The 114,696-nt window shown below is 70.3% G+C and carries 107 protein-coding genes (1 of these 107 only partly in view); 26 read left to right on the top strand and 81 right to left on the bottom strand.

Annotation, left to right across the window (positions count from 1 at the left end; translation table 11 throughout):
* The 10 genes from tsaB to coaA form a co-directional block, all read right to left on the bottom strand.
* A protein-coding gene (tsaB, locus tag V6R91_RS28995; protein WP_336398158.1) for a tRNA (adenosine(37)-N6)-threonylcarbamoyltransferase complex dimerization subunit type 1 TsaB crosses the window boundary here: on the bottom strand, positions 1-256 show its beginning. It extends 422 nt beyond the left edge of the window; 256 of the gene's 678 nt are visible here — the first part of the coding sequence; the start codon lies at positions 254-256; its stop codon lies off the left edge, out of view.
* A 34-nt stretch (positions 257-290) separates the two neighbouring features.
* Positions 291-842, bottom strand: a complete 552-nt coding sequence (gene tsaE / locus V6R91_RS28990) for a tRNA (adenosine(37)-N6)-threonylcarbamoyltransferase complex ATPase subunit type 1 TsaE (RefSeq protein ID WP_336398332.1) — start codon at positions 840-842, stop codon at positions 291-293.
* Positions 843-856: 14 nt separating this feature from the next.
* Positions 857-1,987, bottom strand: a complete 1,131-nt coding sequence (alr, locus tag V6R91_RS28985) for an alanine racemase (protein ID WP_336398157.1) — start codon at positions 1,985-1,987, stop codon at positions 857-859.
* Entirely contained in the window at positions 1,984-2,400 is a 417-nt protein-coding gene (locus tag V6R91_RS28980; RefSeq protein WP_336398156.1) for a holo-ACP synthase, read from the bottom strand. Before V6R91_RS28980 ends, alr begins: the two co-directional genes overlap by 4 nt.
* A gap of 451 nt (positions 2,401-2,851) precedes the next feature.
* Positions 2,852-4,702, bottom strand: coding sequence for a glutamine--fructose-6-phosphate transaminase (isomerizing) (gene glmS, locus V6R91_RS28975; protein WP_336398155.1), 1,851 nt, complete (start codon positions 4,700-4,702; stop codon positions 2,852-2,854).
* A gap of 99 nt (positions 4,703-4,801) precedes the next feature.
* Positions 4,802-6,541, bottom strand: coding sequence for a hypothetical protein (locus V6R91_RS28970; protein ID WP_336398154.1), 1,740 nt, complete (start codon positions 6,539-6,541; stop codon positions 4,802-4,804).
* Positions 6,542-6,543: 2 nt separating this feature from the next.
* Positions 6,544-10,662, bottom strand: coding sequence for a hypothetical protein (locus tag V6R91_RS28965; protein WP_336398153.1), 4,119 nt, complete (start codon positions 10,660-10,662; stop codon positions 6,544-6,546).
* Complete coding sequence (locus tag V6R91_RS28960) at positions 10,655-13,729, bottom strand: hypothetical protein (RefSeq protein ID WP_336398152.1); 3,075 nt, start codon at positions 13,727-13,729, stop codon at positions 10,655-10,657. The genes V6R91_RS28965 and V6R91_RS28960 overlap by 8 nt, the downstream gene beginning before the upstream one ends.
* 13 nt (positions 13,730-13,742) lie before the next feature.
* Positions 13,743-16,517: a DUF6603 domain-containing protein gene (locus V6R91_RS28955; protein WP_336398151.1), complete on the bottom strand. Its 2,775-nt coding sequence runs from the start codon at positions 16,515-16,517 to the stop codon at positions 13,743-13,745.
* Positions 16,518-16,741: 224 nt separating this feature from the next.
* A complete protein-coding gene (gene coaA, locus V6R91_RS28950) occupies positions 16,742-17,710 on the bottom strand; it encodes a type I pantothenate kinase (RefSeq protein ID WP_336398150.1) in 969 nt (322 codons plus the stop codon).
* 294 nt (positions 17,711-18,004) lie between these two features.
* Here coaA and V6R91_RS28945 point away from each other — a divergent pair, with 294 nt between their 5' ends.
* On the top strand, positions 18,005-18,934 hold the full coding sequence (locus V6R91_RS28945) for a Ppx/GppA phosphatase family protein (RefSeq protein ID WP_336398149.1): 930 nt from the start codon (positions 18,005-18,007) through the stop codon (positions 18,932-18,934).
* Between the two features lie 40 nt (positions 18,935-18,974).
* Here V6R91_RS28945 and V6R91_RS28940 read toward each other — a convergent pair whose 3' ends face one another.
* From V6R91_RS28940 to V6R91_RS28825, 24 genes are all read right to left on the bottom strand, one after another.
* On the bottom strand, positions 18,975-19,685 hold the full coding sequence (locus V6R91_RS28940) for a hypothetical protein (RefSeq protein WP_336398148.1): 711 nt from the start codon (positions 19,683-19,685) through the stop codon (positions 18,975-18,977).
* Between the two features lie 292 nt (positions 19,686-19,977).
* Positions 19,978-20,961 carry a family 43 glycosylhydrolase gene (locus V6R91_RS28935; RefSeq protein WP_336398147.1) on the bottom strand — a complete coding sequence of 328 codons (984 nt, stop codon included), beginning with the start codon at positions 20,959-20,961 and terminating at the stop codon, positions 19,978-19,980.
* A gap of 110 nt (positions 20,962-21,071) precedes the next feature.
* Entirely contained in the window at positions 21,072-22,058 is a 987-nt protein-coding gene (locus V6R91_RS28930) for a carbohydrate kinase family protein (protein WP_336398146.1), read from the bottom strand.
* Positions 22,055-23,008, bottom strand: coding sequence for a carbohydrate ABC transporter permease (locus V6R91_RS28925; RefSeq protein WP_336398145.1), 954 nt, complete (start codon positions 23,006-23,008; stop codon positions 22,055-22,057). Before V6R91_RS28925 ends, V6R91_RS28930 begins: the two co-directional genes overlap by 4 nt.
* A 3-nt stretch (positions 23,009-23,011) precedes the next feature.
* Positions 23,012-23,953, bottom strand: a complete 942-nt coding sequence (locus tag V6R91_RS28920; RefSeq protein ID WP_336398144.1) for a carbohydrate ABC transporter permease — start codon at positions 23,951-23,953, stop codon at positions 23,012-23,014.
* A 58-nt stretch (positions 23,954-24,011) separates the two neighbouring features.
* Positions 24,012-25,301: a sugar ABC transporter substrate-binding protein gene (locus V6R91_RS28915; RefSeq protein WP_336398143.1), complete on the bottom strand. Its 1,290-nt coding sequence runs from the start codon at positions 25,299-25,301 to the stop codon at positions 24,012-24,014.
* A gap of 79 nt (positions 25,302-25,380) precedes the next feature.
* Complete coding sequence (locus V6R91_RS28910) at positions 25,381-26,427, bottom strand: LacI family DNA-binding transcriptional regulator (RefSeq protein ID WP_336398331.1); 1,047 nt, start codon at positions 26,425-26,427, stop codon at positions 25,381-25,383.
* A 164-nt stretch (positions 26,428-26,591) separates the two neighbouring features.
* Positions 26,592-28,190 (bottom strand): HNH endonuclease signature motif containing protein, encoded by a 1,599-nt coding sequence (locus tag V6R91_RS28905; RefSeq protein WP_336398142.1) that lies wholly within the window; start codon positions 28,188-28,190, stop codon positions 26,592-26,594.
* A 102-nt stretch (positions 28,191-28,292) separates the two neighbouring features.
* Positions 28,293-31,775 (bottom strand): alginate lyase family protein, encoded by a 3,483-nt coding sequence (locus V6R91_RS28900; RefSeq protein WP_336398141.1) that lies wholly within the window; start codon positions 31,773-31,775, stop codon positions 28,293-28,295.
* 117 nt (positions 31,776-31,892) lie between these two features.
* Positions 31,893-33,524 (bottom strand): glycoside hydrolase family 43 protein, encoded by a 1,632-nt coding sequence (locus V6R91_RS28895; protein ID WP_336398140.1) that lies wholly within the window; start codon positions 33,522-33,524, stop codon positions 31,893-31,895.
* A 29-nt stretch (positions 33,525-33,553) separates the two neighbouring features.
* Positions 33,554-34,531 (bottom strand): hydroxyacid dehydrogenase, encoded by a 978-nt coding sequence (locus V6R91_RS28890; protein ID WP_336398139.1) that lies wholly within the window; start codon positions 34,529-34,531, stop codon positions 33,554-33,556.
* Positions 34,528-35,427: a family 43 glycosylhydrolase gene (locus tag V6R91_RS28885; protein ID WP_336398138.1), complete on the bottom strand. Its 900-nt coding sequence runs from the start codon at positions 35,425-35,427 to the stop codon at positions 34,528-34,530. Before V6R91_RS28885 ends, V6R91_RS28890 begins: the two co-directional genes overlap by 4 nt.
* Positions 35,420-37,537 carry an alpha-galactosidase gene (locus V6R91_RS28880; protein WP_336398137.1) on the bottom strand — a complete coding sequence of 706 codons (2,118 nt, stop codon included), beginning with the start codon at positions 37,535-37,537 and terminating at the stop codon, positions 35,420-35,422. The genes V6R91_RS28885 and V6R91_RS28880 overlap by 8 nt, the downstream gene beginning before the upstream one ends.
* A complete protein-coding gene (locus tag V6R91_RS28875; protein WP_336398136.1) occupies positions 37,534-38,268 on the bottom strand; it encodes a hypothetical protein in 735 nt (244 codons plus the stop codon). Before V6R91_RS28875 ends, V6R91_RS28880 begins: the two co-directional genes overlap by 4 nt.
* Complete coding sequence (locus V6R91_RS28870; protein WP_336398135.1) at positions 38,265-39,173, bottom strand: carbohydrate ABC transporter permease; 909 nt, start codon at positions 39,171-39,173, stop codon at positions 38,265-38,267. Before V6R91_RS28870 ends, V6R91_RS28875 begins: the two co-directional genes overlap by 4 nt.
* A complete protein-coding gene (locus V6R91_RS28865) occupies positions 39,170-40,207 on the bottom strand; it encodes a carbohydrate ABC transporter permease (protein ID WP_336398134.1) in 1,038 nt (345 codons plus the stop codon). Before V6R91_RS28865 ends, V6R91_RS28870 begins: the two co-directional genes overlap by 4 nt.
* Before the next feature lie 63 nt (positions 40,208-40,270).
* Complete coding sequence (locus tag V6R91_RS28860) at positions 40,271-41,638, bottom strand: ABC transporter substrate-binding protein (RefSeq protein WP_336398133.1); 1,368 nt, start codon at positions 41,636-41,638, stop codon at positions 40,271-40,273.
* A gap of 138 nt (positions 41,639-41,776) precedes the next feature.
* Positions 41,777-42,814, bottom strand: coding sequence for a LacI family DNA-binding transcriptional regulator (locus V6R91_RS28855; protein WP_336398132.1), 1,038 nt, complete (start codon positions 42,812-42,814; stop codon positions 41,777-41,779).
* 97 nt (positions 42,815-42,911) lie between these two features.
* Positions 42,912-43,751 carry a universal stress protein gene (locus V6R91_RS28850; protein ID WP_336398131.1) on the bottom strand — a complete coding sequence of 280 codons (840 nt, stop codon included), beginning with the start codon at positions 43,749-43,751 and terminating at the stop codon, positions 42,912-42,914.
* A gap of 173 nt (positions 43,752-43,924) precedes the next feature.
* Positions 43,925-45,280: a phosphoglucosamine mutase gene (gene glmM / locus V6R91_RS28845; RefSeq protein ID WP_336398130.1), complete on the bottom strand. Its 1,356-nt coding sequence runs from the start codon at positions 45,278-45,280 to the stop codon at positions 43,925-43,927.
* A 16-nt stretch (positions 45,281-45,296) separates the two neighbouring features.
* The gene (gene rpsI / locus V6R91_RS28840; RefSeq protein ID WP_336398129.1) at positions 45,297-45,773 is read right to left on the bottom strand and encodes a 30S ribosomal protein S9; all 477 of its coding nucleotides are present in this window, start codon (positions 45,771-45,773) and stop codon (positions 45,297-45,299) included.
* 25 nt (positions 45,774-45,798) lie between these two features.
* Complete coding sequence (gene rplM / locus V6R91_RS28835; RefSeq protein ID WP_336398128.1) at positions 45,799-46,245, bottom strand: 50S ribosomal protein L13; 447 nt, start codon at positions 46,243-46,245, stop codon at positions 45,799-45,801.
* Between the two features lie 203 nt (positions 46,246-46,448).
* Entirely contained in the window at positions 46,449-47,774 is a 1,326-nt protein-coding gene (locus V6R91_RS28830) for a hypothetical protein (protein WP_336398127.1), read from the bottom strand.
* 429 nt (positions 47,775-48,203) lie between these two features.
* Entirely contained in the window at positions 48,204-49,379 is a 1,176-nt protein-coding gene (locus V6R91_RS28825; protein WP_336398126.1) for a hypothetical protein, read from the bottom strand.
* Between the two features lie 161 nt (positions 49,380-49,540).
* On the opposite strand from V6R91_RS28825, the gene V6R91_RS28820 reads away from it, so the two are divergent.
* The 5 genes from V6R91_RS28820 to V6R91_RS28800 all read left to right on the top strand — a co-directional run bounded on the left by V6R91_RS28820 (position 49,541) and on the right by V6R91_RS28800 (position 55,743).
* Entirely contained in the window at positions 49,541-50,974 is a 1,434-nt protein-coding gene (locus V6R91_RS28820) for a polysaccharide biosynthesis tyrosine autokinase (RefSeq protein WP_336398125.1), read from the top strand.
* On the top strand, positions 50,974-51,567 hold the full coding sequence (locus V6R91_RS28815) for an arsenate reductase/protein-tyrosine-phosphatase family protein (protein ID WP_336398124.1): 594 nt from the start codon (positions 50,974-50,976) through the stop codon (positions 51,565-51,567). Before V6R91_RS28820 ends, V6R91_RS28815 begins: the two co-directional genes overlap by 1 nt.
* Before the next feature lie 236 nt (positions 51,568-51,803).
* Positions 51,804-53,390 (top strand): sugar transferase, encoded by a 1,587-nt coding sequence (locus tag V6R91_RS28810; RefSeq protein ID WP_336398123.1) that lies wholly within the window; start codon positions 51,804-51,806, stop codon positions 53,388-53,390.
* Positions 53,391-53,422: 32 nt separating this feature from the next.
* A complete protein-coding gene (locus V6R91_RS28805) occupies positions 53,423-54,571 on the top strand; it encodes a glycosyltransferase (protein ID WP_336398122.1) in 1,149 nt (382 codons plus the stop codon).
* A gap of 77 nt (positions 54,572-54,648) precedes the next feature.
* Positions 54,649-55,743: a glycosyltransferase gene (locus V6R91_RS28800; RefSeq protein WP_336398121.1), complete on the top strand. Its 1,095-nt coding sequence runs from the start codon at positions 54,649-54,651 to the stop codon at positions 55,741-55,743.
* 55 nt (positions 55,744-55,798) lie between these two features.
* Here V6R91_RS28800 and V6R91_RS28795 read toward each other — a convergent pair whose 3' ends face one another.
* The 3 genes from V6R91_RS28795 to V6R91_RS28785 are packed head-to-tail and all read right to left on the bottom strand — an operon-like array spanning position 55,799 to position 58,967.
* Positions 55,799-56,602: a polysaccharide pyruvyl transferase family protein gene (locus tag V6R91_RS28795; RefSeq protein WP_336398120.1), complete on the bottom strand. Its 804-nt coding sequence runs from the start codon at positions 56,600-56,602 to the stop codon at positions 55,799-55,801.
* Positions 56,599-57,501 carry a hypothetical protein gene (locus V6R91_RS28790; protein WP_336398119.1) on the bottom strand — a complete coding sequence of 301 codons (903 nt, stop codon included), beginning with the start codon at positions 57,499-57,501 and terminating at the stop codon, positions 56,599-56,601. Before V6R91_RS28790 ends, V6R91_RS28795 begins: the two co-directional genes overlap by 4 nt.
* Positions 57,498-58,967, bottom strand: coding sequence for a lipopolysaccharide biosynthesis protein (locus V6R91_RS28785; protein WP_336398118.1), 1,470 nt, complete (start codon positions 58,965-58,967; stop codon positions 57,498-57,500). Before V6R91_RS28785 ends, V6R91_RS28790 begins: the two co-directional genes overlap by 4 nt.
* A gap of 403 nt (positions 58,968-59,370) precedes the next feature.
* On the opposite strand from V6R91_RS28785, the gene V6R91_RS28780 reads away from it, so the two are divergent.
* From V6R91_RS28780 to V6R91_RS28755, 6 genes are all read left to right on the top strand, one after another.
* On the top strand, positions 59,371-60,315 hold the full coding sequence (locus V6R91_RS28780; protein WP_336398117.1) for a glycosyltransferase: 945 nt from the start codon (positions 59,371-59,373) through the stop codon (positions 60,313-60,315).
* Positions 60,316-60,388: 73 nt separating this feature from the next.
* A complete protein-coding gene (locus V6R91_RS28775; protein WP_336398116.1) occupies positions 60,389-61,486 on the top strand; it encodes a polysaccharide pyruvyl transferase family protein in 1,098 nt (365 codons plus the stop codon).
* Positions 61,483-62,265, top strand: a complete 783-nt coding sequence (locus V6R91_RS28770; RefSeq protein ID WP_336398115.1) for a polysaccharide pyruvyl transferase family protein — start codon at positions 61,483-61,485, stop codon at positions 62,263-62,265. Before V6R91_RS28775 ends, V6R91_RS28770 begins: the two co-directional genes overlap by 4 nt.
* A 48-nt stretch (positions 62,266-62,313) precedes the next feature.
* Positions 62,314-63,612, top strand: coding sequence for an O-antigen ligase family protein (locus V6R91_RS28765; protein WP_336398114.1), 1,299 nt, complete (start codon positions 62,314-62,316; stop codon positions 63,610-63,612).
* Positions 63,613-63,799: 187 nt separating this feature from the next.
* Positions 63,800-65,926 (top strand): hypothetical protein, encoded by a 2,127-nt coding sequence (locus tag V6R91_RS28760; RefSeq protein WP_442928198.1) that lies wholly within the window; start codon positions 63,800-63,802, stop codon positions 65,924-65,926.
* Between the two features lie 202 nt (positions 65,927-66,128).
* Positions 66,129-67,439 carry a UDP-glucose dehydrogenase family protein gene (locus V6R91_RS28755; protein WP_336398112.1) on the top strand — a complete coding sequence of 437 codons (1,311 nt, stop codon included), beginning with the start codon at positions 66,129-66,131 and terminating at the stop codon, positions 67,437-67,439.
* Between the two features lie 66 nt (positions 67,440-67,505).
* Here the strand turns inward: V6R91_RS28755 and V6R91_RS28750 are convergent, their stop codons facing one another.
* The gene (locus tag V6R91_RS28750; protein ID WP_336398111.1) at positions 67,506-67,661 is read right to left on the bottom strand and encodes a hypothetical protein; all 156 of its coding nucleotides are present in this window, start codon (positions 67,659-67,661) and stop codon (positions 67,506-67,508) included.
* 244 nt (positions 67,662-67,905) lie between these two features.
* Between V6R91_RS28750 and V6R91_RS28745 the strand changes: the two genes are divergently transcribed.
* Positions 67,906-68,757 carry an AraC family transcriptional regulator gene (locus V6R91_RS28745; protein WP_336398110.1) on the top strand — a complete coding sequence of 284 codons (852 nt, stop codon included), beginning with the start codon at positions 67,906-67,908 and terminating at the stop codon, positions 68,755-68,757.
* A gap of 134 nt (positions 68,758-68,891) precedes the next feature.
* Positions 68,892-69,074: a hypothetical protein gene (locus V6R91_RS28740; RefSeq protein ID WP_336398109.1), complete on the top strand. Its 183-nt coding sequence runs from the start codon at positions 68,892-68,894 to the stop codon at positions 69,072-69,074.
* Between the two features lie 15 nt (positions 69,075-69,089).
* Here V6R91_RS28740 and V6R91_RS28735 read toward each other — a convergent pair whose 3' ends face one another.
* The 3 genes from V6R91_RS28735 to V6R91_RS28725 all read right to left on the bottom strand — a co-directional run bounded on the left by V6R91_RS28735 (position 69,090) and on the right by V6R91_RS28725 (position 72,524).
* The gene (locus tag V6R91_RS28735) at positions 69,090-69,575 is read right to left on the bottom strand and encodes a hypothetical protein (RefSeq protein ID WP_336398108.1); all 486 of its coding nucleotides are present in this window, start codon (positions 69,573-69,575) and stop codon (positions 69,090-69,092) included.
* 269 nt (positions 69,576-69,844) lie between these two features.
* Positions 69,845-71,791: a DUF4012 domain-containing protein gene (locus V6R91_RS28730; RefSeq protein ID WP_336398107.1), complete on the bottom strand. Its 1,947-nt coding sequence runs from the start codon at positions 71,789-71,791 to the stop codon at positions 69,845-69,847.
* A 229-nt stretch (positions 71,792-72,020) separates the two neighbouring features.
* Positions 72,021-72,524, bottom strand: coding sequence for a VanZ family protein (locus V6R91_RS28725; RefSeq protein ID WP_336398106.1), 504 nt, complete (start codon positions 72,522-72,524; stop codon positions 72,021-72,023).
* An 82-nt stretch (positions 72,525-72,606) separates the two neighbouring features.
* On the opposite strand from V6R91_RS28725, the gene V6R91_RS28720 reads away from it, so the two are divergent.
* Positions 72,607-73,461, top strand: a complete 855-nt coding sequence (locus tag V6R91_RS28720; protein ID WP_336398105.1) for a hypothetical protein — start codon at positions 72,607-72,609, stop codon at positions 73,459-73,461.
* 22 nt (positions 73,462-73,483) lie between these two features.
* Here the strand turns inward: V6R91_RS28720 and V6R91_RS28715 are convergent, their stop codons facing one another.
* Positions 73,484-74,203, bottom strand: coding sequence for an endonuclease/exonuclease/phosphatase family protein (locus V6R91_RS28715; RefSeq protein ID WP_336398104.1), 720 nt, complete (start codon positions 74,201-74,203; stop codon positions 73,484-73,486).
* 191 nt (positions 74,204-74,394) lie between these two features.
* On the opposite strand from V6R91_RS28715, the gene V6R91_RS28710 reads away from it, so the two are divergent.
* Positions 74,395-74,847 (top strand): hypothetical protein, encoded by a 453-nt coding sequence (locus tag V6R91_RS28710; protein ID WP_336398103.1) that lies wholly within the window; start codon positions 74,395-74,397, stop codon positions 74,845-74,847.
* A gap of 179 nt (positions 74,848-75,026) precedes the next feature.
* The gene (locus V6R91_RS28705; protein ID WP_336398102.1) at positions 75,027-75,851 is read left to right on the top strand and encodes a response regulator transcription factor; all 825 of its coding nucleotides are present in this window, start codon (positions 75,027-75,029) and stop codon (positions 75,849-75,851) included.
* Between the two features lie 170 nt (positions 75,852-76,021).
* Here V6R91_RS28705 and V6R91_RS28700 read toward each other — a convergent pair whose 3' ends face one another.
* Entirely contained in the window at positions 76,022-76,774 is a 753-nt protein-coding gene (locus V6R91_RS28700; RefSeq protein ID WP_336398101.1) for a glycosyltransferase, read from the bottom strand.
* A gap of 186 nt (positions 76,775-76,960) precedes the next feature.
* On the opposite strand from V6R91_RS28700, the gene V6R91_RS28695 reads away from it, so the two are divergent.
* The 5 genes from V6R91_RS28695 to V6R91_RS28675 all read left to right on the top strand — a co-directional run bounded on the left by V6R91_RS28695 (position 76,961) and on the right by V6R91_RS28675 (position 83,457).
* A complete protein-coding gene (locus V6R91_RS28695) occupies positions 76,961-78,631 on the top strand; it encodes a sensor histidine kinase (RefSeq protein ID WP_336398100.1) in 1,671 nt (556 codons plus the stop codon).
* The gene (locus tag V6R91_RS28690; protein ID WP_336398099.1) at positions 78,628-79,803 is read left to right on the top strand and encodes a hypothetical protein; all 1,176 of its coding nucleotides are present in this window, start codon (positions 78,628-78,630) and stop codon (positions 79,801-79,803) included. The genes V6R91_RS28695 and V6R91_RS28690 overlap by 4 nt, the downstream gene beginning before the upstream one ends.
* Before the next feature lie 88 nt (positions 79,804-79,891).
* Positions 79,892-80,683 carry a response regulator transcription factor gene (locus V6R91_RS28685; RefSeq protein ID WP_336398098.1) on the top strand — a complete coding sequence of 264 codons (792 nt, stop codon included), beginning with the start codon at positions 79,892-79,894 and terminating at the stop codon, positions 80,681-80,683.
* Positions 80,684-80,692: 9 nt separating this feature from the next.
* On the top strand, positions 80,693-82,345 hold the full coding sequence (locus V6R91_RS28680) for a sensor histidine kinase (RefSeq protein WP_336398097.1): 1,653 nt from the start codon (positions 80,693-80,695) through the stop codon (positions 82,343-82,345).
* The gene (locus V6R91_RS28675; protein ID WP_336398096.1) at positions 82,342-83,457 is read left to right on the top strand and encodes a hypothetical protein; all 1,116 of its coding nucleotides are present in this window, start codon (positions 82,342-82,344) and stop codon (positions 83,455-83,457) included. Before V6R91_RS28680 ends, V6R91_RS28675 begins: the two co-directional genes overlap by 4 nt.
* A gap of 6 nt (positions 83,458-83,463) precedes the next feature.
* Here V6R91_RS28675 and truA read toward each other — a convergent pair whose 3' ends face one another.
* Positions 83,464-84,324, bottom strand: coding sequence for a tRNA pseudouridine(38-40) synthase TruA (truA, locus tag V6R91_RS28670; RefSeq protein ID WP_336398095.1), 861 nt, complete (start codon positions 84,322-84,324; stop codon positions 83,464-83,466).
* Positions 84,325-84,445: 121 nt separating this feature from the next.
* Here truA and V6R91_RS28665 point away from each other — a divergent pair, with 121 nt between their 5' ends.
* Positions 84,446-86,359 (top strand): acyltransferase family protein, encoded by a 1,914-nt coding sequence (locus V6R91_RS28665; RefSeq protein WP_336398094.1) that lies wholly within the window; start codon positions 84,446-84,448, stop codon positions 86,357-86,359.
* A 184-nt stretch (positions 86,360-86,543) separates the two neighbouring features.
* Here the strand turns inward: V6R91_RS28665 and rplQ are convergent, their stop codons facing one another.
* The 6 genes from rplQ to infA all read right to left on the bottom strand — a co-directional run bounded on the left by rplQ (position 86,544) and on the right by infA (position 89,694).
* Positions 86,544-87,137 carry a 50S ribosomal protein L17 gene (rplQ, locus tag V6R91_RS28660; protein ID WP_336398093.1) on the bottom strand — a complete coding sequence of 198 codons (594 nt, stop codon included), beginning with the start codon at positions 87,135-87,137 and terminating at the stop codon, positions 86,544-86,546.
* A gap of 40 nt (positions 87,138-87,177) precedes the next feature.
* On the bottom strand, positions 87,178-88,167 hold the full coding sequence (locus V6R91_RS28655; RefSeq protein ID WP_336398092.1) for a DNA-directed RNA polymerase subunit alpha: 990 nt from the start codon (positions 88,165-88,167) through the stop codon (positions 87,178-87,180).
* Positions 88,168-88,332: 165 nt separating this feature from the next.
* Positions 88,333-88,731 (bottom strand): 30S ribosomal protein S11, encoded by a 399-nt coding sequence (gene rpsK / locus V6R91_RS28650; protein WP_018171470.1) that lies wholly within the window; start codon positions 88,729-88,731, stop codon positions 88,333-88,335.
* Positions 88,732-88,763: 32 nt separating this feature from the next.
* On the bottom strand, positions 88,764-89,138 hold the full coding sequence (gene rpsM / locus V6R91_RS28645; protein WP_336398091.1) for a 30S ribosomal protein S13: 375 nt from the start codon (positions 89,136-89,138) through the stop codon (positions 88,764-88,766).
* A gap of 146 nt (positions 89,139-89,284) precedes the next feature.
* A complete protein-coding gene (rpmJ, locus tag V6R91_RS28640; protein ID WP_005050492.1) occupies positions 89,285-89,401 on the bottom strand; it encodes a 50S ribosomal protein L36 in 117 nt (38 codons plus the stop codon).
* A 71-nt stretch (positions 89,402-89,472) separates the two neighbouring features.
* Positions 89,473-89,694, bottom strand: a complete 222-nt coding sequence (gene infA, locus V6R91_RS28635; protein ID WP_005050493.1) for a translation initiation factor IF-1 — start codon at positions 89,692-89,694, stop codon at positions 89,473-89,475.
* Positions 89,695-90,162: 468 nt separating this feature from the next.
* Here infA and V6R91_RS28630 point away from each other — a divergent pair, with 468 nt between their 5' ends.
* Positions 90,163-91,212: a hypothetical protein gene (locus V6R91_RS28630; RefSeq protein WP_336398090.1), complete on the top strand. Its 1,050-nt coding sequence runs from the start codon at positions 90,163-90,165 to the stop codon at positions 91,210-91,212.
* A 561-nt stretch (positions 91,213-91,773) separates the two neighbouring features.
* On the opposite strand, the gene V6R91_RS28625 is transcribed toward V6R91_RS28630, so the two are convergent.
* From V6R91_RS28625 to rpsJ, 24 genes are all read right to left on the bottom strand, one after another.
* Positions 91,774-92,475, bottom strand: coding sequence for a DsbA family protein (locus tag V6R91_RS28625; protein ID WP_336398089.1), 702 nt, complete (start codon positions 92,473-92,475; stop codon positions 91,774-91,776).
* A 13-nt stretch (positions 92,476-92,488) separates the two neighbouring features.
* On the bottom strand, positions 92,489-93,331 hold the full coding sequence (map, locus tag V6R91_RS28620; protein ID WP_336398088.1) for a type I methionyl aminopeptidase: 843 nt from the start codon (positions 93,329-93,331) through the stop codon (positions 92,489-92,491).
* Between the two features lie 2 nt (positions 93,332-93,333).
* Positions 93,334-93,927, bottom strand: coding sequence for an adenylate kinase (locus tag V6R91_RS28615; RefSeq protein ID WP_336398087.1), 594 nt, complete (start codon positions 93,925-93,927; stop codon positions 93,334-93,336).
* Positions 93,924-95,246, bottom strand: a complete 1,323-nt coding sequence (gene secY, locus V6R91_RS28610; protein ID WP_336398086.1) for a preprotein translocase subunit SecY — start codon at positions 95,244-95,246, stop codon at positions 93,924-93,926. Before secY ends, V6R91_RS28615 begins: the two co-directional genes overlap by 4 nt.
* A gap of 99 nt (positions 95,247-95,345) precedes the next feature.
* A complete protein-coding gene (rplO, locus tag V6R91_RS28605) occupies positions 95,346-95,987 on the bottom strand; it encodes a 50S ribosomal protein L15 (protein ID WP_336398085.1) in 642 nt (213 codons plus the stop codon).
* Positions 95,987-96,172 (bottom strand): 50S ribosomal protein L30, encoded by a 186-nt coding sequence (gene rpmD, locus V6R91_RS28600; protein ID WP_018171461.1) that lies wholly within the window; start codon positions 96,170-96,172, stop codon positions 95,987-95,989. Before rpmD ends, rplO begins: the two co-directional genes overlap by 1 nt.
* On the bottom strand, positions 96,172-96,858 hold the full coding sequence (rpsE, locus tag V6R91_RS28595; RefSeq protein WP_336398084.1) for a 30S ribosomal protein S5: 687 nt from the start codon (positions 96,856-96,858) through the stop codon (positions 96,172-96,174). Before rpsE ends, rpmD begins: the two co-directional genes overlap by 1 nt.
* On the bottom strand, positions 96,855-97,214 hold the full coding sequence (gene rplR / locus V6R91_RS28590; RefSeq protein WP_336398083.1) for a 50S ribosomal protein L18: 360 nt from the start codon (positions 97,212-97,214) through the stop codon (positions 96,855-96,857). The genes rpsE and rplR overlap by 4 nt, the downstream gene beginning before the upstream one ends.
* Positions 97,215-97,216: 2 nt before the next feature.
* Positions 97,217-97,753, bottom strand: a complete 537-nt coding sequence (gene rplF / locus V6R91_RS28585; RefSeq protein ID WP_336398082.1) for a 50S ribosomal protein L6 — start codon at positions 97,751-97,753, stop codon at positions 97,217-97,219.
* Between the two features lie 6 nt (positions 97,754-97,759).
* The gene (gene rpsH, locus V6R91_RS28580; RefSeq protein ID WP_318354393.1) at positions 97,760-98,158 is read right to left on the bottom strand and encodes a 30S ribosomal protein S8; all 399 of its coding nucleotides are present in this window, start codon (positions 98,156-98,158) and stop codon (positions 97,760-97,762) included.
* A gap of 133 nt (positions 98,159-98,291) precedes the next feature.
* On the bottom strand, positions 98,292-98,879 hold the full coding sequence (rplE, locus tag V6R91_RS28575) for a 50S ribosomal protein L5 (protein WP_336398081.1): 588 nt from the start codon (positions 98,877-98,879) through the stop codon (positions 98,292-98,294).
* 2 nt (positions 98,880-98,881) lie between these two features.
* Positions 98,882-99,241: a 50S ribosomal protein L24 gene (rplX, locus tag V6R91_RS28570; RefSeq protein ID WP_172990762.1), complete on the bottom strand. Its 360-nt coding sequence runs from the start codon at positions 99,239-99,241 to the stop codon at positions 98,882-98,884.
* A 4-nt stretch (positions 99,242-99,245) separates the two neighbouring features.
* Complete coding sequence (gene rplN / locus V6R91_RS28565) at positions 99,246-99,614, bottom strand: 50S ribosomal protein L14 (protein ID WP_336398080.1); 369 nt, start codon at positions 99,612-99,614, stop codon at positions 99,246-99,248.
* A complete protein-coding gene (gene rpsQ / locus V6R91_RS28560; RefSeq protein ID WP_336398079.1) occupies positions 99,611-99,937 on the bottom strand; it encodes a 30S ribosomal protein S17 in 327 nt (108 codons plus the stop codon). The genes rplN and rpsQ overlap by 4 nt, the downstream gene beginning before the upstream one ends.
* Positions 99,937-100,251: a 50S ribosomal protein L29 gene (gene rpmC / locus V6R91_RS28555; RefSeq protein ID WP_318354390.1), complete on the bottom strand. Its 315-nt coding sequence runs from the start codon at positions 100,249-100,251 to the stop codon at positions 99,937-99,939. The genes rpsQ and rpmC overlap by 1 nt, the downstream gene beginning before the upstream one ends.
* A complete protein-coding gene (gene rplP, locus V6R91_RS28550) occupies positions 100,251-100,670 on the bottom strand; it encodes a 50S ribosomal protein L16 (protein ID WP_018171451.1) in 420 nt (139 codons plus the stop codon). The genes rpmC and rplP overlap by 1 nt, the downstream gene beginning before the upstream one ends.
* On the bottom strand, positions 100,670-101,452 hold the full coding sequence (gene rpsC / locus V6R91_RS28545) for a 30S ribosomal protein S3 (protein ID WP_194397477.1): 783 nt from the start codon (positions 101,450-101,452) through the stop codon (positions 100,670-100,672). The genes rplP and rpsC overlap by 1 nt, the downstream gene beginning before the upstream one ends.
* Entirely contained in the window at positions 101,452-101,850 is a 399-nt protein-coding gene (gene rplV, locus V6R91_RS28540) for a 50S ribosomal protein L22 (RefSeq protein WP_109210486.1), read from the bottom strand. Before rplV ends, rpsC begins: the two co-directional genes overlap by 1 nt.
* Before the next feature lie 22 nt (positions 101,851-101,872).
* The gene (gene rpsS / locus V6R91_RS28535) at positions 101,873-102,154 is read right to left on the bottom strand and encodes a 30S ribosomal protein S19 (RefSeq protein WP_018171448.1); all 282 of its coding nucleotides are present in this window, start codon (positions 102,152-102,154) and stop codon (positions 101,873-101,875) included.
* 12 nt (positions 102,155-102,166) lie between these two features.
* Positions 102,167-103,006 carry a 50S ribosomal protein L2 gene (gene rplB / locus V6R91_RS28530; RefSeq protein ID WP_194414505.1) on the bottom strand — a complete coding sequence of 280 codons (840 nt, stop codon included), beginning with the start codon at positions 103,004-103,006 and terminating at the stop codon, positions 102,167-102,169.
* Between the two features lie 26 nt (positions 103,007-103,032).
* Positions 103,033-103,332 carry a 50S ribosomal protein L23 gene (gene rplW, locus V6R91_RS28525; RefSeq protein WP_045301485.1) on the bottom strand — a complete coding sequence of 100 codons (300 nt, stop codon included), beginning with the start codon at positions 103,330-103,332 and terminating at the stop codon, positions 103,033-103,035.
* Positions 103,329-103,991: a 50S ribosomal protein L4 gene (rplD, locus tag V6R91_RS28520; protein WP_336398078.1), complete on the bottom strand. Its 663-nt coding sequence runs from the start codon at positions 103,989-103,991 to the stop codon at positions 103,329-103,331. Before rplD ends, rplW begins: the two co-directional genes overlap by 4 nt.
* Positions 103,992-103,995: 4 nt before the next feature.
* A complete protein-coding gene (gene rplC / locus V6R91_RS28515) occupies positions 103,996-104,655 on the bottom strand; it encodes a 50S ribosomal protein L3 (protein ID WP_336398077.1) in 660 nt (219 codons plus the stop codon).
* An 8-nt stretch (positions 104,656-104,663) separates the two neighbouring features.
* A complete protein-coding gene (rpsJ, locus tag V6R91_RS28510) occupies positions 104,664-104,972 on the bottom strand; it encodes a 30S ribosomal protein S10 (protein WP_106816553.1) in 309 nt (102 codons plus the stop codon).
* A 756-nt stretch (positions 104,973-105,728) separates the two neighbouring features.
* On the opposite strand from rpsJ, the gene V6R91_RS28505 reads away from it, so the two are divergent.
* Together V6R91_RS28505 and V6R91_RS28500 are read left to right on the top strand one after the other, a co-directional pair.
* Positions 105,729-107,111: a sugar transferase gene (locus V6R91_RS28505; protein WP_336398075.1), complete on the top strand. Its 1,383-nt coding sequence runs from the start codon at positions 105,729-105,731 to the stop codon at positions 107,109-107,111.
* Complete coding sequence (locus V6R91_RS28500; protein WP_336398074.1) at positions 107,108-108,244, top strand: glycosyltransferase; 1,137 nt, start codon at positions 107,108-107,110, stop codon at positions 108,242-108,244. The genes V6R91_RS28505 and V6R91_RS28500 overlap by 4 nt, the downstream gene beginning before the upstream one ends.
* A gap of 106 nt (positions 108,245-108,350) precedes the next feature.
* On the opposite strand, the gene V6R91_RS28495 is transcribed toward V6R91_RS28500, so the two are convergent.
* From V6R91_RS28495 to V6R91_RS28465, 7 genes are all read right to left on the bottom strand, one after another.
* The gene (locus tag V6R91_RS28495; protein ID WP_336398073.1) at positions 108,351-108,566 is read right to left on the bottom strand and encodes a hypothetical protein; all 216 of its coding nucleotides are present in this window, start codon (positions 108,564-108,566) and stop codon (positions 108,351-108,353) included.
* Positions 108,567-108,731: 165 nt separating this feature from the next.
* Positions 108,732-109,925, bottom strand: coding sequence for an elongation factor Tu (gene tuf / locus V6R91_RS28490; RefSeq protein WP_336398072.1), 1,194 nt, complete (start codon positions 109,923-109,925; stop codon positions 108,732-108,734).
* A gap of 157 nt (positions 109,926-110,082) precedes the next feature.
* Positions 110,083-112,197: an elongation factor G gene (gene fusA, locus V6R91_RS28485; RefSeq protein ID WP_336398071.1), complete on the bottom strand. Its 2,115-nt coding sequence runs from the start codon at positions 112,195-112,197 to the stop codon at positions 110,083-110,085.
* Positions 112,198-112,306: 109 nt separating this feature from the next.
* The gene (gene rpsG / locus V6R91_RS28480; protein ID WP_106816549.1) at positions 112,307-112,777 is read right to left on the bottom strand and encodes a 30S ribosomal protein S7; all 471 of its coding nucleotides are present in this window, start codon (positions 112,775-112,777) and stop codon (positions 112,307-112,309) included.
* A gap of 5 nt (positions 112,778-112,782) precedes the next feature.
* A complete protein-coding gene (gene rpsL, locus V6R91_RS28475) occupies positions 112,783-113,151 on the bottom strand; it encodes a 30S ribosomal protein S12 (RefSeq protein WP_106816548.1) in 369 nt (122 codons plus the stop codon).
* Between the two features lie 290 nt (positions 113,152-113,441).
* A complete protein-coding gene (locus V6R91_RS28470) occupies positions 113,442-114,026 on the bottom strand; it encodes a hypothetical protein (protein ID WP_336398070.1) in 585 nt (194 codons plus the stop codon).
* Positions 114,023-114,696 (bottom strand): FHA domain-containing protein (locus V6R91_RS28465; protein WP_336398069.1); only part of this gene is annotated, 674 nt, incomplete at its 5' end. The genes V6R91_RS28465 and V6R91_RS28470, both read right to left, overlap by 4 nt.

The raw sequence follows: 114,696 nt of genomic DNA, 5'->3' as shown, positions 1-114,696 counted from the left end.
CGCGGCCGAGCGCGAACGTGCGCGCGGCGGCGATGCCCACGCGAAGGCCGGTGAAGGGCCCCGGCCCCATGCCCGCGGCGACGTGCGTGATCCGGGAGGGCTCGACGGATGCCTCCGCCAGCGCCCGCTCGATGAGCGTGCCGATGACCTCGGCATGACCGCGCGGGTCGGGGCTCTGCACCTCCGAGCGGATGACGCCGTCGAGCTCGACCACCGCCACGGCGGAGCCGAGCGAGGTGTCGATGCCCAGGATCACCCTTCCAGGGTAGTCGGCCGTCCTCGGGCGTCGGCTACGGGCGCCGGGCGATCGACACCCGCCGGGGGCTGTCGGCGTCGAGCTCGGCGTCGTGGGCGGTCGTGCCGCACGCGGTGTCGACGCCGCGGCCGTGCCACTCGCGCTCGATCTCGACGTCCCACCAGTGATCCCTGATGCCGTCGACGAGCCCCCTCCCCCACTCGACGATCACGACCGAGCCGTCGAAGTCGATGTCGAGGTCGTCGAGCTCCGCGGCGGAGCCGAGCCGGTAGGCGTCCACGTGCACCAGCGGCGCGCCGCCGGAGAGCGAGGGATGCGTGCGCGCGAGGACGAACGTCGGGCTCTGGACGGGTCCGCGCACGTCGAGGCCGCGGCCGATGCCGCGCGTGAGCGTCGTCTTGCCCGCCCCGAGGGGGCCGGTGAGCACCACCATGTCGCCGGGGCGCAGCATCCGTCCCATCTCCTCGCCGAGCGCCTCCATCGCCTCGGGCGAGGTGATCTCGCGGGTGCCCGCCAATGCGTCGATTCCCTGGGTCGCCTTCACGCCGGGTGCAACAACCGGTGCGCCGTCGTCGTTCCCGGTCATGGCGTCGTCGCCGGTCATTCCGACACCTGCCGCCGCGCCACGCGGGGTCCGACCCGCGTCACGATCTCGTAGTTGATCGTGCCGGCGGCATCCGCCCATTCCGTCGCCGACGGCGCGCCCAGGGTCGGGTCGCCGAAGAGCACCGCCTCGTCGCCGACCGAGACCGGGTGGTCGCCGACGTCCACGACGAACTGGTCCATCGCGATCCGCCCGGCCACCGTGAACCGGCGCCCGCCGATCAGCACGGGGCCTGCGCCGGACGCCTGGCGGGGGACGCCATCGGCGTAGCCGAGCGGGACCAGCGCGAGCGTCGTCTCGCGGTCGGTGCGGTAGTCGTAGCCGTACGACACGCCCTTGCCGGCGGGCACGCGGCGCACCGCCGCCACCGCGCCGCGCAGGGTCATCGCGGGGCGCAGGCCGAGGTCGGCCGACGTGCGGTCGTCGAACGGCGAGAGCCCGTACAGCCCGATGCCGATGCGCACGCACCCGAGCCGGGACTCGGGCAGGTCGATCGCGGCGTGCGTCGCCGCGATGTGCCGCAGCGGCGGGGCGAGCCCCAGCGAGGCGGCCACCCCCACGCCCTCCTCGAACGCCGTCAGCGCCGCACGGTCGTCGGCGGCCGAGGCGTTGGAGAGGTGGCTGAAGAGCGCGATCACGCGGATGCGGCCGATGCGCTCCAGGCGCGCCGCCTCGGCGAAGACGACGCGGTAGTCGTCGGGCGCGATGCCGTTGCGCGAGAGGCCGGTCTCGAGCTTCAGGTGGACGCCGACGGGACGGTCGCCGGATGCCGCGGCCGCGGCCGCGGCCTTCTGCAGCTGGCCGAGGTTCGAGATGCCGAGCTCGATGCCGAGGGCGGCCGCCTCGGCGAAGTCGGCGTCCGGCGCGTGCAGCCACGCGACGATCGGGGCATCGATGCCGGCACGGCGCAGCGCCAGCGCCTCGGTGATGTCGGAGACCCCCAGGCGCGCGGCGCCGCCGGCCAGCGCGGCGTTGGCGGATCGCACGGCGCCGTGCCCGTAGCCGTCGGCCTTGACCACCGCGATGATCTCCGAGCCGGTGAGCCGGCGGAGGTGCCGCACGTTGTCCTCGATCGCGCCGACGTCGACCGTCGCCTCGCGCAGGGCGCCGGCGGGCAGGCGGCTCATGCGCGGTCCCCTGTGGTCTCGGGGGCGTCGCCGGTGCCGGTGTTTTCGGACGCGACGCCGGGCGCGGACTCCGCGATGACATAGGCGGTCGCGAGGCCCGCGTCGTGCGAGAGCGACAGGTGCAGCGCGGTGATCCCCCGCTCGGCGATGACGGCGGCCGTCGAGCCGCAGAGTGAGAAGACGGGGCGACCGGATGCCTCGGACGCGATCTCAATCTCGGTCCAGTGCACGCCGTCCGAGCCGCCGAGCGCCTTGATGAGCGCCTCCTTGGCGGCGTAGCGGGCCGCGAGCGAGTGCGGCTTGAGCACGCGCTCCGCGTCCGAGAAGAGGCGCTCGACGAGCCGGGGGGTGCGCTCGATGGTCCGCTCGAACCGCGGGATGTCGACCAGGTCGACGCCGATCCCGACGATCATGTGGTCCTCCTGCCGCCGCGGACGCGGCATCCGCCAGACTATCGCGCCGCGACGGCCGCACCTCCCCCGCCGACCTTTGCCCGCCGACCTTTGCCCGCCGACCTTTGCCCGCCGACCTTTGCCCGCCGACATCGCGGGTACTCGGCGAACGACCACGACATCGGCGCCGATAGCGTGCGATCTCGCCGAGTACGCGGTTACTCGACGGCCGGGTGAGGGCGTGAGGTGAGGGGAAGGGGTGAGGAGAACGGGGTGAGGCGACGACGAGGGGAACAGCGAGAGGGCGGATGAAGGGACCCGCCGACATCGCGGTTACTCGGCGAACGACCACGACATCGGCGCCGATAGCGTGCGATCTCGCCGAGTACGCGGTTACTCGACGGTGTGTGAGGTCGGGAGGACGCCACAGGACGCGACGACGCCGGGACCGGAGCGCGAGGGCCGGATGCCGCTACTCGACCGTGACAGACTTCGCGAGGTTGCGGGGCTGGTCGACGTCGAGGCCCTTCGCCGTGGCGAGGCCCATCGCGAAGATGTGCAGCGGCACGACCGCGAGGAGCGGCTCGAAGAAGGGTCCGGCGAGCGGGATGCGCAGCACCTCGTCGGCCTTGGGCAGCACGGCGGCGTCGCCCTCCTCCGCGATCGCGATGACCCTGGCGCCGCGCGCCCGGATCTCCTCGATCGAGGAGATGACCTTCTTGTGCATCTCCGCCGACTGGCGCGGCGACGGCACGATGACGAACACCGGCTGGCCGGGCTCGATGAGTGCGATGGGTCCGTGCTTGAGCTCGCCGGCGGCGAAGCCCTCGGCGTGGATGTAGGCGAGCTCCTTGAGCTTGAGCGCGCCCTCGAGCGCGATCGGGTAGCCCACGTGGCGTCCGAGGAAGAGCACCGAGCGGGTGTCGGCCATCCAGTGCGCGAACTGCTCGATGCGCGGCTGCTCGCGCTCGAGGATCTGCGAGATCTTGCCCGGGATCGCCTCGAGCTCGCGCACGTGGTCGCGCGCGTCGGCGGCGCTGACCGCCCCGCGGATGCGCCCGATGTGCAGACCCATGAGGTACAGCGCGGTGATCTGGGCGACGAACGCCTTCGTCGAGGCGACCGCGACCTCAGGACCCGCGTGCGTGTACACGATCGCGTCGGACTCGCGCGGGATGGTCGCGCCCTGGGTGTTGCAGATCGACAGCGTCTTGGCGCCGCGCTCGCGCGCGTACTTGACGGCCATCAGCGTGTCCATGGTCTCGCCCGACTGCGAGATCGAGACCACCAGGGTGTCGGCGCCGATCACCGGGTCGCGGTAGCGGAACTCGTGGGCGAGCTCGACGTCCACGGGGATCCGCGTCCACTGCTCGATCGCGTACTTGCCGACCTGGCCGGCGTACGCCGCGGTGCCGCAGGCGATCACGATGATGCGCGAGATGCCCTGGAAGAGCTCGTCGAGGCCGTCGAGCTCGGGGATGACGACCTCGCCGTCGCGCACGCGGCCGCGCAGCGTGTTGGCCACGGCCTCCGGCTCCTCCGAGACCTCCTTGGCCATGAACGACGACCAGCCGCCCTTCTCGGCGGCGGCGGCATCCCAGGTGACCTCGAACGGCTCGACCTCGACGGGGTTGCCCGAGAAGTCGGTGACCTCGACGCCGCCCGGCGTGATCGCGACGATCTGGTCCTGGCCGATCGCCAGGGCGTTGCGGGTGTGCTCGACGAAGGCGGCGACATCGGAGCCGAGGAAGTTCTCGCCCTCGCCGAGGCCGATCACCAGCGGCGAGTTGCGGCGGGCGCCGACGACGAGACCGGGCTGGTCCTCGTGCATGGCGAGGAGCGTGAAGGCGCCCTCCAGGCGCGAGACGACGGCGCGGAAGGCGGTGACGAGGTCGCGCGTGCGGCGGTACTCGCGGCCCAGCAGCACCGCGGCGACCTCGGTGTCGGTCTCGCTGCGGAACGTGAAGCCGTCGGAGAGCAGCTCGTCCTTCAGCTCGGCGAAGTTCTCGATGATGCCGTTGTGGATGACGGCGAGCTTGTCGTCGTCGGCGAGGTGCGGGTGGGCGTTGCCGTCGGTGGGGCCGCCGTGCGTCGCCCAGCGGGTGTGCCCGATGCCGGTGGTCCCGTCGGCGAGCGGGTGCGCGGCGAGGTCGTCGCGGAGCACCTTCAGCTTGCCGGCCCGCTTGCGCATGCCCAGGCCCCCGTCGCCGTCGATGACGGCGATGCCCGCGGAGTCGTAGCCGCGGTACTCGAGCCGCGAGAGCCCGGAGATCAGAACGGCCTGGCTCTGGCGAGGGCCCACGTATCCGACGATTCCACACATGCCGACAATGGTAAGCGCGGCGGTTTGCGAGGAGACTGAACGAATAGCGGATGCCGCGGCGCGCGGCATCCGTCACCGTCCGCGTCGCGGGGCTCGTCGTCAGCCGGTGGGGCGTCGCGTGCGGTCGAAGCGCAGTCCGCTCTCGCCCTCGCCGGCGGCGGGGCGCACCGAGCGGGCGGTCCACTGCACCCACGAGCCGTCGGCGCGGCGTGCCAGTCGCGGGGTCCGCTGCACCCGCACCCCCTGCCGCGGGACTTCGCCGGCGAAGATGATCCGCTGCTGCTCCTCCGACAGCAGCACGCCCGCCGGCTGCACCGTCTGGTCGCCGCGGTCGAGGTCGGCCCGCTGCAGGAAGACGCCGCGCTCGCCCACGCGCGAGACGTACGGGAACCAGTTCGCGGGCACGAACGTGACCAGCTCGTACCCGAGCACCTGGTCGACGGGCTCGTCGCCGGGGTCGATGGGCGGCAGCGCCGGCGCGGGCGGCGGCACGACGGGCGCGGGATCGCCCGACGGCGCGGGCACGGTCTGCTCGATCGCCCACACCAGGTTCGCGGTCTCGTCGCGCACGAACCGCACGTCCTCGACGGGCGCGCCGCCGAGCGTGCTGGCCGGCGCGGGGGGCACCAGGATCCCGGCGACCTCGGCGCGGCCGCCCGGCCCTCCGCGGCGGGCCTCGGTGACGGCGTACATGCGCCACGGCGCGGCGAACCCGCCGGGCGGCACGGGGGACGGCTGCTCGTCGGCGAACCACAGCGAGCCGAAGGTGTCGCGCCACGTCACGCGCTGCACCCGCAGCACCCCTCCCGGCGGGCAGTCCACCGGCAGGACGAGCCAGTCGTCGCCGGTGACGAGCGCGGCCTCGACGACGAGCACGCGAGCCAGTTCGTGCGGGTCGGCCCATACCTGGCCGAGGTCGAGGTCGGCGTCCTCGAACTCCCAGAAGCGCGAGGTCGGCATGCCCGGGAACGTCAGCTGCGATGCCAGCAGGTGGCGGGTGAGCGGGACGGTCTCCGCGTCCCCGGCGTCGGGCGGATCCCGGTCGGGCTCGAGATCGAACGCCGCCCAGCCGATCTCGCCCCCGCCGTGCGCGGGCGCGTGCAGCACGGCGCTGGTGGTCGCGACGGCGAACTCGTACTCGAGCCGGCCGGGGATCCAGCTCGACGGCGTCGCCGCCGGCTCGACCTCGGCGGCGTACCACGCGAGCCATTCCGCCACGGCGGCCATGGCGACGCGCCGGCGGGCAGCCCCCGGGCGCAGCGCCGCCGTGAACCACCCGGGCGTGCCGCCGGAGAACGCGTCCGCGACCCGCGCGGCGTCCAGCGCCGCGCCGGCGAGCACGCCGTTCACGCCCGCCCAGTCCCCCGCCTGCTCGCCCTCGGCCGGGCGCTCGTCCTTCTTGACCCCGCAGCGCCGGACGAGCGCCGCGACGGCGGCCGTCTCGCCCAGCTCGGCGAGCGCGTCCTGCAGCGCCCAGGCGACCGCGGCCGCCGCCCGAGGCGGAAGCGGGTGCGCGGACTCGTCCTCGACCAGCGGCTCGAGCAGCTCACCGGGATCCAGCGCCCGCCACCCTGACTCCGCACCGTCGAAGGGGCCGGGATGCCACGCGACGAGCGGATCGAACTGCGCGTCGACCGTCACCGCGAGCGGCGTGCCGGTGTCCTCGCCGGTGAGCTCGCCGAGCTGCCACTGGCGGCCGAGCAGCCACAGCGGGTCCCAGACCTGGGCCATGAGCCCCGTCGCCGGGTCTCCGCTCACCGGGTTGGGCTCGATCCTCGTCGTGAACGGACGGATGCCGCCGCGTCCGGGGAACGGCACCGCGCGGAACATGCCTGCCACCGTCAGCCTCCCTTCGTGAACGTCGAGACGATGTTCTGCGGCGACAGGAACAGCCGCGGGTCCACGACGTGCTCGTCGAACACCGACCAGTGGGGCACCCCGATCGCCGGCAGCAGCTCCCCCAGCTCCGGGACGTCGGCCGGGGTCGCGAGCCGCATGCGCACGAGCTCGCGCACCTCGTCGAGGAGCGTGATCACGCGCTCCTCGGTCCAGCCGCCGCCGTCGGGCGAGACGGCCAGCAGCAGCGCCTGCGGGGCGCGGGCGCCGGGAGCGTTCGCGTGCACCGCGAGTCCGGTCGAGACGAGGTCCTCGCGCGTCGGGTCGGCCCCCTCGCTCATCGTGCGGCGCGCGGGCCGGTGCTCGGCCCACTGGTCGACCACGAAGCCCGCCATCGTCCCGGTCGGCGCGAACCGCGCCGTGGGCTCGAAGACGAGGGTGGTGACGGATGCCGCGGGCGGGTCGGCGTCGCCGACCCACCGGTCCGCCCCGAACACGGCCGCCCGCAGTGCTCCGGCGCGCTCGGTCGCGGAACGCAGCGCCGACAGCGTCGCGTACGCCGCGACGCCGGGGCGCACGGTGCTCAAGCGTGCCATCCACCGCCGCACCGGCAGCCCCGCGCCGGGAAGCAGCGCCCCGGCGAGCTCGGGCGGGCCGGTCGGGTCGAGCTGCGGCACGACGGGCACGCCGCCCAGCAGCTCGGCGAGCGCCTCACCGGGCGGCGCGGTCGCGGCGGCGGCGAGCCGCCCGGCGAGGAGCTGATCGAGGCCCGACACGTACGCCTCCAGGACCACCCGCCCCTCCTCGGCGGTTCCGGTGAGCGCCGCCGGGTCGGTGCCGTCGCCGATCCCGACGAGTGCGAGCTCGTCGGCACGGCGCAGCAGCGCGGCCCGGGTGGTCGGGACGGAACCCACCAGTGCCGCGAGGTCGTCGCGCGCACGCTGGGCGCGAGCCGTCAGATCGGCCTCGTCGACGGCGCAGTCCGGTGCGGCCGCTCCGCCGGCGGCGACGAGATCCCGCGGCTCGAGGGGTCGCGCGGTGGTCAGCACCGCGCGCGCGGCCGTCGCGAGCTCCCACGCGTCGCCGAGGCTGATGCGTCCTGGGCGCAGCGCGGCGTTTCCGGTCGGCGCCTCGGCGGGAAGCGACGGCCGGGTGCGCCGACAGCGCGCCCAGAACCGGGCGAGGCCGTCGGCGCTGCCGTCCGCCGCGAGCACCAGATCGAGCGCTCCGAGGCGCAGCGCCGAGAGGAAGACGGAGTTGTTGCCGCGGAGGTGGATCGCGATGCGGTCGGCGGGGCCGAGCACGTCGCGGCACCACGCCTCGAGCACGGGATGAGCACGGGAGCGGATGCCGGGAACCCACCCTCCCGCGGCCTCGAGGCCTCCCGCGCCCGTGCCGCCGATCACCGCGACGCGCGCGGTGACGCCGTGCCGTTCGAGCGGCGACCGCGGCACCTCGGGCTCCTCCGGCAGCGTGTCACCCGACATCGCGTTCATCGCCGCCGTTGCGCGCGCGGCGTCGCCGCCCGCGAGCTGATGCACGCCCTCGGCGAGGAGCAGGTCGGCCACGGCATCCGCCACCTCGTCGAGCCGCGCGATGAGCGCGTGGACGTCGGCCACCTCGCCGGGCGCAGCGGGCGTGACGCCCGGTCCGGGGCTCGCGAGCTTGGCCTCGACCGCCGACGCCGGCGTGTCGCGCAGCGCGACGCCGTCGACCACCGCGCCGGTGTACGCCAGCGCGTCGTCGCCGCCGGCCGTCGCCGGCGTCTCGCGGCCCACCACGAGCGGGGCGAGGGCGCGCAGCGCCGGCACGAAGCGGTTGAGCGACAGGTCGGTCTCGTGCAGCCAGCGCTCGAAGCGGTAGCCGAGCAGCGCTCCGAGCTGCTGCCCCTGCCGCATGCCGCGCACGACGTCGATCGCCTCCCGCGCCCGGGTGCTGCTGAGGTCGATCTCGAGGGCGGCTCCCGCGCCGTCGCCCGGCGCGTGCGTCAGGCGTGCGCTGCGCAGCACCGCGGCCGTCGCGGCGTGCTGGGGCGACGGCGCCTGCAGCCACCCCACGCCCGGTGAGCGCACGGCCTCGTCCGGGTCCTCCGGGCGGGGCGTGAGCGCGATGTCCTCCAGCCACGCGTACGACGCGACGGCGAGCCCGCGCGGCCGGTCCGTGCGCAGGCGGTCGAGCCGGCAGGTCGCGAGGGAGGTCGCCCACGCGTCCAGCCGGTGGGATGCGGCATCCAGCGCTCCGGCGAACACCCGCTCGCGCTGGGCCTGCTCCTGCCCGCGCAGCCGCGTCAGCCCGAGTCGCACGCGCGAGGCGGTGTCGGCGGCGAAGAGGTAGTCGAGGATCATGGCGGCCAGCTCCCGCACGCGGTGCGCGTCGCTGAACGCGAACAGGAGCCGATCCGACAGCGGCGAGCGCCGGAGCGCCTCGATGATCTCCTGCTCGCGCTCGCGGAGCAGTCCGAGCTCGTGCCGCGGGCGGTCGCTCGAGGTCATGCCCTCGAGGTCGAAGAGGTCGGGCACGGTGATCTCCGCCATGACCGCGTCCAGCCGCAGCTCCTCCTCCGAAGCGTCGGGCCCCGGCTGCATGCTCCCTCTCAGCCGCTCCGCCAGCTGCTCGCGGATCTGAGTGCCGAGCCCGCTCTGCGGCTCGCGCAGGACGATCCCGATCTCCTCCTCGCCGAAGTCCATGGGGCGCATGATCGCGGCGAGCGCCGCGCGCGCGGCGGCGAGCGAGGTCGAGCGAGCCACCGTGATGAGCACCTGGAGCACGCTGTCCTCGAAGGTGAGGTCGTCGTGGTCGACGAGCGCTTCCAGCGCGTCCTCGTCGCTCTCGGAGACGAGCGGCAGGCCGAGCATGCGGGGCCGGCCGAGATGCGGCATCCGGCGCAGCGATCCCAGTCCGATCCGCAGCCGCTCCTCGAGCACGCGGGTCATGTCGGCGCGCTCCTCCTCGAGGCCCGGAGAAGAGCGCTTCAGCGAGGCGCCGAGCGCGTTGTCGGTGCGCAGCACCCGCCGCACGCGCACGTTGCGGCTCACCGGGGCGAGTCCGAGGATGCGCGGAAGCGCCGCGGCGAGGTCGCCGTCCATCACGGTGGGCGGGGGTGCCGCCATGGTCCACCATCCGCGGGCGGCCCGCACCGCGAACGCGACGAGCGCATCCGAGCGGCCCGGCCGCCGCGGGGCGACCGGCTCGTACCGGGAGGTGAGCGTGACCGGAAGCAGTCCGTACGGCTGGCGCCCGGCACGCACCGCCGGAAGCGGACCGGACGGACGCACCCAGTCGGCGAGATGCTCGCGCACGTCCCACCGGTCGAAGGGCGACAGGGCACGGGCGGGCAGCGCATCGCGCAGCCACGCCTCCCACGTGACCGGCCACAGCACCTCCGCCAACGCTCTGGCCGGTTCGCCGTCGTCGGCGCCGGCGGGCCAGTCGTCGAACGCGGCCGGGTCGTCGATGCCGAGCGCACGGGCGACGGCGGCGCCCGTGCCCGGGCTCGGCGCCGGCGGGGTCGCCCCCGCGCTCCAGCCCGACCGCGCCGACTCGGTGTTGTTCGTGGGCGTCCCCGGGCCGACGAGCGCCCGATCGCCGTGGGCGCGCAGCGCGGCGAGCACGACGCCGGGCTCGGCATCCGGGTCCGCCTGGCGCACCCCCCACACGTACAGCCGATCGACGGTCGCGTCCCCCCGCTCGAGCCTCACGGTGACCGCGAGCCCGCGCTGCACCGCGACGTCGTAGTCGCGCATCCAGTCGGCGGGACCGGATGCCTCCTCGGCGAGCGCCCGCAGCGCCAGCGCGCGCTCGCGGAACTCGGCCTCCGCCTGCAGGCGATCCTCGCCGGGCGCGCCGAGGTGGCCGAGCCGGACGCCGAGGTCGTCGAGGTCGACCGGCTCGCCGTCCGCCGCGGACGGCACGCCGTCCTGCCACGCGACCACGCGGAAGGCGTCTGGGAGCAGCGCCGCGCGACCGGTCGCGTCGTCGACGGCGATGTCGTCGGGGTAGATGCGCACCCGCAGCTCGGTGACCGTCTCGCCGTCGCGGGTGGCGTGCCGGGACTGCGTCTCGACGCGCACCGGCACCAGCAGCACGGGCACCGACGGATCCACCTCGGCCCACACGTCACCCATGGTCGTCCTCGCGCTCGGTGGAGATGTCGTCGATCAGCGTCCGCACCCGGAACCCCACGCGCGCCGGCTTCTGGAACAGCGCCCAGGCGACCTTCGCCGCCGTCTCGGCGACCGCCGGCGCGTCCGTCGTCGCGGGCACCGTGGCCGGCAGGTGCCGCGCGCCCGCGGGCAGCCAGTGCCCCCAGGCCAGACCGTCGCGCGGGGGCGTCACGCCGGCCGGCGGGTCGATCTCGTCGAGGCCGAACCGCGGCGCACCGACGTGCTCGGCGAGCGTGAACCAGAACGCTCCGGCGTTCGGGGCCTCCCCGCCGGTGTCGGCAGCGGCCGCGGCGACGGCGGTGAGGTCGACCGCGACGAGCAGGAGGTTCGGCGTCAGCGCGAGCCGGAAGAGGCTCGCCACCGGGCGCGACGCGTACTCGACCGGGTAGTCGACGTTCGTGGACGCCGCGACGTTCGCGAGCACGTTCGGGAACCGCCGCACCAGCTCGCCGCGCACCACGAACACGAGCTTTCCGGCACGCGCCGGGTCGAGGTGGGAGCCGAGCTCGCCGGTGCGCATCGTATGCACCCCGCCGAGGAGGTCGGGCTCCGGCGTCCAGAATCGTCGCAGGCTCGTGGCCCGGCCGTCGGTGGGGTACTCCCGCCACGCCAGCTCGCGGGCGAACTCGTGGTTGGCGCCGACCAGGAAGGCCTCCACGAAGGCGGCGTTGGTCTGCAGGGCGGTCACCATGTCGGGCTCGGGGATGGCTGCGACGCCGGGCATCAGCCATTCCCGGTCGTACCGGCTGAGGGCTTCGTAGAGCGGATGCCGGAACTCCGGCGCCGCGAGCACCCGCTCCAGGTCGTCGGGGTCGCGGCCGAACAGTCCGGCGAGACCGGGAAGGCGCGTGCGCGCCCGCCGCGGCACCGTGAACAGCGGCCGAAGCAGGCCGACCAGGTCGAGCGCGGGGATGTCGAGGCGCTCGCGCGGCGGCTCGACCGGCTCGGGCGCGCCGCCCGTCGCGGCCTCGCCGAAGGTGGCGATCAGGTCCTCTCCGGGATGCTCGATGATCGGGATGAGGTGGTCGGGCGTGGGGGTGGTCTCGAACGGGTGGTTTCCGTCGTACCCGCGTTCGTCGAGCGCGGCGAACAGCGGCTCGAACACGCCCTCCTCGAGCAGCCGCGTCTCGAACGGCCCGACATCTGCGGGGTCGGCGCCCGTCTTCGGGAAGCGGGCGACGCCGGGGCCGGGCAGCTCCCACTCGTCACGCGTGCGGGACAGCTGCCACGCCGTGCCAAGGAGGATGCCGAGGTGTCGCAGGTGCACGCGCAGCCCCGGGGTGTCCTCGAGCGCCCGCACCTCGTCGGGGGTCGGCAGGGCGTCGAGGAGCTCGGACAGCAGCGCGGTCGTCTCGTCGTCGTCGGTGACACCGCTCAGCAGCGAGACGTCCTCCTCTTCGAGGTGCGCCATCAGCTCGCTCGTCGCGCCTGTCGCCGGCCCGGCGACGGGCAGGACCCAGTCGGCGCCGGCGTCGCCGTCGGCGATGAGGCGCTCGCTCTGCGCCACGCGCTCGTCCGACGGCGCGAACCGCGCGGTGCGCCCGAGCGGGCGGGCCATCCGGCGCAGCGCGCCGCCGAGCGCCGCCGGCGGAAGGGCGCTGGCCGCGACCGTCGCCCGCACGGTGATCCCGCCGAGGTCGACCTGGGCGTGCGCGCGCGCCGTGGCGGCCAGGAGCGGAGCGGACGGCATCCGCTCGATCGTCCGCCGGTGCAGCGCCGTCGACACGACGCGGGCGAACTGCGCGGCGCGCAGCACCTCGTTGGCCTCCCGCACGTTCTGCAGCTGCGACCAGGCCGCGGCCATCAGCGGCTCCTGGTCCATCTGCACCACGGCGGTGCCGAGTGCCGCCGCGACGCGGTGGGCGGGGTCCAGGTTGAGCTCGGCGAGCCAGCGCGGCTCGCCGGCATCGGCCGGGAGCACGTCCGTCAGCACGTGCGCGCCGCCGAACAGGGGCGGCCCCACCTCGGGGTCCGCCGCGGGGTCGGTGCTCGCATCGACGAGCGCTCGCAGCCGCGCGGTGGCCGCGGCATCCCACCGTCCCTGATCCGACGGTTCGGGCTCGCCCGACGCGGTGGGCGCGATGAGCGCGCCGTGCACCGCGCGCGGGCCGTCGGCGGCGGCCACGGTGACGCCGCTTCCGGGCTGCGACGTGTCGACCCAGCGCCGGCCCAGCCCGTCGGCCGCCGGCACCGGCACGATGCTGCGCGCGAGCTCCTCGAAGCCGCCCTCGTCGCCGGTCGCGAACTCCCACCGGTCGTACACCGGCAGCACGACGGTGTCGGCGCCGCCCGGCCCCCACGCCCACGCGAGCGAGTCGATCGTTCCGCCGCGGATGCCGGCGCGCCGTCCGGCCTCGAACGTCGGCACGACGAGCGCGGTCCAGCGCTCGTGCGGACGCAGCCGGGTCGGGCTCACCAGGCGCGACAGGTTGAGCTGCGGCGACCCCAGGTGGCGCGTCAGCGCCTGGTCGTCGTGACCCTTGCCCGACACCTGCGCGTGCGCCCACGCCCACGCGTCCTCGGGCGGCGGCAGCTCGGCGACCGGCACCTCGACCGCCGGCGGCAGGTCGGGGCCCGCGGGCGCCACCTGTCGCACGATCGATGCGGAGGGCACGACGACCAGTCGCAGCCACGGCGGCAGGCGGCCGGACGCGGGCGCCGCGGGCGTGAACATCCACGGCAGGTCGGGCGCATCGAACTCCACGTGGACGAGGTCGCCGGTGGGAGCATTGCCCGTGCCGGGCGCCGGGTGGCGCCGGATGATCTGCGCCGGATCGATCCCCAGCACGTCTCCCGGGCCCCGCAGCGTGATCGGCTGCGAGACGGTCTCGCTGCCCGAGCCGTCGGTGAGCGCGAACGACACGTCGACGGTGGTGCGGGCGCGGGCGAGGGCGCCCTCGGAGAAGACGGGTTGCCGGATCCCGGCGGCCGCGCCGGTGCGGAAGTACGGCAGGAAGGTGAAGCTCGCCGCGCCCGCGTCCTCCGGGGCGATCGCTGGGATCCGGGCGGTGACGTCGAAGACCTTCATGACGCCGCCGCCCTCATGTCGCTGCCACCTTGGTCATGGCGGCCAGGCCGCCGAGCGCTCCGCTCGCGGTGTGGACGGCGTCGGTCCACGGCGCGAACTCGGCGATGACGGCACCCGTGCGCACGTCGGTGACCCGCGTCTCGCTCACCGGCCGCACCGCGATGCGCCGCTCCAGGTCGTCGGCGCGGTAGCGGTCGCCGATGCGCAGCCCGGTCGCGCCGGCCGGCCCCGCCTCCAGCACGAGGCGCGCCCACCCCGACAGGTCGAAGAAGCCGACGCCGGCCCGCTTCTTCTCGGGCGCCCCCGGCCACGAGTCGTCGTAGGTCATCGTCGCGTCGGTGGCGAAGCCGCGCAGCACGCCGGCCTGCGTCGTGGCGTCCGCCGGGTCGATCGCGAAGCCGCCGGTGCGCTCCTCGAACTCCGGGGCGGCGAGCTGCGCGTCCTTCGTGAGCGTCATGAACTGGCCCACCCCGAACGTCTCGGCGACGGCCGAGTGATCGGCATCCGTGCGCCCCGGTCCGTCCGGACCGATCTTCACGGCGCCCGAGAGCGCCAGACGGCACCCCGCGGGCTGGACGGATGCCGCGCCCCAGCGGTCGAGCGTCATGTCCAGCGGCGCGAGCCGCTGACTGGCGCGCACGAGGCCCCACGGCTCGATCACCAGGGCGCCGTCGGGCAGTGCGGCCAGGCGCACCGGTGACCGCACGCCCTGCCGGTCGATGCGCTGCCACGCCCGCGGATCGCGCAGCGCCTCCGCCACGAGCGCCAGCGGACGCACGGTGGGCGGCGGGAGGGGGGCGGCCGCGTCGCCGAACTGCACGGGACCGAACGAGATGCTCGGGTCGGGCAGCGGCCACGGCAGCGACACCTTGCCCGTGCCGCGGACGCGCCAGGGGCTCGGGCCCGACAGGTGCAGCGAGAGCGAGACGCCGAACAGCGAGCATCCGAGCGCCTCGACGTGCGCCCGGGCGGTGGCGTCGACCTCGAAGCCGAAGGGGTCGAACTGGATGAGCGCGTCGAGCGTGAGCCCGCCGCGGACCGCCGCGACCCCGACCGAGTAGGCGAGCTCGATCGAGCCGCCGAACTGCACGGTGTTCGGCGTGAGGGCGACGTAGCCCTGCACGCGGAACTGCAGCCCGATCGGCGGCGACATCTCGGCGCCGATCCTGCCGAGGTCGGCGAGCTCGGGCGGCTTGCGCGTGTACGTCGGGTGGAATCCGCCGGCGCTCAGCACCACGGTGCGGTCGTCGCCGAAGCGCACCAGCATGCCGATGCCGCCGTAGACGGAGAAGAACCCGATCCGCGAGGAGTACAGCTCGGCGCGCAGCAGGATGATGCCCCGGCCGACCTGAGCCATGACGGCGGCGCGCAGGTCGATGATCGCCGCGCTCTCGCTCGGGATCACGCAGCGCGCGCGCCCGAGCACGATCATCACGGGATCGGGGGCGGCGAGGAGGACGGCGACATCGAGGGTCATCAGCGTGACGGGACGGCCCCAGCCCAGGCGCAGCATCGGTCCGATGACGAAGCCGCCGGCCCGAGGCGGGAACACGCGTCCGAGGGTCTGCAGGATCGTGGGGGCGGCCTTGCGGACGTCCTCGGGGAACAGCAGCCTGTCCAGCACGCCGTCCTTGAGCCCCGACGAGATCGCGGCCGGATCGACCGTCACCCCGAGCCCCACGATCCCCCCGACCGCGTTGAGCGTGAACAGCAGCCCGAGCTCGATGGGCACGGCGAAGCTGACCGACATCACCGCGACGAACGACATCCCGTCGGCGCCGCGCGAGCGAAGCAGGCCGAACGCCGTCACGGTGACCGGCCCCAGGACGAGATCGAGCACGCCCCCGTAGCCGTCGGGGAGCACGAGGAGGTAGCCCGAGCCCTTCACCGGGCCCGCGCTGAGCGACAGGCCGATGCCCCGCGGCAGCACCGGCACGATGGCACCGGCCCCCTCGCCGAAGGGCGGCGCGCCGCTGAGGATGCGCCCGGGGTCGAGCACCAGCCGCACGCCGGAGCCGTCCACCCGGGCGCCGATCACCCCCGCGACGTCGACGGCGAGCCGGCTGCGCACGGTCAGCGCCACGGTGGCGCCCGAGGGCTCGAGCGCCAGCTCCATCCCTTCGAGGTCGACCACCTGCGCCTCCAGGCGCGCGGGCAGCTCGATCGGCCCGAGGCTGCCGCCGGCGGTGAGCCCGCGGTGGTCCACGGTGAGCTCCAGGTCGGCCGCGGCGCTTCCCGCGGCGCCGACGAGGATCTTCAGCACGCCGTCGGTGCGCTCCCCGAGGTCGATGCGCACCTCGCCGCCGCGCACCGACATGCGCAGACCGGTGTCGGACAGCCCGACGGCGAGGCGGATGGTGCCGGCGCGGAACAGCGCGACGCGCACGTCACGCCGCGCCCACGCCAGCTCGACCTTGTCGGGGGCGGCCGTGGCGGTGGGCTGCTCCAGGCCGAGCCGGGTCACGAGCGCACCCGGCGGCCGGGCGTCGACGGCCTTCTTCGCGGCGGCGGTCGCGTCCACGCCGAGCAGAGCGGCTGCGGCGAAGAACTCCTTGACCGCGGCCCACGCCGCGGCCGCGGCGCCGGCGATGTCGCCGGCCGTCGCCTTGGCCTCCGCGAGGTCGGCCTGGGCGAGACCTGCCGCGAGGCGCGCGGCGACGGGAGCGGTGTCGGGCGGCAGCGCGCCGCCGACGAGCTCCTGCAGCTTCGCCGGCGTCGGGATCGCGCGCAGGCGCCCGACGATGTACTGGAGCGCGGCCCGGAGCAGCCGGGCGGGCAACTCGTCCATCCCACCCCCTGGGACGACGGATGGAGCGTGGTGTGACAGCACGTGCAACCGCACGGACCGTCGCGCCGCATGCGGCACGGCGGTGCGAAGAGCGCCAGACTCGAACGCCGCCCACCCCATCGGGCGGTGTCATCTATGAACTTGGCCCTGCCCGGGTCGGATGTCAACCACCCTCCGGGCGCGGGCGCACCTCCCTTGGAGGCATCCGCTCGATCGGACGCCCGTCAGAGCTTGCGCAGGAGCACCGTCTCGACCGTGTGGTCGGCCGCCTTCTGCAGCACCAGGTTCGCGCGGTGCCGCGTGGGCAGCACATTCTCCTCGAGGTTGGGCAGGTTGATGGAGTTCCAGAACCCGAGGGCGCGCTCGACGGCCTCCTCGTCGGACAGCTGCGCGAACACGTTGAAGAACGAGTTCGGGTTGCTGAACGCGGCGCGACGCAGCGCGAGGAAGCGCTCGACGTACCACTGGGCGATGTGCTCGGCATCCGCATCGACGTAGATCGAGAAGTCGAACAGGTCGCTCACCGCGACGTCGTTGGGCGTGGGCGGCGGCTGCAGCACGTTGAGCCCCTCGACGATCACGATGTCGGGGCGGCGCACGGTGATGACCGCATCGGGCACGATGTCGTACCGCATGTGCGAGTAGAAGGGCGCGCGCACCTCGGGGGCGCCGCTCTTCACCTCGGTGAGGAACGACACGAGCGCTCGGCGGTCGTACGACTCGGGGAAGCCCTTGCGCTCCATGAGCCCCCGCCGCTCGAGCTCGGCGTTGGGGTACAGGAAGCCGTCGGTCGTGATGAGCTCGACGCGCGGCGTGCCCGGCCAGCGGCTGGTGAGCTCGCGCAGGAGGCGGGCGATCGTGGACTTGCCGACGGCGACCGAGCCGGCGACGCCGACGATGAAGGGCGTCGTGGAGTCCGTCTCGCCGAGGAACGCCGACTCCTCGGCGCCCAGGCGCTTGGTGGACTCGGCGTACAGCGACAGCAGCCGCGACAGCGGCAGGTAGACCTGCGCGACCTCGGCGATGTCCAGGCGATCGCCGAGCCCGCGGATCTGGACGATCTCGGTCTCGCTGAGCGGCTGCGTCACCCCGGCGGCCAGTCGCGCCCAGTCGGCGCGCTCGATCTCGCGGTAGAGGGACAGAGCGGGGGCGACCACGCCCGTCTCGTGCAGGGTCGCTTCATCGGCGGACATCGCGCCCATCGTATCCGGTGGTGCACGCGTGACGGATGCCGCGCCCCTGCCTCCCTCCGTGGCTGCGGTTTCTGACCCAGTGCCCCCTGCGAAACACCACATCCCGCACGAGACACCACGCCGCCCCGCGGTGCCTCGTCGCCGATGCGGTGTATGCCCTGAACGACCTTGCGAAACACCGCATCCCGGACGAGACACCACGCCGCCCCGCGGTGCCTCGTCGCCGATGCGGTGTATGCCCTGAAGGGTCGAGGGCGGGAACGGCGCGGGGGGCCGCGCCGCTAGGGTGAACGGGTGCGCCTCGGAGTCCTCGACATCGGCTCGAACACCGTCCATCTGCTCGTGGCCGACGCCCGTCCGGGAGGCAGGCCTCTCGCGACCACGAGCCAGCGCACCGTGCTGCGGCTCATGCGCTACCTCGCGCCCGACGGCTCGATCACCGATGAGGGCGTGACGGCGCTCGTCGACGCCGTCACGCAGGCCCGGAAGGTCGCGGCGTCGGAGAACGTCGACGAGCTCCTGGCCACCGCGACGTCCGCCGTCCGCGAGGCGAAGAACGGCCCCGAGGTCATCCGGCTCATCGAGGAGGCGCTCGGCCAGCCGCTCCAGGTGCTCGGCGGCGAGACCGAGGCGCGCTACACCTTCCTCGCCGTCCGCCGCTGGTTCGGCTGGGCGGCCGGCCAGATCCTCCTCTTCGACATCGGCGGCGGCTCGCTCGAGATCGCGGCCGGAGCGGACGAGCTGCCCGAGTCGGCGGCATCCGTCCCCCTCGGTGCGGGCCGCATGACCGTGCGCTTCCTGCCCGACGACCCGCCCGGCGAAGCCGCCGTCGAGAAGCTCCGCGACCACGCGCGCGCGACCCTCGCGCCCGTCGCGAAGTCGTTCGGCGCGCTTCCCCGGCCCGATCACGTCGTCGGCTCGTCCAAGGCGATTCGGTCGCTGGCGAAGCTGGTCGGCTATCCGGTGCCGGGATGGTCGGGGATCGAGCGGATGCTGCTCCCGCGCGACGCCCTCGGCTCGTGGATTCCGCGGCTCGCGCGCATTCCCGCGTCCGCCCGCCAGGAGCTGCCCGGCATCACGGCGGACCGCACCTTCCAGATCGTCGCGGGCGCGGTCGTGCTCCACGAGGCGATGCGCGCGCTGGATGTCGATGAGCTCGAGGTGTCGCCGTGGGCGCTGCGGGAGGGCGTCCTGCTGCGCTACATCGAGGAGCTGGGCTGGTGAGCCGAGCCGCTCAGCGGCGGGTCACCCGCTCAGGGGCGGGTCATTCGTCGAACTCGGTGAAGGCCGCGTAGATGCCGTAGACGGCGAGCGCTGCGACGTGCCACTCCTCGGGACCCTCGGGGCCCATGGTGACGATGCGGGGCGCGTCGATCATCGCCGGGTTGATGCGCCGGTGATCGGTCATGCCGTCGATCGTGGCCATGATCGCCACGGCGAGGTCGCGCTCGTCGACTCCGGGGCGCATCCGGACGCCGAGCGCGCCGTTGAGCGTCCGGTACAGCTCGGCCATGCGCTCGCAGTATCTGTCCTCGATCTCGGAGAGCAGCGCTCTGATCTCGTGCCCGCCGGGAACGGCGTCGCCGCTCGCGAGTGCGGCCGACATGGTCTTGTACGCCCGGTAGGCCACGGAGTGCTCGACCGCGACCACGTTGTGGGCGACGGCGAGTCGGACGACTCTGCGAAGCGCCACGCCGCGGCCGACACCGGCGGGCTGGTCGGTGTCCGCCGCGCCCTGCGCGATGGCCCCCTGCAGCAGCTGCAGCGTCTCGCCGTCGAAGCCGGTGTCGAACCCTGGGTCGGCGTCGAACAGCGCCCGCACGAGATCGGCGACGAAGGCCCCCCGATCGGGCCAGATCCGGAAGACAGTGGACCGCGGCACCCCCGCCACGCGGATGAGGTCCTCGAGCGCGATGTTGGAGTAGTCGAGCAGCAGCCCCTCGGCCTCGACCCGCTTCACCGCGGTCTCGAGCATCAGCGCGCGGGTCTCGCCCGCAGGCCGACGCGTCCGGGGTGGATCAGGAGGGTGCACGCCTCGATTATCGCCCCGACCGCGACCGCGCGCCGCACCGGGGTCCGCGGGGGTCGCGGTGCCGGGTCCCCACAACCCGGCACCGTGAGACCCACGAAGCGGCACGGAGCCGTCGGTCGGATCAGCACGCAGGCCACCCCAATGGCCGCGCGCCCTCGCCACTCTAGAGACTGGAAGTCTCATATCTCAAGTCGAGCTTCCCGGGACGTCCGCGCAGCCTCGTTCCCGCTCGGGGTCAGCCGCCCGCCAGGGACGCCTCGTCCACGCGCTCCGGGGCCTGCCGCACCAGCCGGTCCCCCTCCCAGCGCACCGGCATCGGGTCGGTGACGCCTCCGACGAAGAGGCCGTCCTCGCCGACGTGGTGGAACGCGAACAGCAGCCACTGCCCGTCCGACCGGCGGCGCAGCAGCCGGCCGACGTAGAGCGACTCATCGGTGAGCGGGTACGCCGCGTCGATGTCGAACGGCCCGAGGAGACTCTCCGCCGGCACCGCCCACGTGCCGCCGTGGCTGCCGCGGCGCGAGGCCGTGGCCTGGTCGCCGAGGCACGAGAAGATGAGCACGGGCCTGCCGTCGACGACCGCGGCCTGCACCACCTCGAGCTGCCCGAAGCCCTCGGGACTCGGCGCCGACAGGGGCTCGCGCAGCTCCCACGCGCGCAGGTCGGACGACCACGCGTGCCCGATGACGCCGCGGCCGTCGACCGGGCCCTCCGGCGCGCGCGCGGTGAGCAGCATGTGCCAGCCGTCCCCCTCGGGGTCGGGGAACACCCACGGGTCGCGGAACGCCTCGTCGTGCCAGGCGCCGCTGGACAGCTTCTCGTACCACGGCCCCTCCGCCTCGAGCACGGGGCCAGGGGCCTTGGTCCACACGTGGAGGTCGGGCGAGGTCGCGTACCCGATGCGCTGGATGTTCTTGCCGTCCGGAGCGGCCGTGGCGCCGGTGTAGAAGAGGAACCACGTGCCGTCCGGATGCCGCACCACCGAGCCCGTCCACGTCGCGAGGTCGTCGAACGCGGGGGCGTCGCTGCGCACGAGCGCGTCCTCCACCTGGGTCCAGTTCACGAGGTCGGTCGAGACCGCGTGACCGATCGAGGCGCGGTAGTGCCGGGCGTCGGGGTCGCGCAGCGCGCGCGAGGCGTAGAGGAAGAAGAGGTGGTAGCGGTCGCCGTCGTCGGCGAACCAGAAGTCCCATACCCAGGAGCCGGGGAGGTCGAACACAGTGATCCTTCGGGGTCTTGCGCGCGGTCGGTCGATCGCGCGACATGCGGTCGGTTCACGGCCGTCGCGGCCGTGAGAGGTCGGTCACGGCGCGGCCGTGAGAGGTGGGGTCACGCCGTGCGCGCGACGGTGAGCTCGTCGCGCCGGGGCGGGTCGGCGCCCGGGCGCGACACGGTGATCGCGGCGGCGCGCGCGGCCCGCTCGAGCAGCGCCGCCACCTCGGCGGAGCGGATGCCGCCCCCGGGCGCCCGCAGGTCGGCTCCGGTGATGCGGCGCTCGAGCAGGCCGTCGATGAGCGCGCCCATGAACGTGTCGCCGGCGCCCACGGTGTCCACGACGTCGGTGGGGATCCCCGGGACCACCACCTCGCCGTCGGCGGTCACCCCGATCGCGCCCTGCGAGCCGAGGGTGACGACGACGAGCGCCGGACCGCGGGCCACCCACTCGCGTGCGATCTCGACGGCATCGCGCCCGGGTGCGAGCCAGTGGAGGTCCTCGTCGCTCGCCTTGACGACGTCGGCGAGGGCGACGAGGTCGTCGACCCGGGCGCGCACGCGCGCGGGGTCGTCGACGAGCGAGGGCCGGATGTTCGGGTCGTACGTGATGAGCGCGCGCGGGCGGGCCGCCCGCACCAGGGCCACGACCTGCGCGTCCCCCGGGGCGAGCACCGTCGCGACCGAGCCGACATGCACGAGGTCCGCCGTCGCGGCGAGCGCGCCCTCGAGCCCGCTCACCTCAGTGCCGAGGTCCCACTCCAGGTCGAAGGAGTAGGTGGCGGCCCCGGCCGCGTCGAGGTGCGCGGTCGCCGTCGCCGTGCGCGCGGCCGCCGAGGCGGCGACCTCGACGTCGGATTCCGCGAGCCAGCGTCGGATCCGCCGCCCCCGCTCGTCGTCGCCCAGGCGCGTGACGAGCGCCGGCCGCCGGCCCAGGCGGCCGAGGGTGAGCGCCGTGTTGGCCGGGCTGCCGCCGGGGGCCTCGTCCACGGCACCGGTCGCGCGATGGACGATGTCGACGAGCGCCTCGCCGATCACGAAGACGCGGGGTGCGGCGGCGCCCACCTGTCCGGGGCCGCCGCGGGGCGCGGCATCCGTCGTCATCCCTTCACCCCGCTCGCGGCGATGCTGCTCACGAACGCCCGCTGGAACACCAGGAACACGATGAGCACCGGGATCGTGATGAGCGACGTGTACGCCATCACCTCGCCCCACGCGGTGTTGAGCTGGAAGAAGTACTGCATGCCGACCATCACCGGTCGCAGCTCCTCCTTCTGCACCACCATCAGCGGCCAGAGGTACTGGTTCCACGCCGGCAGGAACGTCAGGATCGCGACCGTCGCGAACGCGGGGCCCGACAGCGGCACCAGGATGCGGCGGTAGATCGTGAACCAGCTGGCGCCGTCGATGCGCGCGGCCTCGTCGAGCGACTTCGGGATCGTGGAGAAGTACTGCGTGAACAGGAAGATCGAGAACGCGTTCGCGATGAAGGGCACGATCTGCACCTCGTAGGTGTTCAGCCAGCCGAAGTCGTACTTCAGCACGCCGCCCTCCATGACGAGGGTGGGCAGCTGCGCGACCCAGTAGACCATCGGCACCGCGATGGTCTCGAACGGCACGATCAGCGTCGCGATGACGATCGCCAGGACGACGATGCGGCCTTTCCACTCCAGGCGTGACAGCGCGAACCCCGCCATCGAGTTCACGATGAGGCCGAACCCGACGGTGAGCACGGTGACGAGCACGGAGTTGAACAGGAACCGCGCGACGGGCACACGATCGAAGACGCCGAAGTAGTTGGCGAGGCTGATGTCTCCGGTGGGGAGGAACGCGTTCACCGAATCGATGTCCTGCAGGATCTGCGCATCGGGCTTGAGGCTCGAGACGAACATGAACACGAGCGGGAACAGGAACAGCACGCCGAACAGCGACATCGCGACGTACACGAGGATCTTGCCGCGCAGTCGATGTGATTTCTCGCTCGCGGCGGTCCGGACGCGCGGAGGGCGCTCCGACCCGCGTGATGCGGTGGTGAGGGTTCGGGTTTCGGACATCACTCAGTCCTTCTCTCGCGTCAACCGGCGCTGGATGAGCGCGATGATCAGCACGGCGACGAAGAAGATGAGCGAGATCGCGGCGGCATAGCCGATCTCCTGCTGCTCGTAGCCCTTCCGCACCGCGTGGAAGACGATGGTGGAGGTCGCGCCCTGCGGGCCGCCCTGGGTCATCACGTCCACCTGCACGAACAGGCCGAGCGCTGCGATCGTGATCGTGACGAGCACGAACACCATGGTCGGGCGAAGGCCGGGCCAGGTGACGTTCGTGAACTGGCGCCACGGACTCGCACCGTCCATCCGGGCGGCCTCGTAGAGCTCCTCGGGAATCGTCTGCAGACCTGAGAGCCAGATGATCATGTGGAAACCGACGGCCTGCCAGATCGACATGAAGATGATCGCGCCGAGCGCGGTCTGCGGATCGTTCAGCCAGTCGACGCCCGACCACAGCCCGAAGGTGAGGGCGTCGATCATCGAGTTGATCAGGCCGTCCTGCTGATACATGAACTTCCACAGGATCGACACGACGACGATCGAGGTGACGACGGGGATGAAGAAGATCACACGGAAGGCGGTGACCCCGCGCATGCGCCGATTGACGAGCACCGCCAGCAGGAGCCCCAGGGCGGCCTGGACGGGCACGACGACCAGCGCGAAGATCGCGGTGTTTCCGACGGACTGCACGAACAGCGGGTCGGCGGTGAACGCGCGGACGAAGTTATCCATCCCCACGAAGCGCGGGGGGTTGGGTGAGATGAGTCGCGCGTTGGTGAACGACAGCGTGAAGGCGAGGATCACGGGGATGATCAGGAACAGGACCAGGAGGATGCCGGCGGGGGCGATCATCCCGAGTCCTGCCCACGTCTCGCGCCCCTTGATGGAGCGGAAGCGACGGAGTTCGCGCCGAGGTTCTTCGGCGGCGACCGTCGGTGGAGTGACAGTCATGGCAGGTCTCTCTGAGGATGCGCCGGCGGGGGCATGAGGCCCCCGCCGGCGCGGCGGATCACTGGAAGCCGTAGCCGTCGTTCGACTCGATGTTGGCGTCGATGTCCGACACCGCGCGATCGAGCGTCTCCTGCACGTCGGCGCCGCTCATGATGTCCTTCGCAGCGGTCTCGAACGTGGCCGAGATCACCGCGTATGCGGGGGTCTCGGGACGCAGCACCGCGTACTCCTGCGAGAACTCCACGAACGGGCGCAGGGCGCCGTCGTCGCCGAAGTACTCCGATGCCTGCGCGGCCGCCTCGGTGGCGGGGATCACGACCTGCTTGTCGGCGAACTCGGTGATGTACTCGTCCTGGAAGCTGAACTCGAGGTACTCGCGAGCGCCGTCGGCGTCGTTGCACTCCGAGGAGATGCCCCACTGCCACGAGCCGCCGCCGATCGCAGGTCCGTTGCCGAGGTCCGGCGGGGGCAGGATGAGCAGGTCGTCTCCGACCGCGTCGAGCGCGGCGACGGCGTTCCACACGCCCGTGTAGCTGAGCGCCACCTCGTCGTCGACGAACTCCTGATTGCCCACGGTCCCGCCGTTGTCGGCGTACCCGTCGGCGAAGAGACCGGCGAACCACTCGCCCCACGCGACCGCCTCGGGCCCGTTGAGCGCACCGTCGGCGGTCAGCATGCTCTCGCGGTCGATGAGGTCGCCGCCGAAGCTCTGCAGGAGGGGCGAGTAGGCGTACGGCCACCACTCGCCGGTGTCCTCGGCGCCGATGTCGATCGGCGTCTCGTAGCCGCTCGCCTTCAGGGTGGCGAGGGCCTCGCCGAACTCATCCTGCGTCCACGGCTCCTCCATGGTGGGGATGCGGATGCCGTTCTCCTCGAGCACCGACTGGCGGGCGAAGATCGCCAGCGCGGCATCCCAGTAGCCGGCGGAGTAGATCTCGCCATCCCACACGCCGACGGCGGTGGGCAGCAGCGAGTCGGTGAGCTCGGTGGGCAGCTCGAGCGGCTGCAGGTAGCCCGCCCACGCCCAGTTCGGCATGATCGGCCCGTCGAGGTCGAGAAGGCAGGGAAGATCGCCGGATGCCGCGGCCGCGACGATCGCGTCGTTGTAGGCGCCCTGCGGGAACGACTCGTGCACGACCTGGTACTGGTCCTGGGAGTCGTTGAAGTCCGAGATGATCCGCTCGTAGACCTCGAGCTCTGCCGGGTTGCCGGCGGAGTGGGTCCACATCGTCAACTGGGTGCGGCCGTCATCGGTCGTGGTCTCGCCTTCACCGGCCTGCCCGCAGCCGGTCAGGGCAAGGGCCGAGACCAGTCCGGCAGACACGAGGATCGGGGTCCTTGTGCGCATGGTTGTGGTTTCCTTTTCTTGTGACCTACGCCTGCGTAGGTCATCGGTCGGGGGCCGCCTTCGGCGGCCGCTCGTTGTGTCAAGCCCGTCGCCGGTTCTGTTTGCCGACGTGTGCCGGCGGCGGGCCCACGGAGTCTCGTCGGATGACGGGACACTCCATCAGGTGCGCGGCGTCCTCATCCCCTTCCGCACGGACGCCGAGTGCGACCTCCATCGCCCAGCGACCCATGTCGTAATGGGGCAGCGCGATGGTGGTCAGAGGGGGATCCTGTTCCGCGGCGACGAGCTGCTGGTCGTCGTACCCGACGACCGACAGATCCCGCGGGATGTCGAGGCCGCGGCGGTGCGCGGCGATGTACACGCCCACCGCCATACGGTCGTTGAAGCAGAAGACTGCGGTGGGGCGCTGCTCCTCGGGAAGCTCGAGCAGCCGCTCGAATGCGGCGCGTCCGCCGCGGGCGGTCGTCTCACCGTGCACGTGGAGGGCGGGGTCGACGGGGATGCCGGCCTCGGCGAGGACCTCGAGGTAGCCTTCGTGGCGCAGCGTCGAGGCGATGGGGTTGTCGTCGGTGTCGATGTAGGCGATGCGCCGATGCCCCGCGGCGACCAGTTCGCGCACGGCCGCCGCGCCCCCGGCGCGGTCGTCGGGAACGACGGAGCGGAATCCCCCGCCCTCGGGCCGGCAGTCGAGGAAGACCGCCGCCGCAGGGAGTCCGGTCGGGGCCGGGACGATCTGGTGCCACATGCACGCGTAGATGATCGCGTCGACCTGCTGCGCGGACAGTGCGCGGATCGCGTCCGCTTCGATGGCGCTGTCGCCGCCGGTGTCGATGAGGAAGAGCAGGTGGTCGTTCTCGCGCGCGGCGTCCTGCGCGCCGGCGAGCATGTCGCCGGCGAACGGCGTCGTCGCGATCTGGTCCGAGATGAGTCCGACGGTTCGGGTCTGCTGGGTGCGCAGCCCGCGGGCGACCGAGCTCGGAGCGTATCCGATGGAGCGGGCGGCCTCGCGGACGCGTGCCCTGGTCTCCTCCGAGATGCGGGATTCGACGTCGTTCATGACGAGGGACACGGTCGTCACAGACACACCGGCTGCCGCCGCCACGTCTGAGATCCGAGCCCGGGCCATCATCGACACTCCCTCGTGCTAAATCGATTTATCGAACGACACTGATTATGAACCGCTGTCGCGCTCCGCGTCAAGTGAGAAGTTGGATCGATGCGGAGACGACGCGGCGAGCGACGTTGAGGACGCCGGTTGAGCATGGCCCAGCCACGCTCAGCCGGCATGGCTCAGCCGGCCAGGCGGAAACGTCTCGGAGGCGGTTCGATGTCGAGCGCAGCAAGGCGGAGCGCGAGCCGGGGGACCAGCACGAGCGGATCGCCCCTCCCCGGCGGCGGATGAAGGACGAAGTCGCCGAGCCCCTCGCGGGTGATGTGCCAGCCGCCGTGATGCAACTCCATATGGTGGAACCTGCAGAGGAGGATGCCGCGGTCGATGTCGGTCCTGCCCTCGTCGCGCACCCACTCATCGATGTGATGCGCTTCGCAGTAGGACGCCGGCCGGTCGCAGCCTCGCCACCGGCACCCACCGTCGCGGATCGCGAGGGCGATCTTCTGCTTGGGCCGGTACAGCCGCGCCTCGCGCCCGAGGTCGAGCGGATTGCCGCCTCCGTCGACGGTGACGTGACGGGTGGCCGTGTGGCACATGTGCTGGGCGGCCAGCCAGGCAGGCAGTACCGTCTGGTCGTCTTCGACCAGCGCCACCGCCGGCGCACCCGAGCGCTCCTGGACGATCGCGTCGGCGGGCACCACGATGCGCACGCCGGCCTGGCGGGCGCCGAACACCGTCGCCGCGTCGGCGAGGGCGCCGGCGCACAGCAAGTCGAGGAAGAGGTCGTACGCGAGCTGGTCGTTCGTGCGCGGGTCGGCGACGAGCTCTTCGGCGCGCGCCTTCTCTTCGGAGTCGACGAACCGCGGGCCGCCTCGTCGGGGCCGGAGCGCCGAATCCCAGATGGTCTGCGCCCACGCGCCGCCGAGGTCGTCGAAGACGATCGAGCCGCGCCGCACACCGTCGGCATCGCGCCACAGCCGGAAGGCGCGCCCCTCGAACCGCTGGTCGAACCGCCGCTGGGCGCCTGCCGGGTCGAGTTGATCGCGGATCGTCCGGGCGGCTCGGCCGAGCTCTTCGACCGTGCGCTCCCGCGCCTCGGCGATGAGCTGCTCGGCTGCCAGCATCCACGCCTCGCGCCAAGCCTCGCGCGCCCGCGCGACGGCGTCGAGCCCGTCGTCTTCGCCGGAGGTCGCGACCGGATCGGGCTCGGGCGGCTCGCCGAGCCCCCGCAGGATCGCGTCGTGCTGGGCCGACCCGATCGCTCCGGCCAGCAGCGCCCGTCCGAGCGGAGCGTGCCACGGCTCGGGCTCCCCGCCGGCCCCAACCCCGGCCCTCGGCCCCGGTCCCACGCCGACCCCGGCTCCCGCCCCTTCATACGGCGGAACCGCCGGGTCCGAGGCATCCGTCATCGCATCGCGCCCGGGATCGATGCCGGCCAGCGTGCGCAGCGATTCGCCGAGCCGGACGTGCTTGGCCGCCTCGGCTCTCGTGGCCCCGGTGATCTCCTGGATCAGCGACGCCGGATTGCGGTGGCCGCGCTTCTGCGCGAGCCCGGTGTGACCCGCCTCGCGGGTCGATCGCGCAGCGGCCGCACCCGACGCCGCGATACGCACCTTCTCTCCGGCGCGCACCAGACCGGTCGCGGCTTCGAGCGCAGCGACCACCCCGTCGTCGCTGAGGCGATCCAGTGCGAGGGGCAGCAGCTCGGCTTCGACATCACCTCCGAGGGCATCGCGCAGCACCTCGAGATGCTGCGCGAGATCGGAGAAGAATGCCATATCTGATCATGGCATCGACCTCAGACATTCGTAGCTCTGTTCCCATGCGGGGGGAAACGACGAGGAGGCCGGTCCTACGACCGGCCTCCTCGTCGCAAGGGCTCACTCTGCAGAAACGACCTCCCCGAACAGGCGAAGCTCGGCCACATTGAGGATCTGGCCGTTCGCAATCCGGATGTAACGGTAGGAGTCGCCCGCCGTCACGGTCCACTTCTGCCACTCGAGCGTCTTCGCGGGCACGGCGGGCGTGAGCCGGGTCCACGTCTGGAAGTCGTTCGAGCCCTCCAGCCGCATATCCGCGATGCGCGACGTGCCGTAGCCGTCCTGGCGCACGAGCAGCTCCGCGCCCGTGAGGGTCACGCGATCGGCTCCGAAGTCCCACACGTTCGCGTAGATCCCGGAGTTGAGCCGCGTGTCCGAATGCGTGGCGGCATCGCCGTCGAGCATGCGAGCGGCGTACTGCGTCCACCCGGCGTCGACCACGCCGTCGGGCCGCAGCGAGACCGCGGCGCGGAACGCCTCATCCACGAGCCCGGCGTCGGTCGAGAGGAAGAGCTTCGACCCGTCGCTGGTGGCGGCGATGGGGTCCGCGGTCCTCCCATCCGGCGTCGTGAAGCCGATGGCGAAGTCGACCACGCCGCCGGCCTCCGCGCTCTCCGGCACGGGAGCGGATGCCACCCATTCGCCGGGATTCGGCGATTCCACCGCAGCCCGCTGCCCGAACAGCGTCACGTGCACGTCGGAGTTCTCCGCCGGCCCGGTCATCCGGACCTCGACGACGTCCCCCGCGACGATTCGGCCGGCGACAGCGTCAGGCGACGAGAGCGACACGGTGGCCATCACGCCCACGGCCTCGCTCCGCGCACCGTCGATGCGGATCTCAGCGATGCTCCAGATCCCCGGGTACGCGGGATCCGACGGCACACCCGGCTCGTCGACCTGGAACTTCAGGAACCGGAAGCGCTGATCGCGGACCTCCTCGAGCGTGGCGATCCACTCCACGTCCGCGTCCTGGCCGGCGTTCGGATGCTCGGTGAGCAGCGTCCACTCGGCGCCGTCATCGGACCCGTACACGTTCGTGCCCTCCGCGCGGTTGGGGAACGTGTCGCGAGCCTGGAAGCCGAAACGGTCGGCGCTCACCCGGTATGCCGACCCGAAGTCGAACACTATGCCGGTGACCCGCTGGTCGCCCCACGACGTCTGGTTGTCGCCGTCCGTCAGGGCGCGCAGCTGCGAACTGCTGAGCGAGGGTGCGCTCACGATCCCGGTGAAGTCGAGCGAGCCGTCCGCCAGTCGCGGGCTCAGCGGCTCGAGCGCGTCGATCGCCTCTCCGAGCCGGGCGAGCAGGTCGGCGAACTCCGCGTCACCGGCGGTCGCGCGAGCCTTCTTCACCTGCTCCACGAGGTCCGCCACCGCGTCCCATGTCGCCGACGTGAAGCTCGCCTCGTCGCCGATGCGGTCGAAGAGCGTGCCCATCGCCGCGGCGCGGGTCGCCGCCACCGTGATGGTGACCGGCAGGGCCGTGACGGCGGTGCCGTCCGTCGCGACCACGAGCGCCTCGTGCACGCCGGGCTTCGCCGGCGTCCAGGTCAGCTCGTCGCCCGACAGCTGGGCACCCTGCGGGCCGTTCTGCAGCGAGAGCTCGACCGGGTCGTTCGCGGCATCCGTCACCGGGAAGCCGCGGCTCCACGGCTCGCCCTTCACGACGACGACGTCCACCGACGGCGCGTCGGCGAAGACCGGCGGCGTCAGCACGCCGTTGGCCTGCGCGAGCACGCCGGCCACGTCGACCTGGGCGGCAGACCCGGTCGCCCGCAGGAACACGATGTTGTCGCCGACGGCTCCGGGCGTCTTCTCGACGTGGAGGTCGAGCCACACGTATCGCCACTGGCCGCCGGTGTCGGGCACGACGATCTCGGCGAACGGCGCCTCGGCCGACGTGCGGGATGCCTCGAGCGTGGCGGCGCCGTCGCTGCGCACCTTGACCCCGACCAGCGACGTCTTGGTGCGGTCGCCCCAGACAGCCCGGCGGACCGCGAGCTGCGCGTCGTCGGCTGCGGCGTCGAGCCGCACGAAGGCGGTGCCGTCGGCGTCCTCCTGGTGCTGGGCTCCCGACCCGAGGGTCGTGCCGAACGTCTCTACCGAGAGCTCGGGACCGTCGGCGAGCGGCGCGACCGAGCCCTCGACGTCTGCGAGCTCGGGCGGGAAGGCCACCCAGTACTCGGCGCCGGTGTAGTCCGAGCCGCGGTCGTTCCAGAAGTTCTGGATGCCGCTCCCGTAGTAGTAGAGCGGGCCGTCGCGGTCGGCATACAGCTCGGCGACGTGCGGAGCCTCGGCCTCGACGTCCACGCCGGCGACGTACCGGTACTGGAGGTACGTCTCGCTGAGCGGGTCCTGCAGGCGCCCTCGGTAGGCCTGCGAGATCATGCCGCCCTCGTTCGCAGGTACGTAGGGCACCTCCTCGCCCATCATGAAGGCGTAGAACGTGTCGGCTCCGGCGAGGATCCGGTTGTCGAGGAAGTGATACGGCGACACCGCGTCGGGCGCGTCCGAGACCGTCCCCGCGACTGGGTCGATCGTCGTGCCCTGCGTGTCGACGAGGCGCGCGAGCGCCACGAGGAGGTCGACGTCGCCCTGCCCGTGCGCCTGGTCCCGCAGCATCTCCATGTGCTGGACGAAGGACTCGCCGGTGGTGTTGCGCGGGTCGTCGGCGGGGATCTCGCGGAAGATCGATGCGAGCGCACCGTTCACGTCGCCGCCGTAGAGGTCGTGCTCGCTCTCGTACCCGGCGTTGACGGTGAACCACTCCACCCGCTCGGCGTACAGCTCGGCGTCGTCGAGGAAGATGGCCGCGGCGACCATGCCGATGACGCCGTACAGGTGCTGGTTCCACAGGCGGTTCTTCGAGTACAGGAACGTCTCGAGCACCGGCCGCACCAGGTTGTCCTCGATGCGCTGCTGGTCCTCGGCGGTCCACCGCAGGTCGTAGCCGTTCAGAGACTCGTTCGCCGGCCCCGTGCCGCGCAGCACCTCGGCCGCGATCAGCATGTAGTACAGCGGTACCCCGGTGTGGATGTGGGCGTCGGCGAAGTACGCGTACTTCGCCGGGTCGAGGCTGCTCCACGTGCGCAGCACGTGCAGGGCGTTCGCCCGGTACTGCTCGTCGCCGGTAACGACGTACTCGAGCGCCTGGGCCATCGCGCCGAGGCTGTCGCGCAGGGCGCTGGCGCGCATCCCGGCCGTCGCGTACGCGTCGTTCTTCGGTGTGTCGGTCCCCGGCTGGGCGTTCTCGGCCCGGAAGTCGCGCGCGGCGTACCGCGTCTGCGTCATTGCGTCGTAGTAGCCCGTCCAGGGGTCGACGCCCGCGAGCACCTGGGTGCGCATGTTCTCGAGGTGGTCCGCGCTGAAGCCGACGCCCGGGTGGGCGAAGCCGGCGTCGCTGACGGTCCGCACGATCTGCGGGGGTGCGGGCGTCTCCTGCGCGACGGCGGGCTGCGTGGCGGTGAGCGCGCCGGCGGCTGCCAGCACCCCGGCCATGAGCACCCCGATCACGCGGCGCGTGCGGTGTCTTTGCTCGATCCTCATCGATCTCTCTTCTCTTCGCCGCCGGCGTCACCGACGGCGGGTGGGGAGGTGGATAGCGTTTGCCACTTAACGATGACGGCATCGCCGCGCGACGTCAAGGCCCGATCTGCGAAGACGTCAGGACGCCTGCGACGGGAGGAACCGCACGCCCGCACGATCGATGTCGACGGTCCATCCGCGACCGTCGAGGTCATCGGCGCGCACGCCGAGGAACATCCCCGTGAACCGCAGTCGCGCCCCGTGGTCGTCCGAGAGCGTCCACGCCGGGTGAACGCCTGGCACCTCGCGCCACGCCCCGTCGTCGCCCGCGACCGCGAAGGCCAGGCAGGGCCCGTCCAGCGACGCGCGCAGCCGCAGGGGACCTTCCGGCGCGGAGACCGGCGCGGACCTCGTGGTGACCGCGCCGTCCCGACGCACCACCCGCAGGTGCCGGCCGTTCTCGGCATCGAAGGTCACCTGCAGCCAGATCCACCCCGACCGGTCGTACCACGCGATGACTCCGGCCGCTTCGCGCGGGGTCCTCGGCTCGGCGTCGATGACCGCCTCGAACTGGGCCTGCCGTTCCTCGACGCGCGTCAGGATCATCGACTGATCGAAGACGGATGCCGCCGAGTGGCCGCCCCGCAATCGCAGCCATCCCGTCCTCGCGCCGAGATCCGCGACATCCTGCGGCAGTGCGCGGCGCAGCGTCGACCAGCGCCGGGAATCCAGCCCGGGCGCGTCGAAGTCGTCGGTCCAGGCCCGGACGCCGGCCGCGGCATCCGTGTCTCCTCCCGGTGCCGGCGCATCACCGCGGCCCGTCGCCGCACGCTCCCCCGACCCGGCGGCGAGCTCCACGTCGACGCTCGGGTGATGGCCCCCATCGGCGAGACGCAGCCTCCCGTCGTCGTCGAACACCACCCGCTGGAGGCACGTCTCGCGCCCGAGGGTGCAGTAGCGCTCCCCGAGGTGCAGCGCGGGGCGGCTCGCCAGATGCGCGAGCACCCAGTCGCCGCCGGGCGTCTGCACGAGCTCGCCGTGGCCGGCCTTCTGAAGCGGATGCCCCGGCGCATCGCGCGTCGCGAGCACCGCCTCCCGCTCGTCGCGCTGGTAGGGCCCGAGCAGGCTGCGAGAGCGGGCGACGGTGATGCCGTGGTTCCACCCCGTGCCGCCCGCGGCGATGAGCAGGTGGTACCACTCGCCGATCCGATACAGGTTCGGCCCCTCGACGAGGCCGTCCTCGCGGTAGATGACGGTGGCCTCGCCCGTCGTGCGGCGTTCGCCGGGAAGGTACTGCTCGACGACGAGACCCGAGAACGACGGATGCTCCGGCCGCTGGTCCCACTGCACGCCGACGATCCAATGGGTGCCGTCGGTGTCGTGGAAGAACGAGAAGTCAAATCCTCGCGAGCCGAGGTGGACGGGCTCGCTCCAGGGTCCGGTAACCGATTCCGCGGTGACGAGGTAGTTGTCGATGTCCTTGTCGTCGCCGTCCATCGTGCGCACGATCGAGTACGCGAGCCAGAACCGGCCATCGGCGTACGACAGGCTCGGCGCCCACACCCCTCCCGAGTCGGGGATCCCGCGCAGATCGATGCCGTCCAGCGCGTGACCCAGCGTCGTCCAGTGCACGAGATCGGTCGAGTGATGCAGCCGGACAGCCGGGTGGTACTCGAAGGTGCTCGTCGCGATGTAGTAGTCGTCGCCGACCCGGAGGATCGACGGGTCGGGGTTGAAGCCCCGCAGGACGGGGTTGCGGATCACCGGCACGGCGGTCTCTCCTCCACGGGGTCGGACGATCAGGACGCCGCCGGCTGCATCGGGTTCTCGAACGGCGCGCCCGCGACGAAGCGCTCGACCTCGGCGAGGGCGGACTCACCGAGGCGGCGCAGCTCCACCCCCATCGATCCGGCGAGGTGCGGCGTGAGGAACACGTTCGGGAGGGTGTACAGCGGATGCCCCGCCTCGAGCACGTCCGGCTCGGTGACGTCGAGCACGGCGCGCAGGCGGCCGCGCTGCAGCTCGTCGACCAGCGCGTCCTGGTCGACCAGCGCGCCCCGCGCGGTGTTGACCAGGGTGGCGCCGTCGGCCAGGGCGGCGAGCACCGCGCGCGAGATCATGCCGGCGGTGCGGGGCGTCTCGGGGGCGTGCACCGACAGGATGCGGCTTCGCCGGGCGAGGTCCTCGAGGTCGTCGACGAGCTCGGCGCCGAGCCGTTGGGCGGTCTCGGGCGTCGCGTAGGGGTCGTACAGCAGCACCTCGACGTCGCTCGCGCGGAGCTTCTCGATCACCATGGTGCCGATCGTCGAGGCGCCGACGATGCCGACGGTCGTGCGGAACAGTCCGGCATGGGGCGCCGTCGCCTCGCGGTCGATGAACCTCTGCTCGGCGCAGTACTGCCGCGAGAGCCAGAACGCGTCCTTGGCGGCGAGCGTGATCATCGCCTGCGTGAACTCCGCCACCGGGACGGCGTTGGCGGAGCGGGCGGACGAGATGCGGATGCCGCGCGCCGACGCCGCCTCGTCCAGGAACCCGATCCCGCCGCCCCAGTGGACGATGGCGCGCAGCGCCGGGAAGGCGTCGAGCCCTTCGCTGTCGATCACGGGCACGCCCCACCCGGTGATGAGAACCTCGACCCCCGACGGCGAGGCGATGCCGGCGAGGGAGGTGGCGGCATCCGTCATGTCGATCTCGAGGATCTCGGCGAGCCGGGCCCGTTCGTCGTCGCCGAAGACGAACGGCACCAGCGCGGGATCCATGAGCAGTGCGGCTCTCATGCGTTCAGCTCCTCGATGCTCCAGGCGTCGCGCCACTCCAGGCGCACCCGTCCGCCCTCGATGTGCAGCGGCAGCCATACCGCGGGCGATTCGGCGAGCGCGTCGGGCGTCCATCGGTCGCCGATGTAGACGAACCCGTCGCCGACGGGGGCGACGACGCTCACCTGCGACTCGAAGGTGTTCGTTCCGAGTGGCGCCAGGAGCCGCCAGCCGTCCCAGGGCCCGTCGAGGGCGGGAGCGCTCGTCCACACGTTGTCGTTCATGCTCCATCCGGTGAGGTCCGAGCCGAACAGGTAGTAGCGACCTCCGCTGGTGACGACGGTGGGCGACTCGTACCCGATCTCGGGCCGAGCCTGCTGGCGGAGGGTCGCCACCAGCGACTCCACCCCGAGGTGGTCCATGCGGAGGCGGTAGATGTGCAGCCCGTTGTCGCGATCCTCCGAGAGGAGGTAGCCGACCCCGCCCTCCTGGAAGACGCCGATGTCGCGGCTGAGGTTGCCCAGCGGCCGCTCGCTGCCCACGTACCGGTACGGACCTTCGGGGCGGTCGGCGATCGCGTACCCGACGCGCGCGAACGAGTAGTCCGCGGAGTCGACGTGGAGGAGCATGACCCACCGCCCGTCGGGGCGCTGCAGCACCTTCGGTCGTTCGACCACCCGGTCCGGGCCGATGTCGCCGTCGTCCGCGCGGAGCGCGTCGCCCTCGTAGCGCCACGAGGCGAGGTCGGTCGACGAGTAGCAGGCGACGGCGGTGAACCGGTCGCCGGCCGTCTTGTCCTCTCCCCACGCGAACCAGCGGTCGCCGACACGCTGCAGGCCGATCCCGTGAAGCTGTGCCGTCCGCCCGCGGTCGTCGACGAAGACGCGGCCGGGCCGGATCGTGCCGCGCTCAGCCATGCCGCACCTGCAGCACGCGCGCGCCGATGCCCGCGGGGGTGCTGACCGAGAGCCCGTCGCCCGTCGCTGCGAACGCCCACGGCTCTCCCCCGGCGGGGAAGATCGCCTCGACCTCGCCGACGCCCGGGAGCGTGAAGGCGGCGGGCGCGGCATCCCGATCCCACACGAACAACAGGTCGCGTTCGCTCGTGTGCAGGCCGAGGCACACGGTGGGCGCATCCCAGGCCGGCAGGCCGAGCGGCCAGAACGGCGTCGCGTCGGCCAGGTCGTCGCGCAGCGCCTTGTGCAGCTCGACGGCCTCGGCCACACGCGCCCGCTGCGCGGGGCGCAGGTCGTCGAGGAAGCCCGAGAGGTACAGCCGCCCGCTGAGGCCCGTGACGAGCGTGAACACCGTGTCGTCGTCGCTCATCTCCCGCGCCGGGTAGGCCCAATTGCCGCACTGCTCGGGCAGGATCGAGGCCGGCGACGACGCCGCGATCGGCGGGTACAGCCGGAAGTCCTGCTGATCGCTGGTCGACTGCAGGTGCGTCACGGCGAGGAGGGAGTAGTCCGCGCGCATGGCGCCGGAGCTGCAGTTCTCGATGCGCAGGGACGGATGCCGCTGCTGCACGCCGACCAGCCACTCGCGGAACGCCCGGGTGTGGGCCAGCAGCCCGTCGCCGGCGGTCGTCGCGTCGCGCTCGGTTCCGGCGCCGGGGTTGATGTTGTAGTCGAGTTTCAGGTACTCGATGCCGTAGTCCTCGACGAGGTGGTCGACGGTCGCGTCGAGGTGGGCGCGCGCCGCGGGATGGCGGAAGTCGAGGTGGTACCGGCGGTCCTCCTGCACCCGCCGGCCGAACCGCTGGAAGAACGCGTCATCGGGCAGCCGCGTCGCCGCGGGGCTGTGCACGCCGACGACCTCGGGCTCGAGCCAGAGCCCCGGCGCCATCCCCGCCAGCCGGATCGCGTCGATGACGCGGCGCAGCCCACCCTCGGGGAACCGCGACGGCGCCTCGCGCCACTCGCCGACGGTCGACCACCAATCGCCGATCGCGGGGTCGGCGAACCACCCGGCGTCGATGCAGAAAACCTCGGCGCCCGCCTCGGCCGCGCGTCGCACGAGCGGCAGCAGCTGCTCGGTGGTCGGCTGCCCCATCAGCGTGTTCATGAAGTCGTTGTACACGACGGGCAGGTGCTGATCCTGGGCCGACCCCCGCAGCCAGCGCCGGTAGCGCGTCAGCTCCGCGATCGCGCCGTCGCGACGGTGAGCGGATGCCGCGACCGCGACGGGCACGGCCGCGAAGGTCTCGCCGGGGAGCAGCTCGTGGGCGAACTGGTGCTCCTGGTCTGTCGGGCCGAGCAGAGACAGCACCCCACCGCCGCGCGTCTGGCAGAGGTCGACGTGCCAGCCCGCGCTGGTCTCGAGCTGCCAGGCGAGCGCCTCGCCGTCGGGACGCGCGAGGTAGCCGCACGGCAGATGCTCCCCGCTCGACCATGCGCCGTGACTCGAGAGGCTCGCGTGGCCGCGGCCGTCCTGGCCGTGGAGGTCGAGAGCGAGCTCGGGCAGCTCGTCGCGCAGCGGCACCTCTTGCCACCGGGCCTCGGCGAGCCATTCGCTCGCAGCCCTCCCCCATACGACCCCGTCGAGGTCGGCAGCCGTGGCGCCGATCCCGATCGTCGCCGAGCTGACCGCGGTGACCACCACGGGCTCCTCCCCGGCGTTGCGCACCTCGTTCTCGATCCGCACCGCGGCGGTCCCGACGGGCGCGGTGACGGTCGTGCGCACTTCGAGCCCGCTGACGGCGTCGGCCTGCACGACGATCGCCCGGGTCGCGCCGGCGTCGGTGGTGACCTGCGATCCTTGCACGCGCAGGCGTTCGCCGACCGCGGACCGCCAGTAGGCCTGACTGGTGCGCGCCCGCTGCTCAGCCGAGGTGAACACCTCCACGAGACCGATTCCCTGACGCCCGGCGTGCGTCGACGACAGCGCCACGAGCGAGAGCGGGGCGTCGGCCGACCACCGCAGTTCGAACGCGCCGACGCGGGCGCGCCGCGTGGCGGGGACGGCCTCGGCGGTGTCTTCCTTTCTCGCGATGTCGATCGTGGCGGGAGGGGGGAAGGTGTCGGTCACGAAGCTCGTCTCGTCTCGTCGGTCAGCGGCATGCGCAGGGCGTCGTTGCAGATGTGGATGCCGGCGCCGAGGAGGGCCGGCAGGAACAGTGCGAGCGCCGAGCCGATGAGGGGCAGCGACGCCGCTGCGATGCCCAGCCCGATCAGCAGCAGCCAGCTCAGCCCGACGTGCGGGCGGCGAGCGAGCGCCGCCGCGGCGACACTGAGCGCGGCGACCGGGCGCAGGCCGGGGTTCGCGGCCGCGGCGGCGCACACGGCGATGAGCAGCACCGCCACGACCGCGCCGGCCGCGGCGACGAACAGCAGCATGGCGTCGGCGGCGCCGAACAGCGCGAGGTCGTACGACAGCAGGAGCGTCATCAGGCTGGTGCCTGCCGCCGCCCACCACAGGCTGCGCCACCCTGCCCCGAAGGCGACCCAGAAGCTCCGCCCGCCCCGCGCGTCGGCGCGGCGCTCGAGCAGTGCCCGCGTGCTCCGCAGGAGCGCGAAGACCGCGGGGGCCAGCGGCAGGAGCGACGCCGCACCCAGGCACAGGGCGAGATGCGTCGGCTGCCAGCCCACCAGCAGGGTGAAGGCGACCGTGGGTACGAGGCATCCGAAGAACGACACCGACACCACGAAGTACTGGAAGACGGTGAGCGCCGTCGTCGCGAGTGCACCGTCGAGCGCGAGCACCGTGCGGATGTACCCCGCGATGCCGCCCGGACGCGACGGGGTGGAGTGGGCGGTCATCCCTTCACCGCCCCGATCGACATGCCCTTGATGAAGTACCGCTGGAAGGCGGCGAAGATCGCGACCGACGGGATGATCGCCAGGATCGCCCCGGTGTAGATCAGCTGCCACTGCGACGTGAGCAGCCCCACCATGCGGTTGATGGCGACGTTGATCGTGCCCGCCGACGACGAGTCGAGGAACACCAGCGGGATGAAGAAGTCGTTCCACAGTCCCAGCGCCTGGATGATGACGAACGCCGACGTCACCGGGAGCAGCATCGGGAAGACGATCGACCAGAACGTGCGGAACCGTCCGGCGCCGTCGACGAACGCGGCCTCTTCGACCTCCACCGGGATGCCCTTGATGAAGCTGCAGTACAGCAGGATGCCGAAGCTCGCCGCCCCGCCGAGGTGCACGAGGATGACGCTGGTCAGCGTGCTGTACAGGCCGACGTCGTCGAAGCCCTTGACCAGGGGGATCATGCGCACCTGGAAGGGGATCATCAGACCCGCGATGAAGAGGATGTAGAGCCACCGCGCGCTGCGCCCGCCGATGCGCTCGATGCCGTACGCGGCCATCGGCACGATGGCGACGAGCAGCACGACCGTGACGACCGTGATGATCAGCGTGTTGACCAGCGCCTCGCCGTAGTCGGTCTGCTGGAACAGCTGCACGTAGTTGTCGAGGGTGAACGCGGTGGGAAGCCCCATCGGGTCGACGGTGATCTCGGAGTACGAGCGGAACGAGTTCAGCAGCGCGTACAGCACCGGGCTCGCGACGATCACGACGAGCACCGCCAGCACGATCATGACGACCACCTGGCCGGGCGTCACCTTCTTCTTGCGCTCGGCGCGGCGCTCGGCGCGGCGCGTGTCACGTTGCGCCCGCCCCGGCGCGACGACGAGCTCTGTCTCGGTGCTCATGCCTGGATCTCCCTCTTGCGCATGTAGGCGTTGGCCGCGACGGTGCTGACGATGACCACCAGGAACAGCACGATGGCGGCGGCGCTGCCGAAGCCGGCGCGGTACTCGCCGAACCCGACCTTGTAGATGAAGAACGCCATGGTCTCGCTGACGAACCCGGGACCGCCCGCGGTCAGCACCATGACCTGGTCGAAGATGGTCCAGCCCGCGATCATCGCGAGCGTCATGTTGACGGTGACCGCGCCGGCGAGCATCGGCCACGTGACGTGACGGAACACCTGGCGGCTGTTGGCGCCGTCGATGCGCGCCGCCTCGACGAGCTCCTGGGGCACCGACTGCAGGTTGGCGAGGTAGATGAGGGTCGTGTTCCCGCCGAGGGTGAAGCACGTGATGAAGAGGATGACCCAGACGACGATGCTGCTGTCGCCGAGCCAGTCCCGCGCCCACTCCGGCAGCCCGACGTCGCGGAGGAACGTGTTGACGGCTCCGAAGTTGTAGTTCAGCAGGTACTTCCACACCGTCGCGAGGATGAAGGCGCTGACGAGCGACGGCAGGTAGACCGCGGTGCGGAAGAGCCCCTGCCACCGCCCGGTCACCTTGTCGAGCATGAGCGCGACGCCGAGCGAGATCGCATTGATGATGAGCGCCGAGCCGAGCCCGAGGATGAGGGTGTTCTTGACGGCGTTCCAGAAGCGCCCGCTCGTCAGGATCTCCTCGTAGTTGCGCGTGCCGACGTAGTCGTAGCCGGGGCTGATGCCGTCCCAGTTCGTGAAGCTCAGCTGCAGCGACTGCACCGACGGGATGATCACCATGAGCAGGTAGATCACCAGGGCCGGCGCGATGAAGCCGAGCATGATCCAGCGGGCGGAGCGGAACCGCCCGGTCCGCCGCTTCTCCCGCTCAGGCCCCGTCGGCACGAGCGAGACGTCGTCGGGGGCACCATCGGGCGCACCGTCGAGCGGGGCCTCGCCCCGAAGGCGGACGGCGGTGCCGACCACCTCTGTCTGCCCCTGCAGGGCGCTCTGATCAGTCATGGAGACCTCCTCGGCTCCGGCCGGGGTGTCCGGGCAACGCCCGGGCACCCCGACACGTGTGGGTCAGCCCGCGGCGACCGTCTTGTCGAACTCGGCCTGCACCTTGGCGATGGTGTCGTCGATCGAGCTCTGGCCGTCCTGCATCTCGATCCGCGCCTGGCGGAAGAAGGTGTTGAACGCGCTGAAGGTGGAGAGGTCCGACACGTTCTCGTACCAGACGAGGTTCGGGTTCTCGAGGAGGGCGAAGTAGTCCTCCGCACCGGGGATCGACGTGTTGCGCTCGATCTCGTCGGCCGCGACGATGTTCGGCGCGAGCCAGCCGTTCTCCTCCATGAGGTTGGCGGTGTCGACCTGGTAGAAGAACTCCAGGAACTCCGTCGCCGACTCGTACTGCGCGTCGTCCTCGGCCGCCTGCGCCGAGATGGCGAGGCCGCCGGCGGTGTCGCCGTTCACCGCGTTCTTCAGCACGTTGATCGCGCCGTCCTCGTCGGGGACGATGAACAGCCCGGCGTTGAAGTCGGCGTCGACCTTGTTGATGTCGTTCAGGCGCCCGATTCCGGCTGACGACGTCGCCATGACGGCCATGTCGTTCACCAGCAGGGTGGTCGTCTGCGCGTCGGCGGTGGACTGCCATCCCTCGAGCACGTACTCGTTCGTGATGTCGAGCAGCTCCTGGAGCGGCTCGCGCAGGTCTTCGATGGTCGCCTCGCCGTTCTCGGCAGCCGTCCAGAACCCGCCCTGGTCGCTCCACTCGGCGAACGTCGGCGCGGCGAGCAGCTTCCACAGCTGGTCGCTCGGCCAGACCTCGGCCGCCGCGGTCGCCAGCGGGGCGTCGCCGTTCGACTTGATCTCGGCCATCAGGTCGATGAAGTCGTCGTAGGTCTCGGGCACCTCGAGGTCGTTCTCCTCGACGTAGTCCTTGTTGTAGACGATGTTGATGCCGATCTCGCCGTTGAGCGCGCTGTACGGCACGGTGTAGACGTTTCCGTCCGACGCGCTGCCCACGGCCTCCGGCTCGATGAGTTCGGTGACCGACTCGGGGATCGGCGCGAGCTTGCCGGCGTTGATGTACGTGAGGGTGTCGCGCATGTCGACGACGGCCGGCCAGTTGCCCGTGGCATCCATCGTCTTGAGCGCCGTCGCGTAGTCGCTGCCCGCCGGAAGCGGATCGAGCTGCACCGTCGTGGTCTCGCTCTGCTCGTTGAACGCCTCGACGACGGCATCGACGACCGAGTTCCAGGTCTCGTCGCCGGTCGCGTATAGGAACCGGATGGTGGTCTTCTCGGATGCCGCGCCTCCGTCGCCGCTCGCCGCACCGGTGCAGCCGGTGAGTGCGAGCGCCGTGACGGCCAGCGCCGCCCCTCCGGCGAGCCAGTGCGAACGGCGGCCCAGCCGGGCGCGCACCCCTGCCCGCGTCGCTTCCTCGTGCATGTGATCTCCCTTGATTCGTGCCGGAACGTTTCCGTCCCGGAGAGAGTACCTCAAAGTGGACAACGTTTGCCACTATTTCCGAAACGCAGGTTGTAGCGATCTGCCACAGCGCTTCGCCGCCCCGCGATCCGGCCGTCGCTACGCACGCACGAGGGGCTCGCCGTGCAGGATCGGCGTCGCCGTGAGGGCCACGGAATCGCGCGCGCCGGGCTCGTCCAGCACGAGGGCGAGCGCGGCGCCGCCGAACTCCTCGAGCGGCACCTCGACGGTGCTGAACCCGGGCAGCACGTCTCCGAGCATCGGGACGTGGTCGAACCCGGTCACCTCGATCCCCGCCGCCCGGGACTCGCCGAGTTCGCGCAGGCGGGCGATGACGCCGACGGCCATCGCGTCGCTCATCGCGGCGATGACCTCGACGTCGTCGAGCCGATCGCCCAGCAGGTCGACCGCGCGGTAGCCCCCGTCGCGCGAGAACTCCGTGTGCACGATGTCGTCGTCCGGGATCTCGATCCCGCGGTCGGCGAGGCCCTCGACGAACCCGCCCACGCGCTCCAGCGCCGTCACCTCCGCCGACGGGCCCGAGACTATCGCGAAGCGCCGCTTGCCGGCATCCGCGAGTCCCCCGGCGAGCAGGCGCGCGGCGTGCCGGTTGTCGACCGTGACGGTCGGGAACCCGAGCTCGTTGTCGCCGATCACCACGATCTTCGCGCCGTGGTCGCGCAGCACCCTGAGCTGCTCCTTGACGGATGCCTCGCGCGCGGGGTCGGTCGTCCGGCTCGTCGCCATCACCACGGCGAGATGGCGTTCGCCGCGCAGCTGCGTGAGGATGTCGAGCTCGCGGGCGGAGTCGTCGCGCGTCGTGCGGACCGCGACCGAGATGCCGCGCTCCTCGGCCGCGTGCATCATGCCCGAGATCATCGTCGCCGAGCCGAAGTCGTCGATGTCGCCGACGATGAACGCGACGGTGCGGGCGCGTCCGCCCTTGATCGTCTGCGCGGCGGGGCTGACGGAGTAGCCCAGCGTGCGGGCGGCCTCCTCGACGCGGCTGCGCAGCTCGGGCGACCCGCTCTGCTTGCCGCGGACCCCGCCGTTGAGGGCGCGGGAGGCGGCGGGCACCGATACACCCGCCAGGCGCGCCACATCGGCGAGGGTGGGCGGCTTGGCTCCTGGCGTCATCGTCGTCCTTTCGCGGCTGATAACGCTATCCAGTATTGCCGATGCGATGCCGGGCGCGTGCAACGGCCACCCGCGCCGCAGCCCCGCTCCCCGCGACTCAGCGCACGACCGCGGTCACGGTCGCCAGGCGACCGAGCACCTCCTGGCTGATGGAGCCCAGCAGGAATCGCGCGAGCGCGCCGCGGCCGTGCGAGCCGACCACCGTCAGCCGCGCGGAGCCCGCCAGCCCGTTGATGATCTGCGACGGGTAGCCGCGCTCCACCTTCCGCACGATCTGGAGGTCGGGGTAGCGCGAGCCGAGTCCGGCCAGCGAAAGGGCGAGGGCCTCGGCGGTGAGCTTCTCCATGTTCTCGAGGTACTCCGCCGGATACGACCCCATGTTGCGCGGCGCCTCGAGGGGCGTCCACACCGCCACGGCGATGAGCGGCTCGCCGAGGCGGTCGGCCTCGGCCGCGGCGAAGGCCACCGCCTTCTCCGACACCGGCGAGCCGTCGACCCCGACGACCACGCCCGACCGTCCGGCGGCGTCCGCGTCGGGAACCACGACGACCGGGCAGTGGGCTCCCGCCGCGATGCGCAGGCCGTGCGCGCCCCGGGCCGCCCGCGATCCCTGGCCCGGGTAGTCGCTGCCGATCACGAGCAGCGCGGCCTCGGCCGAGGCGTCCACGAGCTTCGCCACCGGGTTGCCGCGCTCGACGCGCGTCCGCACGACCAGCCCGTCCGCGGCGATGCGCGATGCCTCGTGCTCCACGCGCTCGCGCGCCTCCTCGAGCGCGGCGGCGAGGACCGAGTCCTCCCCCACCGCGCCGACGGCGCCTCCCACGACGGTGACGAGCTCGAGCGGCTGCCGGCGCTCCCTCGCGCGCTGCGCGGCCCAGTCGACCGCGCGACGCGCGACGGCGGCATCCGTGATTCCGACGACGATGGCTTCACCCACGATGGCTCCCCTCGGATGCCCCCAGGCTAGCGCCGGCGATCGCCCCGGTGCAGGCGGATGCGCCGTGACAAACAACTCCGCCGGCATGCGAGAAACCCGGGTTCGACGCCACCCGGCCGCGAACGCGGGAAGCCCGGCGTCCGAGGACGGCCGGGCTTCCCGTGAAGAGGCGGCTACAGCGCGAGGCGCTCGCGCACGACGTCGGCCAGGGCGTCCGCGTGACGACGGGCGTCGTCCTCGGAACCGGCCTCGACCATGACGCGCACGAGCGGCTCCGTGCCCGAGGGGCGCAGCAGCACGCGCCCGGACAGCCCGAGCTCTGCCGTGGCGCGGGCCACGGCATCCTGCACGATCTCATCGCCCACGCGCGTCCGGTCGACGCCCTTCACGTTGACGAGCACCTGCGGGTACACCGTCATGACCGACGCCAGCTCGGCGAGCGTCTTGCCCGTGCGTGCCATCTCGGCCACGAGGTGCAGGCCCGTGAGCAGGCCGTCGCCGGTCGTCGCGAACTCGCTCATGATGACGTGCCCGGACTGCTCGCCGCCGAGGGAGTAGCCGTGCTTGTTCATCGTCTCGAGAACGTACCGGTCGCCGACTGCGGTCGTCTCGAGGCGGATGCCGTGAGCGTCCATGGCGCGGTGCAGGCCGAGGTTGCTCATGACGGTCGCGACGAGCGTGTCGTCCTTGAGGGCGCCGCGCTCCTTCATCGCGACGGCCAGGATCGCCATGATCTGGTCGCCGTCCACGATGCGGCCCTCCGCGTCCACGGCGAGGCAGCGGTCCGCGTCGCCGTCGTGCGCGATGCCGACGTCGGCTCCGACGCGGACGACGTGCTCGGCGAGCAGATCGAGGTGGGTGGATCCGACGCCGTCGTTGATGTTGAGGCCGTCGGGGTCGGCGCCGATGACGGTGACCTTCGCGCCGGCGTCGCGGAACGTCTCGGGAGAGACGCCGGATGCCGCGCCGTGCGCGCAGTCGAGCACGACGTGCAGCCCCTCGAGGCGGTTCGGCAGCGAGCCGAGCAGGTGCACGACGTAGCGGTCCTCGGCGTCGGCGAAGCGGCGGATGCGACCGACGCCGGCGCCGGTGGGCTGCAGCTTCGGCCCCTGCATCGCCTGCTCGATGCGCTCCTCGACGACGTCGGGCAGTTTCACACCGCCGGTGGCGAAGATCTTGATGCCGTTGTCGGGAGCGGGATTGTGGGATGCCGACACCATGACGCCGAAGTCGGCATCGATGTCGGCGATGAGGAACGCGGTCGCGGGCGTGGGGAGCACACCGGCGTCGTACACGTCGACGCCCGAGGACGCGAGCCCTGCCTCGACCGCAGCCGAGAGGAACTCACCCGACACGCGCGGGTCGCGCGCGACGACGGCCGTGAGGCGCTTGCCGGCGGCGCGACGCGCCTCGGCCGTACGACCCTGGCCCAGGACGACAGCGGTCGCCTGGGCCAGGGTCAGTGCGAGATCGGCGGTGAGGGGGCCGTTGGCCAGCCCCCTCACCCCATCCGTGCCAAAGATCGGCATGCGGAGAGGAAGCCGATCAGCGCTTCGAGTACTGCGGCGCCTTGCGGGCCTTCTTGAGACCGGCCTTCTTGCGCTCGATGACGCGGGCGTCGCGCGAGAGGAAGCCGGCCTTCTTGAGGGTCGGGCGGTTGTTCTCGACGTCGATCTCGTTCAGCGCACGGGCGATGCCGAGGCGCAGCGCGCCGGCCTGGCCCGAGGGGCCGCCACCCGAGATGCGGACGATGACGTCGTACGCGTCGGTGAGGTTGAGCACCGTGAACGGGTCGGTGATGAGCTGCTGGTGCAGCTTGTTCGGGAAGTAGTCCTCGAACGCACGGCCGTTGACGGTGATGGTGCCGGAGCCCGGGATGACGCGCACGCGGGCGATGGCCTGCTTGCGGCGACCGACGGCTGCGCCCGACACCGAGAGCACGGGGCGCTCGGCGGCGACGGCGGTCTCGTCGACCTGGGACTCGGTGGAGTAGCTGCTGGGGGTTTCTTCGATGTTCGCCATCAGTGTGTCCTGTTCTGTGCGGCGCTTACTGGGCGACCTGGTCGAAAACGTACGCGGTGGGCTTCTGCGCCGCGTGCGGGTGCTCGGCACCGCGGTAGACCTTGAGCTTCGACAGCTGGTCGCGGCCGAGGGTGTTCTTGGGGAGCATGCCGCGGACGGCCTTCTCGACGGCGCGCACCGGGTTCTTCTCGAGGAGCTCCGAGTAGGTGACGGACTTGAGGCCGCCCGGGTAGCCCGAGTGGCGGTAGGCCTTCTTCTGCTCGAGCTTCTGGCCCGTCAGCGCGACCTTCTCGGCGTTGACGATGATGACGAAGTCGCCCATGTCGACGTGGGGGGCGAAGGTGGCCTTGTGCTTGCCACGCAGGAGTGCGGCGGCGTGCGAGGCGAGACGGCCGAGGACGACGTCAGTCGCGTCGATGACCAGCCACTCGCGCTGGGCTTCGCCAGCCTTGGGGGTGTAAGTGCGCGTCACAGTAGTGCTGCTTTCTTGATCGAACGGAGAGGTTCGTGAATCCCACTCCGGGGTGGTTCCGCCTCTCGATGAGAGACCGAACACGCCAGTGGAGGGCTCACGTTCGCGGTGCCGGGTCAGCTGAGCCGAACACCAAAGATCGAGTCTACGGCATCCGGATGCCTCGTCCAAACCGTCAGCGCGCGCCCGGGCGCGGCAGGGGCTCAGGGCACGATCGGCTCCACCGGGTCCGCGGGTGGCTGCTCCTCCGGCGGTGGCTGCTCCTCGGCGGGCGGCTGCTCCTGGGTCGGAGGCGCCGGTTCGGGCTCAGGCGTCACGGGTGCCGAGAAGAAGCGGCGGGACGCCTCCTCCTCCGCCCGCAGCTGATCCTCGCGCAGCGCGGTCACCGCGGCGGCATAGGCGAGCAGCTCGGCGTCGCCGCTCGCTCCCGCGCTCTGCGCGGCGCCGACCGCGGCCGCCGTGGCGATGACGTCGTCACGGAAGCTCTGAAAGGCCAGGTCGTTCTCGGCGGCGATCCCCTCGGCGGTGGCGGGGAGGGTCGCTCCGAGCGCACGCTGCGCTTCGGTCAGCGCGGTGACCTGCTGTGTCACCGCGGCGGTCGCCGTCTTCACCTTTTCGGTCGTCGCCGCCACGGCGGCGGAGTAGGCGCGGGCGTCCGCCGCCGCATCCTCCGCGGACTGCACGTCGTCGATCGTCGTCATGTCGGGGGCGTCATAGGCGGCCGGCCGCTCGGGCAGCGTCGTGCTGTCCAGAAGAGCGATGACGGCACCCGCAGCCGCGTTCGCCGCGTCGAGGGCCGGCTGGTCGCTCATCCCCGCGACCGCTGCGAGTGCCGGCGTGGCACTGTCGGCCGCGGCACGGGCGGCTGCCGCGGTGGTGTCGTACTCCGCGTACGCCGCCTCCATCGCCGGCACCGGCTCGTCGGCGGCGTCGGCGGCGGCCTCGAACTCGGCGGTCGCTGCGGCGAGCTCCTCGGCCTGCGCCTGGAGCAGCTGCGACACGGTGATGCTCGCGGCCACGAGCATCAGGATGAGCGCGACCGCGATCCCCACGGACCACCACGTGCCCTTGCTCCAGGCTCGCATTCCCCGCGGCGTCGAGGCGAACTCGCCCTGGGCCGCCTGCGCGGCCGCCGCCGCCTTCGCCGCGCGCCGCGCCTCGCGCTTCGTGGCGCGTTGAGACGGGGGGCGTCGCTCGGTGGATCGTCCCGGCGGCGCGACGCCCGCAGCGGCGCGACCCGGAACCGTGACAGCCTCGGCGTCTCCGGCCACGACCACGGCTGCCGCAACGGCTTCCGGAGCGACCGCTGAGGGCGGAGCGGATGCCTCGATCGGCACGCCGGGCGCATCGTCGAGCGGGATCAGCTCACCGTCGGCGTCGAACATGAAGAGGTCGTCGGCGTCGTACGAGAGCAGGTCGTCGTCATCGAGCGCGAAGAGGTCGTCGTCGGTTGGGGCTGTGGGCGGGATGGCGTCGGCGATGTCGGGCTCGGCGTCGTCGGCCGGGATCCGATCGGTCTCAGAGGGCACGCCATCGAATTCCGCGCCCGCAGGATCGTGCGCGGGATCGACCGTGGGCGCGTGATCGAGCGTGGGCGCCGGTGCCCCCTGCGCCGGGACAGGCGCGTCGACCGGATCCCGGCGCGGCGGTCGTGCGAAGAACTCGGCGAGCCGGTCGGCGGTGGTCGGGTCGTGAACCTGCCCCTCCGCCACCGGACCACGTGACTCCGCCCCGAAGAAGTCCGCCAGAGCGCGCGCTCGGACCTCGCCACCGTCGGCTGGGGAAGCCTGCGGTGACGAGCCGTCGTCGCTGGGGACGTTGCTCGGGGGCATCGGAGTCAACGGCGCGCGCCCTCCCTAAGTCACGGCCGAATCGACTCAGGGTACACCGTTTCGCGCCACCCTCCGTCCATTGCGCGACAGGCGTCGCGGGCGTCAGGCGGAATCGCGGGGCGCGCCTCAGCTCGGAGGGTCGGTCGGGACCGGCTGGATCGGCGGGCCGGGGATGATCCCCGGGTCGGTGCCCGGCTCCGTGACCTCCCCTTCGGGCGGCGGCGGCACGGACTCCTCCTCGACCGGCGGCGGCGGCTCGACCACCTGGGGAGGCGTCCAGCTGTCGCGACGGATCTGCGATCTCAGGTCGAGAACGCGCTGGTTCTCCGCGCGCAGCGCATCCACCGCCTGGCCGTACAAGACCATCTGGGCCAGGCCGCTCTCTCCTCGACCCTGCGCGACCCCCACGTCATCCGCGGTGACGCGGACTGCCTCCCGGTACGACTCGACCGCGGCGAGGTTCTCGTCGACGACCTCGGCGGCGGACGCCGGCAGGGTGGCCCCGAACGTAGCGAGCGCCGCTCTGAAGGCATCCTGGGCGGCTGTCAGTGCCGACCTCGCCTCACGGGTGCGATCGACCGCCTCGTCGATCACCTCCGAGGCCTCGCGCACATCGTCGAGCGCGGCGGCGACGGATGCCAGGTCCGTCGGCTCCGGGGTCGCGCGGCCGACTTCCACCGCGTCGTCGGCGGCCTGGTGTCCGGCGAGCGCGCTGCGGAACGCGTCGAGCGCCTGCACCGCCGTCGCCCGCGCAGCCTCGTCGCTCTTGCCCTCCAGCCCTGCAAGGGCGGCGTCCGCCTCCGCCGCCAGGGCTGCGGCATCCGTGATTGCGGTGCTGTAGAGCCCCCGCGACGTCTGCAGCGTCACCGCCCGATTGCGCACCTCGGCCTCCTGCTGTCGAAGACTCTGCGCAGCCTGGGCGACGTCGTCCTGGGTGGTGCGCTCGACGAGCACGAGTGCTCCGACGCCGACCACCGCCGCGACCGCCGCGGTCGCGACGAGAGCGTTCAGCCAGTCAGCGGGCGTCCGGCGACGAGAGCGCTGCCGCCGGGGTCGCGCTGCGGACGTGTCCGGAACAGGTGCGGCCGACGCCTGAGGCCCCGGGCCGGGAGCGGCGGCTCCTGCCTCCCCGACGATGTCGGCGAGGCTCGCTCGCCCCTGCGTCGACCCCGCGGGCCTCGCCGCGCCGGCGGCTCCTGCGCCGACCAGACGCCGCAGTCGCTCGCGTTCCCGGGGGTCGATCCCGGGCCCCGGCGACGCGGTGCGACCCGCCTCACCGAAGAGATCGTCGAGCGTGCTCACCAAGCCTCCCTGGTTCGAATGGACCGGCCGGAGAAGGTGTGCTGCGCGTGTCGGCCGACGTGCACGGCAAGGATACAATCGCCGCAGCGAGCCGCGCGCGCTCACCCCGCGCGCGGTCCTGGTGGTCGCGGCTCTGTGAACGCGCTGAAAGGGACGAGATTTTGGAACTGCGCGACTACGTACGAATCCTGCACCGCAACTGGGTGCTCATCCTCTCTCTCACCGTTCTCGGTGTCGCTGTGGGCTTCGGCTGGTCGCTGCTGAAGACGCCCGAGTACGAGGCCACGACCGAGCTCTACGTGTCGGTGCGATCGACCGACAGCGCCCTCGTGGGCGAGCTGGCGCAGGGCACGAACTACGCACGGCAGGCGGTGACGAGCTTCGTCGACGTGGTGAACAGCGCCGTCGTGCTGGATCGCGTCATCGACGACCTCGACCTGGATGTGACCTCGTCCGAGCTCTCGCGCAATGTGTCGGCATCCGTCCCGCCGAACACCGTCATCATCTCGGCCACGGTCACCGATGAGGACCCGGGCCAGGCGGCGGCGATCGCGAACTCGGTTGGCGCGAATTTCGCCGACGTCGTCGTGAATGAGCTCGAGAAGCCCGACGGAGAGGCGCCGAGCCTCGTCCGCATCGAGACGATCCAGCCCGCGCTCGTGCCGACCTCCGCGTCCAGCCCCAACGCTCCCCTCAACATCGCCCTCGGCCTCCTGGTCGGCCTCGCCGCCGGCATCGGCTTCGCGGTGCTGCGCACGGTGCTCGACACGCGCATCCACTCGACCCACGACATCGAGCAGGTCACCGACAAGTCGGTGCTGGGAGGCATCGCGTTCGACCCCGACACCAAGAAGCGCCCGCTCATCGTGCACGCCGACCCGATGAACCCTCGCGCCGAGTCGTTCCGCACGCTGCGCACCAACCTGCAGTTCGTCGACGTCGATCACGACGGCGGATCGCGGTCGTTCGTGATCACGAGCGCGGGCCCCGGCGAGGGCAAGTCGACCACCACCGCGAACCTCGCGATCGCGCTCGCCGAGACCGGAGCTCGCGTGGCGCTGGTCGACGGCGACCTGCGCCTGCCGAAGGTCGCCGAGTACATGGGCATCGAGGGCGGCGTCGGTCTCACCGACGTCCTCATCGGACACGCAGAGCTGAGGGACGTCCTCCAGCGCTGGGGGCGCGGCAAGCTGTTCGTGCTGCCGGCCGGCCGCATCCCCCCGAACCCGTCGGAGCTTCTCGGCAGCCAGGCGATGCAGAAGACCCTGCACGCGCTGACCGAGGCGTTCGACTACGTCCTCGTCGACGCGCCGCCGCTGCTTCTCGTGACCGACGCGGCCGTCGTCTCCAAGTTCACGAGCGGCGCGATCCTCGTGGCCGCGTCCGGTTCGACGCGCAAGCCGCAGCTCGAGGGCGCCGTGAAGGCGCTCGACGGCATCGGCAGCCGCCTGCTCGGCATCATCGTCACGATGCTGCCGACGAAGGGCCCCGACAGCTACGGCTACGGCAGCTACACCTACAGCGCGACGCACGACATCCGCGAGAAGGGCCAGACGCGCGCCGAGCTGCGCAAGGCCCGCGCCGCGGAGGCGTGATGACGTTCCGCATCCTCACGGTCTGCACCGGCAACGTCTGCCGCAGCCCGCTCGCCGAGCAGCTGCTGCGCGCGCGGCTCAACCCGTCGATCGTCACCGTCAAGAGCGCCGGAGTGAGCGCGCTGGTGGGGGTCGGCATGCCCGAGCCGGCGCTCGAGTGGGCGAATCGCCTGGGCGTGACGGATGCCGCCTCCCATGTCGCGCAGCAGGTGACCGTCGAGCTGATCCGCGGTGCGGATCTCGTACTGGCGATGTCGCGTGATCATCGGCGCGCCCTCGTGGAGCTGACCCCGGCGGCGACCCGGAAGACCTTCACGATCCGCGAACTCGCCCACATCGCGGCGGGGATCAGCGATGACGAGCTTCGCGCCGAGGTCGCCGGATCGACGGACGCGGTGGAGGCACTTCGTGGGGCGGTGGATCTGGCTTCGGCGCTTCGTGGCGTGGTCGAGCCGGTCGCCTCCCCCGATGACCTCGATGTGATCGACCCGTACCGGCAGTCCGCCGCGGTGTACGAGCAGTCGGCGACGCAGCTCGCCCCCGCGGCCGACGCCGTGGCAGTGTTCCTCGCCCGCGCCGTCACCCCCCGCTGAGCGGCCGAGCCGCGCGAACCGACTCCGCGTGGTGTCATCCGTTCGGCGGACACCAGCGTCAATTCGCGACACCGGAGGTTCCGAATCGCGCCAAGCACGCGCGGGCGGCTCAGCGCCGCAGCGCCCCCCAAGTAGCCTCCTGAAGACAAGGGAGGGTTCGCAGGCGACCTCAACAGGCGCCCTGTTACACCGCGCCCGAGTGAGTCTCCTGGCGCCGGATCGCATAAGGGGGCTCCGTGACAGTTGATGTGAACGTCGAATCATCCCTCCCGGTCGCGCCGTCTCCCGAGTCCTCGGCGGAACCGGCACGCCGTCCCCGCGACTCCGACCCGCTCGTCGACACTTCCCGAGAGACGGCCCACCACGAGCGCCCCGCGGCGGCGCCGAGGAGCTGGGCGACACGCTACGCGCGTCGGCTCTGGGTCAGCGACCTCCTCGTCCTCATCACAGTCGTCTATGGGACGCAGCTCGTCTGGTTCGGCACGGGAAGCGCCGAGGTCGCAATCCGCGCCGACAGTCGCCTGACGGACGTGTCGTACTGGGTCTTCTCGGCCGTGCTCATGACCCTGTGGATGATCGGCCTCACCATGGCCGACTCTCGCAGCTCGCGAGTAGTCGGCACGGGCTCGACCGAGTACGTGCGCGTCGCGAACGCGAGCTTCGTGGTGTTCAGCGTCGTGATCATCGCCTCGTTCCTGCTGCGACTGGACGTCGCGCGCGGCTACCTTCTGATCGCACTGCCGGCGGGCGCGCTGCTGCTGCTCGCCGAACGGTATGTCTGGCGTCGCTGGCTCCTCGCCCGGCGCGCGAGAGGCGAGTACTCCGCCCGGGTGCTCCTGGTGGGCTCCGACGCCTCGGTGGCGCAGATCGCCCATGAGCTCCAACGCTCTCCCCGAGCCGGCTACCACGTCGTCGGCGCCTGCGTGCCGACCGGGCGCGTGGCCGCCACCATCGAGGGCTCGGACGTGCCCGTCATGGGCAATGTGAACGACGTCGCCGGCGCCATGGCGGCCGTCGGCGCCGACACCGTCGTCGTGACGAGCACCGACGAGCTGCCGCCGTTCAAGGTGAAGCAGATCTCGTGGGGACTGGAATCCGGTCGGCAGCACCTCGTCCTGGCACCGAGCATCGTCGACATCGCGGGCCCCCGCATCCACACGCGTCCCGTCTCCGGTCTTCCGCTGATCCACGTCGAGACGCCCCGGTTCAGCAAGGGCCAGCTGTTCCTCAAGCGCGCGACCGACCTGACGGCGAGCCTTGCCGGAGTCATCCTCCTGAGCCCGCTGCTGGCGTTCCTCGCCGTCTCGGTGCGGCTGTCCAGCGATGGCCCGGTGTTCTTCCGTCAGACCCGGATCGGGCTCGGCGGGCGCGAGTTCACGATGCTCAAGTTCCGCTCCATGGTGCAGAACGCGGAGGAGCTCCTGCCCCAGTTGCAGGAGCAGCAGCGCGACGTCGGCAACGAGGTGCTGTTCAAGATGTCGAACGATCCCCGGGTGACCCCCGTCGGTCGCCTCATGCGCAAGTACAGCCTCGACGAGCTGCCCCAGCTCTTCAACGTGATCGGCGGCTCGATGTCTCTGGTCGGTCCGCGGCCGCCGCTGGCGAGCGAGGTGGAGCAGTACGCCGACCACGTGCATCGCCGGTTCCTCGCCAAGCCGGGCATCACCGGCGCGTGGCAGGTGAGCGGCCGATCCACCCTCTCGTGGGAGGACTCGGTGCGCCTCGACCTCTCGTACGTGGAGAACTGGACGCTCCTGGGCGACCTCCTGATCATCCTGAAGACCGGCAAGGCCGTCCTGGCCCCCGGTTCGACGGCCGCCTGACTACGACGCCCCCACGAGAATTGGAGAAACGGATGCCTCACGTCGCAATCATCGGCACCCGCGGATACCCCAGCTACTACGGAGGGTTCGAGACCGCGGTGCGCAAACTCGCTCCCTACCTCGTGGAGCACGGCTGGAAGGTGACGGTCTACTCGCGAGAAGGCGCGGTTCGCACGAATGACCCCGATCTCGACCCACGAGTCAATGTCATGTACACGCGCGGCCTTGAGAAGAAGTCCCTGAGCACCCTCAGCTACGGTTTCACCGCTTCCCGCGACGCCATCAAGCGGGGTGCCGACGTGGCACTGGTGATGAACGTGGCCAACGGATTCTTCCTGCCGATGCTGAAGCGCTCCGGCATCCCCACCCTGGTGAACGTCGACGGCATCGAGTGGGTGCGGGCCAAGTGGGGCCTTCTTGCGCGCACGGTGTTCAAGCGCGGTGCAGCGCTCACCGCCCGCTGCGGTGACGAGCTGGTGTTCGACGCGAAGGCCATCGCCCAGTTCTGGAAGACCGAGTTCGGGCGCGACGGCGTCTTCATCCCCTACGGCGGAGACCCTGTCGAGAGCCTGCCTGTCGAGCCTGGGTACACCTCGGGCGAGTATGCACTGATCGTCGCCCGATTCGTGCCCGAGAACACGGTGCCGGAGTTCGTCGAGGCGGCGCGGCGGATCTCACGCACGCATAAGGTCGTCTTCGTCGGCTCGACCGGCTACGGCGGAGAGCTCGATGAGCAGGTCCGCGAGCTGGCCGAGTCCAACCCGAACGTGGCGTGGTTCGGTCATGTCGCCGACGATCGGCGGCTCTTCGCTCTCTGGCAGCACGCCGGCGCGTATTTCCACGGGCATAGCGTGGGCGGAACGAACCCCGCTCTCGTGCAGGCGATGGCCGCGGGCGCTCCCGTCATCGCACGAGACACGGTCTACAACCGAGAGGTGCTCGGCGATCAGGGGACGTTCACGTCGCCCGACGCGGACAGCATCGCGGACGCTGTCCTGGCGATGCTGGGCTCGGCGGAGCGGAGGGCGGCCGCCGGAGCGTTGTCCCAGTCACGTGCGGAGGAGGAGTACACCTGGTCGATGGTCTGCGACCGGTACGATCGAGCGCTTCGGGCACTTCTTCCCGCGCGTCAGCCGGCGAAGGCGCCGAGCCGCACTATCGACGCGGAAGCGCGCGTCTGACGCGCCATCCATCGCCTCATCCCTCAACTCAGATGGCAGCACACTTGAGCACCAGTCCCGCCCTCGTGGCGTTCCCCATGCACGGCCAGCACAAGCTCTCGAACGAGGGATATCGCACCCGTGACGGTCACCTCATCGAGTGGTTCGGTCGAAAACTGCGGTCGCATGGCCCGGTGCTGGTCGTGTCTCGGCCCGAGCCGCGGGTTCTCGCGCCGCTCCGGCGCTATTCCCCTACCAGGGTCGCTGAGAACACGGTCCCCGCGTCGACGTTCGTCTGGAAGCTCCCGTCCCTGGGCGACCGCCAACGATGGTGGGTCGACTCGCTGAAGAGCTACCATCGCCCCATCCCCGGCTTGGCGACACCGGTGATCACCTGGAATCCGTTCTTGGCGTTGTCTTCGGCCTGGCCCGTCATCGTCTCGGCTGGCGTGCCGGTCGCCTTCGACCTGCTCGACGACTGGACAATTCATTACGCGTTCGAGGGCGTCCGCGCGGATGTCATCCGCGCTTACAAGATCCTCTTCGATCATGCGACCGTGGTAACGGCGAATGCGGAAGGGACAGTTGAACTCGCGCGGCGATTCGGCAGAGAAGATGTTGTGCTCCTGCCCAACGGATGCGATCCGGAGCGCTTCGACTCCACGTCGACCGCCAGCGGGCCGCTCACGGTCGGCTACGTCGGAAAGATCGGCAAGCGGCTGGACCTCGATTTGATCCTCGACTCGGCCCGCCGGCTCCCGCAAGTGGATTTCGTGTTCGCAGGCCCAGTCCTCGACCCTGAGTACAAGAAGCCAATGGAAGCAGCACCGAATATACGGATGCTTGGCGACGTCTTCTACGAAGACGTGCCAGCCCTGCTGAGGAGCTTCGACGTAGGTTGGGTCCCCCACCGTGTCGGACGGGGAGAAGTCGGCGGCGACGTCATAAAGACGTACGAATACCGCGCCGCGGGCCTGCCCGTCCTCACGACACCTGTGGCCGGCGCGAACAGCAGAGGTCTAGACGCGGTGACCGTCGCGGAGGCCGCACATCACGTCGGATGGATCGCCGAGCGCGCGCGCGACGGAGCACGCGTACCGCGCCAGGTGTCAGCGCTCCCTAACGAAGTCAGGTGGGAAGGCAAGGCCGACTACATACTCGGTCGATTGCGTCCCATCAAGACCGGCGCATGACGGCGATGGTGTCGCTCATCGCCGCTTGAGCCCACGCGCGATGAACGACCGCGCGTCACGTCAAGACCCCCGCTGCACGGAGGTCCTTCGACGAGGGCAGAACAATGCCCGCCTTCACGGAGCTCACGTCAGCGGGGCTGACGGAGTGAGGCTTCCGTAGCGCCTCATCGAGCGACTCGGCCGGATTGAACGCCAGGCCGATCGACTCGCAGTAGTCGCGGTACTTGAAGCTGGCCTCGCCGGCCGCGTTCGGAGCCACCGGGTGCGCCGGTCGACCGAGCGCGTGCGCCCAGATAAGGCCATGAAGGGACGAGGAGTACACGAACTCGGCTTGGGCAATTGAACGAGCGACCTCGAACGCGGGGGCATCTATGTCGACGATCGTCAACTGCTTCGTGGATCGGTACAGATGGCGCTCACGATAGTGGGGAATGAAGACCACACGGTTCTTTATCACCGAAAGGCTCATCAGCTCTGGGTAGATCCGGTCGATCAATAACCCTGGATCACCGAGGAAACGTATGCGATCCGTGGACAACCCGGCTCGCCGAAGGGCGTCGAGAGTCAGTGGGCCACGCAGTCCGACGACCGTGATCTCCCCACCGTCGATGCGATCGAGATTCGGCGACTTGACCCCGACGCCGGAAAGAACATCCCCAGGCTGCGCCCGATGGCCGATCGAGCCCACGAACAGCGCGCGCTTACCGCCTGTCGCGACGTTCTCGATCAACCCGTCACCGTATGCCCAACGAATGAGATCGATGTTGAAGGAGTCTCCAGCGTTGCCGTAGCGGAAACCGCCGCGTGCCCGGGGAAGGATCCGCTTGATGGGCGGCTGCCAGTAGTACGTCCTGATCACGCGATCGACTCCTCTGCAATTCGTGCGAGCGCGGCCCGCGAATCATTGACGCCGTACCCCAGCAGCAGTTCCTTGCGGATTCGTGTGATTCCCGAGAAGTACGTCGCTGACCAAAGGTTGGGGTTGAGCCTGTCGCGTGTCGGCAGCAGTGCGCGCCACGAATCGATCAGCGTCGTTGGGGAGACGCTAACGGCGTACTCGTCGGCCGCGAGATCCAATTCGACCAAGCGTCCGACGTAGGCTCTCCGTCGGCCGACTTTGACCTTCGAATGGGCTATAAGGAGCCCGCGATCGGCTTCAACGAGCATCTGCGAGCCGATCGTGAGCCCCACCGGGCCCGCGGAGCCAATCGGCTGCTGTCGATCGAACGACAACGACCCGCCGTCGCCAAGCCGGCCCCCTCGGTTCACCAGAATCTCGAGAGGCTGTAGTGAGTACACCGCTCGCAGCTCTGTCCCCGCCCAAAAGAACGCCCAGTTCTTCTCGACTCTTTGCCGGTTCTCGAGGAGACATTCCTGAGGAACCCCCAGTTTGGGTGTCACGCGCTGGAGGTAGATCGAGTTCGGGTGCTGCGCGGAGAAGCCGCTGTTATACGTGACATACACTTCTTCACCCAGCATCAACAGTTTCGGGTCGGCAATGAAAGGGATCCCGAGGTCGATCGCGAACGACGTCAGATCGGTTACGACATCCCCGGACTCATCGAGGCGGGCCAGGTATGCGCGCACGCGTCCTCCGTCCGGGCCGATCGCCCGAAACGCGACGTACAGCGCACCGTCATGCTCGATAGGGCTCGGATTGAAGACGTTGCTCACGTTAATGCTTTGAGAAAGCCCCGCCAGACGGGCCTCCAGATCGCTGTCGCGCGCACTTGCGAGTCGCCGGATGCGAGTCGTCATTGCTTTCCTCCTCCTCGCCCGCGCCGGACGATTGTCAGAATCTGCCTGATCTGCCCCCTCGCCATGAGCCACACGATGATGGCGTAGACGCCAAGGGAAAGGAGACCCGCGGGTGCAACGAAGCTCAGCATCGGAAGGGGAGCCTGCGCCCAGGGCGTGAACTGTAGGCCGATACCGACGGCCGCGAGCCCAACCACGCCGGCCGTGGGGGCCAGAAATCGTCGCAGATAGTCGCTCGGGTGGACCCCGGAGTGCCTCTTCAGCGCGAAGATTCGCACTGGCCAGAAGATGAACTGCCGAGCGCTCCTGCCAGCGGCGACAGCAGTGATTCCGAACGGCACGCATGCGAAGAGCACGACGGTCCCGAAAACGAACTGACCGCCGGCCACACCCAGAGAGACATCACCCCGCCCCTTCGCCAGGAGCGCGCTCTTGTCGAAGAATGTGACTGATGCGAGCGCGGCCGACGGCGCCAGCAACGCCATCAGCGGGACGGCTTGCTCCCAGCCCGGCCCGAAAAGGAACTCGGTTATGGGATAGCCGAAGACGGTCACGAGGGCAAATGCTGGAAACGCGATCGCAGCGCTGGCGAAAGTGAACGTGTAGAAATACTGAAGGAATCGCCGGTGATCGTTCTGTACTCGCGACAGAGCAGGAAGCGAGACTCTTGACATCACCGATGCCACCACTTCCATAAGAATGGTTAGCACTCGCTGCCCAAGGAAGTAGTAGCCGAGCTGCGCCGGCGTGAAGAAGAATCCAATAATGATCTTGTCGACGTTCGACTGCAGAGAATTGAGCAGTTCTATTGCAACGACTTGGGCACTGAATGCCCAGGACTGCTTCAGTGAAGCAATCGAGTAGCGAAAGCGCGGACGCCATCGCGCTGCGACCCAGAGCACGACCGCGCCCGCGGCTGCAGCCACCACGGGCTGAAGCACCAGCGCCCATATTCCGGCTCCCCCGATCGCCAGAACCAGCGCAACACCGGATCCGATCAGCGAACCAGCCAATTGCCGAGCCGCGAGCGGCTTGAACTTGAGTTCTCGCTGGAGTGTCGCTGCTGGAACGGAAGCCAGCCCAGAGATCAAGAGCACAAGCCCTGATGCGGGGATGATTTCAGCGAGCTGCGGCTCGGCGAAGATCATCACGATGAGTGGAGTGGCAACCCAGAGAAGAACGTAGAGGACTACTCCTAGGGCGACGGATGTCCAGAACGCGGTCCAAACGTCCAATTCCCGCAGGGTCTCTCGTTGAACGAGCGCCTGCGCGAAGCCGTACTCCACGAAGACGGCGAACACCGCCATAATTGCTGTAATGATGGCCACGAGGCCGAAATCATCAGGAGTGAGCAGTCGACCGAGAACAGCGAAAACGAGGAGCGAAAGTAGGCGACTTCCCCATCGCTCCATCGCGGTCCAGAGTATTCCGCTCGCAGCCCGGCGAGAAAGCGAGTCGTCGGTCACGGAGCCGCGGTCCGTTGGCGGATGAGTTTCATTCTCCGCCACCTCGCGTCCACGACGCGACAGGATCGCGACAGGTATCGCATCGGGTCGACCATCGGGATCGCCTCTCTCACTCGATCAGGCGTTACGCGCCGTGTATATGAGCGGCGCGCCCGTGCGATTGTGACCCACCATGTGCGCCACTCGAGTACACACCTTATCCGAGCTGGGAGGACGTCCCGACCGTAATCTCGTGGACATGGAGCGCAGGTAGACTCGCGCGGCGGCAATCGCCGCGAGACGCCTGACCCAGGAGCATCGACTATTGGCCGAGTCGACATCGACACCTCTTCCGGCGGGAGCGGAGCTCACGGTGCTTCACGCGACGCGAGCGCCAGGCGACGACACAACGTACGCGACCCAGATGCGAGAGAGCGCCGCCCCGGGTGTCAACGTCCGCTTCTTCGACTGGCGCACTGCGTTGTCCGGCGAGTACGACGTGCTCCACATTCACTGGCCGGAGTATCTGGTGCGCGGCGAAGGCAAGAGGGACGCGCTCGCGGCCCTCGTACGGGTCCCGTTACTCGCGCGCCGCATCCGTCGGAACAAGATCGCCGTCGTGCGGACCTTGCACAACCTCACGCCACACGAGGCCGGACACCCGCTCGAACCGAGGCTGACGGCGATGCTCTCCCGCGCGGTACACAAGAACATCGCATTGAATCGGGCTACGCAGCTGGACGACTCCGATCAGCCCGATGTGATCCTTCACGGGGACTATATCGAGAGGTTCAGCACCATCCCGAGGTCCCCGCGGGTCGACGGGAGAGTTCTCTACTTCGGCCTTCTGCGTCGCTATAAGGGTGTGGACACCCTGGTCTCGGCGTTTGAGGATGCGGGTGACCCGTCGATGAGTCTGCGCCTGGTCGGCCGCCCTCAGAACCAGGCGATGCGGGACATGGTGGCTCGACTGAGCGCGGCGGATTCCCGAATCACTTCGGACTTGAGGTTCGTTCCTGACAGCGATCTCGTGAGGGAGGTCAGCCAAGCACAACTGGTGGTGCTTCCCTACCGGGAGATGCACAATTCGGGCAGCCTGCTCGTCGCCCTGTCGCTCGGCCGCCCCGTGCTGACAATCGATACTCCCGTCAACCGTTCCATCCAGCGGGAGGTCGGTCCCGGATGGATCTGGCTCTACGACGGTGATCTCACGTCGGATCGGCTCAACGATGCCCTGAGCGAGGTGCGAAGCCTGGGCCGAGGTGAGGAGGAGCATCCGCAGTTCGATCAGCGAGACTGGGCGAGCGTCGGACGGAAACACAAGCTGGTGTACGAGGAAGCGATACGCCTCGCCCGCGGGTCACGCTGACCTCACGCAACATCGCGTATCGCCGGGCCTCCGCTCGGTGGAACAACCGCCTGTACGTGAACAAGGAGACGCAGTGCCAGCTGACAACCGTGAGACGATCGTTTACGCGTGGCTCATCGGACAAGATGACAATGTCGGGGACACCGTGTTGCGACGCGAGTACGCGGACGCTCTTCGACAGCGCGGTCCATTGGCCGTATATGTGGGCTGGGTCAACGAAGGGTTTGTGGATGGCCTCGCGCTCCAAACCGGCGACCGGGTCTTCAGGAAGTACGTGCCCTGGGCCCTCTCAGCAATGCGCGCTACCGCCGACTATCGCGTAACGCTCGCGATCAATTCAGGTGAGTTCGCGCTGTCACGCCTCTTCGCGCTCATGTCGCTCATTCTGATCCCGGTAGCGAGACTGACGAAGCGCAGGGGCGGAGACGTTGTCTGGCTGGGAGCGGCGGTCCCAGGTCGCGCTCGCACAGGGCTCGGCTGGATCTTCAGAAGCCTTTACGACACGGTCGACCTCGTACGCTGGCGCGATCTCGCCAGTTCTTCATATGTGGGTCCGGCCGACTGGATGCCTGACTGGGCGTTCGGAGTCACCAGTGACCGGGCAAGACGAGGGGAAAGGCGCACGATCGGCGTCTCGCTCCGATTCGACCGGCCCTACCCGAGTCGAGACTGGCTGGAGGCGGTTCGTTCCCTTGCGGACCGACTTGCGCTCGACATTGTGGCAGTCGCCCAGGTCGAACGAGATACGCCGCACGCGGAGCGCGTGGCACGGGAACTCGGTGGCCGTGTGGTCCGGTTCTCCGGGGGTAGCCACTCGGAGCAGGAACTCGCCGTGAGGGCGGAGTACGCCGGCATGCGACTCATGCTCAGCGACCGTCTTCACGGACTCATCATCGCGGCAACGGAGGGGGCGATTCCCTTGGGGTGGTGCGAAGCCTCCACTGAGAAGCTGAGCCGGCATCTTGACCCAATGGGCTTGGAATGGTCGACCCTAAGCCCGAGCAGTGTGGTCGAGGCGCTCCACGCTCTCGACGAAGCGCAACTCGATACCTTCACGGTTGCGCTTCGCGACGCCCTGGACCGAGGCGCGGGTCACATCCGCGACATCCGCGATCTGGTGGCGGACGGGGACCGCGGTGAGGCGCCTTCGCGGCAAGGCGTTCACCCGTGAGCGTCGAAGTCGTCCATTGGAACCCACGCCGACCGATCGCGCCGGGGTTCGTAGGCAGACTGCTCCCGGTGCGCCGCCCCGTCAACAACTTCGGCGACTTGCTTGGGCCATTGATCGTCAGGCGCCTCGTCGACCGCCTGAATCTTAAGCCGGCCCGCCACCAGCACCGCCTCGTCGCAGTGGGCTCCATCCTGCGGCTGGCCGCGGACGGCGACGTGATATGGGGGGCGGGGGCCAATGGGAAGTCAGTGGACAAGCCACTCGACGCGACCCATCTCGACGTCCGGGCGGTACGTGGTCCGCTGACAAGGAAGTATCTCCGGGATCAAGGGATCGCATGCCCAGAAGTGTTCGGCGATCCCGGCCTGTTGATAGGACACCTCTGGACGAGAGCAGAGCTCCGAGGGCCGCGCCCTGCCCGTGGGGTGACGATCGTGCCGAATCTCCACGACTTCCCGCAGTATCGTCGCGACCCTCGAGTCATCGATCCGCGGGCGTCGGTATGGGATGTCGTCGGACGAATCGCCTCGTCCGAGATGGTCGTCGGCAGTTCCCTGCATGGTGTGATCATCGCCGAGAGCCTGGGAATCCCCGCGTGCCTGGTGGTCTCCGGCACGGAGCCCCGCTTCAAGTACGATGACTACTTCCTGGGCACGGGTCGGGCCGCGCCATACCTCGCACCCGACGTGGACTCCGCGATCGGATCCGGGGGCGCCCCACCACTCGACTGGTCCCCTACAGCTTTGACCGAAGCCTTTCCCCGTGACCTCTGGACATAGCAGTGTCGAGTGCAGCGTTCACCGCAAGTTGGATGGAGGCGGGGTCAGATGCTTGAAGTGGCGGTGATCGGCTTCCTCGCATTCATCGGGCTGCTGGTGACCGCGCCGCGCCTCGGCTGGAAGCTCACGGTCGCGACCATCGCGTTGCTCGTCATGGCGCTCCCCCCGCGTGGCGCGGGGGGCATTGAGCTACTCGGCGTCCCATTGACGTCGCACATCATCGCAGTCGTCGGGCTGGCCATGCTGGCCACACTCACCGGAACGCGGTCGGCGCTCACGTTGCGCTTCATCCCCCTCGTTGTCTTCCTACTTCTGCTCGGTCCGCTGGCGTGGACGTTCGGCACCGACACCACTGCTGGCACCAGTCAACTGCTGATTGGGGTATTCGCCTGGATCGCAGGCTCGTACGTCGCCACGCTCGCACGATGCGATGTGCGATCCGAGAAGTATTTCGCACTACTCGTGCTCGCGATCGTCGCGTTCCAAGCAGCTGTGGCGTTGCTGCAGTTCGCCGGCGTCGACATCTTCACTGCGGACAGCCGGACGGCTGAGCTGACGGTCGGTCGCGCCACCGGCACCTACGGTCACCCTGGAACTCTGGGCAAGGTGATCGTCCTGCTCGCGGTGTTCGCGCTGCCGCTCATGGGGTCGGCGGTCAAACGGGTGAGAACGATCGTAACGCTGACGTTGCTGATCGCAATCGTGCCGATCGGACTCTCCGAGAGTCGTTCGAACATCGCCAGCTTGCTCGCGCTTCTTGCGTTGTGGGTCCTCTTGCTGCCTCGCGAGAGGGCACTCGGCGCCCGAATCGTCCTGCCAGCGGGGGCGCTGGTCATCGCGCTGTCTTTCTATGAGGCGATCGCTGCGCGATTCGCGCTCGATCCACTGGGAGGCGAGCGCGATCACTTCATGAGTGTTGCGCTCGCCCACATCCCCGAGAACCTACTTTTCGGGGTTGGGCCCAAGGCTTACATCCCCTACTTCGGTCAGTTCGATTCCCTCACGGCGCAGGGCTGGCCCGTTCACAACGTCTTCGTTCTCGAACTCGCGGAGATCGGGCTCATCGGGGCCGCGCTTCTCTTCATCCCAGCCGTGGTCGCGCCGACTGTTGTCGCGGTGAGGCGACTGCGCGATACGGGGTCGGCCGGATACCACGCGCGTGCGATCATCGCTGCTCTCCCGGCGATCATCATCATTGGTACTACGGGTTGGGGCCTTATCGACGTCAACACCCTTCCCCTCTGGTTCTTCGTGTTCGGCTATCTCGAACAGCGAACCCGAGATGCGGACCCGCAAGCCGGTATCCCCACAGCGCAGACCGGAGGAGTTGCGGCATTTAAGCAGTAGAAGGGCGCATCCAAGTCGCCTGGACCTGTGAACGAATTGCGCACATACGCATTCATCTCGCGTCGCACGGTCGGTACTCCATCACCGTGGACGATAGTGTCGCAGCACCCCTCGCTCAGGATGCTCGGCCTGTACGGACCGGAGGAGGTTGATGATGACCGGTGGGCCTCTCACATCGCGGAGGGTGATGCTGGGCCTCGGTGGAGCCGCCGCCCTGTCGGCGTTCACGCAACCGCCCTCGATCGCAACTGCGGTCGAGGGCGATCCGCTTGAGCAGAGAATTGAACAAGTCGCTGTCTTCATCTCGGCGGATAGGTTCGACGGCTTGTATCCGGATGGTTCACAGGACTCGACCGCCGGGCTCGTCGCGGCCATCAGTTCTGTGCCGGCATATGGAACTGCGATCATCGCACCCGGTACGTACGCGGTGAGCGGACCCATCAATGGGGACCGTGTCAATATCCGACTCTTTGGCTACGGCGCGACGCTCATCCAGAGCGCGAAGTCGCCAGTCATCGCCGGCGCTGGACGCTGGGGGACCCCGTACTCGATCACCCGGTTGACGGTCGTGGACGAGCCGAGCAACGACCCCTCGGTAGGGCCGGGGAAGTCCGTGAAGCTGACGGTCCAGGGAGCGCCCACCTGGCGAGCGGGCGAGATAGTCAAGCTCGTGAGCGATGACGTCATCCCCGAAGCGCGAACTCCTTCCGGCGACACGGCCTCCCGTCTCGGCGAGCATGTCGTCATCAAGCGAACGAATGGCCAGAGCGCTTACACCGTCGGCCTCCTACGCGAGGCCTTCGCGACCAACGTCAGGGCCGTTTCGATCCCCACGGACTGGATCGAGATCGAAGGATTCACGCTTCGCACGGCCGATGCGGGTCTGAGCACCGCTGGAGGATTCGGCCCGCTGATCACACTCACAGGTCTGTTTCGCCCCCGGCTCAACCACCTCAGGTGCCCTCAGGCCGGCGCGGCCGTGCTGCAGTTCAACGGGTGCTTCGCTTATCTGGTGAACGGCATCGACATCGGTTACGCCGCCAACAACACGCAATCGAATCCTTACCAACTCGGCTATGGCGTATACGACAATGCGTCGGCGTACGGCATGATCCAGGATTCAACGTTCCGCTACGTCAGGCACGCCTACACCGACGACACACCGCGGATGCCGGCGGGCACGAAAGAGTTTTGGAACCTCGGCAGGACTTACGCCGCAACGGTCACAAACTGTCATTCGATCGGCAGCTCCGGCACGGCCTTTGACACGCATCATGCAAGTGAGCAGAGCCAGTTCTTCCGCTGCTCTGCCGTAGGTGGCGGCGCCGGAGCCGCAGCCTTCGGGCTACGCGGCAAGCGGCACATCGTTTCGCACTGCCTAGCAGAAGGCATGGAGATCGGCGTATCCGTCTTCACCGAGGCGGAGCGAGGCGGGCGCTCCTGGGGGCACCGCATATCCGACATGCGGCTGGTCAACATCGCGAAGACCGCCCTGCACTTCAATATCCATCCCACCGGTCACCCGAACGCGCATGCGCGCGATCCGGAGGTCAACGCCTTCGTCGACCGCGTGTCGATCGATCAGTCCCGATGGGCGATCGACGCTGTGAACGCGAAAGTGGCGATAACGGGCGCCACGGTCAGTTTAGGGGCCGGATTGGCCAGCGAAACCTATGCGCTCATACGAAACCGCAATTCCGCCATAACCCTTACAGACTCCCGGTTCGATCTCCGATCGAACGAGAACGGCGCGATCCAGTACTGCTGGGGGGCGGCATTATCGACTCCAGGAGTCTACAACGACATCACCCTGCGTCGCGTCACTGTGCAGCAATCGCAGAGCGCGGCTGAGCGCGCTGACCGGTTTTTCATCGGCGATTCGATTCAGGCCACGATGGACGATGTCGTCTTCGACGTCCCGCTGCGGATCATGCCCGGGTCGGTCACGGGGAACAGCTCCATGCTCTGGAGAAATGAGTTCAGCCCGTCCATCGCCCGAAGCGATCTATCTTCGGCATTCCACTACTTCGAGGGAGACGTGACCGCACAGCTCACTGCGGTCTGGCTTTCCTGCGATCCGCACATCACCGTCCAGTTCAAGCCGTCGAGTAGCGAAATGGTGCTTGCACCGTTCGGCGTCGGGCGAAGGCGCGCTCAGCGACTGACCCTCTTCAGTACCGGCAGCGGAAGCGTCGTGATCAATCACGGCAACGCCGCGCGCACTCGAAACACCACGCTCGCGCCAGTGACTCTCGCTACCGACGCGGTGGCATCCTACTTCTGGGATGGATCGGTGTGGCGGCAGATCGGTTAGCGAGACCCGACCCAGCGCGGGATCCAACCTCGCAGGAAGCCGAACCGGTTCATGATGCGTCCGAAGCGGTCCATTTCTGGACGACGAGACGTCTAAAGTGGCGGTATGGTCCGCGACCACCAGCCCTGCTAAGCGAGGCTGGTCATGTATCTCGCCGTCAACGGCCGCCGGCGTGGCAGTCCCCTACACATGAGGAGCTTCCATGCGTCTGTCTGTGATCGGCTGCGGCTACCTGGGTGCCGTGCACGCCGCGGCCATGGCGTCGATCGGCCACGAGGTGGTCGGCATCGACGTCGACGCGCGCAAGATCGAGTCGCTCTCACGCGGTGAGGCGCCCTTCTTCGAGCCCGGACTGCAGGAGATCCTCACTGCGGGCATCGAGTCGGGCAAGCTCACGTTCACCACCGACATGTCCGCGGCCGAGGGGGCCAAGGTCCACTTCATCGGCGTGGGAACGCCGCAGCAGGCCGGCGGCTACGCGGCCGACCTGACGTATGTCAACGCCGCCGTCGATGGGCTGCTCCCCTACCTGACCGAGGGTGATGTCGTCGCCGGAAAGTCGACGGTTCCCGTCGGGACCGCGGCGGGGCTGGCCCCGCGGATCGAGGAGACCGGCGCGACGCTGGTCTGGAACCCCGAGTTCCTGCGCGAGGGGTGGGCCGTTCAGGACACCATCGACCCCGACCGCCTCGTGGCGGGTGTCCCCGAGGGACAACCCGGTCAGCGGGCGGCGGACATCCTGCGCGAGGTCTACCACCCGTCCGTCGCGAAGAACACACCGTTCATCGTCACCGATCGAGCCACCGCCGAATTGGTCAAGGTCGCCGCGAACGCATTCCTCGCCACCAAGATCTCGTTCATCAACGCCATGGCCGAGATCGCCGAGGTCACGGGAGCCGATGTCACCCAGCTCGCCGACGCGATCGGGCACGACGCGCGCATCGGTCGTCGCTTCCTCGGAGCCGGCATCGGCTTCGGCGGCGGATGCCTCCCCAAGGACATCCGTGCGTTCTCGGCGCGCGCCGAAGAGCTCGGAAAGGGCGAGTCGATCGCCTTCCTGCGCGAGGTCGACGCCATCAACCTCCGGCGCCGCGATCGCGCGGTGGAACTCGTAGTGGAAGCCTTCGGCGGCTCGGTCTTCAAGAAGAACGTCACTGTGCTGGGTGCGGCGTTCAAGCCGCACAGCGATGACATCCGCGACTCGCCGGCACTCGACGTCGCCGTGCGGCTGCACGGCCTCGGCGCCTGGGTCACGATCACCGATCCGGCGGCGATCGAGAACGCGCGTCGCATCCACCCCCAGCTCAACTACGTGGAGGACCGCGACGAGGCGCTGCGAGGCGCCGACGCGGTGATCGTGGTGACGGAATGGGACGAGTACCGGCGGCAGCTCTCACCCGAGCACGCGAGCACCCTCGCAACCGGGCGCATCATCGTCGACGGACGGAACTGTCTCGATGCCGCAGCGTGGCGTGCCGCGGGGTGGGACTACCGCGGCATGGGGCGCCCCTGACGGCTGAAGCCTGCGCAGGGCGCGTGCCGGCGAGCACGATCGCTCACGTCGCGCGCGCCCTGCTGCTCACGCCAGGTTGAGGACCGCGGCGACGACGATCCCCGCCACGATCAGCAGGGCGATGATCAGCATCCACCCCGGAGCGCCCCCGAACTCCCGCAGCAGGAACGGCTCCCGCGCGTCCTCGTAGCGACGCTGGCGCGCACGTGTTCGTCGACCCATCGCAGACTCCTCCTCTCGGACGAAGCTCCCCCGCCGCCACAGTAGGCAGGGGATGTTTCCAGGAGGCGTCCACACCTCGCCCGCAGGCATCCGGTCGTCCTGTCGCCGCAGGTGGGCGCATAACGCTCTTCGACACCCTGGTGGGTCGCGTAATGGAGCCCCCGGAAGTCGTCCATTAGACTCCCCTGAGGCTGCTCGCGACGAAGCTGCGGTCGACCACATCAATTTGACGTGATCGGACACCATGCCAAACGGAGCACTTCGACGCGCACTCACCGCGCATCTCGGCCCGGAGGCCACAGGCCACGGCCTCATCGGCGTGCAGGAATACCGCACAGCCGTCGTCAGCGCCCACCGCGTGCGCACCCCCACGTGGCGCTGGAGCGCGCAGCCTGCCGACCGTCCGCTGACCGCCGTCGTCTTCGCGTCGGAAGGAGGCCTCGCGCTCGGCGAGACGTCCCCGACTCGCCGCGCGGGCGTGCTGCTGCACAACACCCACACGGCGCTGCTGCGCTGGACGGCCGACGCCCTCGCGACCGTCGTCTGGCTCGACACCGACTCCGTCATCGACACGAGTGTGCCGCCGGCGCCTCAGCCCGTGGAACTCTCGCGCACCGCCCTCGCCACGGGACTGCACGGGTTCGCCGAGTCCATCGCGCAGCGGCCCGAAGTCCAGACCCGCGTCTCGGACTACGTCGTCGAGCGGCTGCTCGTCGAGATGGCCTACGGCGTCCTGCTCGAACATCGGGAGACGGATGCCGCGGGCTTCCACGCCGTCCGCCCGATGCACCGCGCACGCATGCTCATGCTGCTGAACCGGGCCGACCCCGAGTACGGACTGCAGGAGCTCTCACGAGACCTGCACCTGTCCACGCGCCATCTGCAGCGACTGTTCGCCAAGGAGGGCACGTCTCCTGCCGCCGAGCTGCGCAATGTCCGCGCCGAACTGGCCCTCTCCCTGCTGCGCGACCCGCAGTACGACGCCCTCACCACGTCGCAGATCGCCACGCACGCCGGCTTCACCAACGCAGCGGCGATGCGACGGGGCCTGCACGCCATCGGCGCCCCGACTCCGCAGGCCGCCCGCGCACGCTGAGACGGCCGCCGGTCACCGACGCGTCAATCCGCGACACGTCCCCGCTGTCGCGCGCCAGCGCGTCCATCTCCCTCGCCGCCGATCGGCAGAGTCGTGACGAGGTCCCGAATCCGACGGACCCCAGAGGAGCAGAGATGGTCGACAGTGAGGCGTCGCCGACCACCGGACCACTCGTCGCAGGCCGGCGGAGCGTCATGAAGACCGCCGCGTGGTCGCTGCCGGTGATCGCCATGGCGACCTTCAGCGTTTCCGGGGCGGACGCTCCCAACCTCGGGTCCACCCGCGGTGGCACCTCATCCGACGCGGCGAACACCTGAGGCGCCGCGGCCCGCTCAGAGAGGCAGGACCGGCCGCTCGCCGATCGATGCCGAGGGCCCGCGCTCGACGGGGATGAGCGCCCCGTCGCTGCCCACCCCCAGCGCGGCGACCGCGGCGACGACGACACCCTGCTGCAGGGCGGCGGGCTCGTGCGCCAGCCGGTACGAGGCGCCCGCACGCAGCGGCAGCACGACCGCCCCGGAACGGATGGCCGAGACGTCGCCGCCGGCGCGCTCGTGGGCCTCGATGTCGTCGAGCCAGAGCTGCGCGTACGCGGCGTCGCCTGCGCCTGCGTCGACACGCAGCACCGCCGCCGCAGATCGGGACGACGTCAGCACGAGCAGTCGCGCATGGGCCGAGGCTTCATCCGCTCCGCGTGCGCGCGCCATCAGTGTGATGAGGACCGAATGGTCCGAGTCCGAGACGTTGCGCACGGTGAACCCGCCGGCATCCGACCCCAACTCGATGCCGACAGCGGCGACAGGTTCGAGCGCAGGCACGCCGAGCCGCTGCGCGCGGTCTGATCCGGCGTTGTCACTTGGCGTCTCCCACAGACGCAGGCGTCGTTCCGACACGTTCTTCCCAGCGATGCCCCAAGCATCTTCTCGGCCTCAGGCCCACGGCATCCCACATGCCGCGACCGTCGGGTGTGGCCATCGATCGATGCGATCCTAGCCCCGGCGAGTCCGCCCGACGTGGACGGATCTGTGAAATCGAGCGGAAGTCCCGGAATGCGCCACCGACGCACCGTTTCGCGCCGGATGCCTGCTCAGCCGGCGGCCGGCGGGAACAGCGCGTCGCAGCTCGAATCGATGGTCACCGGGGTGGCGTTGGCGGTCGGCGTGTAACGCAGGTTCAGCGGACCGAGCTCGCCCTGCGGCAGCGCGACCGTGTACGACACGGTCACCGTCTCGTTCTTCGGCACGAACACGGTCTTGCTGAGCGCCGTGTTGCCCTTCTCGACACCGCTTCGCTCCCACCGTGCCACCTGACCGACCGCGGGGTCGGTGGAGGTGATCTGCGCGCCGGGCGGTGCGAAGAACAGCACGTCGAGCATCATGGTCGTCCGCGGCAGCCCGTAGTTGTCGTTGCGCCACCCGAGCGTGTACTCGCTCTTGATGTCGTCGGTGATGCCGTTGTGCAGCGTCATCGTGGTGGTGATGGTGCGGGCGGCGGGGTCGCACGAGGCGTTGACCGTCGACGACAGGTGGTATTCGAGCTTGCCGACCGACGAGTCGTTGAGGTACATGCCGACCTGGGTCTGGGTCGTGTTGTCGGGCTTCAGCGCGCCGTCGAGGCCGAACTCGTCAGCGAGCGCCTGCGCGGCAGGGTCCGTGAACGAGAGGTAGACCCGCTGCTCCTCGGCCGACTGTTCCAGCGCGTCGAGCATCTTGAGCGGATCCCACGACGCCGCGGTGAGGTGGTCGAACACGCGCTTGGCCGTGTCGGTGAAGAACGCGTCGGATGTCGCCCCGTCGGGGTAGATCTCGTACGAGTCGCTCAGCAGCACCTTGACGGCGTTCTCGGCATTGAGCTGCTCGCCCGTATTCAGGGTCACAGGACCGGCGACGGCCAGCATGTGCGAGAGCACCACTGGGTCGATGGAGATCACACCGTCGAAGGACTGCCCGGTGGTGTCGGCGAAGATCGCCTGAAACAGCTGAGCCGTGGTCGGGAAGTCCGGGGTGAAGTTGTAGTCCTGGTTGTGACGGGTGAGCGTCGGCAGGTAGAGGCCGGTCGTCTCGGCGGGAAGCGAGATGTACTCGTTGCCCTGGGTGCCCGCCTCGTAGAAGGTCGCCGAGGTCGCCTGGTCGGCGTAGCCGAGCTTGCCGTCGGTCATCGTGACGATCATGCTCGAGGCCGGGTTGCCGCCGGTCGCGCGGATCTCGGCGTTGTTCTGGAAGATCAGGAGGTAGGTCTTCGTGCCGCCCGATCCGGCGATGTTCAGCAGCGTCGGGAGGTACTTCTCCGCCACCGCGAGCGCGGGGGCGGCATCGCCGATGACGTCGAGGATGTCGGCGATCGGCTCGCCCACCTCGGGCAGCAGCGACGCCCGGTCGATGGGAGCCACGAGCGCCTGCGCGTCGGCGAAGGCGGAGGCGATCTCGGGGATCGAGCCCTGCACCTGCCGGAACGGCTCGAGGTTGATGCCGCCGCCCTCGACGGTGAGCTTGTCGAGGTCGGCGGTCGACATGAACTGCATGCCCGGCGGCAGCGCCCGCAGCACCAGCACGTCCACCGCGCGAGTCACCCGCTGCACCGCGTCGACGTTCTGCCCCACGAACGGCACACGCGCGGCGATGTCCCACAGCGGGCCGTCCACCGTCTCGGCGGCCAGTTTCACATTCGCCGTGATGTCGGCGGCGGTCGCCTGCAGCTTCGTCTGGTCCTCCGACCCCAGCTGGGAGTTGAGGGCGGTGATCCCGGTCTTCGCCCGCTCCAGCGCGGACCGCGCGACCTTCGCCTCGGAGATGAACTGCATGGCCAGCACGCCCGCGATCACGCCGGCGACGAGCAGAACGAGGATGATCGAGAGCACCACCCACAGCCAGACACGACGCTTGCGTGGCCGTCCGACCGGCGCCGGATCGGGCTCGTAGAGGTCGGCCATGTCGTCGGATGCCGCCGCCGGGGCCGTGTCGGCCTGCACGGTCGCCTGACGCGCGTGACGACGCAGAGAGTTCTCCTCGCCCATCGGCGCATCTTCGGGTTGCACGGTGCCATGCTAACCGTCCGAGGTTGTGAGAACACCGCGACTTCACTCGGCGCGGGCCGCACCCCGCCGTCGGCGCTTGTCCCCCGAAAAGGGGACACCGCCTCGTCAAGAGCCGACGCCGACGGCTCGTAGGCTGGAAGGCACCCCGCGTCGTCTCCCCCGAACGTGACCTCTCTTGCTCCGTGCCCTTATGACTGTTCTTCTCGCCACCGTGATCGTGGCCGTCTGCCTACCCCTGGCGTTCTACGTCCTCGCCGTCGCCGGGTCGCGCGATTCCGTCCGCTACTACTACGGCACCTGACGACGCCCGCTCGGCGATCACCACGATCAGCAGCCCCAGCGCCGCCCCCAGCGTGTTGGCGAAGATGTCTCTCAGGCTCGCGGTGCGCTCGGCGAGGAACGCCGCCTGCCCGAGCTCGATGATCATCGTGACGGCGAGCGCCACCGGCACGACCAGTGCGCGGCGGCGCGGCAGCGCCAGCGCGAGCAGGACGCCGAGCGGCATGAAGAGCGCGACGTTCGCGGTGAACTCGACGACGTCGTACGACAGCAGCGGCACGACGCGCGCGATCTCGCGCAGCAGTCCCGTCGCGTCCCGATCCACCGGCGTCGGCCAGAACGCGATCACCGCCAGCACGGCACCGTAGAGGACGAGGAGGCGAAGGCCGGTCCGTCTCGCGCGGTCCGCGCCCCGATCGGGTGACCGGTCGAACGACAGGGGCGCATCCGTCATCGCGGCTCCCCTCGGTCGGGCGCCGCGACGATGCCGCGCAGTGTGCGGCGAGTCTACCGGCGGGAGCGGATATCGTGAGCCCGTGGCCGCACCAGACGTCGTCGTCTCGACCTCGCTCGAGCGCACCTACCGGTATCTCCGCATCGGCGTCGCCGGCACCGTGGTCGCGATCTTCGTCGCCATCGGCCAGGCCGCCGCGACCTATGGCTGGCTCACGACGGTCAGCGACTACTTCTACACGCCCGCCCGCAACGTCTTCGTCGGTGCGCTCATCGCCGTGTCGCTCGCCCTCATCGCGTTGTCGGGCCGCGGCGCAGAGCGGGCGCTCCTGGACGCCGCCGCGCTGTTCGCACCGCTGATCGCGCTCGTCCCGACGACGATCCCGCCGGACGCCGTGCCAGGGGTGGCCGTCTCGTGCGCGGAGCGCTGCTTCCCGCCGGAATATGAAGCGGATGCCGCCAACGGCGTCGCGGTCTACCTCGTGCTGGGCGTGCTCGTCCTGCTCGTCGCACTGCTCCTCGCGGCGCTGCGGCAGGTGTCGCTGCCCGCGGTGTGGCCGTCGCTCCTCATCGCGGCGGTCATCCTCGCCGCGACCGGGCTGACCTGGGCGTTCGCGCGCGACCTCTTCCTCCAGCAGGGCCACTTCGTCGCGACCACGCTCTTCTTCGCACTGTTCGCCGCGGTGGCGCTGCGCAGCGCCTTCCCCCGGCGAGGACCCCGGCCCGCGCCCGTCTTCCGAGTCCTCTACACCGCGATCGCGGTCGGCCTCGTGCTGGTGCTCGTGGCGTACGTCATCCTGCTGCCCCAGGCGGACGGCTCCGGCATCCCGATCGTCCTCATCCTCGAGGCGGCCGCCCTCACGCTGTTCTTCGCGTTCTGGGTGGTGCAGGGCCTCGAGAAGTGGTCCGACCCCGACCCGACGCTCATCGCCACCTGACGGTTCACGACGCCGGGGAGGGTCAGGCGGCGCCCGACTCCGCCTCCGCCACCTCGACGACACGGCGGACGCCGGCGGCGGGATGCGCCGTCACGAGGATCGGCAGGTGGTCGCTGAGCCCCTGCGGGAGCGTCCGCACCCGGTCGATCTCGAACCCGATCGACGTGGCGAAGTCGTAGTGGCCGCGGAAGAAGCGGTACCGCGTGTACGTGCGCGAGTCGCTGAGGTTCAGCTCGTACCCCTGCTCGCGCACGTGCTGGCTGAGGTGCTCCTTGAACACCGGATAGTTGTAGTCGCCGACCATGAGCGCCGGCAGCCCCTCGCCCAGCTGCTGCAGCTCGGACAGCGCCGTGCGGATCTGGTGGCGGCGCAGCGAGTTGAGCGCGGTCAGCGGCGCCGCGTGGAACGAGGCCACGATGAGGTCGGTGTTCTCGTCGATGTCGTGCAGCCGCACTCCCAGCAGCCTCTCCTCGGCGGGCTTGAGCACCCGGTCGTGCAGCGACTTCTTGAGCGCCAGCGCCCGCACCTCGACGGCGCGATACGTGTTCTCGCGGTAGTACACGGCGAGGCCGAGACGGTTCCGCTGGGTGGAGTCCGCCAGACGGAGGCCCGAGATCTCGTCCGGGATGTCGGACGTGTCGGCCTCTTGCAGACAGAGCACGTCGGCGCCGTGACGCTCGACCAGATGCATGAGCTCACCGGCTGCCCGGTGCTTGCGCAGGTTGTACGAGATGACCTTCATGTCGGGGGCCAGCCTATTCCGCAGGCCCGGGCGCCGGGTGGCCTTGACAAGACCATGTCGTGACTTCTCACCACGCTCCGAGCATCGCGCACGGGATGTACGAAAACGGGATGCCCCGCCTCTGAAGTGGTGTGCCGCACTACGGCGCCCGACCGTGAACCGTCACGACAGACCCGACCCAGGAGGATCCCATGTCCGCTTCCGCTTCCGCCGGCACCGTCCGGGCCGACCTCACCGACGCCCTCACCGCCAGCCGCACCGCACGCGAGGCCGCCGAGCGCGAGCTGCGCCGCAGCGTGGCCGCCCGCACGCGCGCGGGCGAGGCGCTCGAGCGCACGGCCCAGCGCCGCGGGCTCGACGAGGACGAGCGCGCGCGGCTGCGCGCCGAGTACGCCGCCGCCGACCGCGTCGTCGGCGAACGCCGGGCCGCGCTCGAGAAGGCCAGCGAGTTCGAGCGCGCCGCGACGATCGTCGCCCGCGCGTTCGAGGCCGAGGCGTCCTCCGCCAGTCCGCTCGCCGCCGCCCTGCTCGAGCTGGTGGGCTCGAAGACCGGTGCCGCCTCGCGCGCCCGCTCCGCAGCACCTGCGGTGCGCCGCGCCGCACCGGCGGTGCGCCTGCGCGGCGCGCGTCCCCGGACGGCCTGAGCCCCGCGACGGCTCGGAGGCGAGGCGGTCGGTCGGATCCGCGCACGCGTCGTGGATTGACGCCCGACCAGGCATTCGCGGGTTGTGTAGCATCGGGAGTACTTGCGACGCGTCGGGGTCCGCTGCTGGGGTCGGTGATCGGTGCACGCTGTCCAACCGCCTGAGAGGACGCACCTCCCATGTCGACCCCACCCGACGTGCCGAAGACCGCCGTCATCATCGAGGACGATGCCGACATCCGTCACGTGCTGGCCGAAGTGCTCGAGTCGTCCGGGTTCTCCACCGTCTCGGTGGGCAACGGGATCGACGGCGTCCGGGCCGTGCTCACCTACCAGCCCGTCCTCACCACGATCGACGTGAACATGCCGGGCATCGACGGCATCGAGGCGGCCAAGCGCATCCGCGCCCAGTCCGACACCCTCATCATCATGCTGACGGGACTCAACGACGAGGCGGACGTCATCGCGGGCCTCGGCGCCGGCGCCGACGAGTACCTTCCCAAGCCCTTCCGGCCGCGGGAGCTCCGCGCCCGCGTGGAGGCGCTGATGCGTCGCGCCCGCACGAGCACCGAGCCGGCCGAGCCGGTCGAGCAGACCACCACCTGGACCCCGGCGGTGCCGGAGTCTGCCGGGCCCGCGGTCGCGGCATCCGTCCCCGCCGTCGACGGTTCGGCGGAATGGCTCGCGCACCGCGATCTGCGGCTGCACCCCGAGAACCGCATCGTGCTCCTGGGCGCCGAGGAGCTCGACCTCACCCGCACCGAGTTCGACCTGCTCGCCACGCTGCTGGAGTCCCAGCGCCGCGTGCGCAGCAAGGCCGATCTCACCCTGGTGCTGCGCGGAGAGTCCTACGTCACCAGCTACTTCGTCGGCGACGCCGACAAGCGGGCGGTGGAGGCCCATATGACCAACCTGCGCCGCAAGCTCGGCGACAGCGCCGCCAACCCGCGGTACATCGAGACGGTGCGCGGCGTCGGCTACCGGCTGACCTCGGAAGCGGTCTGATCGACGGATGCCGCGGCGGAGGCATCCGCCCGCCCCAGACGAGCGGATGCCTCCGCGGCTGCGTTCCGGGAGAGTGCCCGCTTCCCCAAACGGGCACCCTCTCCGCCTCCCCCTCGCCGGGGCTCCCCTCCCCGGCGTCTTCCCCAGTTCTGATCCGCTTCGGGTCCGGATCAGACCTTGCACCCGCCCTTTCGACGGATGAGTCTGAAGAGCATGGACAGCGCCTGCCGCTCCGTCACGACCCGGCTGAGATAGCCGGCGCTCTCGAGCTGCCGCGACAGTGTGTCCGCGTCCTCGGAACCGTCGATCCATGGCGTGGACCGGTGGTTGTCGTTCATGACGTCGCGCAGCGCCTGCGTCAAGAAGATCGAGAAGAGGGCGCCGAGCGACGAGATCGCCGAGATGCCGCCGATGCGGCTGTCGGAGGTCGCCTCGGCCTCGAGGTGCTCGACGGCCGTGACGTCGGCGACGACGTCGCCGTCGACACCCAGCAGGTAGTCGTGGCCCTCGACGAGCGTGTAGCCGTAGTTCAGCGCGCCGGCCCGCGTGCCGGGGATCCGTCCGATGTCGTGGACGAACACCTCGGTGAACTGCTCCCCGAGCTCGGTCGCGACCTCGTGCGGTCCCGCATACGAGGACGCGATGCCCACGGTGCGGTCGGACGTGTTGCTGACGACCACGTGGATGACGTCCGGCACCCGGGTCTGGCCGAGCAGCGCCTCGAGCACCTGGGCGATCGAGTCCTCCTTGTTGTGCGCCGGGACCACGCAGCCGATCGACGACCGATGCGCCGAGGTGTCATCGAGCACCGCCCCCAGGTCATCGGCGGACCCGCGCGATGCGGCGGTGTGCTCGGCGAGAGGGGTTCCCTCGCTGACGCGCATCGTCCGCGTGCTGCGGGTGAGCGGGACCTGGTCTGACACGTTCGTCGCTTTCGCTTCTCGGCCGGTCTCTCCGGCACGCACCAAGCATCGCCCGCCTACCGCAAGCGGCCTCCGAGGCGGCGCGAGCACCGGCGCAAGGTTTCCGCAAGAGATCCGCAAGAAGGCGTTCTCCGACTCTCTGTCACTTCGGCGGGGAGGGGCGGGCCGGGCCAATAGGATCGCGTCATGGCTACCGGGGCTGCACGACCAGTGTTCGTCGTGCGCACGCCCGATGCCCGCACCCGGTCGATCTGGCTGACCCAGCTCGTCCTGGCCGCGAGCGTGCTGATCACCGCCGTCCTCGCGATGGCGCTGCAGCCCGCGATCTTCGGCCGGTGGACCTTCCTCGTCGGAACGCTCGCGGTGGTGCTGCTCACGCTGGCCGTGCTCGCGCTGCCGTGGTCGCAGCTCCCCGCCTCCGCCGTGCTCGCGGTGCCCTTCGCCGACGCGGTCGCGATCGGCCTGCTCTCCAGCGACCTGGATCTGCGCCTCGGCTACCTCTGGGGCTTTCCCGTCATGTGGGTCGCCATGCACTTCCGCGCGACCGCGCTGGCGGCGATGCTCGCGCTCATCGGGCTCATCATCCTCATCGATTCGGCGATGCTCACGGGCACGATGGCGGCGCTGCGGGCCTTCGTCGTGCTGCTTTCACTGACGTTCATCGGGATCACGTCGCACCTGGCGCTGCGTCGCACCCGCGCCCTGCGCCGCCTGCTGCGCCGGCAGGCCGGCAGGCTCACGGCGACGCTCGACCGCCGCTCCGACCAGGAGCGGCGCACGACCGAGATCCTCAACGGCATCGACACCGGCATCGTGCGCATCTCCGAGGGCGGCGCCGTCCTGGCCGTCAACGACGCCTACTCGCGCCTGTACGGGCTCGACCCGCTGGATCTCACCCTGCCCGCGCGCTCCGTCGAGTACACCGGCCTGCGCGGCATGCCCGTGCCGTTCTCGGAGCGTCCGTTCGCACGCGCCGCGCGCGGCGAGACGTTCGTGGACGCGTCGGTGTGGCTCTTCACCGCGGGCGGCGAGTGGCGCGCCCTCTCGGTCACCGCCAAGCGCCTCGCCGCGCGCGGCGACGAGGAGTCCTCGATCCTCCTGCTGGTGCACGACGTCACCGCACTGACGTACGCCGAGCGCGAGCGGGAGCGCTTCACCGCGATGGCGTCGCACGAGCTGAAGCATCCGCTCACCGTCTTGATCGGCAACGCCGAGCTCGCCCTCGAGCTCGACGACCTGACACCGCGCACGCGCGAGCGGTTCCGGTCGATCGTCGCCGCAAGCGAGCGGATGCTGAAGATGACCGAGAGCCTCGGCTCGACGTCCCGCCGCGGGTTCTCCGGGCGCGACACGCTCGACGACCTCGACCTGCGCCAGATCCTCCTCGACTCGGTCACGTCGTTCCGCCCGACGGCCGCGGCCGGCGACATCGCGATCGACCTGCAGGCGGACGACCCGCTGTGGGTGACCGCCGACGGGTTCCGGTTGCGTCAGGTCGTCGACAACATCGTCAGCAACGCCATCAAGTACACGCCGCGCGACGGGCGGGTGCGGATCGTGGGAGCGACCGAGGGCGACACCGTGGCGCTCACCGTCTCCGACACCGGGATCGGCATCGGCGCCGATGACCTCCCCCTGATCCTGACGCCCTACTTCCGCACCGCCGAGGCGAAGAAGACGTCGGGCGGCACCGGCCTCGGGCTCGGCATCAGCAACGACATCGTGCGCGCCCACGGCGGCACCCTGACCATCGAGAGCGAGGCGGGCGCAGGCACCACGGTCACCGTGCGCCTCCCGCGGGCGGCGGAGCTGGAGACCGGCTCGGCCGCGTCGCGCAGCACGGAAGGACGAGCATGACCGACCTCATCGTCGGATCGGGCGTGGAGCTCCTCATCGCGCAGGCGGTGATCACGACGCTCGCCACGATGCTCACGATCGGGATCGCGTTCCTGGTGAGACCGGGAACGGCGACGCTGTACTGGAGCATCGCGTTCACCCTCGCGATGCTCGCGACCTACGGCGTCGTGGCCGGGGAAGTCTCCGGCTCCGAAGCGCTGCGCCGCGCCTCGCTCGGGGCGCTGATGGGCGCGCCGGCGTTCCTCTGGTCGGGTTTCCGAGCGGCATGGCGGTTCCGTCCGCTCGTCTGGACCGGAGCGGTGGTCGCCGCCGGCTCGGCGGTGACCCTCGCCGCCGTCGACGGCATCGTGTGGTTCACCGTGGCGTACCGCGCCGTCTTCTTCGCGGCATCCGTCTTCGCCGCCCTGTTCGTGATGGACTGGCTGTCGGCGGCCTCCCGGCGCAGCGACAAGCTGCTCCTGCCCTTCGGCATCGTCTCGATCGCCTTCTCGGTCACCGGCGCGGCGACCCTCGTCGCCGGCTTCGTCTTCCCGCCGTCGGGCGGCGACGACTTCGCCCTCGTGCGGCTGGTGTCATCGGTGGGGATGCTGGTGTACGTGGCGTGCGCGCTCATCGCCGTGGTCGGAACGACGGCCCGCGACAGCGGTCTCGGCCGCATCGCCACGGTCTCGACGGCGTGGCAGCAGTTCGAGCGGATCGCGCAGGATCGCCTGCTGCGCGCAGCGCGCACCTCCGAGCCCTGGTCGGTCGTGTACCTCAGCCTCGACGACGCCGCAGACATCCGCCAGACCGCCGGGGCTCCCGCCTTCGCGAACCTCTCGGAGCGGCTCGTCGACGAGGTGCGCGGGGTCTTCCCTGCGGAGTCCGACGTGGGTGCGCCCGCCCCCGGCGCCGTGGTCGTCCTCGTCCCCCGGCCCGACGCCGCCGTGCGCGACCTGCTGCGCACCAGCCTCGAGCGGGTCACGTCGCTCGACGTGCACGGCGCCATGCCCATCCGGCCGACCGCGAGCGCCGGCTGGGCGCCCGCCTCGGTGCTCGGGTACGAACTGGACGCGCTGGTGTACACCGCGCGGGAGGCCGCGGCGCTGGCGAGCGAGAAGGGCGGCGACCGGTGGGAGCGCGTCGGCGCCACCGTCGTCGAGCGGCTGCTCAGCCAGTCGGAGCGACAGTGAGCGATGCCCGGCGCGTCCGTCCGGCTCAGCCGCGCGGGCCGAGGGGGCGTGTGGAACAATTCGGGCAGGTGCGACGCGAGGAGACAGCATGAGCGAGGCCATGTCGGCAGCCGCCGTGGTGATCGAAGACGACGACGTCGTGCGGGATCTGCTGGTCGACATCTTCCAGTCGGCGGGCTTGACCGCCTTCGGCGCATCCTCGGGCGCGGAGGGGATCGAAGCCGTGGCGGTCCACGAGCCCCTCATCACGACGGTCGACATCAACATGCCCGGGATCGACGGCCTGGAGACGACCCGGCGCATCCGCGATCGCAGCGCCACCCACATCATCGTGGTCTCCGCGCTCACCGATGAGGCGGATGCCGTGCTCGCACTCTCGTCGGGGGCCGACGACTTCGTCGCCAAGCCGTTCCGCGCCCGCGAGTTCCGGGCGCGGATCGATGCCGTGCTGCGACGGTCCAAGGCGGTCGCGCCCTCGCCGAAGGCCGGTGCCGGCGACTCGAGCGCTTCTCCGAGCCCGCCCGCGCCCGCCTCCGACGGGGCGGCGCTCGTGCACGACGACCTGGTCGTCGACCCGTCGACGCGCATCGCGGAGCGCGGCGGCGTCGACGTCGGCCTCACCCGCACCGAGTTCGACCTGCTGGCGGCGCTGCTGTCGACCGGCCGCCGGGTGCGCACCAAGGAGGAGCTGGTGCGCGTGTCGCGCGGCGAGAGCCGTGGCGCGGCCGACGCGCCCGTGACCGAGGTCGAGATGCGCACGATCGAGACCCATATCGCCAAGCTCCGACGGAAGCTCGGCGAGGACCCGGGCGATCCGCGGTACATCGAGACCGTGCGGGGCGTCGGCTACCGCCTCACGTCCGCCGCCGCGCGCGAATAGGCGGTCGGCGTGCACGCCACGACGGAACTCACCCGGTCCTCCGACCCGGTCTACGATCCCCGCGAGACGGACAGCCGCGTCCACACGGTCTGGATCTGGCAGCTGTCGTTCGGGGCCGTCGTGGGGATCATCACCGTCCTGACGGCGATCATGGATCCGCAGGTGCTGGTCGTGCCGCCCCTCGCGATCGGCGTCGCCGGCGTCTTCGTCACCACGGTCGCCGCGCTGATCGTCCCCTGGCACAAGTACCCCGAGTCCGCCGCGACGGTGCTGCCCTACCTCGACATCATCTGGGTGGGCCTGCTGACCTTCGGCACCGACCTGCGCCTCTCGCACCTCTGGGTCGTCCCCATCGCGTGGCTGGCGGCGCTGTTCAGCCTCGGGCGGCTCGCCGTCGGACTCGCGCTCGTGGGCGCGATCGGCGTCGCCGAGATCCTGGCTTCGGGCACCACGCCCGCGAGCGCCCTCCGCGTGCTCATCGTGCTCCTGGCGCTCGCGTTCGTCGGCGCGACGGTGCATGCCACCGCCCGCCAGGGCCACGCCTACCGCACGCTCCTGCGTCGTCAGGCCCGACGCATCCGTCACTCTCTCGACACCGCCTCGATCGAACGGCGGCGCGTGAGCGAGACCCTCGACGGGGTTCACATCGCCATCGCCCGCATCAACCGGTCCGGGGAGCTGATCTCTTCCAACACGGCGTACCGCGAGCTCTACGGACTGGACGGGGCCGACCCGAGTCAGCCGCCCCGCTCGATCGAGTACGACGGGCTGCGCGGCACGGCGCTGAGGGAAGGCGCCCGGACGTACGCACGGGCCGCGCGGGGCGAGGAGCTGGATGCCGAGCGCGTGTGGCTGTACGACGTCGAGGGGAACTGGCACGCGCTGTCGGTCACGAGCCGGCGTCAGGAGCCGCGCCAGGACGAGGAGCCGAGCACGGTGCTGATCGCCGAGGACGTCACCGGCCTCCTGACGGCGGACCGGCGACGCGATGCGCTGGCGGCGGTCATCTCCCACGAGCTGCGCAATCCACTCACCGGCATCCTGGGCCACGCCGACCGGCTTCTCGAACGCGACGACCTCGACTCCGACGTGCGGCGGCGCCTGGCCGTCATCGAGGAATCGGGCGAGCGGATGATGCATCTGATCACCTCGATTCTCTCGGCGCCGACCGACGCGACGACCCGCGCCGACCGCGACGCGCGCGCGGTCACCGACCTCCGGGCGATCCTGGACGCCTCGGTGGAGTCGTTCGCTGCGAACGCCTCGGAGCGGCGGGTCGCGCTCTCGCTCTCTCCCGGCCCGCCGGTGCTGATCTGGGGCGACGCATTCCGCCTCCGCCAGATGGCCGACAACCTGCTCGGCAACGCCGTCAAGTACACACCGCCCGGCGGGACGGTGGAGGTCTCGGCACGACGTACGGGCACTGATGTCGAGCTCGTGGTCGCCGACAGCGGCATCGGCATCCCCGCCGCAGACCTCCCGCGCGTGTTCGACCACTACTTCCGCTCCGCCGCCGCCGTCGACAGCGGCATCCCCGGAACGGGCATCGGCCTGCAGATCGTGCGCGACGTGATCGAGGCGCACGACGGGACGATCGACATCGCCAGCGAGCCCGGCACGGGAACGACCGTCACGGTGCGCATCCCCGCGGAGGCCTCATGACCTACTCGAGCCTCGACGACGCCGTCGTGCTGGCGGTCCTGGCGACGCTGATGTCGATGATCATGATCGGGCTCGGATTCCTCTACCGCCCACGCCTGGCGACCCTCCTGTGGTCGCTCATGTTCCTCCAGGTCACGCTGTCCGCCTACGGCACGGTCGTCGCCAACGCGGCATCGCTGCACCAGCTCGCCGACGCCTCGGCCGGCTTCGCGCTCGGCGCGCCGGCGCTGGTCTGGTCGGGGCTGCGGGCCGACCAGGACAAGCGATCGCTGCCCTGGCTCGGCCCGGCCCTCGGGGTCGTCGCCGGCGTCGCGTACGCGGTCACCGACGGCACCGACGCCCACACGCTGGTGTTCTCGCTGGCCTACGTGGCCTCGGCGGCGCTCGCCGCGCTGTCGGCGCTCGAGCTGCTGCACCGCGACGAGCGCAGCATGGGCCGGCTGCTGCCGCTGACGATCGCCTCGGCGACGCTTCCCCTCATCGCCGTGGCCAGTCTGATCGCGGCCACGGTGACGCTGGGCTCCCACCTCACCGCCCCGGCGCTGCCGGACCTCAAGGCGATCGGGCTCCTGGCCTACCTCACCTGCGCGATCGTCACGCTGCTGTCGCTCGCCCGCTCCCCCGACGCCGCGGGGTCCGAAGAGCCCGCCGACCCCTTCCCGGCCGTCGCCGCCGACCGGCTCGCGCGCGCGCGGGAGTCGAACGAGTCCGGGTGGTCGCTGCTGAGCGTGTCGCTCGACGACACCGACTCGCTGCGCGTCGCCGGAGGCGAGGTCGCCTTCCGGCGGATCCTCGCGCGGTTCCGCGCCAACGTGCGCGCGTCGTTCCCCGCCGACGCCGACATCGGCGCCGACGGTCCGTCCGGCTACTTCGTGCTCATCTCCCGACCTGATGGAGCGATCCGGGACTGCATCCGCGACCTCCTCGACCGCGTCTCGACGGTCACCCCGGATCAGCCGCTCGCGGTCGAGTTCTCGACGAGCGTCGGCTGGGCCAAGACCGCCGACGGCGGGTACGACCTCGCGACCCTCAGCGCGGCGGCCCACGAGGCGATGGAGCGTGCGCAGCGCGCGGGCGGACACCGCTGGGAGCGCGCGCAGCCCGTCCGGTGAGGCGGCCTACTCCCGGTCGCGGCGCGCGCGGGTCTGCTCGGCGCGCTGCCCGAGCAGGTCGTCGGCGGGGTAGCCGACCTCCGTCAGGGTGAGACCGCGCGCGGCGAGCACCTTGACCTCCGGCACCCGCTCCCGCGCGTCGCGGATGTCGACCACGTCGTCGATGTCGAGCCTGCCCTCGCCCACCGCGACGCACGCGCCGACGAGCGCGCGCACCATGCTGTGGCAGAACGCGTCGGCCTTGACGTTCGCGACGAGGACGCCGGCGCCGTCGCGTCGCCAGTCGAACTCGAGCAGCGTGCGGATCGTGGTCGCCTCCTCGCGGGGCTTGCAGTACGCGGCGAAGTCGTGAAGCCCGATGAGCGCGCGGGCCGCGGCATCCATCGCCTCTGCATCCAAGGAGGCGCGCACCGACGTGGTGCGATGACGCTCGAGCGGGTCGTACCCGGTCACGGTGTCGCCGATGCGGTATTCGTACCGACGCCACACCGCCGAGAAGCGCGCGTCGAAGCCGACCGGCGCGATGCGGGAGCCGAGGACGGCGACGTCGGCGTACGCGCCCACGACCCCGCTCATCCGTGCGGCCAGCGCCGCGGCGCGGTCGTCCGGCGATTGCGCGCCCGCGCCCGGCCGGGCGTGCCTGGCGAGCATGCGGCTCTGCTGGGCGTCGTCGAGGTCGACGTGCGCCACCTGCCCGGTGGCGTGGACGCCCGCGTCGGTGCGCCCGGCGACGACGAGGCGGGGGTCGCCGCCGACGACGCGGGCGAGCGCGGACTCGAGCGTCTCCTGCACGGTCCGCAGCCCGGGCTGACGCGCCCACCCGCGGAAGTGCGTGCCGTCGTAGGCGATGTCGAGCCGGATGCGCACGGAGTCCACCCTATTCGCCCGCCGCGCGGTCGCCTCGCGCGGCCCCGACCCGCGGGCGGGTGCCGTGCGTCCTGAGGCGGGCCGCGTAGACTTGCCGTTTCCCCTCCTCGTACAACCAGCCATGACGTCGACTGCGCCCGCCGTTCGCCCCGCCGCCCGCTTCGCGGGACTGGACGGGCTCCGCGCGATCGCCGTGATCCTGGTGGTGCTGTACCACCTGTTCCCGCCCGCCGTCCTTCCCGGCGGCTTCGTCGGGGTCGACGTGTTCTTCGTCATCAGCGGGTTCCTCATCACGAGCCTGCTCCTGCGGGAGCATCACGCCACGGGCCGAATCGCGCTCGGCCGGTTCTGGCAGCGCCGCGCGCGGCGGCTGCTGCCGGCGCTGGCCCTCGTCGTCGGCGTGTGCTCGACGCTCGCCTGGGTCGTCGGCGGAGACGTGCTGGTGCGCCTGGGCGCGCAAGTGGTGGGCGCCGCCACCTTCAGCTACAACTGGCTCTCCATCGCCGGCGGAGAGGCGTACTTCGCCGCGACGACGCCGGAGCTGTTCCGCAACGTCTGGTCGCTCGCGGTCGAGGAGCAGTTCTACCTGCTGTGGCCGCTGCTGCTTCCGCTGCTGCTCCTGCTGCCGGGCGCACGTTCCCGCGCGACCCTGGCCGCGGGCCTCGCCGCCGTCTCAGCGGTCTGGATGGGCGTGGTCGTCACCGGCGCCGACGACCCCACCCGCGCCTACTTCGGCACCGACACGCACGCCTTCGGGCTGCTCCTGGGCGTCGCGCTCGCCTTCGCGCTGCCGCCGCTGCTGCGGCGGCCGTTCGCGCTCTCGCCGGTCGCGCGGCACCTCACCGGGGCGGCCGGCGTGCTCGCGATCGGCGGTGTCGTCGTGCTGGCGTCGATGCCGCCGCAGGACGGCGCCGCCACCTTCCCCGGCGCGCTCCTGGTCGCGAGCCTGCTGAGCGCCGTCGTCATCGTGGCGGGCGTGTGGCCGGGCTCCTGGCTCGGGCGCGGCATCGACGCCGCGCCGCTGCGCTGGATCGGCGACCGCTCCTACGGCATCTACCTGTGGCACTGGCCGCTGCTGGTGCTCGCGGTCGCCGCGTTCGCGCCCGACGCCACCGTCGCCGCCGTCCCGGTGTGGCTGGGCCTCGGGGTGCTCGGCGTCACGGGCGCGGCATCCGCTCTCTCCTACCGGTTCGTCGAGACGCCCGTCCGCCGATGGGGCTTCGGCGCCTCGGCTCGGATGCTGCACCGGCGGCTCCGCGGCGGGCCTCGGGCGCGCCTGCGCGCGCTGGGCGTCGCCCTGGCGGGCGTGCTGGTGCTGGCCGGCACCGGCGCCGCGCTCGCCGCCGCGCCGGAGGAGTCCAGCGCCGAAGCCGCGGTCGAGGCGGGCCGCGAGGCACTGGCGGAGGCGATGCGTGAACGCCCTCCCGCCCCCGTGGCGCCTCCGCCCGGATCGGGACAGCAGACGGATGCCACGGCCGCCGCGCCCGCCCACGACGAGGTCGCGGGAGACCAGATCACCGCCGTGGGCGACTCCGTCATGCTGGCGTCGGCCGGCGGCCTCGTCGAACGCCTCCCCGGCATCGAGATCGACGCAGAGGTCTCGCGGTCGATGTGGGCCGGGCCCGGCATCCTGGGGTCGCTCGCCGCGACCGACCGGCTGCGCCCGTACGTCGTGGTGGCGCTCGGCACGAACGGCCCCGTCGACCCCGGCGCACTGGAGAAGCTCGCCGACGCGATCGGCCCCGAGCGCGGCCTCGTGCTGGTGAACGCCCACGCGCCGCGCGACTGGATCCCCGGCGTCAACGCCCAGCTCGCCGCCTTCGCCGACGCGCACCGCAACGTCATCGTCGCCGACTGGTCGGGAGCGATCGCGGCGCACGAGACCCTGCTCGCCCAGGACCGCATCCACCCCGGCGACGCGGGTGGCCGCATCTTCGCCGACACGGTCGCCGCCGCCGTCGACGAGCTCGCGAGGGAGCGCCGCGCCTACGCGGACGACCTCATCCGCGGCCTGCAGCTCGACCTCACGCCGTAGCCGCGGGGAGGCCGTGCGGCGGCCCCGCGACCGCGTGAGAGCGATGGGCGCACTCGGCGCGAGGGTCGCGCAGCGCGGGCAGATGCAGCGAGACCCGCCACCCTGACGGGTGACGGGTCTCGCGGTGCAAGGGTGGCCGGGCACGGATGCCGCGACCTGCCGGGCGGCGACGCCCGGCGTCCGATCACTCGGACTTCTTGTCGTCCTCGACGACGGCGTCCTCGGCGGCAGCCTCGGCGGCCTCGCCCTCCTCGGGCGACTCGGCGCCGGCCGCGGTGGCCGACTCCTCGGGAGTGGTGTCCTCGACGGGCTCTTCGCTCACGTTCGACTCCTCAGCGGTGGTCTCGTCGGCCGGGGCCTCGGCCGCAGCCGGGGCAGCGGCGGCAGCCGACTTCTTGGCCGACTTCGGCTTCGGGTTGACGGGCTCGAGCACGAGCTCGATCACGGCCATGGGCGCGTTGTCGCCCTTGCGGTTGCCGACCTTCGTGATGCGGGTGTAGCCGCCCTCACGGTCCGCGACCAGCGGCGCGATCTCGGTGAAGAGCTCGTGCACGACCGACTTGTCGCCGATGACCGACAGCACCCGGCGACGAGCGTGCAGGTCGCCGCGCTTGGCGAACGTGATCAGGCGCTCGGCGAGCGGACGCAGGCGCTTGGCCTTGGTCTCGGTCGTCTTGATCGACTTGTGGGTGAACAGCGCGGCGGCCAGGTTCGCAAGCAGCAGACGCTCGTGGGCGGGGCCGCCTCCGAGGCGGGGACCCTTGGTGGGCTTGGGCATTCTCAGTTACTCCAGTGTCTTAAAGGTCGAAAGCCGAAACTCAGACGGTCTCGTCGTCGTAGCCGCCGTAGAAGTGCGCGCCGTCGAACCCGGGGACCGAGTCCTTCAGCGACAGGCCGAGCGAGACGAGCTTGTCGCGCACCTCGTCGACCGACTTCTGACCGAAGTTGCGGATGTTCATCAGCTGCGTCTCCGAAAGGGCGACGAGCTCCGACACGGTGTTGATGCCCTCGCGCTTGAGGCAGTTGTACGAGCGGACCGACAGGTCGAGGTCCTCGATCGGCATCGACAGCTCGTTCGAGAGGACGGTCTCGACCGGCGCCGGGCCGATCTCGATGCCCTCGGCCTCGACGTTGAGCTCGCGGGCCAGGCCGAAGAGCTCGGTGAGCGTGCGACCGGCCGACGCGACGGCGTCGCGCGGGGCGATCGAGGACTTGGTCTCGACGTCCAGCACGAGCTTGTCGAAGTCGGTGCGCTCACCCGCACGCGTGGCCTCCACGCGGTACGAGACCTTGAGCACCGGCGAGTAGATCGAGTCGACCGGGATCTGGCCTGCCTCGGCGTACTCGTTGCGGTTCTGCGTCGCCGAGACGTAGCCGCGGCCGCGCTCGATCGTGAGCTCGAGCTCGAACTTCGCGGTGTCGTTGAGGGTCGCGATGACCAGCTCGGGGTTGTGCACCTCGACGCCGGCGGGAGCGGAGATGTCGGCGGCGGTGACCTCACCGGCGCCGGTCTTGCGCAGGTACGCGGTGATGGGCTCGTCGCGCTCGCTCGAGACGACGAGCTGCTTGATGTTGAGGATGATCTCGGTGACATCCTCCTTCACACCCGGGATGGTGCTGAACTCGTGGAGGACGCCGTCGATGCGGATCGACGTCACGGCCGCGCCGGGGATGGAGGACAGGAGGCTGCGACGCAGCGCGTTGCCGATCGTGTAGCCGAAGCCGGGCTCCAGCGGCTCGATGACGAAACGGCTGCGGAACTCCCCGACCTTCTCCTCGGTCAGAGTGGGACGCTGTGCGATGAGCACTATGTGTTCCTTTCGATCACGTGCCCGCTATATGACACGTGCGGTGGGTGAGGTGTTGAGTTTTACTCGGGGATGCCTCGGATCGAGGCATCCGTTAAGCGTGCGGTAGCCCTTCGACGGGCTCAGTGACCGATACGGATCCTGAGCCCGTCGAAGGGCGGGAAGTCAGACGCGGCGGCGCTTGGGCGGACGGCAGCCGTTGTGGGCCTGCGGCGTCACGTCCTGGATGGAGCCGACCTCGAGGCCGGCAGCCGTCAGCGAGCGGATCGCGGTCTCGCGGCCCGAGCCCGGGCCCTTCACGAAGACGTCGACCTTCTTGACACCGTGCTCCTGCGCCTGGCGGGCAGCGGACTCCGCGGCCATGCCGGCGGCGTACGGCGTCGACTTGCGCGAGCCCTTGAAGCCCACGCCACCGGACGATGCCCAGCTGATGACGGCGCCCGACGGGTCGGTGATCGAGACGATCGTGTTGTTGAACGTCGACTTGATGTGGGCCTGGCCCAGCGCGATGTTCTTCTTCTCCTTGCGGCGCGGCTTGCGCGCGGCGGACTTGGCCTGTGCCATTGCTTTGCTCTCCTGAACCTGGGGGCCGCGCCTTAGCGCGCCTTCTTCTTGCCGGCGACGGTGCGCTTCGGGCCCTTGCGGGTGCGGGCGTTCGTCTTGGTGCGCTGACCGCGCACCGGGAGGCCGCGGCGGTGGCGCAGGCCCTCGTAGGAGCCGATCTCGACCTTGCGGCGGATGTCGGCGGCGACCTCGCGGCGGAGATCACCCTCGACCTTGTAGTTGCCTTCGATGTAGTCGCGGAGTGCGATGAGCTGGTCGTCGCTGAGGTCCTTGACGCGGATGTTCTCGTCGATCTCCGTCGCCTTGAGGATCTCGTTCGAGCGGGTACGGCCAACGCCGTAGATGTAGGTAAGGGCGATCACCACGCGCTTGTCGCGCGGGATGTCGACGCCGGCAAGACGTGCCATGCGGCTCTCCTAGGAGTGAGTGGAGGTGTGGAGCAGCATCGGTGCCCGGGCCTCCGCCCGAGGTGTCCCCCGCGGTGCGGGTTCTGATGCTGCCTGTGTGTGTATTGAGTTGTGAGTCGCGGGCCGCGCCGGGGCGCGGCATCCGTTCAGCCCTGGCGCTGCTTGTGACGCGGGTTCGACTTGCAGATGACCATGACGCGACCGTGGCGGCGGATGACCTTGCAGTGGTCGCAGATGGGCTTGACGGAGGGGTTGACCTTCATGATTTCTTCTCTTCGCTGTCTTCGCCGGGCACGCGTGCGTGTGCCGCGTGGGGCGTTACTTCTCGACCGGTCTAGCGGTAGCGGTAGACGATGCGACCGCGCGTCAGGTCGTAGGGCGAGAGCTCCACGACCACACGGTCCTCGGGGATGATGCGGATGTAGTTCTGCCGCATCTTGCCTGAGATCGTGGCAAGAACCTTGTGTCCGTTGGTGAGCTCGACGCGGAACATCGCGTTGGGCAGCGCCTCGGACACGACGCCCTCGATCTCGATGACACCGTCTTTCTTCGCCATACGCTCGCTAACACTTGTGCAGACCGGTCGGTCTGCGGGTGGATGGGATGTCGGTGCGACGACACGCCGATGAAGGCGCAACGCACCAAAGATCAAGCATACGTGATAGCGGATGCCTCGGCAAATGCCCGCCGCGCCGTCACGGCTGCCGCCCAGGATTCCCCTCGGGTGGCGGGCATCGCCGGGCCCGTGGCATCCCCAGGACCCCGACTCGGCCGGACCACGGCGCCCCATGCCCGCGGCATCCCAGGGCCCGCGGCATCCGTTCTCCCCCGGCGTCTGCGCACCCCCTTTCCAGGGCAAACACCACATTCGCGACGAGGCGCCACACTCGGGCGCGGTGTCTCGCGAGCGATGCGGTGTTTGCCCTTCCTCCACGGGGGCGCAACCTCGGGCACGGGGCGCGAGTTCCTCACGTCTGAGCGCAGGCGCGGAACGAGCGGATGCCGCGGCCACGACCATTGCCGCATGGCACAGGTTCTGCCGGTCGGCGTGGTCCGGCCCTCGCCCATCGAACTCGTCCGCGTCCGTGACGCCTTCGCCGGCACGCGTGGGCTCCGCAACAGCGCGCACTTCCACCGCGTGCGTACCGGCGTCTATGCCGCCCGACCGGCATGGGACGCGCTGCGCCCCTGGGAGCGGTATCTCGCGCGCGTGCACGCGTACGCGCTGGTGAATTCCGACGCGGTCTTCGCATACGAGTCCGCCGCCGCGATGCTCGGGCTACCCGTCTTCGGCGAGCCTGCCCTGATCCACGTGTACGCGCTGGCCCGGACCAGGTCGCGACGCTTCGGCGACGTCTTCGTGCACAGCTGCGTCGCCGTCCCCGAGACGGTGACGCTCGGCGCCCACACGATGACGACGCCCGCCACCACGACGGCGGATCTGATGCGCGTGCTGCCGCCACCGTTCGGACTAGCCGTCGGAGATGCGGCGGTGTCGCGGGTGCAAGGAGGGATGCTCGCCGTCGCCGACCTCGAGGCGGCCGCCGCGGCCCTTCCGAACACGCGCGGGCGCGCGCTGCGCAACCTTCTGCTGCCCATGGTCGATGCGCGTGCTGAGTCGCCGGGTGAGAGCGTCAGCCGCGCGGTGATCGTCTGGTCGGGTTTCGAGCCGCCAGACCTCCAGCGCGTGTTCGTCACCGACGGCATCACCGACCGGACCGACTTCTGGTGGGAGAGCGCGAAGGCCATCGCGGAATCCGACGGCTACGGCAAGTACGTCCGAGCGACCGCCGAGGAGACCCTCGAGGGCGTCCTCGCCGAGAAGCGGCGCGAGGACCGGCTGCGACGGCACTGCCGGGAGTTCGGCCGGTGGGACTGGGCTGCGTGCATGGCCGTCACGCCGGTGATCGGCGAGCTGGAACGGCTCGGCGTCCCGCGGGTCGCCGCACCGCGGAGCCGGCTGCTCGCGACAATGCGGGCCAACCCGCGCTCTCTCCCGCGCACGCCCGCCGTTCCCCGCACGCCCGTTGGCCCCAGCGCACCCGCGGCCGGCGCGCCCGCAGCGCGCCGCTGACAGACCGCACCGTTGACCCGTCGCCCGCTGACCCGTCGCCCGCTGGCCCACCCCGCCGCTGACCCGTCGCCCGTTGAGCCGTCGCCCGCCGGTCCGTCACGGCCCCGCGAGCGGGCGATACACCGCAAACGCGACGGCACACCACGGTGCTGCACGGTGTTTCGTCGCGCACGCGGTGTTTACCCTGAATGTTGGGGAACGGATGCCGCCCACGGGGACCCCGGCGCGCCGAACGCCCGCGCGCCGGCGACCCGCCGCCCCTCCGGTCCCCTCGAGCGGGCGATACACCGCAAACGCGACGGCACACCACGGTGCCGCACGGTGTCTCGTCGCGAACGCGGTGTTTACCCTGAATGTTGGGGAACGGATGCCGCCCACGCCAGGCGCCCCCCACGCCGGGCGCCCGCCCACGCCGGGCTGCCGCCCACGCCGGGCGCGCCCACGCCGGGCGCCCGCGTGCGCCGGACGCCCGCGTGCGGCGAACGCCCGGGCGCGGCGAACGCCCGCGTGCGCCGACGCGCGTGGGAGGAGGGGGCGGATGCCGCGGGGCGCGGCATCCGGTCACTCGAAGAGGGTCGCGAGCGCGCCCGCGGGGGGCAGGTCGGAGTTGGAGATGACATCGCCGTTCACGGCGACGGTCGGCGTGGCGATGCCGGACTGTCCGGGCTGCACCGGCGTCTGCTCCGTCATCGCCGTGACGAAGCCGGCGTAGCTGCCGTCGTTCACGCAGGAGTCGATCCCGGTGACACCCACGCCCGACGCGATCTCGAGGATCTCGGTGTTCGTCAGGCCGTCGGTGTTCTCGGCGGGCTGGTTCTCGAACATCGCCTGCAGGAAGGGCAGCGAGGCGTCCGGGTCGGCCTCGGCCACACAGTACGCGGCGTTGGCCGAGCGGGTCGAGAACTGCGTGCCGTTCGACAGCCGGTCGAGGATCGAGATGGGGTGGATGCCGAGCGTGATGCTGCCGTCGTCGACGAGGCCTTCGATCTCGGCGCCGTACACCTGCTCGAACTGGTTGCACACCGGGCACATGAAGTCGACGTAGGTGTCGAGGCGGTCCTCGCCCTCGCCGACGAGGATCGCACCGGTCTCGGTGTCGATGTTCGACGCCGACGGAGGGTTGACCTCGGTGGGCAGCGGCTTGGGCGCGGCCTGGTTGTTGAGCGTCACCACGAGCACCGCGACGAGCACGAGCGCCACCACCACGGCGATGGTCACCCAGATCGCGAACCAGTTGACCTTGCGTGCGCCGGCCTGTGCCATTTCGAGAGCCTCCCTAGGCGATCTGACGCGGCGTGATGCCGAAGGGCGCCAAGCCCGCGGCTCCGCCGTCGGGTGCGGTCAGCACCCAGATTCCGTCTTCGTGCACGGCCACGCTGTGCTCCCAGTGGGAGCCGGCGGTGCCGTCGAGCGTCGACACGGTCCACCCGTCGTCTTCGATGAAGGTGGCCTGGTCGCCGATGACGACCATCGGCTCGATCGCGAGGACGAGGCCGGGTCGCACCTCGGGCCCCGGACCGGCGACGCGGTAGTTGAACACCGAGGGCGACTCGTGCATCTTGCGGCCGATGCCGTGCCCGACGTACTCGCGCAGGATGCCGTAGGCGCCGGACTCCGGGGAGTTCGCCTCGATGTACTCCTGGATGGCGGCGCCCACCTCGCCGAGGTGGCGGGCGGTCGCGAGCGACGCGATGCCGGCCCACAGCGACCCCTCGGTCACGTCCGACAGGCGCTGCCGCTCCGCGACGACCGCGGGGCGCGTCTCGTCGGGCAGCACCGCGGTGAACGCGGAGTCCCCGTTCCACCCCTTGTACTCGGCTCCGGCGTCGATCGACAGGATGTCACCGGGCGCCAGCACGCGGTCGCCCGGGATGCCGTGCACGACCTGCTCGTTGACCGACGCGCAGATGGTGTGGCGGTACCCGCGGACCATCTGGAAGTTCGACTTCGCCCCACGGCCGGTGATGACCTCGGATGCCGCGGCATCCAGTTCCGCGGTGGTGACGCCGGGCGCGATCAGGCCGCGGACCGCGTCGAGGGCGGCGGCGGTGATGAGACCGGGTTCCACCATCGCCCGCAGCTGGGCGGGGGACTTGTAGATGGAGCGGCGCAGCGACACGTTCAGGAGACCGGGACGCGCACCAGGCCGCGTGCCTCGAGCGCGGCGATGATGCGGTCGGTGATCTCGTCGAGCGAGCCCACGCCGTCGATGTCGTCGACGATGCCGCGCGTGCGGTACACCTCGAGGATCGGCGCCGTCTCGCGCTCGTAGATCGCCAGGCGGTTGGCGATGACCTCTTCGGTGTCGTCGCTGCGGCCCTGCTCGGCGGCGCGCCCGGCGATGCGGGCGATGCTCTCGTCGCGCGGCACGGCCAGCTCGATCACTGCGTCGAGGGACTCGTCGCGCCCCTCGAGGAACTCGTCGAGGTGCATGACCTGGGCCATATTGCGGGGGTAGCCGTCCAGCAGGAAGCCCTCCGCCGCGTCGGCCTGCGCGAGGCGGTCGCGCACGACCGCGCTCGTCAGCTCGTCGGAGACCAGGTCGCCCGCCTCGATGATGGCCTTGACCTGCAGGCCGAGCTCGGAGCCCTCTGCGACCGCCGCGCGGAACACATCGCCGGTCGAGATGGCGGGGATGCCGAACGCCTCGGCGATGCGCACGCCCTGCGTGCCCTTGCCTGAACCCTGCGGGCCGACGATCAGAAGTCGGGTCATCGGAGGAGCCCTTCGTAGTGGCGCTGCTGAAGCTGCGCGTCGATCTGCTTCACCGTCTCGAGTCCGACGCCGACGATGATGAGGATCGAGGCTCCGCCGAACGGGAAGTTCTGGTTGGCGCCGACCGTGGCGAGTGCGACGAGCGGGAGGAGCGCTATCAGACCCAGGTAGATGGAGCCCGGGAGCGTGATGCGCGTGAGGACGTAGTCGAGGTACTCGGCGGTCGGGCGGCCGGCGCGGATGCCGGGGATGAACCCGCCGTACTTCTTCATGTTGTCGGCGACCTCGACGGGGTTGAAGGTGATCGCGACGTAGAAGTACGTGAAGCCGACGATGAGCAGGAAGTACAGCAGCATGTACAGCGCGTTGTCGCCGGTGACGAGGTACGCCTGGATCCACTGCACCCAGCCCGGCACCTCCTCGCCCGGCTGCGGCTGGTTGAACTGCGCGATGAGTGCGGGGATGTACAGCAGCGACGAGGCGAAGATGACGGGCACGACGCCGGCCATGTTCACCTTGATCGGGATGTACGTGTTGGTGCCGCCGTAGGTGCGGCGCCCGACCATGCGCTTGGCGTACTGGACGGGGATGCGGCGCTGCGACTGCTCGACGAAGACGACGAGCGCGACGACCACGATGCCGACGGCCAGCACGAGCAGGAAGACCTCGAAGCCGCGCGACTGCCAGATCGCCCACATCGAGGCGGGGAAGGCCGCGGCGATGGAGGTGAAGATGAGCAGCGACATGCCGTTGCCGATGCCGCGCTCGGTCACCAGCTCGGCGAACCACATGATGAGGCCGGTGCCGGCCGTCATCGTGATGATCATGAGGAGCTGCGCCCACCACGCCTCTTCGGTGAGGAGGTTCTCGCACTCCGGCACGCCGGTGACGCCGAACAGCTGACCGCTGCGGGCGACGGTGACCAGGGTGGTGGACTGGAGGAGCGCCAGCGCGATCGTCAGGTACCGCGTGTACTGCGTGAGCTTGGCCTGGCCCGCCTGGCCCTCCTTGTAGAGGGTCTCAAAGTGCGGGATGACCACGCGCAGCAGCTGCACGATGATCGTCGCGGTGATGTACGGCATGACACCCAGCGCGAAGATCGACAGCTGCAGCAGAGCGCCACCCGAGAAGAGGTTGACCAGCGACAGCAGACCCTCGGTGCCGGCGGACTGCCGGAGACACGACTGCACGTTCGGGAAGTCGACGAACGGCGCGGGCACGTGGGCACCGAAGCGGTACAGGGCGATGATCGCCAGGGTGAATGCGATCTTCCGCCGAAGGTCAGGAGTGCGGAAGATCCGCGCGATGGCGCTGAACAAGAGGATTCCTCCAGTGGGGGGCATCGGCACGCAGACGTGCCGACGTCCAGGGTAACCCAGTGGGGGCCGGAGCAAGCTCCGACCCCCACTGCGCGCGTATTACTTGACGGTGCCGCCCGCGGCGACGATCTTCTGCTCGGCAGAGCCCGAGACCTTGTCGACCGCCACGTTGAGCTTCACCGAGATGTCGCCGGTGCCGAGCACCTTGACCTTCTCGTTCTTGCGCACCGCACCCTTGGCGACGAGGTCGCCCACGGTGACGTCGCCACCGGCCGGGTACAGCTCCGCGAGCTTGTCCAGGTTCACGACCTGGTACTCGACGCGGAACGGGTTCTTGAAGCCGCGGAGCTTCGGGGTGCGCATGTGCAGCGGCATCTGCCCACCCTCGAAGCCGACCTTGACCTGGTAGCGGGCCTTGGTGCCCTTGGTACCGCGGCCGGCCGTCTTGCCCTTCGAGCCCTCACCGCGACCCACACGGGTCTTGGGGGTGTTCGAGCCGGGGACCGGACGCAGGTGGTGCACCTTCAGCACGCCCGGGCGCGCAGCCGGGACGTCCTTCTTGGCAGCAGCCTTCTTGGCCGGCGCCTTCTTGGCCGGCGCAGCCTTCTCAGCCTTGTCGGCCTTGGCGGCGGCGGGGGCCTTGTCGGCGGCCTTGGAGGAGGCGGCCTTGGACGCGGCAGCCTTCTTCGGGGCCTTCTTCTCAGCCTCGACGGCTTCGTTCTTCTCGGCCTTCTCAGCCATCAGTCGATCTCCTCAACCTTGACGAGGTGGGCGACGGTCCGGACGTAGCCGCGCGTCTGCGCGTCGTCGGGACGGACGACCGAGTCGCCGATCCGCTTCAGACCGAGCGAACGCAGCGTGTCGCGCTGGTTCTGCTTCTCGCTCACCTTGGACTTGACCTGCGTGACCTTCAGACGCGCAGCCATCAGACACCTGCCTTCGCAGCGGCCGCGGCCTCAGCCTCGGCACGGACGAGACGGGCGGGGGCGACCTGGTCGAAGTCGAGGCCACGGCGTGCGGCGACCGCACGGGGCTCCTCGAGCTGCTTCAGGGCCTCCACCGTCGCGTGGACGATGTTGATCGTGTTCGACGAGCCGAGCGACTTCGACAGCACGTCGTGGATGCCGGCGCACTCGAGCACGGCACGCACCGGGCCACCGGCGATGACACCGGTACCGGCAGCGGCCGGGCGCAGCAGCACCACACCGGCAGCGGCCTCACCCTGCACCGGGTGCGGGATGGTCGAGCCGACGCGGGGCACGCGGAAGAAGTTGCGCTTGGCCTCCTCGACACCCTTCGAGATCGCCAGCGGCACCTCACGGGCCTTGCCGTAGCCGACGCCGACCACACCGTTGCCGTCGCCGACGACGACGAGCGCGGTGAAGCTGAAGCGACGGCCACCCTTGACGACCTTCGACACGCGGTTGATGGTGACGACGCGCTCGAGGAACTGGCTCTCGTTGCGGTCGCGGCCACCGCGGTCGCGGTTGGGGTTGCGCTCGCGACCACCGCGGCGCGGCTCGCGCTCGCGCTCGGCGGGCGCCTCGGCGGCCGGGGCCTGAGCCTCGGCTGCAGCCTGGTCGGTCACGATGTTCTCCTTGTTGTCACTCACAGGTTCAGACCTCCCTCGCGGGCGCCGTCGGCGATCGCCGCGACACGGCCGGCGTAGCGGTTGCCGCCACGGTCGAACACGACGTCCGAGACGCCGGCGGCCTTCGCGCGCTCGGCGAGGAGCTCGCCGACCTTGCGGGCCTTGGCGGTCTTGTCAGCGTCGGACACGCGCAGGTCGGTCTCGAGGGTCGAGGCCGAGGCCAGCGTGTGGCCCTTGCTGTCGTCGACGATCTGCACGAAGACGTGGCGCGCCGAGCGCGTGACGACCAGGCGCGGACGCTCGGGGGTGCCGACGACCTTCTTGCGAAGGCGGGCGTGACGACGCGCGCGCGCGTCGGACTTCGACTTCACAGCCATGGTTACTTACCAGCCTTTCCGGCCTTGCGCCGGACGACCTCGCCGGCGTAGCGCACACCCTTGCCCTTGTACGGCTCGGGCTTGCGGATCTTGCGGATGTTGGCCGCGGTCTCGCCGACAGCCTGCTTGTCGATGCCCGAGACGGTGAGCTTGTTGTTGCCCTCGACCGTCAGCGTGATGCCGGCGGGCGCCTCGACGAGCACCGGGTGCGAGAAGCCGAGAGCGAACTCGACCGACGTGCCCTTCTGCGCGACGCGGTAACCCGTGCCGACCACCTCGAGGCCCTTGGAGTAGCCCTGGGTGACACCGATGATGTTGTTGTTGATGAGCGTGCGGGTCAGGCCGTGCAGCGAGCGCGACGAGCGCTCGTCGTCGGGGCGGGTCACGACGACCTGGCCCTCTTCGACCTTGACCTCGATGGGACGGGCCACGGTGAGCGACAGCTCGCCCTTGGGGCCCTTGACGGCGACATCCTGACCCTCGACCGAGACGGTCACACCGGCGGGGATGTCGATCGGAAGACGACCGATACGCGACATGTCAGATCACCACACGTAGGCGAGGACTTCCCCACCCACGCCCTTCTGCTCGGCCTGGCGGTCCGTGAGGAGGCCAGAGGAGGTGGACAGGATGGCCACGCCGAGCCCGCCGAGCACGCGGGGGATCTCGGTCGACTTCGCGTAGACGCGCAGACCGGGCTTGGAGACGCGCTTGATGCCGGCGATCGACCGCTCGCGGTTCGGGCCGTACTTGAGCGTCAGCGTGAGGGTCTGGCCGACGCGTGCGTCGCTGACCTCCCACGACGAGATGTAGCCCTCCTGCTTGAGGATCTCGGCGATGTGGGTCTTGAGCTTGGAGCTCGGCAGCGACACGGAGTCGTGGTGCGCCGAGTTCGCGTTGCGCAGACGGGTCAGCATGTCTGCGACCGGGTCTGTCATTGTCATGAGTTGATTCCTTTGTTCACGAGGTTTCGGCTGCCGTTACACGACAGACGACCTTCCATGATGACGGTGTTCAGTTATGGGATCGGATGCCGCGACCGCCGCCTTCGCGCCGGTCGCGGCATCCGTCAGGTGATCACGCCTGGGCGTCGTCCGACTTGAACGGGAAGCCGAGGTGGCGCAGGAGCGCGCGGCCCTCGTCGTCCGTCTTCGCCGACGTCACGATGGTGATGTCGAAGCCGCGGACGCGGTCGATCTTGTCCTGGTTGATCTCGTGGAACACGGACTGCTCCTGGAGACCGAAGGTGTAGTTGCCGTTGCCGTCGAACTGGGCGCCCGACAGGCCGCGGAAGTCGCGGATGCGGGGCAGCGCCAGGTTGACCAGACGGTCGATGAACTCCCACGCGCGGTCACCGCGGAGGGTGACGTGCGCGCCGATGGCCTGGCCCTCGCGCAGCTTGAACTGCGCGATGGACTTGCGGGCCTTGGTCACGACCGGCTTCTGGCCGGTGATCTTGGTGAGGTCGTCGACCGCGCCATCGATCACCTTGCTGTCGCGAGCTGCCTCGCCGACACCGGTGTTCACGACGACCTTGACCAGGCCGGGCGTCTGCATGACGTTGGCGTAGCCGAACTCGTCCTGCAGGGCCTTCTTGATCTCGGTGTTGTACTTCTGCTTCAGGCGGGGCTGGATCTTGCCAGCCTCCACGGCAGTGGTGCTCATGTTCAGAGGTCCTTGCCTGACTTCTTCGCGTAGCGCACGCGGACGTTGCGCTTCACGCCGTCCTTCGTCTGCTCCTCGACGCGGTGGCCGACACGGGTCGGCTTCTTGGTCGAGGGGTCCACGAGCTGGACGTTGGAGATGTGGATCGGGGCTTCCATCGTCTCGATGCCGCCCGTCTTGGTGCCGCGCTGCGACTGGCCGACGCGGTTGTGCTTGGTGACGTAGTTCACGCCCTCGACGATCACGCGGTTCTGCTCGGCAAGGACCTCGAGGACCTTGCCCTGCTTGCCGCGGTCGCCGCCGCGCTCGGGCTTGGCGCCCGAGATGACCTGAACCAGGTCGCCCTTCTTGATCTTGGCCATGGGGTCAGATCACCTCCGGTGCGAGCGAGACGATCTTCATGAACTTCTTGTCGCGAAGCTCACGGCCGACCGGTCCGAAGATGCGGGTGCCGCGGGGCTCCCCGTCGTTCTTCAGGATGACGGCGGCGTTCTCGTCGAACTTGATGTACGAGCCGTCGGGACGACGGGTCTGCTTGACGGTGCGGACGACGACGGCCTTGACCACGTCGCCCTTCTTGACGTTGCCGCCCGGGATCGCGTCCTTGACGGTGGCCACGATGATGTCACCCACGCCCGCGTAGCGGCGGTTCGAGCCACCGAGGACGCGGATGGTGAGCAGCTCCTTGGCACCCGTGTTGTCGGCGACCTTGAGGCGGGACTCGTTCTGAATCACTTGGCCTTCTCCAGGATCTCGACCAGACGCCAGCGCTTGGTCGCGCTCAGCGGGCGGGTCTCGTTGATGAGGACGAGGTCGCCGATGCCGGCCGTGTTGCCCTCGTCGTGCGCCTTCACCTTGGAGGTGCGGCGGATGACCTTGCCGTACAGCGGGTGCTTCACGCGGTCCTCGACCTCGACGACGATGGTCTTGTCCATCTTGTCGCTGACGACGTAGCCGCGGCGGGCCTTGCGGTAGCCACGGGCGTCCGCGTCGCGCACGTCGTGCTCGGCCGACTCGTGGCCCTTGGCGGCGACCTCGGCCTGCTTCTTCTCAGCCATCACTCGGCCTCTTCCTTCGCGGCCGAGTCGGCGGCATCCGCCTTCTTGGCCTTCGTCTTCTTCGCCTTCGTCGCCGTCTCCAGCGGAGCGGGCGTGGCACGGATGCCGAGCTCGCGCTCACGGATCACGGTGTAGAGCCGCGCGATGTCGCGCTTGACCGCACGGATGCGGCCGTGGCTCTCGAGCTGGCCGGTGGCCGACTGGAAGCGCAGGTTGAACAGCTCTTCCTTGGCCTTGCGCAGCTCCTCGACGAGGCGCTGGTCTTCGAACGTGTCGAGCTCGCTCGGAGCGAGCGTCTTGGTGCCGATCGCCATTACGCGTCGCCCTCCTCGCGCTTGATGATGCGTGCCTTGAGAGGCAGCTTGTGGATGGCACGGGTCAGCGCCTCACGAGCGAGTTCCTCGTTGACGCCGGCGACCTCGAAGAGGACGCGACCCGGCTTGACGTTCGCGACCCACCACTCCGGCGAGCCCTTACCGGAACCCATGCGGGTCTCGGCCGGCTTCTTGGTGAGCGGACGGTCGGGGTAGATGTTGATCCACACCTTGCCGCCGCGCTTGATGTGACGGGTCATCGCGATACGAGCGGACTCGATCTGACGGTTCGTCACGTACGCGGGCGTGAGGGCCTGGATGCCGAACTCGCCGAAGGAGACCTTCGTGCCGCCGGTGGCCTGGCCCGAGCGGCCGGGGTGGTGCTGCTTGCGGTACTTGACCTTGCGGGGGATGAGCATTACGCCGACGCTCCTTCTGCCACGGGGGCCTCGTTGCGGCGCTCACCGCGGTCACCGCGGTCGCCGCGGTCGCCACGGGGGCCACGGCGGTCGCCGCGCTCGCGCGCCGGCTTCTGGTTGGCCTGCTCGCGAGCGAGCTCCTTGTTGGTCAGGTCGCCCTTGTAGATCCAGACCTTCACGCCGATGCGGCCGAAGGTGGTCTTGGCCTCGTAGAAGCCGTAGTCGATGTTCGCGCGCAGCGTGTGCAGCGGCACACGACCCTCGCGGTAGAACTCCGAGCGGCTCATCTCGGCGCCGCCGAGGCGGCCGGAGACCTGGATGCGGACGCCCTTGGCGCCGGCGCGCTGAGCACCCTGCAGGCCCTTGCGCATCGCGCGGCGGAACGCCACGCGAGCGGTGAGCTGCTCGGCGATGCCCTGCGCGACGAGCTGGGCGTCGGCCTCGGGGTTCTTGACCTCGAGGATGTTCAGCTGGATCTGCTTGCCGGTGAGCTTCTCGAGGTCGGCGCGGATGCGCTCGGCCTCGGCGCCGCGGCGGCCGATCACGATGCCCGGGCGGGCGGTGTGGATGTCGACGCGGACGCGGTCACGCGTGCGCTCGATCTCGATGTTGCTCACGCCGGCGCGGTCAAGCGACGTCGTCAGCAGGCGACGGATCTTGATGTCCTCGGCCACGTAGTCGGCGTAGCGCTGTCCGGGCTTCGTCGAGTCCGAGAACCAACGCGACACGTGGTCCGTGGTGATGCCGAGGCGGAAGCCGTACGGGTTGACCTTCTGTCCCATTACTTGCTCGCCTTCTTGCTCTTGGCAGCCGGCGCCGTCTCCGCGACCTCGGGGGTCGAGAGCACGACGGTGATGTGGCTGGTGCGCTTCTTGATCTGGAAGGCGCGGCCCTGTGCACGGGGCTGGAAACGCTTGAGCGTCGTGCCCTCGTCCACGTACGCGTTCTTCACGTACAGGTCCTGCTCGTCCAGGTACTCGCCGTCCTTGTCGGCCTTCACGCGAGCGTTCGCGATCGCCGAGGCGACGAGCTTGTAGATCGGCTCGCTCGCACCCTGCGGCGCGAACTTGAGGATGGCCAGGGCCTCCTCAGCCTGCTTGCCCTTGATGAGCGCGACGACACGACGAGCCTTCTGAGGGGTCACGCGGATGTGTCGCACGCGTGCGATGGACTCCACCATTTCTCTCTCCTCTGCCCCCGCGTCAGCGGCGGCGGCCCTTCTTGTCGTCCTTCACGTGGCCGCGGAAGGTGCGGGTGGGCGCGAACTCGCCCAGCTTGTGGCCGACCATGGTCTCGGTCACGAACACGGGGATGTGCTTGCGACCGTCGTGCACGGCGATGGTGTGACCCAGCATGGCCGGGATGATCATCGAACGGCGCGACCAGGTCTTGATGACGTTCTTGGTGCCGGCTTCGTTCTGGACGACGACCTTGCGAAGCAGGTGCTCGTCGACGAAGGGGCCCTTCTTAAGGCTGCGAGGCATCTTCCTCTACTCCTACTTCCGCTTCTTGCCGGCGTTGCGACGACGGACGATGTACTTGTCGCTTTCCTTGTTCGCGTGACGGGTGCGGCCTTCGGCCTGACCCCACGGCGAAACCGGGTGACGACCACCGGAGGTCTTACCCTCACCACCACCGTGCGGGTGGTCGACGGGGTTCATCGCGACACCGCGGACGGTCGGGCGGATGCCCTTCCAGCGGTTGCGGCCGGCCTTGCCCCAGTTGATGTTCGACTGCTCGGCGTTGCCGACCTCGCCGACGGTCGCGCGGCAGCGCGCGTCGACGTTGCGGATCTCGCCCGAGGGCAGACGCAGCTGGGCGTAGGGGCCGTCCTTCGCCACGAGGCGAACCGACGTGCCGGCCGAGCGCGCCAGCTTCGCGCCGCCGCCGGGGCGGAGCTCGATGGCGTGGATCACGGTACCGGTGGGGATGTTCTTCAGCGGCAGGTTGTTGCCCGGCTTGATGTCAGCCGAGGCGCCCGACTCGACGATGTCGCCCTGCGCCAGCTTGTTCGGCGCGAGGATGTAGCGCTTCTCGCCGTCGAAGTAGTGCAGGAGCGCGATGCGCGCGGTGCGGTTGGGGTCGTACTCGATGTGAGCGACCTTGGCGTTGACGCCGTCCTTGTCATTGCGACGGAAGTCGATGACGCGGTACTGACGCTTGTGGCCACCGCCGATGTGGCGGGTGGTGATGCGGCCCTGGTTGTTGCGGCCACCGGTCTTGCTGAGCGGGCGGAGGAGCGACTTCTCGGGCGTCGATCGGGTGATCTCGGCGAAGTCGGCCACCGACGAGCCGCGGCGACCCGGGGTCGTGGGCTTGTACTTGCGAATAGCCATAGTTCTCTAGTCCTCTGTCCCGACCGTCAGCCGACTGCCGTGAAGATGTCGATGGTGCCCGACTTCAGGGTCACGATGGCGCGCTTGGTGTCCTTGCGCTTGCCGGTGCCGAAGCGGGTGCGACGAGCCTTGCCCGTGCGGTTGAGCGTGTTGACCGCTGCGACCTTGACGCCGAAGATCTTCTCGATCGCGAGCTTGATCTCGGTCTTCGAGGCGCGGGGGTCGACGAGGAAGGTGTACTTGCCCTCGTCGATGAGCCCGTAGCTCTTCTCCGAAACGACCGGCTTCAGGATGATGTCGCGCGGGTCCTTGTTGACGGCGGTCATGCCGAGGCCTCCTCGGTGGTGGCGGTCTTGGACGCGACGAACGCGTCGTAGGCGGCCTTGGTGAAGACGATGTCGTCCGAGACGAGCACGTCGTAGGCGTTGAGCTGGTCGAACGGCAGCACGTGCGCGAACGGGATGTTGCGGACGCTCAGCACGTTGATGTCGTCGGAGCGGTCCACGACCACGAGCACGTTCTTGACGGCGCCGAGACCCGTGAGCACCGCGGCGGCGGCCCTGGTCGACGGAGCACCCTCGATGCCGAACGACTCCACGACGTGGAGACGCTCGCCGCGGGCGCGGTCGCTGAGCGCGCCGAGGAGGGCGGCCGCGATCATCTTCTTGGGGGTGCGCTGCGAGTAGTCGCGCGGCTTCGGGCCGTGCACGATTCCACCGCCGGTCATCTGCGGCGCGCGGATCGAGCCCTGGCGGGCGTTACCCGTGCCCTTCTGCTTGAAGGGCTTGCGGCCGGCGCCCGAGACCTCACCGCGACGCTTGGTCGAGTGGGTGCCCTGGCGAGCCGCCGCGAGCTGCGCGACGACGACCTGGTGGATGAGCGGAATGTTCGTCTTGACGTCGAACAGCGCGGCGGGCAGCTCGATGGAGCCGGCCTTCTTGCCGTCTGCGTTCACGACGTCGAGCGCGAGAGTCGAGTCAGCCATGCGATCAGGCACCCTTCACTGCGTTGCGGACGTAGACGATGCGGCCGCGCGCGCCGGGGACGGCGCCCTTGACGAGCAGCAGACCCTTCTCGGCGTCGACGGCGTGCACCGTGAGGTTGAGGACGGTCACGCGCTCGCCACCCATACGGCCGGCCATGCGCATGCCCTTGAAAACGCGGCTCGGGGTCGACGAGGCGCCGATCGAACCGGGCTTGCGGTGGTTGCGGTGCGCACCGTGCGAGGCGGAGACGCCCTTGAAGTTGTGGCGCTTCATGACACCCGCGGTGCCCTTGCCCTTGCTGGTGCCGACGACGTCGACCAGCTGGCCGGCCTCGAACGTGCCGTCCACCGTGAGCTCCTGACCGAGTGAGTAGTCAGCGGCGTCCGCGGTGCGGATCTCGGTGAGGTGACGGCGCGGGGTGACACCGGCGGCCTCGAAGTGGGCCGTCAGGGGCTGGTTCACCTTGCGGGGGTCGATCTGGCCGTAGCCGATCTGGACGGCCTTGTAGCCGTCCTTCTCCGGCGTGCGGACCTGGGTCACGACGTTCGGAGCGATCTCGATCACGGTGACGGGAACGAGCTTGCCGTTCTCGTCCCAGACCTGGGTCATGCCGAGCTTGGTGCCGAGCAGGCCCTTGGAAACCTTGGAGTTGATGTCAGCCATGTCGAACCTCAGAGCTTGATCTCGATGTTGACATCGGCCGGAAGGTCGAGGCGCATGAGCGAGTCGACCGCCTTGGGCGTCGGGTCGACGATGTCGATCAGACGCTTGTGGGTGCGCATCTCGAAGTGCTCGCGGCTGTCCTTGTACTTGTGGGGAGAACGGATCACGGCGATCACGTTCTTCTCCGTCGGAAGGGGCACGGGGCCCACGACCGTCGCGCCCGCACGGGTCACGGTGTCGACGATCTTCCGCGCCGACGAGTCGATGACCTCGTGGTCGTACGACTTCAGGCGAATGCGGATCTTCTGTCCCGCCATAGTCTGCTCACTCTCTTTCCGCGTCGTACCTCTCGGGCATTGGACGCACATGGCGCTTGCGCGCCGGGCACATTTCTCGCGGCCGGCGACCTTCCGGCCGCCGAGCCCGTCGAGGGGCACCGCTGTTCTCATGTCAATCCGGATGCCGCGCCGAAGCGCTGCTCCCGTCATCCGTTCTCCGCCCACGCGAAACGGTGCTCCGCAGTGGGTGAATTCGAGATGTGGTGGTTCTGCTGCCCGCGGCCTAGGACTCTGCGCATGTGCGCTGCCTATGCACTGCCCTGGCAGTGATCCGGCGCACGCCAAGAGGGGCACCGGAATGTGGAACCTCACTAGTCTACGTGCAGCCCGGGCGTGTCGCAAACTCGGGCGTGTCGCGACGCGGCTATGCTCGGCGCCTTCCCAGCCTGGCACCCGCCCGAGCAGGCTCGCCGAGCCGAGTTTGCGCCCGGTGCTTCCCGCACCGGCGAGGTCGTGGCAGAATGACCACACGCAACCGCTGGCGAACTGGGGAGTTCCGTCGGCACGCAGGACCCGAAGGACTGCGTTCGGTTGCGACGGGGAGGGAAAGCAGTGGCGTCGCATTTTGTCGACGCGGCTAAAAGGCCGTATGTCGACGCATTGACAAGAAGTTCCAAGAAGCGGGTCGAGTCTGGGGAGACCGTCGCTCGCCTTGATCGCGCACCCGCGCGGCCGACCGGCACGGACCATTGGCGGGATCGATACTCGCGCCGGCTGTGGCTGAGCGATCTCGCGGTGCTCGCCGGGGTCGTGTTCGGCACGCAGATCGCGTGGTTCGGGCTCGACAGCTCGAACGTGGTGATCCGCGAGGACTCGTTCCTGACGGGCGCGTCGTACTGGGCGTTCTCGGCGATTCTGCTGGCCGTGTGGATGTGGTCGCTGAGCCTCGTCGACTCGCGCAGCGCGCGGATCGCGGGCAGCGGGTCGGCCGAGTACACCCGCATCATCTCGGTGAGCACGCGCCTGTTCGGGATCATCGCGATCCTGGCGTTCCTGCTGCGCGTGGACGTCGCCCGCGGGTACCTGCTCATCAGCTTCCCGCTGGGGATCGCGCTCCTGCTCATCGAGCGCTGGGCGTGGCGGCGCTGGCTGATCACGCGCCGCGTCAGCGGCGACTGGAGCGCCACGGTGCTCCTGGTCGGCTCGAGCGAGTCGGTCGCGCAGATCGCCGCCGCGCTGCGCCGGTCCCCGAGCGCCGGCTACCACGTCGTGGGCGCCTGCATCCCGGACGGGCAGCCGGGGCAGACCGTGCCGGGCACCGACATCCCGGTGCGCGGCGACATCCGAGGCGTTCTGGGGGCGCTCGACGCCGCCGGGGCCGACACCGTCGCGGTGACCAGCACCGACGAGCTCCCGCCGTCCGGGGTCAAGCGCATCTCGTGGGCCCTCGAGGCCGACCGCCGTCACCTCATCCTGGCGCCGAGCATCGCCGACATCGTCGGTCCGCGCATCCACACCCGTCCGGTCGCGGGCCTGCCGCTGATCCACGTCGAGACGCCGCGGTACAGCAAGGGTCAGCGCTTCCTCAAGCGGACGGCCGACATCGCCGTCTCCGCCCTCGCGCTGGTCTTCTTCGCGCCGCTCATGGCCGCCCTCGCGCTCATCATCAACAGGACGTCGGCAGGGCCGGTGCTGTTCCGCCAGACCCGTATCGGCCTGGACGGCCGCGCCTTCCAGATGCTGAAGTTCCGGACGATGGTGCCGGATGCCGAAGAGATGCTCGCCGGCCTCGAGCCCGGACGCGAGGTCGGCAACGAGGTGCTCTTCAAGATGCTGGACGACCCTCGCGTGACGCCGATCGGACGGTTCCTGCGCAAGTACAGCCTCGACGAGCTGCCGCAGCTCGTGAACGTCCTGATGGGGTCGATGTCGCTTGTCGGCCCCCGGCCGCCGCTCCCCCGCGAGGTGGCGCGGTACGCCGACCATGTGCACAGGCGATTCATGGTCAAACCGGGCATCACCGGCCTCTGGCAGGTGAGCGGACGCTCGTCGCTGTCGTGGGAGGAGTCGGTGCGGCTGGACCTGTCGTACGTCGACAACTGGACTCTCGCGGGCGACTTCGTCATCATGCTCCGCACCGCGCGCGCCGCGCTGCTTCCGGGAAGGACGACGGCATGAGCGGGCTGATCGTCGCCGAATGGATCGAGGCGGTCGGCGGTGCCGAGCGCGTGGTCGACCGCTTCGCGGGGCTGTTCCCCGACGCGGACATCCTGTGCCTGTGGAACGACGCGCCCGGCAGGCACCGCGGCCGCAAAGTGCGCGAGACGTGGCTGGCCCGCACGCCGCTGCGGCATCACAAGGCGCTCGCGCTGCCGCTCATGCCGCTCGCGTGGCGGCGCCCCGCCCACGGCTCACCCGACTGGGCGCTGGTGAGCTCCTACGCGTTCGCCCATCACGTCCAGTTCACCCAGCCCGGCACGCCGACGTTCGTCTACGCGCACACCCCGGCCCGCTACCTGTGGGCGCCCGAGCTCGACGGCCGGGGTGACAACCTCGCCGCCCGGATCGCCGGCCCGCCGCTGCGGGCCCTCGACCGGCGCACCGCGGCGCGCGCGACCGCCGTGGCGGCCAACAGCCGCTTCGTGGCGCAGCGGGTGCAGCGGGCGTGGGGCGTGGAGGCGACGGTCATCAATCCACCGGTCGACGTCTCGTACATCTCGTCGGGCGCGTGGCGCGACCAGCTCACCGACCGCGAGCGGCGCCGGCTCGACGCCCTCCCGCGCGACTTCGTGCTCGGGGTGTCCCGGTTCATCCCGTACAAGCGGCTGGACCTGGTGATCGCGGCCGGCGAGGCGCTGGGCATGCCCGTCGTCATCGCGGGATCGGGACCGCTCGAGGGCGAGCTGCGCGAGCGCGGCCGCACCGCGCGGGTACCCGTGCATCTGCAGGTCGCGCCGTCCGACGCGATGCTGTTCGCACTGATGGAGCGGGCCGGCCTGTTCGTCTTCCCACCGGTCGAGGACTTCGGCATCGTCGCCGTCGAGGCGATGGCGGCGGGCACGCCGGTGATCGCCAACCGCGTCGGCGGTGCCAGCGAATCCATCCGGGAGGGCGTCGGCGGCGCGCTGTTCGATCCCCGTTCTCGAAGCGATCTCGTCGCCGCCGCGACGCGCGCCGTCGCCCTGCCGACGGAGGAGGTCGTGCGGCACGCTCAGCAGTTCGACGGCCCGCGCTTCGACGAGAACCTCACCACCTGGATGGCGCGCCATGGCGCCCCCGTGACCCCGCCGGTCGTCGCGCAAGCTCTCTGACCCCCGAAGAGAAGCTCGACGCAGATCGGCGGCGCGCTCGCGATACTCCCCCGCGACGCGCGGACGAAGGGCGGTCCGCCTCGCGGACCGCCCTTCGCTCTGAGCCCTACTCGTTGCCGACGGCCTTGTCGATGTTCTCGCGCACGCCGTCCACGTGCTGGTCGACGCTGTCGGGCGCGACCTTCTTGACGAACTCGGCGGCGGCGTCGAGAGCGCTGTCGCTGACACCTTCGGCGTGCTCGGACTTGATGACGTCGTCGATCTTGTCCTTGTTCTGCTCCAGGAAGTCCTTCCCCTGGTTGACGATGTCCTCGATACCCATTCCGGCTCCTCACCGCGACCCCCGGGTGGGGTGCGCCGAGGCCATTCTGGCCTGTCACGTCGCCCCGGCGACAGTCCGGGGGAACGACGAAAGGGGCCGGGCTCCGAGAGCCCGACCCCTTGTCGGCGACGGATGCCGCGGCATCCGTCTGACGTCCGAAAGGACTTACTTGATGATCTTGGTCACCGTGCCGGCGCCGACGGTGCGGCCACCCTCACGGATCGCGAAGCCGAGGCCCTCCTCCATGGCGATCGGCTGGATCAGCTCGACCGTCATGTCGGTGGTGTCGCCGGGCATGACCATCTCGGTGCCCTCGGGCAGCGTGATGACGCCGGTGACGTCGGTGGTGCGGAAGTAGAACTGCGGACGGTAGTTCGTGAAGAACGGGTTGTGACGGCCGCCCTCCTCCTTGGACAGGATGTACGCCGTGCCCTCGAAGTTGGTGTGCGGGGTGACCGAACCGGGCTTCACGACGACCTGGCCGCGCTCGACGTCGTCACGCTTGGTGCCGCGCAGGAGCAGACCACAGTTCTCGCCGGCCCACGCCTCGTCGAGCTGCTTGTGGAACATCTCGATACCGGTGACGATCGTCTTCTGCGTCGGGCGCAGACCCACGATCTCGACCTCGGAGTTGATCGCGAGGGTACCGCGCTCGGCGCGGCCCGTGACGACCGTGCCACGGCCGGTGATGGTGAAGACGTCCTCGATGGGCATGAGGAACGGCTTGTCCTTGTCACGCACCGGGTCGGGGATCGACTCGTCGACGGCGTCCATGAGCTCGACGATCTTCTCGACCCACTCGGCGTCGCCCTCGAGAGCCTTCAGGCCCGAGACGCGCACGACGGGGGCGTTGTCGCCGTCGAAGTCCTGCGACGAGAGCAGCTCGCGGACCTCGAGCTCGACGAGCTCCAGGATCTCCTCGTCGTCGACCATGTCGCTCTTGTTGAGCGCGACCAGCAGGTAGGGCACGCCGACCTGCTTGGCGAGCAGCACGTGCTCGCGCGTCTGCGCCATCGGGCCGTCAGTGGCCGCGACGACGAGGATCGCGCCGTCCATCTGGGCGGCACCGGTGATCATGTTCTTGATGTAGTCGGCGTGACCCGGGGCGTCGACGTGAGCGTAGTGACGCTTGGGGGTCTCGTACTCGACGTGCGAGATGTTGATCGTGATACCGCGCTGACGCTCCTCGGGAGCGGAGTCGATCGACGCGAAGTCACGCTGCACGTTGGTGGCCGACGGGTACTTGTCGGCGAGCACCTTCGAGATCGCTGCGGTGAGCGTGGTCTTGCCGTGGTCGACGTGACCGATCGTTCCGATGTTCACGTGCGGCTTGGTCCGCTCGAACTTGGCCTTAGCCACTGGGTCCTCCTCAGGACGGTCATGTAGAAGTTCCGGGCACTGGTTTGCGACCGGACGTCTACGGGGATATCTCCACCTTAGTGGAGACGGTTCTGGTGATTCTGTGTGAAGTTGTGCTCCGGGATGCCTCGTCGCCGAGGCATCCCGGAGTGCAGGGTTACTCGCCCTTGGTCTTCTGGACGATCTCGTCGGCCACGTTGCGAGGAACCTCGGCGTAGCTGTCGAACTCCATCGAGTACACCGCGCGGCCCGAGGTCTTCGAACGCAGGTCGCCGATGTAGCCGAACATCTCCGAGAGCGGGACCAGCGCACGCACGACCTTGACGCCCTGGGCGTCCTCCATCGACTGGATCTGGCCGCGACGCGAGTTCAGGTCGCCGATGACGTCGCCCATGTACTCCTCGGGAGTACGCACCTCGACCGCCATGAGCGGCTCGAGGATGACGGGGTTCGCCTTGCGGACGGCCTCCTTGAAGCCCATGGAGCCCGCGATCTTGAACGCCATCTCGGACGAGTCGACGTCGTGCGACGCGCCGTCCATGAGGGTGGCCTTCACGCCGACCATGGGGTAGCCGGCGAGCACGCCGACGTTCATGGCGTCCTGGAAGCCCTGGTTGGTGGGCTCGATGTACTCGCGCGGGATGCGGCCACCGGTGACCTTGTTCTCGAACTCGTACGTCTTGTCGGCCGTGACCTCGAGGGGCTCCAGCGCGAACTGGATCTTCGCGAACTGGCCCGAACCGCCGGTCTGCTTCTTGTGGGTGTAGTCGTGACGCTCGACGGTCTTGCGGATCGTCTCGCGGTACGCCACCTGGGGCTTTCCGACGTTGGCCTCGACCCGGAACTCGCGCTTCATGCGGTCCACGAGGATGTCGAGGTGCAGCTCGCCCATGCCCTTGATGACCGTCTGGCCGGTCTCGGCGTTCTGCTCGACGCGGAACGTCGGGTCCTCTTCGGCGAGCTTCTGGATCGCCAGACCCAGCTTCTCCTGGTCGGCCTTGGTCTTGGGCTCGATGGCCACCTCGATGACCGGCTCCGGGAACGTCATCGACTCGAGGACGACCTGGTTGTTCGAGTCGGCCAGGGTGTCACCGGTGGTGGTGTCCTTGAGGCCGATGACCGCGTAGATGTGACCGGCGGTGACCGAGTCGACCGGCATCTCCTTGTTGGCGTGCATCTGGAAGATCTTCCCGATGCGCTCCTTCTTGCCCTTGGTCGCGTTGACGACCTGGGCGCCCGAGTCGAGGTGACCCGAGTAGACGCGGATGTAGGTGAGGCGACCGAAGAAGGGGTGCGTCACGATCTTGAACGCGAGCGCCGCGAAGGGCTCCTCGCGGTCGGCGTGGCGCTCGATGATGATCTCTTCGTTCTTGGGGTCCTTCGCCTCGATGGCGGGGACGTCCAGCGGCGACGGCAGGTAGTCCACGACCGCGTCGAGCATCGGCTGCACGCCGCGGTTCTTGAACGCCGAGCCGCACAGCACGGGGTAGAGCTCGGAGGCGATGGTCAGCTTGCGGATGGCGCCCTTGATCTCGGCGACCGTCAGCTCCTCGCCGCCGAAGTGCTTCTCGAGAAGCTCCTCGTCGGACTCGGCGACGGCCTCGAGCAGGATCTCGCGGTACTCGGCGGCCTTGTCGGCGAGCTCGGCCGGGATCTCCTGGATCTCGTACTTGGCGCCCATGGTCACGTCGCCCTTGGCGTCGCCGGGCCACACCAGCGCGCGCATCTCGACGAGGTCGACGACGCCCACGAAGTCGCTCTCCGAGCCGATGGGCAGCTGGAGCACGAGCGGCTTGGCCTTCAGACGGTTGACGATGGTGTCGACCGTGAAGTAGAAGTCTGCGCCCAGCTTGTCCATCTTGTTGACGAAGCAGATGCGGGGCACGTCGTACTTGTCGGCCTGGCGCCACACCGTCTCGGACTGGGGCTCGACGCCCTCCTTGCCGTCGAACACGGCGACCGCGCCGTCGAGGACGCGCAGCGAGCGCTCGACCTCGACCGTGAAGTCCACGTGGCCGGGCGTGTCGATGATGTTGATCTGGTTCTTGTTCCAGAAGCAGGTGACGGCGGCCGACGTGATCGTGATGCCGCGCTCCTGCTCCTGCTCCATCCAGTCGGTGGTGGCAGCGCCGTCGTGCGTCTCGCCGATCTTGTGGTTGACGCCCGTGTAGAACAGGATGCGCTCGGTCGTCGTCGTCTTGCCGGCATCGATGTGCGCCATGATGCCGATGTTGCGGACCTTGTTGAGGTCGGTGAGCACTTCTTGTGCCACGGGGTGTCCTTAGCTGTTGTGTCTCGATACGGCGCTCGTGCGCCTGCTCGACAACCGGGTTTCGGGGGGTCCGCCGCTCCCGTGGGTCACGGGAGCGGCGGGATGCTGGTTACCAGCGGTAGTGCGCGAAGGCGCGGTTCGACTCGGCCATCTTGTGGGTGTCCTCGCGGCGCTTGACCGCGGCACCGAGGCCGTTCGAGGCGTCCAGGATCTCGTTCTGGAGGCGCTCGGTCATCGTCTTCTCACGACGGCCCTTGGCGTAGCTCACGAGCCAGCGGAGGGCGAGCGTGTTGGCGCGGTGAGGCTTGACCTCGACCGGCACCTGGTAGGTCGAGCCGCCGACGCGGCGCGACTTGACCTCGAGGGTCGGGCGCACGTTGTCGAGGGCCTTCTTGAGGGTGGCGACGGCGTCCTGGCCGTTCTTGGCCTCGACGCCGCGGAGGGCGCCGTAGACGATCGACTCGGCGAGCGACTTCTTGCCGTCGACGAGGATCTTGTTGACGAGCTGGGTGACGACGGGGGCGCCGTACACCGGGTCGTTGACGACGGGGCGCTTCGGGGCGGGTCCCTTACGAGGCATCTTTCTCAGCCCTTCTTCGCGCCGTAGCGGCTGCGGGCCTGCTTACGGTTCTTGACAGCCTGGGTGTCGAGCGCACCGCGGATGATCTTGTAGCGGACACCGGGGAGGTCCTTCACACGACCGCCGCGGACCAGCACGAGCGAGTGCTCCTGCAGGTTGTGGCCCTCGCCGGGGATGTAGGCGGTGACCTCGGTGCCGTTGCGGAGCTTCACACGGGCGACCTTGCGCATCGCCGAGTTCGGCTTCTTCGGGGTGGTGGTGTACACGCGGGTGCAGACACCCGCCTGCTGCGGGTTCGCCTTGAGCGCGGGCGCCTTGGTCTTCGCGACCTTGGGCGAGCGGCCCTTGCGAACCAACTGCTGAATGGTTGGCACGTTCTCTCCTTGTTGTGCTGCACGGTGACAGCGTCGTGGTCTCCCCCGCGGCATCCGGATCTTTCGATCCATGACGCTGCGGGCTCACGTGGATCCATCGGCGCGGCAGAATGACTTCCGCGCTTTGTGTGATGGATATGCCGTGGGGGCGGCCTGTTCGCAGGCCGGTCCCTGAGATGCGGCGCCCACACCGTTCGCCGCACCGAGGCACGGTTGACGGCGCGCGTGAGCGCACACCCGATCTATGATACGTGGGTTTCGGGGGGTGGGCAAACGCCCGCCCCTGACGGTCAGCCGATCGTCAGCAGCGCGACCAGCGCGGTCACCGCCAGGAGGGCGCAGACGGATGCCGCGGCCACCAGCACCACGGCTCGCCGGCGCCTCCGCCGCCGCTCGCGGGCCGCTGCGGCCGCGGTGTCGACGAACGCCTGCGGCGAGCGCGGCTGCGGCTCCCGCTTCCTCGGCGGGGTGGCCGGGAGGGCGCGTGCCCGGTACGCCTCGGCGGTCGAGGGGCCATGGGCCACGCGCCCGCCGACCGCCGGCACGTCGCCGCCCACCTCCTGCGGCGGGGCGGCCGCGCCGGCTCCGCGATGCTCGGTCTGCGTGGTGGCGGCGTCGATGCGTCCGCGTGAGCGCAGGCGCGTGCTCGTCGACTCGTCGAGGGGTTCCGCCGGTCCGCGGCGCCGCGGTCCCGGCGGCGCGTCGGACGCGGTCGGCTGCTCGCCGGGTTCCGCTGCGGCCGGGGCGACCGCGTCCGCGGTGGCGGCCGACGCAGCGCCGCGAGCGCCGTCACGCGGCACCGTGACATCGTCGACCGGCTCGGCGGGCCCCCTGCGCCGCGACCAGGCGGTGCGCTCGTCGTCGGGGTCGATCACCCGTCGCTCCGCTGGAGGCGCACCTCCGCGTCGCCGAGCAGGAACCGGTCGCCGGCCTCGACCTCTTCGCCGCGAGGGACCTCGACCTCGGTGCCCATGACGGTGGCGAACAGCACGCCGTTCGTGGAGTCGAGGTCGGTGACGTACCAGCGGTCGTCGCGCAGCCGCAGCCGGGCGTGGGTCTTGGACACGGTGCCGTCCTGGATGGCGACGAGCTGCGCCTGCGGGAACTCGGGGTCCCTCGCCGGCCGGCGGCCGAGGATCACCACGTCGGCCGACAGCGCCACCGGTTCGCCGGCGGGCGGCACGAGCGTCCAGTCGCTGCGCTTGCGGCGGGCGATGATCGTCTGGTCGAGGGCGTCGATGTCGTCCTCGTCGGGGATCTCGGGCTTGCCGTGGAAGGCCGACACCGACGAGCGGGCCGCGCGCGGTGCACCCGCGTCGGGGGCGCCGTAGACGGCCGACACCGGCCCGGATGCCTCGGGGAACGCATCCGCGTCGTCCACCGCAGAGCGGGTCGGGGCCCAGCCCCCGTAGCCGTTGCGGCCGGGGGCGGCGGCGGGCACGGGCTGGGGGGCGTCGCCGGCGGGTGCCGCCGCTTCCTCCACCGCCCTCCACCCGGCGATGCAGAATCGGCCGCGCAGGCGCTTCCCGCCCGTCACCGCGTCGG

The organism is Microbacterium sp. CCNWLW41 (genome assembly GCF_037083505.1).
Note: the sequence above shows the minus strand (reverse complement) of the source record. Positions and strands in the feature narration are given on the sequence as shown.

Bases quoted from the DNA above. Each gene is read 5' to 3' on its own strand.
- V6R91_RS28710 (WP_336398103.1), top strand. From the start codon at position 74,395: ATGTCCGCTTCCGCTTCCGCCGGCACCGTCCGGGCCGACCTCACCGAC.
- V6R91_RS28805 (WP_336398122.1), top strand. From the start codon at position 53,423: ATGCCTCACGTCGCAATCATCGGCACCCGCGGATACCCCAGCTACTAC.
- V6R91_RS28815 (WP_336398124.1), top strand. From the start codon at position 50,974: ATGACGTTCCGCATCCTCACGGTCTGCACCGGCAACGTCTGCCGCAGC.
- V6R91_RS28765 (WP_336398114.1), top strand. From the start codon at position 62,314: ATGCTTGAAGTGGCGGTGATCGGCTTCCTCGCATTCATCGGGCTGCTG.
- V6R91_RS28930 (WP_336398146.1), bottom strand. From the start codon at position 22,058: ATGACGACGGATGCCGCGCCCCGCGGCGGCCCCGGACAGGTGGGCGCC.
- rplO (WP_336398085.1), bottom strand. From the start codon at position 95,987: ATGGCTGAGAAGGCCGAGAAGAACGAAGCCGTCGAGGCTGAGAAGAAG.
- V6R91_RS28495 (WP_336398073.1), bottom strand. From the start codon at position 108,566: ATGGGTATCGAGGACATCGTCAACCAGGGGAAGGACTTCCTGGAGCAG.
- rplF (WP_336398082.1), bottom strand. From the start codon at position 97,753: ATGTCGCGTATCGGTCGTCTTCCGATCGACATCCCCGCCGGTGTGACC.
- V6R91_RS28725 (WP_336398106.1), bottom strand. From the start codon at position 72,524: ATGACGGATGCGCCCCTGTCGTTCGACCGGTCACCCGATCGGGGCGCG.
- rpsQ (WP_336398079.1), bottom strand. From the start codon at position 99,937: ATGGCTGAGAAGAAGCAGGCCGAGGTCGCCGCCAAGGGCCACGAGTCG.
- V6R91_RS28955 (WP_336398151.1), bottom strand. From the start codon at position 16,517: ATGGACGAGTTGCCCGCCCGGCTGCTCCGGGCCGCGCTCCAGTACATC.
- rpsS (WP_018171448.1), bottom strand. From the start codon at position 102,154: ATGCCTCGCAGCCTTAAGAAGGGCCCCTTCGTCGACGAGCACCTGCTT.
- alr (WP_336398157.1), bottom strand. From the start codon at position 1,987: ATGAGCCGCCTGCCCGCCGGCGCCCTGCGCGAGGCGACGGTCGACGTC.
- V6R91_RS28910 (WP_336398331.1), bottom strand. From the start codon at position 26,427: ATGGCCCGGGCTCGGATCTCAGACGTGGCGGCGGCAGCCGGTGTGTCT.
- V6R91_RS28925 (WP_336398145.1), bottom strand. From the start codon at position 23,008: ATGTCCGAAACCCGAACCCTCACCACCGCATCACGCGGGTCGGAGCGC.
- V6R91_RS28500 (WP_336398074.1), top strand. From the start codon at position 107,108: ATGAGCGGGCTGATCGTCGCCGAATGGATCGAGGCGGTCGGCGGTGCC.
- infA (WP_005050493.1), bottom strand. From the start codon at position 89,694: ATGGCGAAGAAAGACGGTGTCATCGAGATCGAGGGCGTCGTGTCCGAG.
- rplX (WP_172990762.1), bottom strand. From the start codon at position 99,241: ATGGCCAAGATCAAGAAGGGCGACCTGGTTCAGGTCATCTCGGGCGCC.
- rpmC (WP_318354390.1), bottom strand. From the start codon at position 100,251: ATGGCGATCGGCACCAAGACGCTCGCTCCGAGCGAGCTCGACACGTTC.
- rplQ (WP_336398093.1), bottom strand. From the start codon at position 87,137: ATGCCCAAGCCCACCAAGGGTCCCCGCCTCGGAGGCGGCCCCGCCCAC.
- V6R91_RS28790 (WP_336398119.1), bottom strand. From the start codon at position 57,501: ATGACGACTCGCATCCGGCGACTCGCAAGTGCGCGCGACAGCGATCTG.
- V6R91_RS28965 (WP_336398153.1), bottom strand. From the start codon at position 10,662: ATGGGTGACGTGTGGGCCGAGGTGGATCCGTCGGTGCCCGTGCTGCTG.
- V6R91_RS28740 (WP_336398109.1), top strand. From the start codon at position 68,892: ATGGTCGACAGTGAGGCGTCGCCGACCACCGGACCACTCGTCGCAGGC.
- rpsI (WP_336398129.1), bottom strand. From the start codon at position 45,773: ATGGCGAACATCGAAGAAACCCCCAGCAGCTACTCCACCGAGTCCCAG.
- coaA (WP_336398150.1), bottom strand. From the start codon at position 17,710: ATGTCCGCCGATGAAGCGACCCTGCACGAGACGGGCGTGGTCGCCCCC.
- V6R91_RS28905 (WP_336398142.1), bottom strand. From the start codon at position 28,190: ATGGCATTCTTCTCCGATCTCGCGCAGCATCTCGAGGTGCTGCGCGAT.
- V6R91_RS28760 (WP_442928198.1), top strand. From the start codon at position 63,800: ATGCTGGGCCTCGGTGGAGCCGCCGCCCTGTCGGCGTTCACGCAACCG.
- rplV (WP_109210486.1), bottom strand. From the start codon at position 101,850: ATGGTGGAGTCCATCGCACGCGTGCGACACATCCGCGTGACCCCTCAG.
- V6R91_RS28715 (WP_336398104.1), bottom strand. From the start codon at position 74,203: ATGAAGGTCATCTCGTACAACCTGCGCAAGCACCGGGCAGCCGGTGAG.
- rpsH (WP_318354393.1), bottom strand. From the start codon at position 98,158: ATGACAATGACAGACCCGGTCGCAGACATGCTGACCCGTCTGCGCAAC.
- rplR (WP_336398083.1), bottom strand. From the start codon at position 97,214: ATGGCTGTGAAGTCGAAGTCCGACGCGCGCGCGCGTCGTCACGCCCGC.
- rplD (WP_336398078.1), bottom strand. From the start codon at position 103,991: ATGGCTGACTCGACTCTCGCGCTCGACGTCGTGAACGCAGACGGCAAG.
- rpmD (WP_018171461.1), bottom strand. From the start codon at position 96,172: ATGGCTGCGCGTCTGAAGGTCACGCAGGTCAAGTCCAAGGTGAGCGAG.
- V6R91_RS28750 (WP_336398111.1), bottom strand. From the start codon at position 67,661: ATGGGTCGACGAACACGTGCGCGCCAGCGTCGCTACGAGGACGCGCGG.
- rpsG (WP_106816549.1), bottom strand. From the start codon at position 112,777: ATGCCTCGTAAGGGACCCGCCCCGAAGCGCCCCGTCGTCAACGACCCG.
- V6R91_RS28920 (WP_336398144.1), bottom strand. From the start codon at position 23,953: ATGACTGTCACTCCACCGACGGTCGCCGCCGAAGAACCTCGGCGCGAA.
- rplC (WP_336398077.1), bottom strand. From the start codon at position 104,655: ATGGCTGACATCAACTCCAAGGTTTCCAAGGGCCTGCTCGGCACCAAG.
- rpsM (WP_336398091.1), bottom strand. From the start codon at position 89,138: ATGGCACGTCTTGCCGGCGTCGACATCCCGCGCGACAAGCGCGTGGTG.
- rplB (WP_194414505.1), bottom strand. From the start codon at position 103,006: ATGGCTATTCGCAAGTACAAGCCCACGACCCCGGGTCGCCGCGGCTCG.
- V6R91_RS28685 (WP_336398098.1), top strand. From the start codon at position 79,892: ATGAGCGAGGCCATGTCGGCAGCCGCCGTGGTGATCGAAGACGACGAC.
- V6R91_RS28665 (WP_336398094.1), top strand. From the start codon at position 84,446: ATGACGTCGACTGCGCCCGCCGTTCGCCCCGCCGCCCGCTTCGCGGGA.
- rpsC (WP_194397477.1), bottom strand. From the start codon at position 101,452: ATGGGACAGAAGGTCAACCCGTACGGCTTCCGCCTCGGCATCACCACG.
- V6R91_RS28870 (WP_336398135.1), bottom strand. From the start codon at position 39,173: ATGAGCACCGAGACAGAGCTCGTCGTCGCGCCGGGGCGGGCGCAACGT.
- V6R91_RS28875 (WP_336398136.1), bottom strand. From the start codon at position 38,268: ATGACCGCCCACTCCACCCCGTCGCGTCCGGGCGGCATCGCGGGGTAC.
- V6R91_RS28940 (WP_336398148.1), bottom strand. From the start codon at position 19,685: ATGCTCGAGACCGCGGTGAAGCGGGTCGAGGCCGAGGGGCTGCTGCTC.
- tsaE (WP_336398332.1), bottom strand. From the start codon at position 842: ATGACCGGGAACGACGACGGCGCACCGGTTGTTGCACCCGGCGTGAAG.
- V6R91_RS28885 (WP_336398138.1), bottom strand. From the start codon at position 35,427: ATGGCTGAGCGCGGCACGATCCGGCCCGGCCGCGTCTTCGTCGACGAC.
- rpmJ (WP_005050492.1), bottom strand. From the start codon at position 89,401: ATGAAGGTCAACCCCTCCGTCAAGCCCATCTGCGACCACTGCAAGGTC.
- V6R91_RS28690 (WP_336398099.1), top strand. From the start codon at position 78,628: ATGACCGACCTCATCGTCGGATCGGGCGTGGAGCTCCTCATCGCGCAG.
- V6R91_RS28960 (WP_336398152.1), bottom strand. From the start codon at position 13,729: ATGAAGGTCTTCGACGTCACCGCCCGGATCCCAGCGATCGCCCCGGAG.
- rpsJ (WP_106816553.1), bottom strand. From the start codon at position 104,972: ATGGCGGGACAGAAGATCCGCATTCGCCTGAAGTCGTACGACCACGAG.
- V6R91_RS28855 (WP_336398132.1), bottom strand. From the start codon at position 42,814: ATGACGCCAGGAGCCAAGCCGCCCACCCTCGCCGATGTGGCGCGCCTG.
- V6R91_RS28675 (WP_336398096.1), top strand. From the start codon at position 82,342: ATGACCTACTCGAGCCTCGACGACGCCGTCGTGCTGGCGGTCCTGGCG.
- V6R91_RS28755 (WP_336398112.1), top strand. From the start codon at position 66,129: ATGCGTCTGTCTGTGATCGGCTGCGGCTACCTGGGTGCCGTGCACGCC.
- V6R91_RS28915 (WP_336398143.1), bottom strand. From the start codon at position 25,301: ATGCGCACAAGGACCCCGATCCTCGTGTCTGCCGGACTGGTCTCGGCC.
- V6R91_RS28800 (WP_336398121.1), top strand. From the start codon at position 54,649: ATGCACGGCCAGCACAAGCTCTCGAACGAGGGATATCGCACCCGTGAC.
- V6R91_RS28780 (WP_336398117.1), top strand. From the start codon at position 59,371: ATGCGAGAGAGCGCCGCCCCGGGTGTCAACGTCCGCTTCTTCGACTGG.
- V6R91_RS28900 (WP_336398141.1), bottom strand. From the start codon at position 31,775: ATGAGGATCGAGCAAAGACACCGCACGCGCCGCGTGATCGGGGTGCTC.
- glmM (WP_336398130.1), bottom strand. From the start codon at position 45,280: ATGCCGATCTTTGGCACGGATGGGGTGAGGGGGCTGGCCAACGGCCCC.
- V6R91_RS28695 (WP_336398100.1), top strand. From the start codon at position 76,961: ATGGCTACCGGGGCTGCACGACCAGTGTTCGTCGTGCGCACGCCCGAT.
- V6R91_RS28630 (WP_336398090.1), top strand. From the start codon at position 90,163: ATGGCACAGGTTCTGCCGGTCGGCGTGGTCCGGCCCTCGCCCATCGAA.
- V6R91_RS28890 (WP_336398139.1), bottom strand. From the start codon at position 34,531: ATGAGAGCCGCACTGCTCATGGATCCCGCGCTGGTGCCGTTCGTCTTC.
- glmS (WP_336398155.1), bottom strand. From the start codon at position 4,702: ATGTGTGGAATCGTCGGATACGTGGGCCCTCGCCAGAGCCAGGCCGTT.
- rplW (WP_045301485.1), bottom strand. From the start codon at position 103,332: ATGACCGCCGTCAACAAGGACCCGCGCGACATCATCCTGAAGCCGGTC.
- V6R91_RS28865 (WP_336398134.1), bottom strand. From the start codon at position 40,207: ATGACTGATCAGAGCGCCCTGCAGGGGCAGACAGAGGTGGTCGGCACC.
- V6R91_RS28860 (WP_336398133.1), bottom strand. From the start codon at position 41,638: ATGCACGAGGAAGCGACGCGGGCAGGGGTGCGCGCCCGGCTGGGCCGC.
- V6R91_RS28980 (WP_336398156.1), bottom strand. From the start codon at position 2,400: ATGATCGTCGGGATCGGCGTCGACCTGGTCGACATCCCGCGGTTCGAG.
- V6R91_RS28705 (WP_336398102.1), top strand. From the start codon at position 75,027: ATGTCGACCCCACCCGACGTGCCGAAGACCGCCGTCATCATCGAGGAC.
- rplE (WP_336398081.1), bottom strand. From the start codon at position 98,879: ATGAGCACCACTGCCGTGGAGGCTGGCAAGATCCAGCCCCGCCTGAAG.
- V6R91_RS28745 (WP_336398110.1), top strand. From the start codon at position 67,906: ATGCCAAACGGAGCACTTCGACGCGCACTCACCGCGCATCTCGGCCCG.
- rplP (WP_018171451.1), bottom strand. From the start codon at position 100,670: ATGCTCATCCCCCGCAAGGTCAAGTACCGCAAGCAGCACCACCCCGGC.
- V6R91_RS28615 (WP_336398087.1), bottom strand. From the start codon at position 93,927: ATGACCCGACTTCTGATCGTCGGCCCGCAGGGTTCAGGCAAGGGCACG.
- rpsK (WP_018171470.1), bottom strand. From the start codon at position 88,731: ATGGCACAGGCCAAGTCCGCCGCGCGCAAGCCGCGCCGCAAGGAGAAG.
- V6R91_RS28625 (WP_336398089.1), bottom strand. From the start codon at position 92,475: ATGGCACAGGCCGGCGCACGCAAGGTCAACTGGTTCGCGATCTGGGTG.